At 35.1% G+C, this 115343-nt stretch carries 117 protein-coding genes (1 of these 117 only partly in view); 73 read left to right on the top strand and 44 right to left on the bottom strand.

Annotated features, from left to right (window positions below; all coding sequences use genetic code 11):
• Positions 1 to 217: 217 nt before the first annotated feature.
• Positions 218 to 478, bottom strand: coding sequence for a SemiSWEET transporter (locus JAZ75_RS18695; protein ID WP_208697464.1), 261 nt, complete (start codon positions 476 to 478; stop codon positions 218 to 220).
• 598 nt (positions 479 to 1076) lie between these two features.
• Here JAZ75_RS18695 and JAZ75_RS18700 point away from each other — a divergent pair.
• Complete coding sequence (locus tag JAZ75_RS18700; RefSeq protein WP_208697466.1) at positions 1077 to 1853, top strand: hypothetical protein; 777 nt, start codon at positions 1077 to 1079, stop codon at positions 1851 to 1853.
• A 29-nt stretch (positions 1854 to 1882) separates the two neighbouring features.
• On the opposite strand, the gene JAZ75_RS18705 is transcribed toward JAZ75_RS18700, so the two are convergent.
• On the bottom strand, positions 1883 to 2605 hold the full coding sequence (locus JAZ75_RS18705; RefSeq protein WP_208697468.1) for an MBL fold metallo-hydrolase: 723 nt from the start codon (positions 2603 to 2605) through the stop codon (positions 1883 to 1885).
• Positions 2606 to 2843: 238 nt separating this feature from the next.
• On the opposite strand from JAZ75_RS18705, the gene JAZ75_RS18710 reads away from it, so the two are divergent.
• Complete coding sequence (locus JAZ75_RS18710) at positions 2844 to 3713, top strand: DMT family transporter (RefSeq protein WP_132767802.1); 870 nt, start codon at positions 2844 to 2846, stop codon at positions 3711 to 3713.
• Between the two features lie 105 nt (positions 3714 to 3818).
• Here JAZ75_RS18710 and JAZ75_RS18715 read toward each other — a convergent pair whose 3' ends face one another.
• Together JAZ75_RS18715 and JAZ75_RS18720 are read right to left on the bottom strand one after the other, a co-directional pair.
• Positions 3819 to 4034: a hypothetical protein gene (locus JAZ75_RS18715; protein ID WP_021188379.1), complete on the bottom strand. Its 216-nt coding sequence runs from the start codon at positions 4032 to 4034 to the stop codon at positions 3819 to 3821.
• Positions 4035 to 4091: 57 nt separating this feature from the next.
• A complete protein-coding gene (locus JAZ75_RS18720) occupies positions 4092 to 4571 on the bottom strand; it encodes a hypothetical protein (RefSeq protein WP_132840216.1) in 480 nt (159 codons plus the stop codon).
• Between the two features lie 257 nt (positions 4572 to 4828).
• On the opposite strand from JAZ75_RS18720, the gene JAZ75_RS18725 reads away from it, so the two are divergent.
• The 3 genes from JAZ75_RS18725 (at position 4829) to JAZ75_RS18735 (ending at position 5801) form a co-directional block, all read left to right on the top strand.
• Positions 4829 to 5350: a ferritin-like domain-containing protein gene (locus tag JAZ75_RS18725; RefSeq protein ID WP_206368252.1), complete on the top strand. Its 522-nt coding sequence runs from the start codon at positions 4829 to 4831 to the stop codon at positions 5348 to 5350.
• A 65-nt stretch (positions 5351 to 5415) separates the two neighbouring features.
• Complete coding sequence (locus JAZ75_RS18730; RefSeq protein WP_021188375.1) at positions 5416 to 5568, top strand: lmo0937 family membrane protein; 153 nt, start codon at positions 5416 to 5418, stop codon at positions 5566 to 5568.
• A 35-nt stretch (positions 5569 to 5603) separates the two neighbouring features.
• Positions 5604 to 5801, top strand: coding sequence for a hypothetical protein (locus tag JAZ75_RS18735; protein ID WP_208697470.1), 198 nt, complete (start codon positions 5604 to 5606; stop codon positions 5799 to 5801).
• 249 nt (positions 5802 to 6050) lie between these two features.
• Here the strand turns inward: JAZ75_RS18735 and JAZ75_RS18740 are convergent, their stop codons facing one another.
• Complete coding sequence (locus tag JAZ75_RS18740) at positions 6051 to 6245, bottom strand: cold-shock protein (protein WP_021188372.1); 195 nt, start codon at positions 6243 to 6245, stop codon at positions 6051 to 6053.
• Positions 6246 to 6843: 598 nt separating this feature from the next.
• Here JAZ75_RS18740 and JAZ75_RS18745 point away from each other — a divergent pair.
• Both JAZ75_RS18745 and JAZ75_RS18750 read left to right on the top strand, forming a co-directional pair.
• Entirely contained in the window at positions 6844 to 8283 is a 1440-nt protein-coding gene (locus JAZ75_RS18745) for an SDR family oxidoreductase (RefSeq protein WP_208697472.1), read from the top strand.
• 69 nt (positions 8284 to 8352) lie between these two features.
• A complete protein-coding gene (locus JAZ75_RS18750; RefSeq protein WP_208697474.1) occupies positions 8353 to 9435 on the top strand; it encodes an NAD(P)H-dependent flavin oxidoreductase in 1083 nt (360 codons plus the stop codon).
• A 51-nt stretch (positions 9436 to 9486) separates the two neighbouring features.
• Here JAZ75_RS18750 and JAZ75_RS18755 read toward each other — a convergent pair whose 3' ends face one another.
• Positions 9487 to 11652 carry an ATP-binding protein gene (locus tag JAZ75_RS18755; RefSeq protein ID WP_208697476.1) on the bottom strand — a complete coding sequence of 722 codons (2166 nt, stop codon included), beginning with the start codon at positions 11650 to 11652 and terminating at the stop codon, positions 9487 to 9489.
• A 428-nt stretch (positions 11653 to 12080) separates the two neighbouring features.
• Here JAZ75_RS18755 and JAZ75_RS18760 point away from each other — a divergent pair, with 428 nt between their 5' ends.
• Complete coding sequence (locus JAZ75_RS18760) at positions 12081 to 14765, top strand: PAS domain-containing protein (protein WP_208697482.1); 2685 nt, start codon at positions 12081 to 12083, stop codon at positions 14763 to 14765.
• Positions 14766 to 14888: 123 nt separating this feature from the next.
• Here JAZ75_RS18760 and JAZ75_RS18765 read toward each other — a convergent pair whose 3' ends face one another.
• Entirely contained in the window at positions 14889 to 15728 is an 840-nt protein-coding gene (locus tag JAZ75_RS18765; RefSeq protein WP_208697484.1) for a phospholipase, read from the bottom strand.
• Positions 15729 to 16056: 328 nt separating this feature from the next.
• On the opposite strand from JAZ75_RS18765, the gene JAZ75_RS18770 reads away from it, so the two are divergent.
• The 9 genes from JAZ75_RS18770 (at position 16057) to JAZ75_RS18810 (ending at position 24981) form a co-directional block, all read left to right on the top strand.
• Complete coding sequence (locus JAZ75_RS18770; RefSeq protein ID WP_208697486.1) at positions 16057 to 17286, top strand: hypothetical protein; 1230 nt, start codon at positions 16057 to 16059, stop codon at positions 17284 to 17286.
• Positions 17287 to 17563: 277 nt separating this feature from the next.
• Positions 17564 to 17962, top strand: coding sequence for a hypothetical protein (locus tag JAZ75_RS18775; RefSeq protein WP_208697487.1), 399 nt, complete (start codon positions 17564 to 17566; stop codon positions 17960 to 17962).
• A 162-nt stretch (positions 17963 to 18124) separates the two neighbouring features.
• Entirely contained in the window at positions 18125 to 19063 is a 939-nt protein-coding gene (locus tag JAZ75_RS18780; protein ID WP_208697489.1) for a ketopantoate reductase family protein, read from the top strand.
• A gap of 177 nt (positions 19064 to 19240) precedes the next feature.
• Complete coding sequence (locus tag JAZ75_RS18785; RefSeq protein ID WP_208697491.1) at positions 19241 to 19735, top strand: GNAT family N-acetyltransferase; 495 nt, start codon at positions 19241 to 19243, stop codon at positions 19733 to 19735.
• A gap of 53 nt (positions 19736 to 19788) precedes the next feature.
• Entirely contained in the window at positions 19789 to 20688 is a 900-nt protein-coding gene (gene bla, locus JAZ75_RS18790; protein ID WP_208697493.1) for a class A beta-lactamase, subclass A2, read from the top strand.
• Between the two features lie 491 nt (positions 20689 to 21179).
• Complete coding sequence (locus JAZ75_RS18795) at positions 21180 to 22106, top strand: NAD-dependent epimerase/dehydratase family protein (protein WP_208697495.1); 927 nt, start codon at positions 21180 to 21182, stop codon at positions 22104 to 22106.
• A 41-nt stretch (positions 22107 to 22147) separates the two neighbouring features.
• A complete protein-coding gene (locus tag JAZ75_RS18800; RefSeq protein ID WP_232789262.1) occupies positions 22148 to 23059 on the top strand; it encodes a helix-turn-helix domain-containing protein in 912 nt (303 codons plus the stop codon).
• Between the two features lie 176 nt (positions 23060 to 23235).
• Entirely contained in the window at positions 23236 to 23679 is a 444-nt protein-coding gene (locus JAZ75_RS18805; RefSeq protein WP_132767828.1) for a hypothetical protein, read from the top strand.
• Positions 23680 to 23874: 195 nt separating this feature from the next.
• Positions 23875 to 24981, top strand: coding sequence for a serine hydrolase domain-containing protein (locus JAZ75_RS18810; RefSeq protein ID WP_208697499.1), 1107 nt, complete (start codon positions 23875 to 23877; stop codon positions 24979 to 24981).
• A gap of 161 nt (positions 24982 to 25142) precedes the next feature.
• On the opposite strand, the gene JAZ75_RS18815 is transcribed toward JAZ75_RS18810, so the two are convergent.
• Positions 25143 to 25898: a hypothetical protein gene (locus JAZ75_RS18815; RefSeq protein ID WP_208697508.1), complete on the bottom strand. Its 756-nt coding sequence runs from the start codon at positions 25896 to 25898 to the stop codon at positions 25143 to 25145.
• A 577-nt stretch (positions 25899 to 26475) separates the two neighbouring features.
• Between JAZ75_RS18815 and JAZ75_RS18820 the strand changes: the two genes are divergently transcribed.
• From JAZ75_RS18820 to JAZ75_RS18880, 13 genes are all read left to right on the top strand, one after another.
• Positions 26476 to 27801, top strand: a complete 1326-nt coding sequence (locus tag JAZ75_RS18820) for a hypothetical protein (protein WP_208697510.1) — start codon at positions 26476 to 26478, stop codon at positions 27799 to 27801.
• A 9-nt stretch (positions 27802 to 27810) separates the two neighbouring features.
• Positions 27811 to 28221 (top strand): Dabb family protein, encoded by a 411-nt coding sequence (locus tag JAZ75_RS18825; RefSeq protein ID WP_208697512.1) that lies wholly within the window; start codon positions 27811 to 27813, stop codon positions 28219 to 28221.
• 29 nt (positions 28222 to 28250) lie between these two features.
• Positions 28251 to 28727: a hypothetical protein gene (locus tag JAZ75_RS18830; protein ID WP_232789263.1), complete on the top strand. Its 477-nt coding sequence runs from the start codon at positions 28251 to 28253 to the stop codon at positions 28725 to 28727.
• A 124-nt stretch (positions 28728 to 28851) separates the two neighbouring features.
• On the top strand, positions 28852 to 29538 hold the full coding sequence (locus tag JAZ75_RS18835) for a response regulator transcription factor (RefSeq protein WP_132840189.1): 687 nt from the start codon (positions 28852 to 28854) through the stop codon (positions 29536 to 29538).
• On the top strand, positions 29535 to 30908 hold the full coding sequence (locus JAZ75_RS18840; RefSeq protein WP_208697514.1) for a sensor histidine kinase: 1374 nt from the start codon (positions 29535 to 29537) through the stop codon (positions 30906 to 30908). Before JAZ75_RS18835 ends, JAZ75_RS18840 begins: the two co-directional genes overlap by 4 nt.
• A gap of 114 nt (positions 30909 to 31022) precedes the next feature.
• Positions 31023 to 31250 carry a hypothetical protein gene (locus JAZ75_RS18845; RefSeq protein WP_208697517.1) on the top strand — a complete coding sequence of 76 codons (228 nt, stop codon included), beginning with the start codon at positions 31023 to 31025 and terminating at the stop codon, positions 31248 to 31250.
• A gap of 125 nt (positions 31251 to 31375) precedes the next feature.
• Entirely contained in the window at positions 31376 to 32089 is a 714-nt protein-coding gene (locus JAZ75_RS18850; RefSeq protein WP_208697519.1) for a hypothetical protein, read from the top strand.
• 370 nt (positions 32090 to 32459) lie between these two features.
• Positions 32460 to 32795 carry an antibiotic biosynthesis monooxygenase family protein gene (locus JAZ75_RS18855; RefSeq protein ID WP_132767846.1) on the top strand — a complete coding sequence of 112 codons (336 nt, stop codon included), beginning with the start codon at positions 32460 to 32462 and terminating at the stop codon, positions 32793 to 32795.
• Positions 32796 to 32818: 23 nt separating this feature from the next.
• The gene (locus JAZ75_RS18860; RefSeq protein ID WP_208697522.1) at positions 32819 to 33226 is read left to right on the top strand and encodes a GNAT family N-acetyltransferase; all 408 of its coding nucleotides are present in this window, start codon (positions 32819 to 32821) and stop codon (positions 33224 to 33226) included.
• Positions 33227 to 33267: 41 nt separating this feature from the next.
• Complete coding sequence (locus JAZ75_RS18865; RefSeq protein ID WP_208697524.1) at positions 33268 to 33726, top strand: GNAT family N-acetyltransferase; 459 nt, start codon at positions 33268 to 33270, stop codon at positions 33724 to 33726.
• 438 nt (positions 33727 to 34164) lie between these two features.
• Positions 34165 to 34344, top strand: a complete 180-nt coding sequence (locus JAZ75_RS18870) for a hypothetical protein (RefSeq protein WP_132840179.1) — start codon at positions 34165 to 34167, stop codon at positions 34342 to 34344.
• Between the two features lie 209 nt (positions 34345 to 34553).
• Entirely contained in the window at positions 34554 to 35279 is a 726-nt protein-coding gene (locus JAZ75_RS18875; RefSeq protein ID WP_208697526.1) for a hypothetical protein, read from the top strand.
• Positions 35280 to 35594: 315 nt separating this feature from the next.
• On the top strand, positions 35595 to 36575 hold the full coding sequence (locus JAZ75_RS18880; protein WP_208697528.1) for a glutaminyl-peptide cyclotransferase: 981 nt from the start codon (positions 35595 to 35597) through the stop codon (positions 36573 to 36575).
• 160 nt (positions 36576 to 36735) lie between these two features.
• On the opposite strand, the gene JAZ75_RS18885 is transcribed toward JAZ75_RS18880, so the two are convergent.
• The gene (locus tag JAZ75_RS18885) at positions 36736 to 37041 is read right to left on the bottom strand and encodes a winged helix-turn-helix transcriptional regulator (RefSeq protein WP_208697530.1); all 306 of its coding nucleotides are present in this window, start codon (positions 37039 to 37041) and stop codon (positions 36736 to 36738) included.
• A 140-nt stretch (positions 37042 to 37181) separates the two neighbouring features.
• Between JAZ75_RS18885 and JAZ75_RS18890 the strand changes: the two genes are divergently transcribed.
• A complete protein-coding gene (locus tag JAZ75_RS18890; protein WP_232789264.1) occupies positions 37182 to 37787 on the top strand; it encodes a nitroreductase family protein in 606 nt (201 codons plus the stop codon).
• Positions 37788 to 38135: 348 nt separating this feature from the next.
• On the opposite strand, the gene JAZ75_RS18895 is transcribed toward JAZ75_RS18890, so the two are convergent.
• The 3 genes from JAZ75_RS18895 to JAZ75_RS18905 form a co-directional block, all read right to left on the bottom strand.
• Positions 38136 to 38984, bottom strand: a complete 849-nt coding sequence (locus JAZ75_RS18895; protein ID WP_208697532.1) for a hypothetical protein — start codon at positions 38982 to 38984, stop codon at positions 38136 to 38138.
• A 277-nt stretch (positions 38985 to 39261) separates the two neighbouring features.
• On the bottom strand, positions 39262 to 39897 hold the full coding sequence (locus JAZ75_RS18900; RefSeq protein ID WP_183913518.1) for an MgtC/SapB family protein: 636 nt from the start codon (positions 39895 to 39897) through the stop codon (positions 39262 to 39264).
• A 293-nt stretch (positions 39898 to 40190) separates the two neighbouring features.
• Positions 40191 to 41768 (bottom strand): hypothetical protein, encoded by a 1578-nt coding sequence (locus JAZ75_RS18905; RefSeq protein ID WP_208697534.1) that lies wholly within the window; start codon positions 41766 to 41768, stop codon positions 40191 to 40193.
• A 1074-nt stretch (positions 41769 to 42842) separates the two neighbouring features.
• Between JAZ75_RS18905 and JAZ75_RS18910 the strand changes: the two genes are divergently transcribed.
• Positions 42843 to 43643 carry a carbon-nitrogen hydrolase family protein gene (locus JAZ75_RS18910; protein ID WP_208697536.1) on the top strand — a complete coding sequence of 267 codons (801 nt, stop codon included), beginning with the start codon at positions 42843 to 42845 and terminating at the stop codon, positions 43641 to 43643.
• Positions 43644 to 43646: 3 nt separating this feature from the next.
• Here JAZ75_RS18910 and JAZ75_RS18915 read toward each other — a convergent pair whose 3' ends face one another.
• On the bottom strand, positions 43647 to 44531 hold the full coding sequence (locus tag JAZ75_RS18915; RefSeq protein WP_208697538.1) for a LysR family transcriptional regulator: 885 nt from the start codon (positions 44529 to 44531) through the stop codon (positions 43647 to 43649).
• Between the two features lie 125 nt (positions 44532 to 44656).
• Here JAZ75_RS18915 and JAZ75_RS18920 point away from each other — a divergent pair, with 125 nt between their 5' ends.
• Positions 44657 to 45868: an MFS transporter gene (locus JAZ75_RS18920; RefSeq protein WP_208697540.1), complete on the top strand. Its 1212-nt coding sequence runs from the start codon at positions 44657 to 44659 to the stop codon at positions 45866 to 45868.
• Positions 45861 to 46376, top strand: coding sequence for a GNAT family N-acetyltransferase (locus tag JAZ75_RS18925; protein WP_232789265.1), 516 nt, complete (start codon positions 45861 to 45863; stop codon positions 46374 to 46376). Before JAZ75_RS18920 ends, JAZ75_RS18925 begins: the two co-directional genes overlap by 8 nt.
• Before the next feature lie 192 nt (positions 46377 to 46568).
• On the opposite strand, the gene JAZ75_RS18930 is transcribed toward JAZ75_RS18925, so the two are convergent.
• Complete coding sequence (locus JAZ75_RS18930; RefSeq protein WP_232789266.1) at positions 46569 to 46907, bottom strand: winged helix-turn-helix transcriptional regulator; 339 nt, start codon at positions 46905 to 46907, stop codon at positions 46569 to 46571.
• 203 nt (positions 46908 to 47110) lie between these two features.
• Between JAZ75_RS18930 and JAZ75_RS18935 the strand changes: the two genes are divergently transcribed.
• Together JAZ75_RS18935 and JAZ75_RS18940 are read left to right on the top strand one after the other, a co-directional pair.
• Entirely contained in the window at positions 47111 to 47851 is a 741-nt protein-coding gene (locus JAZ75_RS18935) for a pirin family protein (protein WP_208697542.1), read from the top strand.
• 9 nt (positions 47852 to 47860) lie between these two features.
• The gene (locus JAZ75_RS18940; RefSeq protein WP_208697544.1) at positions 47861 to 48313 is read left to right on the top strand and encodes a cupin domain-containing protein; all 453 of its coding nucleotides are present in this window, start codon (positions 47861 to 47863) and stop codon (positions 48311 to 48313) included.
• 367 nt (positions 48314 to 48680) lie between these two features.
• Here JAZ75_RS18940 and JAZ75_RS18945 read toward each other — a convergent pair whose 3' ends face one another.
• Positions 48681 to 49316, bottom strand: a complete 636-nt coding sequence (locus JAZ75_RS18945; RefSeq protein WP_232789267.1) for an MgtC/SapB family protein — start codon at positions 49314 to 49316, stop codon at positions 48681 to 48683.
• Positions 49317 to 49732: 416 nt separating this feature from the next.
• Here JAZ75_RS18945 and JAZ75_RS18950 point away from each other — a divergent pair, with 416 nt between their 5' ends.
• The gene (locus JAZ75_RS18950; protein WP_208697546.1) at positions 49733 to 50050 is read left to right on the top strand and encodes a DMT family transporter; all 318 of its coding nucleotides are present in this window, start codon (positions 49733 to 49735) and stop codon (positions 50048 to 50050) included.
• A gap of 231 nt (positions 50051 to 50281) precedes the next feature.
• Here the strand turns inward: JAZ75_RS18950 and JAZ75_RS18955 are convergent, their stop codons facing one another.
• The 3 genes from JAZ75_RS18955 to JAZ75_RS18965 all read right to left on the bottom strand — a co-directional run bounded on the left by JAZ75_RS18955 (position 50282) and on the right by JAZ75_RS18965 (position 53900).
• Positions 50282 to 50878: a DNA alkylation repair protein gene (locus JAZ75_RS18955; RefSeq protein ID WP_208697548.1), complete on the bottom strand. Its 597-nt coding sequence runs from the start codon at positions 50876 to 50878 to the stop codon at positions 50282 to 50284.
• A gap of 44 nt (positions 50879 to 50922) precedes the next feature.
• Positions 50923 to 51606: a GNAT family N-acetyltransferase gene (locus JAZ75_RS18960; protein WP_208697550.1), complete on the bottom strand. Its 684-nt coding sequence runs from the start codon at positions 51604 to 51606 to the stop codon at positions 50923 to 50925.
• A 341-nt stretch (positions 51607 to 51947) separates the two neighbouring features.
• Positions 51948 to 53900, bottom strand: a complete 1953-nt coding sequence (locus tag JAZ75_RS18965; RefSeq protein ID WP_208697552.1) for an ATP-binding protein — start codon at positions 53898 to 53900, stop codon at positions 51948 to 51950.
• 397 nt (positions 53901 to 54297) lie between these two features.
• On the opposite strand from JAZ75_RS18965, the gene JAZ75_RS18970 reads away from it, so the two are divergent.
• Complete coding sequence (locus JAZ75_RS18970; RefSeq protein ID WP_208697554.1) at positions 54298 to 55254, top strand: CorA family divalent cation transporter; 957 nt, start codon at positions 54298 to 54300, stop codon at positions 55252 to 55254.
• A 127-nt stretch (positions 55255 to 55381) separates the two neighbouring features.
• On the opposite strand, the gene JAZ75_RS18975 is transcribed toward JAZ75_RS18970, so the two are convergent.
• The 3 genes from JAZ75_RS18975 to JAZ75_RS18985 all read right to left on the bottom strand — a co-directional run bounded on the left by JAZ75_RS18975 (position 55382) and on the right by JAZ75_RS18985 (position 58820).
• On the bottom strand, positions 55382 to 57136 hold the full coding sequence (locus JAZ75_RS18975) for a CocE/NonD family hydrolase (protein ID WP_208697556.1): 1755 nt from the start codon (positions 57134 to 57136) through the stop codon (positions 55382 to 55384).
• Between the two features lie 129 nt (positions 57137 to 57265).
• On the bottom strand, positions 57266 to 57859 hold the full coding sequence (locus tag JAZ75_RS18980; protein WP_208697558.1) for a Crp/Fnr family transcriptional regulator: 594 nt from the start codon (positions 57857 to 57859) through the stop codon (positions 57266 to 57268).
• Positions 57860 to 58172: 313 nt separating this feature from the next.
• A complete protein-coding gene (locus JAZ75_RS18985; protein ID WP_208697560.1) occupies positions 58173 to 58820 on the bottom strand; it encodes an NAD(P)-dependent oxidoreductase in 648 nt (215 codons plus the stop codon).
• A gap of 127 nt (positions 58821 to 58947) precedes the next feature.
• On the opposite strand from JAZ75_RS18985, the gene JAZ75_RS18990 reads away from it, so the two are divergent.
• Together JAZ75_RS18990 and JAZ75_RS26095 are read left to right on the top strand one after the other, a co-directional pair.
• Complete coding sequence (locus JAZ75_RS18990; protein WP_208697562.1) at positions 58948 to 59304, top strand: winged helix-turn-helix transcriptional regulator; 357 nt, start codon at positions 58948 to 58950, stop codon at positions 59302 to 59304.
• A 311-nt stretch (positions 59305 to 59615) separates the two neighbouring features.
• On the top strand, positions 59616 to 59747 hold the full coding sequence (locus JAZ75_RS26095; protein ID WP_262896128.1) for a hypothetical protein: 132 nt from the start codon (positions 59616 to 59618) through the stop codon (positions 59745 to 59747).
• A gap of 269 nt (positions 59748 to 60016) precedes the next feature.
• Here the strand turns inward: JAZ75_RS26095 and JAZ75_RS18995 are convergent, their stop codons facing one another.
• The 7 genes from JAZ75_RS18995 to JAZ75_RS19025 form a co-directional block, all read right to left on the bottom strand.
• Positions 60017 to 60715: a hypothetical protein gene (locus JAZ75_RS18995; protein WP_208697564.1), complete on the bottom strand. Its 699-nt coding sequence runs from the start codon at positions 60713 to 60715 to the stop codon at positions 60017 to 60019.
• Between the two features lie 592 nt (positions 60716 to 61307).
• Positions 61308 to 62915, bottom strand: coding sequence for a TlpA family protein disulfide reductase (locus JAZ75_RS19000; RefSeq protein ID WP_208697566.1), 1608 nt, complete (start codon positions 62913 to 62915; stop codon positions 61308 to 61310).
• 371 nt (positions 62916 to 63286) lie between these two features.
• Positions 63287 to 63796 carry a YfbM family protein gene (locus tag JAZ75_RS19005; protein ID WP_208697568.1) on the bottom strand — a complete coding sequence of 170 codons (510 nt, stop codon included), beginning with the start codon at positions 63794 to 63796 and terminating at the stop codon, positions 63287 to 63289.
• Between the two features lie 56 nt (positions 63797 to 63852).
• The gene (locus tag JAZ75_RS19010) at positions 63853 to 64431 is read right to left on the bottom strand and encodes a hypothetical protein (RefSeq protein WP_208697570.1); all 579 of its coding nucleotides are present in this window, start codon (positions 64429 to 64431) and stop codon (positions 63853 to 63855) included.
• A gap of 78 nt (positions 64432 to 64509) precedes the next feature.
• Positions 64510 to 64983, bottom strand: coding sequence for a DUF1572 domain-containing protein (locus tag JAZ75_RS19015; protein WP_208697572.1), 474 nt, complete (start codon positions 64981 to 64983; stop codon positions 64510 to 64512).
• 200 nt (positions 64984 to 65183) lie between these two features.
• Positions 65184 to 65699 carry a hypothetical protein gene (locus JAZ75_RS19020; protein WP_208697574.1) on the bottom strand — a complete coding sequence of 172 codons (516 nt, stop codon included), beginning with the start codon at positions 65697 to 65699 and terminating at the stop codon, positions 65184 to 65186.
• A gap of 69 nt (positions 65700 to 65768) precedes the next feature.
• Positions 65769 to 66026 carry a hypothetical protein gene (locus JAZ75_RS19025; protein ID WP_208697576.1) on the bottom strand — a complete coding sequence of 86 codons (258 nt, stop codon included), beginning with the start codon at positions 66024 to 66026 and terminating at the stop codon, positions 65769 to 65771.
• A gap of 316 nt (positions 66027 to 66342) precedes the next feature.
• Between JAZ75_RS19025 and JAZ75_RS19030 the strand changes: the two genes are divergently transcribed.
• The 7 genes from JAZ75_RS19030 (at position 66343) to JAZ75_RS19060 (ending at position 70672) form a co-directional block, all read left to right on the top strand.
• Entirely contained in the window at positions 66343 to 66576 is a 234-nt protein-coding gene (locus JAZ75_RS19030; protein ID WP_208697578.1) for a hypothetical protein, read from the top strand.
• Between the two features lie 30 nt (positions 66577 to 66606).
• Positions 66607 to 66846 (top strand): hypothetical protein, encoded by a 240-nt coding sequence (locus tag JAZ75_RS19035; protein ID WP_208697580.1) that lies wholly within the window; start codon positions 66607 to 66609, stop codon positions 66844 to 66846.
• A gap of 383 nt (positions 66847 to 67229) precedes the next feature.
• Entirely contained in the window at positions 67230 to 67718 is a 489-nt protein-coding gene (locus tag JAZ75_RS19040) for a DUF6985 domain-containing protein (protein WP_208697582.1), read from the top strand.
• Between the two features lie 74 nt (positions 67719 to 67792).
• Positions 67793 to 68620, top strand: a complete 828-nt coding sequence (locus tag JAZ75_RS19045) for a hypothetical protein (RefSeq protein WP_208697584.1) — start codon at positions 67793 to 67795, stop codon at positions 68618 to 68620.
• 253 nt (positions 68621 to 68873) lie between these two features.
• Positions 68874 to 69368, top strand: a complete 495-nt coding sequence (locus tag JAZ75_RS19050) for an RNA polymerase sigma factor (protein ID WP_183913450.1) — start codon at positions 68874 to 68876, stop codon at positions 69366 to 69368.
• Positions 69355 to 69948, top strand: a complete 594-nt coding sequence (locus tag JAZ75_RS19055; RefSeq protein WP_132840119.1) for a hypothetical protein — start codon at positions 69355 to 69357, stop codon at positions 69946 to 69948. Before JAZ75_RS19050 ends, JAZ75_RS19055 begins: the two co-directional genes overlap by 14 nt.
• Positions 69949 to 70093: 145 nt before the next feature.
• Complete coding sequence (locus JAZ75_RS19060) at positions 70094 to 70672, top strand: Crp/Fnr family transcriptional regulator (RefSeq protein WP_208697586.1); 579 nt, start codon at positions 70094 to 70096, stop codon at positions 70670 to 70672.
• 321 nt (positions 70673 to 70993) lie between these two features.
• On the opposite strand, the gene JAZ75_RS19065 is transcribed toward JAZ75_RS19060, so the two are convergent.
• Positions 70994 to 71452 (bottom strand): DinB family protein, encoded by a 459-nt coding sequence (locus JAZ75_RS19065; RefSeq protein ID WP_208697588.1) that lies wholly within the window; start codon positions 71450 to 71452, stop codon positions 70994 to 70996.
• Between the two features lie 340 nt (positions 71453 to 71792).
• On the opposite strand from JAZ75_RS19065, the gene JAZ75_RS19070 reads away from it, so the two are divergent.
• The 8 genes from JAZ75_RS19070 (at position 71793) to JAZ75_RS19105 (ending at position 78100) form a co-directional block, all read left to right on the top strand.
• Complete coding sequence (locus JAZ75_RS19070) at positions 71793 to 72386, top strand: Crp/Fnr family transcriptional regulator (RefSeq protein WP_208697590.1); 594 nt, start codon at positions 71793 to 71795, stop codon at positions 72384 to 72386.
• Between the two features lie 265 nt (positions 72387 to 72651).
• On the top strand, positions 72652 to 73044 hold the full coding sequence (locus JAZ75_RS19075) for a hypothetical protein (protein ID WP_208697592.1): 393 nt from the start codon (positions 72652 to 72654) through the stop codon (positions 73042 to 73044).
• 70 nt (positions 73045 to 73114) lie between these two features.
• Entirely contained in the window at positions 73115 to 73435 is a 321-nt protein-coding gene (locus JAZ75_RS19080; protein WP_208697594.1) for a hypothetical protein, read from the top strand.
• 45 nt (positions 73436 to 73480) lie between these two features.
• The gene (locus JAZ75_RS19085) at positions 73481 to 73870 is read left to right on the top strand and encodes a hypothetical protein (protein ID WP_208697596.1); all 390 of its coding nucleotides are present in this window, start codon (positions 73481 to 73483) and stop codon (positions 73868 to 73870) included.
• Positions 73871 to 74233: 363 nt separating this feature from the next.
• Positions 74234 to 74482, top strand: a complete 249-nt coding sequence (locus tag JAZ75_RS26235) for a CPCC family cysteine-rich protein (RefSeq protein ID WP_208697597.1) — start codon at positions 74234 to 74236, stop codon at positions 74480 to 74482.
• 318 nt (positions 74483 to 74800) lie between these two features.
• Entirely contained in the window at positions 74801 to 75751 is a 951-nt protein-coding gene (locus JAZ75_RS19095) for a hypothetical protein (protein ID WP_208697599.1), read from the top strand.
• A gap of 768 nt (positions 75752 to 76519) precedes the next feature.
• Positions 76520 to 76909 (top strand): nuclear transport factor 2 family protein, encoded by a 390-nt coding sequence (locus JAZ75_RS19100; RefSeq protein WP_208697602.1) that lies wholly within the window; start codon positions 76520 to 76522, stop codon positions 76907 to 76909.
• 207 nt (positions 76910 to 77116) lie between these two features.
• Positions 77117 to 78100 (top strand): Rpn family recombination-promoting nuclease/putative transposase, encoded by a 984-nt coding sequence (locus JAZ75_RS19105; protein ID WP_208697604.1) that lies wholly within the window; start codon positions 77117 to 77119, stop codon positions 78098 to 78100.
• 154 nt (positions 78101 to 78254) lie between these two features.
• Here JAZ75_RS19105 and JAZ75_RS19110 read toward each other — a convergent pair whose 3' ends face one another.
• Together JAZ75_RS19110 and JAZ75_RS19115 are read right to left on the bottom strand one after the other, a co-directional pair.
• Positions 78255 to 79412, bottom strand: a complete 1158-nt coding sequence (locus JAZ75_RS19110) for a zinc-dependent alcohol dehydrogenase (RefSeq protein WP_208697605.1) — start codon at positions 79410 to 79412, stop codon at positions 78255 to 78257.
• 88 nt (positions 79413 to 79500) lie between these two features.
• Positions 79501 to 80508, bottom strand: coding sequence for an SDR family oxidoreductase (locus JAZ75_RS19115; RefSeq protein WP_208697607.1), 1008 nt, complete (start codon positions 80506 to 80508; stop codon positions 79501 to 79503).
• Positions 80509 to 81428: 920 nt separating this feature from the next.
• Here JAZ75_RS19115 and JAZ75_RS19120 point away from each other — a divergent pair.
• The 6 genes from JAZ75_RS19120 (at position 81429) to JAZ75_RS19145 (ending at position 87404) form a co-directional block, all read left to right on the top strand.
• Positions 81429 to 82556, top strand: coding sequence for a glycosyltransferase (locus JAZ75_RS19120; RefSeq protein WP_208697609.1), 1128 nt, complete (start codon positions 81429 to 81431; stop codon positions 82554 to 82556).
• Positions 82549 to 83652 carry a UDP-galactopyranose mutase gene (gene glf / locus JAZ75_RS19125; RefSeq protein ID WP_208697611.1) on the top strand — a complete coding sequence of 368 codons (1104 nt, stop codon included), beginning with the start codon at positions 82549 to 82551 and terminating at the stop codon, positions 83650 to 83652. Before JAZ75_RS19120 ends, glf begins: the two co-directional genes overlap by 8 nt.
• On the top strand, positions 83642 to 84859 hold the full coding sequence (locus tag JAZ75_RS19130; RefSeq protein WP_208697613.1) for an amine oxidase: 1218 nt from the start codon (positions 83642 to 83644) through the stop codon (positions 84857 to 84859). The genes glf and JAZ75_RS19130 overlap by 11 nt, the downstream gene beginning before the upstream one ends.
• 70 nt (positions 84860 to 84929) lie before the next feature.
• A complete protein-coding gene (locus JAZ75_RS19135) occupies positions 84930 to 86066 on the top strand; it encodes an acyl-CoA dehydrogenase family protein (RefSeq protein ID WP_208697615.1) in 1137 nt (378 codons plus the stop codon).
• A gap of 28 nt (positions 86067 to 86094) precedes the next feature.
• Entirely contained in the window at positions 86095 to 86820 is a 726-nt protein-coding gene (locus tag JAZ75_RS19140; RefSeq protein ID WP_208697617.1) for a PIG-L deacetylase family protein, read from the top strand.
• Complete coding sequence (locus JAZ75_RS19145; RefSeq protein WP_208697619.1) at positions 86820 to 87404, top strand: class I SAM-dependent DNA methyltransferase; 585 nt, start codon at positions 86820 to 86822, stop codon at positions 87402 to 87404. The genes JAZ75_RS19140 and JAZ75_RS19145 overlap by 1 nt, the downstream gene beginning before the upstream one ends.
• On the opposite strand, the gene JAZ75_RS19150 is transcribed toward JAZ75_RS19145, so the two are convergent.
• Positions 87374 to 88558, bottom strand: coding sequence for a glycosyltransferase (locus JAZ75_RS19150; RefSeq protein WP_208697621.1), 1185 nt, complete (start codon positions 88556 to 88558; stop codon positions 87374 to 87376). The two genes, JAZ75_RS19145 and JAZ75_RS19150, sit on opposite strands and share 31 nt — an antisense overlap.
• A 409-nt stretch (positions 88559 to 88967) precedes the next feature.
• Between JAZ75_RS19150 and JAZ75_RS19155 the strand changes: the two genes are divergently transcribed.
• Together JAZ75_RS19155 and JAZ75_RS19160 are read left to right on the top strand one after the other, a co-directional pair.
• On the top strand, positions 88968 to 89390 hold the full coding sequence (locus JAZ75_RS19155) for a hypothetical protein (protein ID WP_208697623.1): 423 nt from the start codon (positions 88968 to 88970) through the stop codon (positions 89388 to 89390).
• Positions 89391 to 89584: 194 nt separating this feature from the next.
• A complete protein-coding gene (locus JAZ75_RS19160; protein ID WP_208697631.1) occupies positions 89585 to 90106 on the top strand; it encodes a ferritin-like domain-containing protein in 522 nt (173 codons plus the stop codon).
• 245 nt (positions 90107 to 90351) lie between these two features.
• Here JAZ75_RS19160 and JAZ75_RS19165 read toward each other — a convergent pair whose 3' ends face one another.
• Positions 90352 to 90570, bottom strand: a complete 219-nt coding sequence (locus JAZ75_RS19165) for a hypothetical protein (protein WP_208697633.1) — start codon at positions 90568 to 90570, stop codon at positions 90352 to 90354.
• Positions 90571 to 90642: 72 nt separating this feature from the next.
• The gene (locus JAZ75_RS19170; RefSeq protein ID WP_208697635.1) at positions 90643 to 91143 is read right to left on the bottom strand and encodes an RNA polymerase sigma factor; all 501 of its coding nucleotides are present in this window, start codon (positions 91141 to 91143) and stop codon (positions 90643 to 90645) included.
• A gap of 415 nt (positions 91144 to 91558) precedes the next feature.
• On the opposite strand from JAZ75_RS19170, the gene JAZ75_RS19175 reads away from it, so the two are divergent.
• The 10 genes from JAZ75_RS19175 (at position 91559) to JAZ75_RS19220 (ending at position 103302) form a co-directional block, all read left to right on the top strand.
• On the top strand, positions 91559 to 92239 hold the full coding sequence (locus JAZ75_RS19175) for a DUF6766 family protein (RefSeq protein ID WP_208697637.1): 681 nt from the start codon (positions 91559 to 91561) through the stop codon (positions 92237 to 92239).
• 636 nt (positions 92240 to 92875) lie between these two features.
• The gene (locus JAZ75_RS19180; RefSeq protein WP_208697639.1) at positions 92876 to 93532 is read left to right on the top strand and encodes a response regulator transcription factor; all 657 of its coding nucleotides are present in this window, start codon (positions 92876 to 92878) and stop codon (positions 93530 to 93532) included.
• Positions 93533 to 93972: 440 nt separating this feature from the next.
• Complete coding sequence (locus JAZ75_RS19185) at positions 93973 to 94347, top strand: hypothetical protein (RefSeq protein ID WP_208697641.1); 375 nt, start codon at positions 93973 to 93975, stop codon at positions 94345 to 94347.
• A gap of 269 nt (positions 94348 to 94616) precedes the next feature.
• A complete protein-coding gene (locus JAZ75_RS19190; protein WP_208697643.1) occupies positions 94617 to 95420 on the top strand; it encodes a helix-turn-helix domain-containing protein in 804 nt (267 codons plus the stop codon).
• 100 nt (positions 95421 to 95520) lie between these two features.
• A complete protein-coding gene (gene estT / locus JAZ75_RS19195) occupies positions 95521 to 96390 on the top strand; it encodes a macrolide hydrolase EstT (RefSeq protein WP_232789268.1) in 870 nt (289 codons plus the stop codon).
• Positions 96391 to 97046: 656 nt separating this feature from the next.
• Positions 97047 to 98225, top strand: coding sequence for a DNA polymerase IV (dinB, locus tag JAZ75_RS19200; protein ID WP_208697653.1), 1179 nt, complete (start codon positions 97047 to 97049; stop codon positions 98223 to 98225).
• Positions 98215 to 101151: a DNA polymerase III subunit alpha gene (locus JAZ75_RS19205; RefSeq protein WP_208697656.1), complete on the top strand. Its 2937-nt coding sequence runs from the start codon at positions 98215 to 98217 to the stop codon at positions 101149 to 101151. Before dinB ends, JAZ75_RS19205 begins: the two co-directional genes overlap by 11 nt.
• A gap of 63 nt (positions 101152 to 101214) precedes the next feature.
• Entirely contained in the window at positions 101215 to 101688 is a 474-nt protein-coding gene (locus JAZ75_RS19210; RefSeq protein ID WP_208697658.1) for a hypothetical protein, read from the top strand.
• Between the two features lie 69 nt (positions 101689 to 101757).
• Positions 101758 to 102558, top strand: a complete 801-nt coding sequence (locus JAZ75_RS19215; RefSeq protein WP_208697660.1) for an SOS response-associated peptidase — start codon at positions 101758 to 101760, stop codon at positions 102556 to 102558.
• An 18-nt stretch (positions 102559 to 102576) separates the two neighbouring features.
• Entirely contained in the window at positions 102577 to 103302 is a 726-nt protein-coding gene (locus tag JAZ75_RS19220; protein ID WP_208697662.1) for a hypothetical protein, read from the top strand.
• 198 nt (positions 103303 to 103500) lie between these two features.
• Here JAZ75_RS19220 and JAZ75_RS19225 read toward each other — a convergent pair whose 3' ends face one another.
• The 10 genes from JAZ75_RS19225 to JAZ75_RS19265 all read right to left on the bottom strand — a co-directional run.
• Entirely contained in the window at positions 103501 to 104724 is a 1224-nt protein-coding gene (locus JAZ75_RS19225; RefSeq protein WP_208697664.1) for a hypothetical protein, read from the bottom strand.
• 11 nt (positions 104725 to 104735) lie between these two features.
• Positions 104736 to 106007, bottom strand: coding sequence for a DUF6161 domain-containing protein (locus JAZ75_RS19230; RefSeq protein ID WP_208697666.1), 1272 nt, complete (start codon positions 106005 to 106007; stop codon positions 104736 to 104738).
• A 697-nt stretch (positions 106008 to 106704) separates the two neighbouring features.
• Positions 106705 to 106854 (bottom strand): DUF5989 family protein, encoded by a 150-nt coding sequence (locus JAZ75_RS26240; protein ID WP_410528613.1) that lies wholly within the window; start codon positions 106852 to 106854, stop codon positions 106705 to 106707.
• 4 nt (positions 106855 to 106858) lie between these two features.
• Positions 106859 to 108709: a carbamoyltransferase gene (locus tag JAZ75_RS19235; RefSeq protein WP_208697668.1), complete on the bottom strand. Its 1851-nt coding sequence runs from the start codon at positions 108707 to 108709 to the stop codon at positions 106859 to 106861.
• Positions 108710 to 108714: 5 nt separating this feature from the next.
• Entirely contained in the window at positions 108715 to 109917 is a 1203-nt protein-coding gene (locus JAZ75_RS19240; RefSeq protein ID WP_208697670.1) for an MBOAT family O-acyltransferase, read from the bottom strand.
• A gap of 193 nt (positions 109918 to 110110) precedes the next feature.
• The gene (locus JAZ75_RS19245) at positions 110111 to 112132 is read right to left on the bottom strand and encodes a hypothetical protein (RefSeq protein WP_208697672.1); all 2022 of its coding nucleotides are present in this window, start codon (positions 112130 to 112132) and stop codon (positions 110111 to 110113) included.
• The gene (gene hxsC / locus JAZ75_RS19250) at positions 112133 to 113233 is read right to left on the bottom strand and encodes a His-Xaa-Ser system radical SAM maturase HxsC (RefSeq protein ID WP_208697674.1); all 1101 of its coding nucleotides are present in this window, start codon (positions 113231 to 113233) and stop codon (positions 112133 to 112135) included. It lies immediately after the preceding gene.
• Positions 113234 to 113242: 9 nt separating this feature from the next.
• Positions 113243 to 114736 carry a His-Xaa-Ser system radical SAM maturase HxsB gene (hxsB, locus tag JAZ75_RS19255; RefSeq protein WP_208697676.1) on the bottom strand — a complete coding sequence of 498 codons (1494 nt, stop codon included), beginning with the start codon at positions 114734 to 114736 and terminating at the stop codon, positions 113243 to 113245.
• Positions 114737 to 114739: 3 nt separating this feature from the next.
• Positions 114740 to 115111, bottom strand: a complete 372-nt coding sequence (gene hxsD / locus JAZ75_RS19260) for a His-Xaa-Ser system protein HxsD (protein WP_208697684.1) — start codon at positions 115109 to 115111, stop codon at positions 114740 to 114742.
• Position 115112: 1 nt separating this feature from the next.
• On the bottom strand, positions 115113 to 115343 hold the 3' end of the coding sequence (locus JAZ75_RS19265; protein ID WP_208697687.1) for a peptidoglycan-binding protein. 483 nt of this gene lie beyond the right edge of the window; only the last 231 of its 714 coding nucleotides appear in the window; the start codon falls outside the window, past its right edge; its stop codon occupies positions 115113 to 115115.

The raw sequence follows: 115343 nt of genomic DNA on the forward strand, positions 1-115343 counted from the left end.
CAACATCATACTTCCACCCAGAATAGTAAACTGTTATGGATAGCAATTAAGATTACCCTTATTCGGTTGCTGTCTTTTGGTTGCTAGTCATGGTTTTTGTTTCGTATTGGTTTTGATGCATTTCTTATACAACAACTGATAAAGCAAAAGGTTCGAGTTTTAGAGATTAGTAAAAAAGTAAATAGGTAATAAGGAGAGAAGATCCTAGTTGCTATACTTATTTGTCCTTAAATCTCAGGTAATAACTCAGTAAAAACAAATTGACTAGGACAGCAAAAGCGTTTGAAATAGTAATCGGTAATTCATTCTTTATTATTCCATACCACACCCATAAGGATAAGCCCGTTATCAGGATAATGATCATGGGCAAAGAAAGGTCTTCAACGGTTTTTTCCTTTATCACTTTTAAAAGCTGAGGCAACATGGATATTGATGTTAAAATTCCGGCAGTGATTCCGATTATATTTTCTAGGATCATAATTTTTATTTTTATAAAGTGATAACGTGCGTGAATATCCATTTTCTTTATGTTCGCTTTCGTATTTGTACCGTATGTTGAAATTAAATACGGGTTTTAGGACGCATTGTTGAAAATAAGAAGTAATAGTTATTAATTTTGATATTCGGTTCATCACCGTGCTATTAATTTGGTATATAAAAGGGTCTCAGCTTTGAACAGGCTGTGACCCTATTTTTTTTTGCGAAACTATCTTGCTATAGAAGTATGATGGTTTTCAAAAAGATTTACCAGGTAGAGCAACGTGTAAAAGTTATGTTTTACTTAAAATAAAATTCATGCTTCTCAGTGAGAATTATACAACTGACTGGAATTGCTTACGCTATCTTTCTGCACTAAGCAAAGTCTCGAATTCATCGGAAATTTGAATACAAATTCATTTGATCCCATCTTAATTATATTTCTTTTATCACTTTAGAACCTTTTTAGGATCATAAAAGTTCGATGAAGTTGAAATAAATTGGCAAAAGAAGCTTTGATCCCATGAGGTGTAAATTTTAACATATGAATGGCAAACGACTACGTTGTTTGATTGTTATTGAATTATAATCAACATACTATGAAAAATATTACCCTTGCGATTACTAATCTTGTGGCTTTATTAACTACGATCGTTATTAATTACTTATCAAATACCGGTTTCATAAATGGCAGAACAATGAAAACTGTTTCCGATGACTATCATAACTTTTTTACTCCCGCGTCGTTTGCTTTCTCTATCTGGGGACTGATTTATTTGCTTTTGATCGGTTTTGTTACGTATTCATTTTTCATATTGAAAGCAAAGAAAGAGAGCCAAATTATAGATCGGGTAGGAGCATGGTTTACGGTTTCATGCCTGTTAAATAGTATATGGGTTATTGCTTGGTTGACAGATTATATCGGAATTTCTGTATTATTGATGATTTTGTTACTGCTAACGTTATTGAAGATTGTTGTGAATGTTAACGTAGCACTGACTAATCCTTCATTTCGTATTGTCGCATTCGTTTGGTGGCCATTCTCGCTATATGCAGGGTGGATATCGGTTGCATTAATCGCAAACATAGCCGCTTATCTCGTTAAAATCGATTGGAATGGATGGAATATTTCACCGGTATACTGGACAATGATCATGGTAATTGTAGCGGGTATTGTTAATGTTTTTATGACCTGGAAGCGTAATATGCGCGAATATGCTTTAGTAGGAGTATGGGCATTAATAGCTGTAGCGGTTGCCAATAGAGATAACGGAACAGCTATCTTCCTTGTTAGCATGGGTACTGCAGCAGTTATTGCTACAAGTTGCTTGATTCATGGCATCAAAAACTTTCGCGGCTTTGGAAATGAAATTTAAATAGCAAGATTAAATCGTCAGCTTAAATTTTAGAACTGTAAGATAGCTATTTTCATGTCGTGATACAGAAGCACTTTCCAATGCTCCGCTTTTGCAAGTTTTTCCCATTCAGTACGTTGCTCCATAGCTTTCTTACCATCGAAATCGCTCTTAAATGCAATTGGATATTTTAAATAGCTTGCTGTTGGGAGGTTATCAGCACCGTAGAAAGCAATGCTTTCTTTGTCGCGAATTAAAAACACCTGATGAAAGGGTGTATGGCCGCCTGTCACTTCAAAAGAAATTTCTGAGCATATAATACCTTTATCTTCGTCCATCCAAACAATGGTGGCATTTTCGGTCATAAAATCCAAAATGTCAAAATCAAAAGAGGGATTATTGGTCTTACTTTTAGCAAAAAGATATTCTCTTTTCTGCATATAAATCTTTGCATCAGGAAAATTCAGAAACCATTCATTTCCTTGTGTATTGACTAAGCCAGCAATATGGTCTTTATGGAGATGTGACAATAAAATAGTTGTAATACATGAGGGATTGAAACCGAGGGCTAGTAGGTTATTAAGTATTACGGGAGATCCTTTATGATATCTCCCTAGCCCTGCATCCAGCAAAACAACATGATCCTCAACCTCAATTAGAAAAGGCTGGACAGCCATTTTAAGGCCTGTCGCGCTTGTTAATTCTTCCAAAGGAGTAAATACCTTGTTTTTGTCGACGCAGAAGTCACCATCTTTTAATACATGAATTTTCATATAACAGCAAAATACTTTTATTCAGGGATATTAGCAAGCAGAGAAATACAATATCTTGCTTATGTTTAATAAAAAATAGTTATTTTTGAATCAATCATGAATAGAAAAAGTAGCCTTCCTCCTCCAATAGCGTAATGTCATAGTAAAATAGATTGACATACTTTCGGCTGATAAGCCGTGCGCATCAGTATGTCAAAAATTTAGATATTAACTATAAAAAAGAAATACGCTCATTTTCATGAAAAAATCATATTTACGCTTACACATTGCTGTTATATTAGCCGGTTTTACGGGAGTTTTCGGTAAATTAATATCCTTAAACGAGGGTTTATTAGTGTGGTACCGAGTACTTTTATCAGCAATTATATTGTTCTTTGTTTTAAAGTTCTTTAAAAAAGATATCAAGCAGTCCATGCCCGAAAAACTTACTGTAAGTTCCGTAGGCATGTTGATTACCATCCATTGGATATTTTTCTATGCCAGTATAAAATATGCAAACATATCAATCGGAGTGGTCTGTTACTGTTTGACAAGCTTATTTACAGCAATTTTCGAACCTCTGATCAACAAAAAACCTTTTTCAGTCCCACAGCTTTTATTAAGTTGCCTAACTTTATTAGGCATCAGTTTAATATTTCATTTTGATTCATCTTATCAGCTTGGGATATGGCTTGGAGTTATATCAGCCGCATTTGCAGCATTGTATACTGTATTTAATGAGCGGTTGGTAAAAAAGCATGATAGCATCGTCATCAATTACTATCAAATGGTAGGAGGGACAATCGGTTTGGGAATACTATTACCATTTTATCTCTATTTTTTTCCAGTGACAACGTTGCTTCCTTCTACAACAGATCTACTCTACCTATTATTGCTAGCCGCTTTTTGTACCGTCACGTTGTATGTCCTGTTTGCGGAAGTTTTACGGGTAATACCTGCCTTTACGGTTAATCTAAGCTTCAATTTAGAACCTATTTATTCCATAATCTTAGCATTTATATTTTTTAATGAGGGTAAAGAGGTCAATACTTCGTTTTATTTAGGTTGTGCTTTTGTTATGTTATCTGTTATCTTACAGAGTGTATTTTCAAAACCAAAGCAGGTCTAAAGGTAAGAGCCGATTGCAATTGATGTAATCGGCTCTATTGTTGTGTTTTAGATTATTTTGTAACCTTTGGTGTGTCGGGCTATTCAGCTCGGTAAAGGCAACAACTTATTCCTGTATTCTTTTGATGGCATCTGAAATATCAAGTTCAACGTTGTTGTCATCAAAAAATGCATCTGCTACATCAGCGGAAGAAATCATAAAATATTTTTCATTTTTAGAATTAATAAAAGTTGTTTTCACCACATTAGCTCCATCTATCAGCAGATTTTCACTAAATGTAGGAGTAAGGTCGTAAGTGTCTTCGTTTAAAATATACAACATCGCTATAATTTTTAAGTTTACTAAAATAATAAAAAGACTTTTCCAACATGAAGTTGCTTATGATCCTGTATGTGGCAATTTAATGTTTATCCACACCGGATATGGGAATTCTAATACATCAAGCGGTAATATATGATGGAGTATCAGGTGATCCTTTGCTAAGTAGTTATCTACATCATCTTCAGCAGGGATTGCTACGACCTTAAAAATGGCATCTTTATCTGTCGAATTAATATCCGATTGCAATAGGCGTACATTATAATCGATCAGCCATCTCGCCAATTCATCCTTTCCGAATCTTTTGAGATATAATAACTCCTTATCATAATTTAAGAGCTCTTCCTCTTCCTTATCAGGAAAAAAAGTATTGAGGAATTTAGCATAAAGAGATTTATCCTTATTTCGTAATGTGTAATTTTTAATAATTAATCGTTGCGGACTATAATCAAAGCTAAAAGTTTTAGGTTGTTCTAGAGCCTCATAATACTCCTGATAGTTGATAAGTCGACCTTCCAAATTCATTTTTTCCTCTTCCATATATGTATTATTTTATAATTGTCATCTATAAAACAAATAGGACAAGAAGTGGTTTGCTTTTTTCTTATCAATTTTTCTTATATATTATTATTCTTAATAATACTTCGATTTCAGAAGTCATTTGAAGACGAAGTATTAAATTTTTTATAACGAGATTTTTACCTAATATCTTCTTTTTTATACGCGTTCTATATTTCGTAATGAACTATTATCTGTCCCATAAGTTATTAGTGTAGTTTAAATTAAAACTTAAGATCATGGCTAAAAAAAACAAAGATGGCGAAATGCCAAATGCGCACTTACATGAATTATTTGTAGATGAGTTGAAAGATATTCTGGGTGCGGAAAAGCAACTGCTTAAAGGTTTAAAAAAGTTAGCAGACGGAGCTCATAGTGATAGTTTAAAAGAAGCATTTAAAACGCACTATAAACAGACAGAAGGGCAGATTGAAAGATTAAAAGCGGTATTCTCGAGTCTGGATATGACCGCTCGTGGTAAAAAATGTAAAGCGATGGAAGGCCTATTAAACGAGGCTGATGAAATTTTGGAAGAATTCCAGGATAGCCCTGAAGTACTGGATGCTGCTTTGATCGCCGCTGCACAAAAGGTGGAGCATTACGAGATTGCAACCTATGGCTGTCTTGTTACTTATGCGAAATTGATGGAACACAGTGAAGCAGAAGAACTGTTAGCGGCTACATTAGCGGAGGAAAAGGATACAGATGTATTATTGACTGAAATTGCAATGAGCGAAGCTAATCTCGGAGCAGCAAAATAAATTGATCAAGAACAGGCCGGTATATACTACCGGCTTCTTTATTTTAAATCTAATATTACTTTACTATGGGAAATATATTATACACAATCGCCGTAATTTTGATAATTATTTGGGCGATCAGTTTTTTTGGAGGATTTTTTACTGGTGGGATTATTCATATTCTATTAGTGATTGCCATCATCGTTATTTTATTGCGTGTTATCCGAGGGGGTGTATAATCCCCCTTTATAGCTGAATTTTAGATTTTAGTGCTATGAGAAAACCCGATATTTATAAGGAGTTAAATAATGGTAGACAATTTTTAGCTTGGATATTACATGATGATTCAAAAATTGTTGAAATCAGAAGCCCGGTTATAGTGGATGGCTTAGTCGTAAATGTTGAAGTTGAGCGATATCATGAAAATAGAAAAATAGCGGTTTTAGAAATGGAGAATCTTTTAAATAAATAATAGTATTATTAGCTTTAAGTTGCTTATGATCAGGCTTCTATCATAAGTGTGCATTGCCGATAGATGAATGAGGGCCAATTGAATACAGTTTTTTATGAGTTTGTAGAGGTTTCGCAGGATAAGCACATGAGATATGCACCATACTATTTGTGGGTGGGAGTGGTTATTGTAAAAAATGTAGTTAATTAGCATAATTGCTAATCACTACATCAAAAATAGAGAGAATTACAATATAATTCCCCAATTCTTTTATCTTGCTACGCGTACATTGAATGCGTTAACACCTTTTTGACCGTTTTCTACTTCATAAGTAACACGCTCGTTTTCACGGATGTCATCTAGTAAACCTGTTGAATGTACAAATACATCTTGACCACCATTTGATGGTGTAATAAAACCGAAACCTTTGGTAACGTTAAAGAATTTTACTGTTCCTTCTTGCATTATATTATAGTTTTTATTAAAAATTATTTAATTCTGCGCTACCCTTCATGTCATAAGATATAACTTGATAACTTGCGGAAGTCGATCGATCTGCTAGCAAGAAAAGGATGTATGTATTAGTAAAGGTTGATTGGAATCAAGCTCTACAGAGTACTGCGCACTTTTTATGAATAACAAAAATCGGCAAGTGATGTGGTGAATGATCACGTAAGGTACTTACTTGGACTAAATAACCACTACAATGCCCGATACTATCTCAAATATAAATATAAATATAAATAAACTATAATCAAATTATTTTTTCAAAAGTTATCAGTTTTTATTTAAGGTAAAATTGAAAAATACATAAATTAAATAGCGGAAGACTTACTTTTACCGATACAAATTGTTATTATCTTTACTTGGCGGAATGGAAATGTGAACGTACATTACTCCATGTTTTAGATGTCCAGTACAAGATCTATCATGTACATGGGCCATGGATAATACTTATTGATGTTGTATTTAACGGGCTGACTCTTGAACGATCACAGGACGCTTGAAGATAATTCTATTACGAAGTGGTGGATTATATGTTTCTTAATGAAAATCTTTACAGATGAAAATACTATTGACAGGAGCCACAGGTTATATTGCTCAACGCTTACTTCCAGTCTTGCTTGACAAAAAACATCAAGTTGTATGCTGTGTTCGTGATGTGAATCGCTTTGATAGGAGCAAATATGACGGTTTTGATTTTGAACTGATAGAGGTCGACTTTTTGAAGAATGATTTTTTGGATCAAATTCCGCAGGATATTGATGTCGCTTACTATCTGATGCATTCGATGTCATCCTCAGAAACCGATTTTACAGAGGCCGAACTTACTGTAGCTGCTAATTTTAAAGCAAGTATCGAACAAACAAATATTAAACAAGTTATTTTTTTAAGTGGTATTGTTAATAGCAAAGAGCTTTCAAAACACTTGCAATCACGTTTAAATGTTGAAGAACGTTTACAATCGCACCATTATGCTTTAACTACTTTAAGAGCTGGTATTATCGTAGGGTCGGGTAGTGCGAGTTTCGAGATCATAAGAGACTTGGTCGAGAAGCTACCGGTTATGATTGCTCCGAAATGGTTAAAAACAAGGTGCCAGCCAATTGGCATTCGTGATGTGCTCTCATTTTTAGAAGGAGTGCTTATGAAGGAATTTACTTTTAATAGAACCTATGATATCGGTGGGCCTGATGTAATGACTTATAAGGACATGCTGCTCCGTTTCGCACAAGTGCGAAAACTTAAGCGCTGGATCATTACCGTTCCTGTCATGACACCCAAGTTATCTTCTTATTGGCTATATTTTGTTACCTCTACTTCGTTTCCATTAGCAAGTAGTTTAGTTGAGAGTATGCGGGTAGATGTAATAGCAAAACCCAATGATCTACAGGAAAAAATAAATGTAAAACCTATGCGTTATGAACAGGCTATTGAACTGGCCTTTGGTAAGATCGAACAAAATCAAGTCATATCGAGCTGGCGAGATGCACTGAATATAGAAAGGTATCCCAACAGCTTTGTTAAACTTATTGAAGTTCCGCAAGACGGGTGTTTTAAAGATGTCAGATCAATGAAAGTGGATGATGTGGATCGTGCCTTGCGTAATATTTGGTCAATAGGAGGTAAAACAGGATGGTATTATGCAGATTGGTTATGGGGTATTCGTGGATTTTTGGATAAACTGTTTGGCGGGGTTGGTTTACAAAGAGGAAGAACAAATTCAGATACCTTGTCTACAGGCAGTGTCATCGATTTTTGGAGAGTAATTCTTGCAGATAAAAAAGAACGTAGACTACTGTTATATGCCGAAATGAAATTGCCAGGAGAGGCCTGGTTAGAATTTAAGATTGATCAAGATGATACGTTTACCCAAACAGCAACATTCCGGCCATTGGGTATATCCGGTAGATTGTACTGGTACTCTGTTTTGCCTTTCCATGCTTTCATTTTTAAGGGTATGATGCAAAACATAGCAAAAAAAACGACTAAAAAGATGTAAAATTATGCTTTATATTTGTTTATGAACTTCTTAAATAAGATGTAAAGCTGGAATTTAACACCCCATATCATGAACTGGAAAAATAATATAACCAAACTATTAGACGTTGAGTATCCCATTATACAAGCACCAATGTTTGGTGTTACAACTCCAGCAATGGTAGCTGCGGCGACTAATGCAGATTGCTTAGGTACTCTTGCCTTGGGCGACCTGCCTGCTGAAAAATGTATTCAACATATTCGCGCAACAAAGCAGTTGACAAAAAATAACTTTGCGGTGAATATTTTTGTAAATGATATACCTGAACTGACGGATGCGTTAAGAGAAAAATATACTGAAACCAAAGATTTTATTGAAAATATTGCACGTGAGCACCATCTCGATGTTCATCTGCCCAGCATTGAAGAAATACAGATCAATAGCTATCATGACCAAATTGATGCTCTTATTGCGGAAAAATGTAGGTTTGTAAGTTTCACTTTTGGTAATCTTGATGAACCAAGTATTTATAAGTTAAAAAATAATGGCACCCTGCTTCTAGGAACCTGTACATCTGTTAGCGAAGCGGTTATTTTAGAAAAATCTGGAGTTGATATTGTTTGTGTGCAGGGACTTGAGGCTGGCGGACATCGGGGTAGTTTTAGCAGCGATGACATACCTGCCATAGGAGGTTTATCTTTGTTACCTCAAGTTTATGATAGCGTCAATATACCGATTATTTATGCAGGCGGTATCTACAATGCCAAGACCTTACTGGCTACGCAACTCCTGGGAGCACAAGGATTTCAACTCGGAAGCCTCCTTTTGGGGTCTGCAGAAAGTGCGTTAGAACAATTTGAAAAACAGCGTTTAAGGGATGTCGATGAAACAGCTATTGCGCTTACTAAAAGTTTTTCAGGACGTTATGCACGAGGTATCAAGAATATTTTTACAAATCTAGTAGATGAAGGACATATATTGCCTTATCCTTATCAGAATAAGTTAACCGGCGAACTGAGAAGAGTCGCAAAAGCGAACAATAATAGCCAGTTTGTTAGTATTTGGACAGGTCAATCTAATAATGGGTATAGTGGGAAATCTACAGCAGAAATTATTCAAAAGCTGATCACAGAAGTGGAGAATTTGTATAGCATTAAAGAGGATAGAAAATAAGGAACTACGATTTCTGATCGTGTTCCTTAAAGATCAAGACAGAAGAATACATTATTCAGCATTCTCAAATATAATCTCAAATGTTGTTCCTTTTCCTACAGCACTTTCAACTCTAATATCCGCTCCTAATCGATCAACAATTCTTTTTACAATAGAAAGTCCGATTCCAGAACCATCATATCCTGAGGAGTTTGAAAGTCTTTGAAAGATATCAAAAATATTATTTTCTTTCTGAAGATCCATTCCAATACCGTTATCTACAATAAAGTAGGTTACCATCGTTCCAGATTGTTTACTGTATACTTCAACTTTTGGATTTTCTTGCTTGCTGCTGTACTTAACCGCATTTCCGATAATATTTAAAAAAAGTTGATAGATCAGAGTTCGCTCGCCTCGTATAGGAATAATTTCCCCCATTTTAAAATCCAGACCATCAACACCGTATTGATTTTTCGCAATCTCAGTAATGGAAAGGATATTGCTTTTTGGATCCAAGATTTCAAGATTTAATGCAACCGAATTCGATTTAGATAATTCATGAACCTTATCGATCATTTCGGTAATAAGCGCTGATGCATCTAATATATTGTTCGCCAGTTTAAGTAAAAGCTCCCTTGGAATATCATTTTTCATCAATAACATCTGTGCTCCCAGTTTGATGGATGACAACGGATTTTTAAGGTCGTGTGTCAGTGTATAGCTGAAAGTATCGAGCGCATTATTAGAACGGACAAGATCTTTGTTAAGTTGTTCTATTTCGGCATTCCTTTTGGCAATTGCTTGTTGAATAAGGAAAACAATACGCTCTAAGAATGATATCTCGATCTTAAGCCATGGTGAGGATGTATTGCCCGTTATTTGTTTCCATGCATCAAAAGAAGTTCTTGGAGAAGGAAAACTTATTTTTTTTGTTGCATCGTACTGAAGATGCTTTTCAGGTTTTCCTGCCCATATCTCTTCTATTAAGCGCTCTTTGCGGAACAGGTATATTTTCCAATCTGATTGTGGTAATATCTCTGCAGCCATCACGCCCGGAAGTTGGTTTATACCACTGCTGAATTTATATTGATTGCTGGAAATTATTCCAATGTCATTTTTTATGAAATTATGGATTTCCTGCAACTGATTTCTGTCGGGAATTATGCCGAAAGATTTTTCATTTTTAGCATATTTTAAATACAGTCCATCAGCATTCATGATGTGCATGATCTTCTCGCCAAACCTTTCAAGAACATCATGTGTATCTCTGTTTATTAAAAGATCACCTTTTAGATCTTTCTCTAGAATATGCATTGTATTCTGCAATTCTATATCTTTTTTTAATAAATTAGAAATATGATGATTCGTAGCAAATTGGGTCAAAAAAGTACAAAGATGCCTCTGGGCAAGATCCACATGTAGCGGTGTATTATTCTGACAGGTAACCAGTCCCCATAATTTGCCATCTTTTATAATAGAGAAGCTTGCACTGGCGCTAACTTTAGAATTTCTTAAATATTGGAGATGGATCGGAGAGAGCGCTCTAATGCTCGTTTTTGTTAAATCGATATCCGCGTGATCATTACTGATGATTTTATGTGTAGCTCCATCTATATCTGCAGTATGTCTGGCAAGAAAGATGGTGTACAATTCGCGGGCCTGCTTAGGTATATCAAATTCAGGATAGCGATAGCCTAACAGTGAATGTATGTTTTCCGATTTTGATTCTGCAATAACCTTTCCACTGCTGTCTTCCAAAAATTGATAGACCATTACCCGGTCATAATTAATAATCTGGCGTATGATATTCGTAAGCGATTTCCAGATATCTGTTTTATTCTCTTCTAAATATTTAGCATAATAATACAATCGATTAGGTTTTAACAGATTTTTATTGCAAATCTCCGCTTCCACATAGGTATGATCATTATAGCGATAAATACTTAAATCATAATTTTCATTATTGATGATTATTTTTTCTGTAAATCTGTAAAAAATAGAGGTATTGAAACTATCTTCTATGGTTTCAAAGACTAATTTGTCATTGCCCGTTAAAGCAGCTAGAATGATATCGATATTAAGATCTAAATATTTTTCTAAAGGAGTATTAGACAGTAAAGTAACATTCTCACTAGCAGCTATGCATCTTTTATTGTTATTGAATACAAATAGAAAACCGAGATCCTGGATCAGACCACATAGTGTAATTTTCTCATCTTCACAATCTAAAAATTCCATAAGAGCTATTAAAAACGTTCAATAATATATTATTGTTATTTTGATGTAATATCGAGGAGGAATTAGATTTTTTTACAAGCTTATTCTTTCAGAATATTATTTCAATCAGAAACAGAGAGTAAATTTAAGAAATAAAAATGAAATCATTTTAAGCGTCACCCTGCTCGTACTGCTATAATACGAATTAAAACGTGCGGTAAAGGTATAAATACGTATATTTCATTAATTTTTTATTTATAGTTCTACAATAAAGATATTCATGATATTTTTGACCAGCAGAACATAGCATAGCAGTTTTTTTGACATTAACCGTTTATATTATTTGCCTAAGAAGGGCAGGCTTTTGGACTTTACTATAGCATAATAGCAAGTTTTTGATACATCTCCTGCGCGACAATCAGCTACTTTCGTATTTTATTTTGTAATGAATGAATTTTAATGATAACCATCTACTAAAAGCTTTGGTAGACACTGCACCATCTGGAATTTGTATTCTCAATTCGGACGGTTTTATCGCCGAATTAGCCAATGAGAAGTTTCTCCAGATCGCAGGTAGAAGGGAAGAGGATTTAATCGGTAAATCTTACTGGGAAACCTTTTCAGAAGTGAGGGAGCAATATGAGGATATTTTATGTCATGTTGTTTCCAATAGTAAGGCGTATCATGCCGATCAGGTGCCAATGATTCTTATGCGCAATGGTAAGCAGGATCTTATTTATGTAACATTTGTTTATGCACCGATGGTAGATCTTGACGGTAAAGTGCATAAGGTAGCGATCTGGGTTCAGGAAAATACGAAAGAGGTAATGGAACGTGAAAAAGATACCGCTTTTAATAATGCAATGAAAATAGATCGTGACCGTCTGCACGATTATTTCCTTCAGGCACCTGTTGGGATTAGTGTCATGACTGGTGAGAATCTATTAATAGAATTTGTAAATCCCAATTATCAGGCCATGTTGCCAGGCCGCTCACTTGTTGGCCGCCCGTTTTTCGAATCTCTTCCCGAAATTGTGGATACCGATATTGCACAAGCTTTAACCGATGTCTTTAAAACAGGTCTTCCTGTTTCTTTTCGTGATCGCTTAGTCGCTATTTCAAAAGAAGAAGATGGACCGACAACAGACCGTTATTTCGATTTTAGTTATATTCCCCGGTTTGATTCTAACGGACAAGTAGACGGGGTTTTTAATTTTGCTTTCGAAGTGACCGCGTTCGTTCACAGCAGAAGAAAAGCGAAACAAGAAAGTAATAACATGGCACAGATACTAGATATGCTACCTGCTTCTGTCGTCGTGATCCGGGGATTTGATCTAGTTGTAGAAATGATTAATGACTCCAATCTTGCTTATTGGAAGAAAACAAGAGAAGAAGTCGTCGGTAAACCCTTTCTTGAAATCCTTCCTGATCTTGCCGACCAACCTTTTGCAAGTCAGCTTCGTCAGGTCATGGAAACAGGGCAGGTGATCGATGTGAAGGAAAGTCCGGTTATTTTCACAAACGCTGATGGATCGATCAGAGAAACCTATGTAGACTATACCTATCAGCCCTTATCGGATCTAGATGGAAATAGAAATGGTGTGTTGGTGATGTCTTTCGAAATTACGGACCGCGTTCACGCAAGAAAGCTGTTGGAGCAATACGCAAACGAGCTTACAGCAACAAATGAACTGCTTGCCCAAAGTGAATCCAGATTTAAGTTTCTCATTCAAGAGGCACCCGTGGCAATTGGAGTGCTTCAGGGTAAAACACTGATCGTGGAGACCGCTAATGATAAAATACTTGATGTCTGGGGTAAGACCAGAGAAATTGTGGGTCTTCCATTGGCGTCGGCATTACCTGAACTTGATGGTCAGCCTTTTCTTGAAATATTGGATAATGTATTTGCAACAAGAGAACCATTCTATGCCAATGAAATACCAGCATTGCTTGAACATGGAGGAAAATTAAAACAATTATTTTTCAATGTCGTATACCAGCCTATTTTTGATCAGCATGATAACGTTTCTGATATTGTAATTGTAGCAGTTGATGTAACCGAGCAGGTAAATTCACGAAAAGCACTAGAGATCAGCGAGCAGCATTTTCGCAAGTTATCTGATCTTGTTCCTGTTAAAATATCCAATGCACTTCCAAACGGAGAAGTAACATTTTTCAATCAGGGATGGCTCGATTTTTCAGGGTTGAGCTTCGAAGATCTCCGCGATTTCGGATATTTTCAGATGTTGCACCCCGATGAGCTTGAGAGTTTTCAGCAAGGACTTTTACAAGCGTCCAAAACCGGAGTTCCCTTTATTTCGGAGATGCGGTTTAAGAATAAAGAAGGTCAGTATATCTGGCACATTAATGTAGCTTCTCCTGTACTCGATGCTCAGGGTAAGTTGATCATGTGGGTCGGCTCTACCACAGATATTCAGGCAATCAAAGAAGAGGAGCAGCGGAAGAATGATTTCATTGGTATGGTTTCCCATGAATTAAAAACCCCGCTTACATCCTTAAACGGTTATCTCCAGATCTTACAGTTGAAGTTAAAGCAGGATGATGGTTTAACATTCGCCGAACACGCGCTAGAGCGTTCATTAAAACAAGTCCGGCTAATGACCTCCTTGACAAATGGTTTTTTAAACGTATCACGTCTGGAATCTGGAAAGATGCACATAGAAAAATCCACATTTGATCTTCGTGGATTATTTAAGGAAACTTGTGATGAATATCGCATTCTATTTCCGAATAATAAAATCACAGCCAAATTGAGTGACGAAGAAATTCCAGTGTATGCCGACCGGCAGAAAATAGCACAGGTGTTTAACAATCTGATCGGAAATGCAGTCAAGTATTCACCAGCAGCTAGTGATATTTGGGTAACTGTTGAGCAAGTTGGTACAAGGGCAAGGGTTATGGTATCTGACCAGGGCATCGGCATAAAACAGGAAGATTTATCAAGGCTTTTTGAGAGATATTACCGAGTGGGCAATACGACTGTTTCGGGATTCGGTATTGGGTTATATCTCAGCATGGAAATTATTGAGCGGCATGGAGGAAAGATCTGGGCAGAAAGTGAATTAGGAAAAGGTTCTACATTCTTTTTTGAACTGGATATCTATCAAAATTGATAAAAAGGATCATTTTATGTTTTTCCAAACAGCTGGCAGCTATAATTTTTTGCTGAGGACTTAAAACAGAACAACTGGAGGAGCTATAGACAATGCAATGAAAACGGTTCTATTTCCTGAAATCTATAGCTGTTTACTAAATAACCATTTCTGAAGTTCATCTGTTAGTAAATAAGGGATTACAATGTTGTTATGATCTAGATTTTTAAACGTTGTGAAAACAAGTTTGGCATTACCGTCTAATTTTTTATATAATACTTCGCTTCCGATGTATGGATTACTTGTGTCTTTTTCTCCATGAATTAACCAAATATCTTTATGCTTTAGTTTATGAAGATTAGATAAGTCAGGAACAGCGGCTATAGAAACTATTGCCGCAAATTTTTCAGGGGCTAGGTTGATCAAATTTTGAGCTGTCGATGCGCCCATAGAATAGCCAATTAGATAAATTCGATTTAAGTCAATATTTGGATGTTCCTTCTCTAGTTTTTTAATCAGTGTCAAAATTTGAATAGCATCTTTTGATGGACTAGCTAACAGCATCCCTTCCGAATTTTGTAAATAGGTAGAGGAACGTTGTTCAAATTGAGGTGCTAATACAAAGCAATTAAATTTGTCAAAGATATCATCCCTTACCCAAGTTCGAGCTAAATGTTCCAATTGATTTTCGTTATCATTGCCTTGTCTTGAAGAATTATGAAATGTAATTACAAGCGGATATTTTTTAGTTGTAGTAAAGTTCTTCGGAAAAAGGAACCGATAGGGGATTTTAGTACTTTCATTTGTAAATACTTTTTTTTGAAATATCTCTACCGGTAATGCGCTGAGTATATTTCTAGTCTCTGAGAACTTGGTGCTATCAATAGACATTTCGTTAAATAAATGTGTTTGCGCATGGGAAAAAGTGCAAATCATTATATTGAAAAAAAAGATGATTTGCACTCGGACACTGTTGTTATACATTTCGTTTTCTAGTTAGGTTGACTAAATTACATTTTTTTATTAATCTGACTCCATGAGATTTTGTTTACGAGCAGTTTAATCAACTTCACGATGGTTGGTTACGATCAAAAGACATACTCCTTCAAAAGGATTATGGGAATTGGAGTGCAATGAGCGTGAAGTGTAAACAAGTAAACCTGATCAAATCGTAAAAGGGATAAAACGTATTGTAAATATCTTCTTGTTTTATCATTTCATACATTAATTTAGTCCCTGTTAAGGATTATATCTGAGCCAGTAACAATAAATTACCAATAGTTTAGATCATTAAAAATTTAGAAAGATAAAGATGAAAAGAATATATCAAATAATTATTATACTTTTTTTTCTAACCAGCAGTAATTGTTCAAATGGTCAATCCAAGCAGGAATGTCTTGATATGCTCAATGATAATCTACTGTTGCTTGATAACTTCTTGCATGCCGATAAATATGAACCCTCGGATCTCCGAGATTTACGGGCTAATTTTAGTGATCTGCAAGATCTGACGCAAAATGATAGCAAGATAGACGAAAGCTATTTTTTTCCCAAAGGATATCCGCCAATAACAAAATATGTATATCCTAATACATTAATTGAAGTCCGGTTTGATCGATTTAATATATCCAATATCCTTGGAGATGGATATAATTTTACCTTAGATTTCGTAGATAACATCCCGGATGCAATTTTTAAAGTAAAAAAAATATACTTTTTAGATGGAACAATCGAAGGGGGCGAAGACATTTCGGTTGATAAAATAATTTCCCCGCACTTTGGTCATCAAACGTTGGTACTTAAAGGCACAAAACCAATCAAAAGCTTTGATTATAGTATGGAGACCAATTTAAGCAAGGAAATTATTTATGAAATTATTACAGCAGGACAAACCATACAGACCTCTGCAGGGCAAATCGAAATCGTACACTATGGCAATGGATATGTACGCGTCAAAGTTCCTGAATCAATGCGGCATGTCATAAAAATTGTAGCAGAGAATGCACAGGGTCATAAATTGTCAAAAGTGATGTCTGGAAACGGAGCTGCTTATAAAAGTGAGTACCTCAGACCTTATATAGCAGGTATTAAAAATGCCATAACACAACTTGAGAATGATAAAATTACATGTGCAGAAGCCTATAATAAGTTTTCATATGAGCGGATTATTGCGGACTTACAGCGCAAGGAGAACTCTTTGTTTCTAACTGAATATTTTGTTTCTGATTTTAAAAAAGCATCTATCGTATATTGGGATAAAACACAAGTAGACAGAAAGCACTATTTGCGTAATTCCGTTGACCAGTCTGATGGAGTGCCCGAAACCTTTTATGAAAGATGTGCTTGCGCTGTAGCACAGGATAAAAAGACCGAATTATTTGGAATTATTGGTTTGGATGGAAACTGGATCATCGCACCAAGTTTTTTAAAATTAACTCCCAATTGGGGAAATAAGAATTTATTTAGAGGACAACCATCTGATGAAGAGAAGAGTTATGAATATAGGTATGATAAGGAAAAAAAATCCTTGACCAAAATGTAACCCCTTCTTAAGTAATAAACGACTTTAAAGAATACATCCAATAAAAATATCTCCTTTCTTTTGGCATTATATGGAAGTGTCCTATAGTTTAGAGGAAATGTATGGGTAATGATATCAACAAGTACGGCATTACCTTCATTAATCAGTATATCTTTATTCCTAGAGAAATTGCTTTGATAGCCTTTTTATGCAGATAACTTACCATCTCCGGGTTAATTATAAAAATACATATATGGCTCCGTTGGTATGATATTTGGTTTAAAAGAGAAAACTTTATATGGAAAGAGCTATTAAAATATTTTTGATGGTGTGTGTCGTTAGTTTTATTTTCGGCAGTTGTTCAAAAGAATCTGATTCAGATTCATCAAGCTATCAGATCACTTACACTTTAAAGGGACCTGCCACAACGGCACAAGTTCAATATACACCTACAATTACAGATCCTTACAATATTCCAGATAACTATGAAGAGATTGTTAGCGTTCCTTGGCAAAAGACAGTAACATTGATAGATGCTGTGGGAGGAGCAGGCTTTTCCGTATCCATCGACGGCGGAATGCCCGGAGCGAAATATCAGATGTCAATTCTAGGTAAAGATGGTAGTATCTTAAAAGATGGAGAGTTGGTTCTGGATAATGAAGGCTACGGGGTCTTTTTGATAAACTATTATAAATAGTTAAAGAGATCAATACTAAGATAGAAATGAATAGAAAAGAGCTTATGAAATTTAAAATTCATAAGCTCTTTTTCTATACTTTGATTTTATTTATAAAATTGACAAAACTTAGTTTATATTCACTTTTGATTATTTTTATTGATAAACATAGTTAAACAGACAATGGAACAGCATATATTAATTGTGGGATTAGGCGGAGTAGGCGGATATTTTGGTGGTATGTTAGCACGAAAGTATGAAAACAGCGATATTCATATTAATTTTTTGGCACGTGGAAATCACCTTAACGAAATACAGCAACAGGGATTAACTGTTGTTTTGGAAAAAGAGACCTTTACAATCAAACCTGATAAAGCTTCGGATCAGGTGGAGGAGTTCAATACGATGGATTATATATTCCTATGCACCAAATCGTATGATCTTGAAGAGACATTGAGTTCGTTACATACATGTGTGGGCCCAAGCACAGTTTTTATACCACTGCAGAATGGCGTCGACAGTAAAGAGCGTATCAAGAAATACTATCCAAATAATTTAGTTGTCGATGGTTGCGCCTATATTGTATCTCGTTTGAAAGCGCCCGGAGTTATTGAAGTAACGGGGAAATGGGGCACCATGAATTTTGGATTAGATGGAGAACATGATGTACGGCTAGAAGGGTTACATGATCTTGTTCAAAAAGCCGATATTCATGTGAATTATTCAGATAAAATAGAAAAAATAATATGGGATAAGTTCATATTTATATCTTCTATGGCGACGGCTACCTCTTATTACGATTGCTCGATTGGTCAAGTTATGGAAGATCCAGAAAAAAGGCATGCTGTTATTAGGCTTATTCAAGAAGTTGAAGCCTTAGCACTACGAAAAGGGATTGTGGTTTCAAAAGATATTGTGAATGAAACGTTATATAAAATGGAACAGATGCCCTATGATGCGACATCATCTATGCATACAGACTATATCAATAAAAAACCACAAACAGAGCTGGCATCGCTAACACATTATGTCATTTCTGAATCTTCGAAGAATAATCTTCCAACAATAGTCTATCAGTGTATGTATGATGACCTTCAACAAAAGACAATGTCTGATCGTTAATTTTCGAAGATATTTAATTTATATCAATCAAAAATTAATATAGTATATAAGCAGCGGGTCATTATATGTGGCCCGCTATCTAATAAGATCAGTCCCTACAACACGCGTCGATAAGTTTTATGAAAGTTAAAGTAGAAAAGCCACATGCGCGGAGTTTTCATTTTAAAAATATAAAATATGCAGATAACCCTAGTCAAATATGTAGCAGCAGATTTTAATTATTTCAAAAGACTGGTCAGTGATTTGGAGACAATGAGATACATAACTGGAATCGAGTGGAAGGAAATCGAGGCGAGATTACAGTTTGACGCAATGCTTGAAATCAATGCTGTAGAGGAAAGTTTAGGATTTTTTAAGGTAGTTAATCAGAAAAACGAGTTTATAGGAAATTGTTCATTGGAATGCTATAAATACGATGCTGCAATTCTTGAAATAGGATATGTTCTTAAGAGAGAATTTTGGCGAATGGGTTATGGATCAGCAATTCTACAACGGCTCGTCCATAAAGCTAATAATTCATTCCCAGGCATGGATGTGATTGCCATTATCGATCCAGAGAATCAGGCATCAAGAAAATTACTTGAGAAGAATGGTTTTGTTTGTTATTTCAAGGGGGTGGAAGACAGTAAGTTTGCTGAAAAGTTTATCCTCAAAAATTTTCACACATACTAAACCAACATTTATTCGTTTTTTATACTTTTACTTTTATGGTCAATTTCAAAAATATGAAGTACATTTTAGTTGTACTATTGTTTATTCCACAGCTGATGTTCGGTCAACAAAAGAAGTCTATTCAGCAACTTCAAGAAAGGATAAAACACATTATAGATACTACTGGAGGAAATGTCGGAGTAGGGGTACAGGGAATGGATTTTAAAAGTGGTTTCATTATAAACGGGAACCATGAGTATCCAATGATGAGTGTTTTCAAGTTTCCGCTTGCTTTTGCTATTCTAGATAAGGTAGATAAGGGCGAACTGAAACTCAGTGATAAATTTCATATGCCGAAAGCATCTTTGGATACCAACACATGGAGTCCGATGGTAAAAGATTTCCCTAATCAGGATCTTGATGTCACTTTAGCTGATCTGTTAACTTATGCCGTTTCAAAGAGTGATAACAATGCCTGTGATTTTCTATATACAAAAGTCGCTGGTGGCCCAGTTGCGGTAAATCAATATCTCCATCATGCAGGTGTAAAAGATATCTCGATCGTCTATACCGAAGGAGAGATGGAAAAAGATTGGGCCTTACAATATAAAAATTGGTGCAAACCTGCAGGAGCGATTAAATTGCTACAGCTCTTATATAACCAGCAATTACTCTCAAAAACGAGCAACGATTTTCTTATACAGATAATGAGAGAATTGCCTGATTGGGGCAAAAGAATTACAGTTCTTCTACCACCGACAGCTGAATTAAATCATAAAACGGGTGCGTCAGGAGTTAACAAAGAAGGGATAATGGCTGCATTTAATGACATCGGTATTATCACATTACCCAATGGTCAACATCTCGCAATAGCAGTATTTGTCTCTGATTTTAAGGCGCCCCAACAAAGAGGCATAAATGTAATTGCAGCAATTTCGAAGGAGATCTGGGATTACTATGTATCAAATCCATAAGGAGAAAGTTCCTAAAATATGTAAAAAGAATAAAAACAAGATCACTGTTACACTGATTCTGTTTTTGTTCTTTTTTATTAGCATATCTTAGAAATGGACATGAATGCATTAAGAATTCCGTTCTTGTATTCAAGAGTATGACTAGTAAATTTCTAATAATGCTGTCAGACAGAGATCTTGTTACAATATTCTTAAATTTAGTTACGTATTCTATTTTTATAGTTCAGAAATTTGTCCTATAAAATAAGTATGAAGATTTTGCGATAGTCACAACAGCAGAATTTTAAGGGATTTATTCTAAATCGATCGCAAGGTGAAAAATCCTTGGCCAGTTATTTGTTTAGTAATGATGAAGATAAGAAAAATATACTTTTCAAATTAGTCCCTATTTTCGATAGCTGTGTCGACGATATAGAAATAGAAAGAGTGTGTGGAATCAAAAAGGAAATGTAATTAATATGGCTAGCGTAGATATAAAATTAGATAACAATATGCAAACAATATTAGGAGCCAACGGTCAGATTGGAGAAGAGCTCGCAAGAGAGCTTAAAAGAAATTTTACTTCATCTATACGCATTGTCAGCAGAAGTGCAAAAAAAGTGAATGATACGGACGAAATATTTTCTGCAGATTTATCAATCCCTGAAAAAGCAATTGAAGCACTGAAAGGCAGTGAAATTGCTTATTTTACATTAGGTCTTCCCATCAGTTCGGAATTGTGGGAAAACCAATTCCCTCTTATTCTTCGAAACGTAATTGATGCTTGCAAAATTAACAGAACAAAGCTTGTTTTTTTTGACAATACCTATATGTATCCTCAGGACGATCAGGTTTTAACAGAAGAATCAGCATTTTTACCTGTCGGCAGAAAAGGGAGAGTTAGGAGGAAAATGGCAGAAATGGTCTTAGAGGAAATTACATTAGGAAAACTTGAAGCGGTTATTTGCCGTGCACCTGAATTTTATGGTCCTGGTAAAACGCAAAGTATCACCAATACACTAATTTTTAATAACATTAAACAGGGAAAAAAACTAAAAGTACCATTGAGTGCTGATAAAAGAAGAAGTTTGATCTGGACCCCGGATGCCAGCCGAGCTACTGCTTTGATCGGAAATACTCCGGACTCATATGGTCAGACATGGCATTTACCAGTAGATATTAGTCATCCCACCTATAAAGAGTTTATCAGAACTGCATCAGAGATTTATGGTGAAGATCTAAACTATTCAATAATTTCAAAATTTATGTTCAAGGTCGGATCATTTTTTAATAAAAGTATAAAGGAATTGCTTGAACTTCTTCCTAGGTATGAACACGATAATATATTTGATGATTCAAAATTCAGAAAGAGGTTTCCTGAATTTCAGATAACTTCATACAGACAAGGAATACATATGATTAGAAATGAGCAATTTTAATAAAGAATAATTTAGGTGTGTATGGATCTGAAAACGAGCATATGAAAACTCCAGAGAAAGTATCATCCATCAGTACAATTCATCATTTTTTAGGACTAAAAAGACCAAAAAACCCGCTGGTTAGTGTGTTTAATTTTGACGATGTTAAACTGTATCCGGAGACTATTCTTGGTGCCATAACAATTGATTTCTATGTCATCGCTTTAAAAAAAGATTGTGCCGGCGGAAAATGTCGGTATGGGCAGCAATACTATGATTTTGATGAGGGTATCATGTATTTTATTGCCCCAAATCAGGTTTTTCAATTTAACGATATCCTACTAAATGAAGTCAAAGGATTTGTTTTAGTAGTACATCCAGATTTTCTTCACGGGTATCGTCTGGCATCCGAAATTAAGGAATACGGATATTTTTCCTATAAGGCGAATGAAGCACTTTATCTTTCTGAAAAAGAGGAGAAAATTATTTTTGATATAATAGATAACGTCGGCGGGGAAATAGATGGTAACATGGATACTTTCACTCAAGACCTAGTTGTTTCAAACCTTGAACTGTTACTCAAGTATTGTGACCGTTATTATAACAGGCAGTTCCTGACAAGAAAAAAAGTAAATAATGACCTGCTTTCAAAATTGGAATCTTTACTAGACGATTACTTCAAAAATGATAATTTGTTGGTTAATGGTATACCCACGGTTCACTTTATTGCTGAGCAGCTACATTTGAGTGCAAATTACCTAAGTGATATGCTCCGTATACAAACAGGACGAACGACGCAGCAGCATATCCAGCATCGGCTAATCGAAAAAGCAAAAGAATTACTTTCCACTACAGAATTGTCAGTTTCTGAGATAGCCTATCAATTAGGATTCGATTATCCGCAATCCTTTCATCGGCTCTTTAAAGCCCGAACATCCGTTTCACCTTTGGAATTTAGGGCATCATTCGATTGATAACTTAATTTTAAAAATTTGTTTTTAAAGCAGAGGTACGGTAACAAATTTCCTTCAATCAGCAATTTAAATATTAATTTTCCCTTATTTGAGAGTATTCTATTGCATTATTGATTTAAAGCTTTATTTTTGTGGTTGTTACATTATAATAAACAGGATTACAAAGTTGTTTTTTGATGATGGATAATAATTGTGATTTAATCTTAGGATCATTTTATACTAAAAAGTTAGTAGATCAACTTCAGCTTTCGATGTGTATATTTCTAAATAAAGAAAGACGTAAGGCAATTGGTTTATTTTTGGCGGCTGATAAAAATGAAGAAGGGGAATTATTAATTAGTTACGTACAAGATAATATTGGTAAGCCTTTATCACTGATTATAAATAAAGATGTGGTATTAAGCAATATCAATCATAAAAAAGAAAACTTTTATTATTGGCAGGGCACTGTCGGTACAATTCGAAGTTTGTTGCAGCTATTGGATTTCTATTGTATTAATGAGTTAGGCCAAAAACCTGTTATTTCAATTGTTAGTCATCCCTTTGTTATCGAAATCATGCATATGTTAGAGGAAATTGAAAAGAGAAATCTGCAGATTGAAGCAAAGCTAAAGCTTTAAATTCGTTTTGATGCTAAATAACCGACGTTAAAAATTGAAGCTTTGATGGACAAAAATGAGCTAATCCTTTTCCTTTGTTGGCCAAATAAATTTTTAACTGAAGTCTTTTTTAAATAAGTTTCAATACGATTTGGTCTTTAGTAAGTAAGTTGTATATTAGATAATTAACTGTTTTCGCCTTTAAGTTCCTTCTATATGAACAGAAATCAATTTGTATTCATTTTTATGGCAATTTGTATGCTGACCATGTTGTCAAGTTGTAAATTTGGTCGTTTCATATGGTATAATTTTGCAGACATTGATGATTACAAAATTTTTCCCACCCGTGAGCTACAAGCTTCTACAAAGCCTTTTACTTTCTATACTGCAAGTAAGGAATCGGTTCCGAGCAATAGAATATATGAAGAAGTAGAGCTTTCGTTTGATAATTTTTTAGATCAGACAAAATCTGTCGCTTTTTTGGTTATCCGCAATGATAGTATTCTTTATGAACGTTATTTTGATGACTATGATACCGGTTCAATTGTGCCTTCGTTTTCTATGGCTAAGTCCGTTACTTCGATGCTCATCGGTTGTGCCATTGACGACGGGCTTATCAGTTCTGTTCAAGATCCGGTAAGTAAATATGTCCCTGAAATGGCAAAAAATGGATTTGATAAGGTGACGATAGAGCATTTGCTACAAATGACTTCAGGTCTTAAATTTAATGAAGGTTACTTCAATCCTTTTGGAGAAGTCGCCACATTTTATTATGGCCTTGGTTTGCGCAAGAGTACCGAGAATCTAAAGCTGGAAGCAGAGCCCGGAACCCGCTTTGCCTATGCGAGTGGTAATACCCAGATTTTAGGGTTGGTGCTGGACCATGCATTAGCAGGAAAATCAATTACTGATTATCTGCAAGAAAAGATATGGCAACCAGTAGGGATGGAGTATGCTGCCTCCTGGAGTATCGATCAAAAGAAAGACGGTATAGAGAAAACCTTTTGTTGCCTGAATGCGCGGGCACGTGATTTTGCAAAATTGGGACGGTTGTATCTTCATCAGGGGAATTGGGAAGGAAAGCAGTTGGTTCCCGCAGATTGGGTGAAGGAATCTACACGAGTTGACAGTACCGGTGGAAGCTCTATAAACTATCAGTACCAATGGTGGTTGCCTACACAAAATGGCGATTTTATGGCTCGGGGTATCCTTGGACAATATATTTATGTGAATCCACAAAAAAACTTGGTTATCGTTAGACTGGGACACAAAGTAGGCACCAATTGGAGTGAAGAGTTTGTACGCCTATCGGATGAATATTAAGGTGGGCTACTTTCTTTCTAAAATTCACCTATCTCAACAGTTTTAAAACAAGGAGGCTTGCGGTATGATTGGTATTCCTTGAGCATTCATCAACATTATAAAGGAGCGTTATGCTATCCAATATTGAAATTACCCAGAGTATTAAGGAGGTGGTCATTTTTTTACTGCTTAACAACCCTGTTGAATTCCTCCAATAGTATTTCATTTTCTGTTAAGACCATATTTTCTATATGAAATTTCTGATTGCGAAATTGCCAGTTACGTGTTCCGTCAATAACTTTTGTTAAGTCCATTTTCTCGACCCTTACAAGTTCTTTATGAATATCGATCTTTAGGAAAGTCTTAGATGCAGGTTCAAACGTTTTAATTTTCTTTTCTTTCCCATCTTCTTCTGTAGTCATGCTGTTAATTTCCAAAAGCAAAAGATGATCATAAATGTGGTAATGGCAGACATACGTTCTTTTAACATCTGTTTCCTGTATTATTGTGGCTTGACCAAATGGTATAAACTGAATTAAATCATGCGATGAATTCGGACCTTTGAACCAGTATTGGTCTGTTGTTAACCCAACGGTTCTTCCCATTTCGATTACGTTCAAGCGATCATTTCCAAATGATACCGCTACTCTGGTATCGTTAAAGTCTTTCAACGTTAATTTGCTCGGAGTTTCTTCTTTAGAGACAGTTAGTCCGCTGCTATACTTCTTGTTTACACGCAGCCTAATTTCTTTTATATAGGGATCGTAGGTGTAAGTTCCTTCACTGGTATTTACAGACCATATACCACCAGAATATCCATTGTTGTAGACAAAACTTCCATCATCAGCAAAATAAAAGTTTTTAAAAAGTGGGCCTTTAGACCATGACCAAAATTCATTAAATAAAAAGCTGTTTTTCATTTCAAATGTATTTTTCATTTGTCCATACGCTACCATATTTAGTAGGAACATTAATTTTAGTAAACAAATTTTTATCATCTTTAAGCATTTAGTGAGCATGTCTACTCGTGAATCCCTTTACCAAAATTAGGATTATTTGACCCATTTCTATCATGCTACTATTCAATGGTATAAGTGCAAATATAGTATATATCACCAAATCATCTAAAATTTGTAACCCTTAATGCAGCGAGTAGCATCACTTTACTTTTGTTCAATAAGTAAGGCCTGAAAGCAATTCTTTAATCAGCTTAGCTTTTCCCTATTCATTTTATGAGAGTCCTAATAGATTTGTGTACAGATCTACTAAAAAATCAAGGAGCTCGACGATTAAATTTTTTTTCAATTTCATTAAAATTTAACGTTTTTTTCTCAAAGTGTATTATTCGTTTTTTGTAAAAAACCTAAATAAAGATTTATCTGAATACATAAATCTTTGCAATGCCTATTTAAAGCACCTTATTAATTCATATTTCTAATAGATTTCTAATTATTTGCCTCTATATTCCAAACTAAATTTGTCTTAACAAAAGAATCAAATTAAAGACAGATTATCATGAATAAAAAGCCGCTATTAGCGTCGTTGTTGTTGACCGTAGGTCTAACTGGTATACATACAAGTAATGCGCAGACAAATGATTTTGGAAATCCAAAACTCATACACTATCTAAATAAGGAGCATACCCGTTATGTTAGCTTCAGTGGCTATGCAGAACTTTGGGCACGTTATACACAATTAAATCCAGGCAGTCTTGTTAATAATGAGCAGGTAGGTAGTGTGTCCGATTTGTCCCTTCGTCGCATTCGTGCCAAGATGACGTATAAACCAACTGAAAATTTATATTTCGTATTACAAATGGGGCCTACAAATGTTAATGTGAACAGTAAAAATAACACCTATATGGATTTACTTGATGCGTATGCAGAATATAGCTTTAGTCCAAAGCTTGCAATAGGTGCCGGACGTTCGACCTGGAGAGGACTATCCCGTTTTACAACAGGCCCGCAAGCAACTTTGCTCTATGATCTACCCCTATATGCTACATCAAACACCGGCATTACCGATATGACTGTTCGAGAGATGAGTGCTTATATTAAAGGTCAATTGGGACGATTTGATTATCGCGTAGTCCTTGCTGATCCCTATACCGCTACGACTGCAGATCCAGCATTGAATGTTGCTAAATTCAGTAAAAATGAAGCCCGAAAAGATGTATCCGGCTATTTTAGATATGCCTTTTTTGACAAGGAAAATAATGAAACACCTTTTAATGCAGGAACATATGTAGGAAAGAAAAAGGTGTTAAGCGTAGGTGGAGGTTTTGAATATATGCACAATGCATTATGGCATTTAGATGCTGATAAAGCAATACAAAATGATGATATGAAAAGTGTTGCTCTTGATGTCTTCTATGATGCTCCTGTTAATAAGGAAAAAGGAACTTCTATCAGTGCATATGCTATGGCCATGCACAATGACTATGGCCCTAATTATATCCGGTTCTCTGGAACAAATAATCCAGCTACGGGAATAGTTGCAGCGAATGCAAGTTTAAATGGATCCGGAAATGCATTACCTACTGCGGGAACGGGTAATACATTTTATGCCCAAATAGGAGGTACATTACCTTATTTCAGTCGCAATAATCACAACCTGCAACTACAGCCAGCAGTCTCCGTACAATTTGCAAACTACAATGCTTTAAAAGATAATAGTGCAATATACGATGCCGGGATATCGCTATTATTTCACGGAAATAGTAGTCGCTTGACTTTTGATGCACAAAATAGACCAATTTATAATTCGAATGCGGTAAACGAAAGTTTGGTAACAGATCATAAATGGGCATTTATTCTTAAATATCGAATTGATTTTAATTAAATATATAACATGAAAAGGAAAAATTTCATACAAACATTAGGAACAGTTGGCGTCTTAGGCGTTACAAGTTCTAGCTTATTAGCTGCTGATCATAAAAAAAAGAAACCTGTGTTTTTTCATTATTTACTTTTTTGGTTAAAACCTGAGCTTTCAGTAACGCAAGTTGAAGAATTTAAAGAATTTTTTGAAGGACTTAAAAAATTGCCATATGTCAAAAATGTGCGTTACGGCAAACCAGCTGCTTCAAGTCCACGTACGGTTTTAGATAATAGCTTTACCTATAATGCAGCTATGGAATTTGATAGTCTCGAGGAGCTGGAAGCGTACGGCAAATTACCACAACATCTTGCTTTGGTGGCTAAGTACAAGCCCTATTTTGACCGTATGATGGTTCATGACACTGTATTTGAAAATTTGTAAAAAAATAATAGATCTTAAAATTAATAAAAATGAAAATTATCTCGAAAACAGTACTATTTTTCTGTTTAGCATTTATTGCTCCATCTTTACATGCTAAGGAAAATCATGGAAACATCAAATCGGTAAAAGTTGAAGAAGGTGAAGGTAAAATGCCTGCTATTCGATTAATCAATAATGCAGATGGAACTTGTACTTTTGAAAAAGGCTATATTCCAACCTTGAAACACGCGAGTACAACCACTTTTTGGTCGAGCAATAAGACCGAAGATTGGGAGAAAAATGCACATCCAGCTCCAAGACGTCAATACGTCGTAACATTAAAAGGCAATATTCGCTTTAAGGTGAGTGACGGCTCTACATTTTTGATCAAGCCAGGTGTTATCTTACTTGCTGAAGATTTAAAAGGTAAAGGCCATAGTTGGGAAATGGTACACTCGAAAAGCTGGGAACGTTTATATATACCAATACAAGATGGAGCTGACGATCTGTTTGTCTCAGATCACTAATCAAATGAATCATTAACTTTTGCTTTCCTTGCTGTTATGTACATCAGGGAAAGCAATTGTATGTCACTATTTATCTGAGATTTCAAGATTTATTTTTATTTAAAAAGTATCTACATTTGTTAATATGAGGGTATTAGTTGTAGAAGACAATGAACGTGTGTGTGCGGTATTGCAAAAAGGATTAAAGAGTCAAAACTATCAGGTAAGTATTGCGCTTGATGCTGAATCAGCTTTAAAACAGATAAAGTTGTTAGATTACGATCTTCTTATTATTGATATCATGCTTCCTCGTATGAGTGGTATAGAATTGAGCAAACGTATGAAATGCACTTATCCTAAAATCCCGATTATCATGTTGACAGCCCTAGGTCAAATCGATGAAAAAATTGCAGGATTTGATGCAGGTGCAGATGATTATATGGTAAAACCTTTTGATCTTCGCGAATTATATGCCCGTATTGCAGCTGTTTTAAAAAGAAATAAAGAGTTTGGCAGTTGGGAAAATAATGAATCTTTAAACTATGATTCTTTAACACTTAATTTGAGAAGTAAAAATGTGAGTCGCGATCACATCGATATTAAATTGACTCCCAAAGAATTTGACTTACTTGTATTTTTTATGCGGCATCAAGAAACGTTATTGAGCCGTGATGAGATTGCTAGAAATGTATGGGGAAAGAATTTTGATACCGGAACCAATTACATTGATGTTTATATCAATTATCTCAGGAAAAAAATTGATAAAGACTTTATTACTAAACTCATTCATAACAAATCGGGGCATGGTTTTATCTTATCAAATAAAGAATGAAAATAGCTTCTCGTACTTCCTTAGTATTAACGTTATTCTCTGCGGCGATACTATTTCTTTTCGCCTACAGTATCTATTTCTTTTCTGAAAAAAATAGAGAGGAAGAATTTATAGACCGCTTGCGGTATAAAATTACCTGGCGTGCTGAATTTATTTTTGATGCCAAAGTCAGTGAAACGCAACTGCGTCAGATTCATGAACAAAATAAAAAAAAGATAAATGAAGCTCAGATAACAGTTTTTGACAATCAATTTAAAGAGCTCTTTGTTGATGTTGGCGAACAACATTATGATCGTGCCTTATTACAAAAGATTCGGAATAAAAATTTTATGACCTGGAATCAGGGCGATGAGCTCTTTATGGGCATGCATTATCCTTTTCAAGGTAAACAATACTATCTGATTGGACATGCATACGACCAGACAGGTTATGCTCATATGCAACGTTTGAAGCAGCTCCTCATCAGTATTTATTTTGTTGCCATTATTTTTATATTTATAACCTCTTTTTTCTTTGCCCAGTACATTTTAAAACCCATCAAACATATCATTAATGAAATACGGGATGTCTCCGAACATAATCTTAGTAAAAGGGTCTATTATCGAAAAGCAAAGGATGAGCTCTCTGAATTAATTGATACCTTTAATGGAACATTCAATCGATTAGAAAAGTCATTTAACAACCAAAGGCATTTTGTTTCCATTATATCCCATGAGTTTCGTACTCCCTTATCAGCTATGATTGCAGAACTCGAACTCGCAAAAGAGCTAAATACAACCTTAGCAGATTACCAGCATTCTATTGATACCGCTTTATTAGATGCTAAGGAAGCAACAATATTATCCAGTTCCTTATTGGACTTTGCCCGTGCCAATTATGATAGTTCACAAGTTAGCTTTAGTTCTTTGAGACTGGATGAAATTCTTGTAGAATCAAAATTTATGGTCCAGGATAAAGATAAAGATTACCGTGTTAGCATATCTTTTAATTATGACCTGTTGCATAATGCAGAGGATCAAGAAGAAATTTTGGTCATGGGAAATGCCTATTTACTTAAAGTAGCTTTTGCTAATTTAATCGAAAATGCCTGTAAATACAGTTCAGATAAACATTGTCTAGTAGATATTATATACCATGAAGGGATAGCTATTGTCCAGGTTTGTGATAAGGGGAGAGGCATTTCGTCAGAAGACTTACCACATATTTTCGAACTTTTTTACCAATCAGCATCTTCGCCAGGTCAGCATGGACATGGTATTGGACTTTCTATTGTTCAGCGGATTATTGATATGCATAAAGGTCAATTACAGGTGCAATCCGAACTTGGTCAGGGCTCTACATTTACGGTACAATTTAATAGAATTTCTTAATTTGTGGGAAGGATAAACGTTATCGACAATTTTATTCAAACCTTACCAAGGAAAACCATATTCAATTCGGTCTCAAGAGATGATATTAACACATTTGTTTTAATTTGTAAAATTATGTCAAGATCAGTACGGAAAACGAAAATATTTGGAATTACAAACGCAAAGACAGAGAAACAAGATAAGAGAAGATGGAATAGAACTTTTAGAAAAGTTTGTAGAAAATTAATTCGCCTTGAAAAAGAAGCTCCTGTTAAAATTCACAGTATCACTAATGTCTGGGATGGTGCAAAAGATGGAAAACGATACTTTAAAGATGCCCCAATAAAAGATATGCGAAAATAATCCGTCATACCGTAATCACGCAATTTTTTTATACAATATGTAGCACTAGCTGTTGCACCACCGTTTATTATGATAACACTAGCGCAATGTGTATTTTTTAAATATAAGATTTAAGTTAACATATTATGAAAAAATACTTAAGATTACTAAGTTTAATAACTGTTGTTACTGCAGGAATTTTTGTGACCAGTTGCAGCAAAGATAAGGACGATCATCAACCTGTACCAGCAGCTTTGTTTACGATGGTAAATGGATATAGTGGAGCAAAGGCTGTACTGTATTATGCAGACCGAAATATCCTTCAAGATCCTAATTTTCCGCTGTTATATAAATCGCAGAGTAAAGTACACCTATATCCTGGATCACGCAAAATAACCATTACTGCTGGAGAAGGTAATCTGATCGATAGTACGATTGTGGTTAAAGACAGTACCATTTATAGTTCTTTTCTTTACGGAAGTAAATTAAAGCCAGTACAGGCAATTACGACAGACCGCGTCAACAAAGAGATCAAAAAAACAGAATCTGGATTACGCTTTTTTAATTTCTCTGAAGGTAGTGATCAAGTAACGCTTCACATCGGAGATCAAGCAGCGCCTGCAGCATGGACCGACCGTGCTAAAGAAACACAGCAATCTGTGACTGCAAATGAAGGTTTTATCGCACAAAAAAGTGGCACTTTCACAGTAGTTGCTAAAAATAAAGCAGGTAAGACGCTCGCAACACGTGAGCAAATTAAATTAGCTGAAAATCACTATTATTCTTTTATTCTGGTCGGTGATCCAGCTCAGGACAGTCAATCCGTATATTTAGGATTAGTAGAGCAACATGCAAATTAGTCAAATTTAATCTCATCTATTTTAAAAGCAAATAAAGCCCTTATTTAACCATAAGGGCTTTATTTTTAGAGTATAAGATTGTAAGAACTTCATATACGCCTCGTTTAAATCATATGCCGGATAAAAGCATCTGGACTATCCGCTTTATTCAAACTGGATGATAAAGAAAGTCTTTTTTTAAAATAAATTTACATCGGAAGGAATGAAGCAATTGACTTGGCAATCAAAATATATAAGTTGCTGTCTAAGATAGAACCTTCAAATTATTCAACCTTTATCGGACAAATGATTTGCTGGTCATTTATAATATTTAGGTCAAGTAGCTGCATCCAAATATTGCAGCGATTTCTCATGTAATAAAAAAGAAGATATGATAGCAGTAATATTTGAGGTAGTTCCCAAAGAGGGAAAAAAAGAAGAGTACCTGAACATAGCAAAGGCATTAAGACCAGAGTTGGACAATATTCCGGGATTTATCTCCATAGAGCGGTTTCAAAGTCTTGTTGACCCCAAAAAAATTCTTTCGCTTTCATTTTGGGAAAATGAAGAAAGTGTGAGAGAATGGCGTAACCTTACGAATCATAGAAACGCACAGCAAGCAGGGAGAAGTTCGGTATTCGACGACTACAGGTTACGTGTAGCAGCAGTAATTAGGGATTATGGTATGACTCCACGAGACGAAGCTCCTGCAGATAATATTTTTTAACGTAACCATAAAAAAAACTGAAAATGCTAACATACCAAATTGAAGAAACAGTCGGAGCAGAGGAATTTAAAGAAGTATTAATAAATTCCACACTAGGAGAGAGACGACCAGTCGATGAGCCTGAGAGAATAGCAGGAATGCTTAAGTATGCAAATCTTATTGCCACCGCAAGAGATTCTGGAAAATTGATAGGTGTAGCAAGGTCTTTGACTGATTTTGTTTACTGCACCTATCTCTCAGACTTAGCAGTCGATGAGAACTATCAAAAGATGGGAATCGGAAAAGAATTAATACGTCTTACAAAAGAACATAGCCCAAAAGCAAAACTTATTTTATTAGCAGCACCAAAGGCTGTGGGTTATTATCCTAAAATTGGTATGACCCAATGGGAACAATGCTACGTATTGGATAATGTTGAGGATTTAAAATAAGTTGTCAAAGGATAATGGAAAAGCCTGTAATAATTAGGGAAATGCAAAAGGCGGACATCCCCGAAGTATTAAGATTAATGGAGGCAATAGTTGTTTTTGAGGGGGACACCGATTTTAGTCTTACGGAAAATGACCTTTTGAAACGTGGTTTTGGTGATAGACCCGAGTTTGGGGCAATGGTTGCACAAGGAGAGAAGAACCAGCTCATAGGCATAGCAGTTCACTATAACATTCCTTTTATGCATAACCACACCCCCTCATTGATGCTCAAATGGCTGTACGTTGATACCAATCACAGGGGAAAAAGTGTAGGTCGAAAATTGCTTAGGGGTCTTGCACAATATGCCATGAAACATGGATATAAAAAATTCAACTGGTTTGTACTCGGAAGTAATGTTGATGCCCAAAAATTCTATCAAAGCATTGGAGCAAACCCTGACAATAAATGGATTCGCTGGACAATTACACCGGACAATATGGTGCAACTGTCCAAAGAATAAATAACAGCTTTTTTATTTTCTGAAATTCATATCTGGATAGCCATATTCTGAAGGATGATTTTACTAAATCCGCTCATGTACATGCCGTAGAACTAGGGTTGAAAGAAGCTGTCTTTACAGATAACAGCAAATGCCATGGTATACAACAGTTATTAGAAATAAATTTCGGCTATCGGATCTTCAACAACCACTTTCGAGAAGAAAAGTAGGATAAGCGTATGTACGAAACTAAGATTATAGGGCTACCTAAGTACACAACTACCTTACAAGGAAAGATCTGATCCATATATCCTCTTTACCCTTGAACATGGTCGCGTATGGACTTTCATCAGCGACTGCCAGATACAAGAGAACGTTAAGGCTCTAACTTATCAGTAGAAAAAACAAATGTACACTTTAGTTTGTTTAATAATAAATATATTATCAATTAAAGTAACAATGAGCCGAAATATATCACTCCATACTGATCTGCAGATCGTAAAGAAAGCATTCCCTAAGTTGCGAGAAGAGCCTAAGCCACTCGAATATGACTACCTTACTTTGAAAACGATCAGGTCATCACTTTTACCGAATATCCCATTATTTATAAAGACAATGAAGGAGCGGAGTTATGATTAAGTGAAATGGAGTGGTGAGTAGTAAACATATCCGGTCTCTTTGAACTTCGAAAAGTGCACGGATGGAACAAGAAAGGTTTCTATTTCATGGGAGACAAAAGAAAAGAAATCTTTTATAACCCAGGACGTTATCAATGATCAAATCTTGCTCCTTTAGAACAAGATGACCTGATAAAGCAAAACTTGTTTTAATTATATCAATAAGATTTTATGAAGTTTGTACCCTTGAGCCAACTCATACTTTTAGATTTAAAGCGGAGCGGTTATAATATTTTAACATCTAAAAATACAGTTGAAGACGAAAACCCAACATGGTATCCGTTAACTGTAGCTGATGTTAATGACTACTTGTTAAGCCTGGAGTGTGAGGGGATCATTTTTCCAATGCAAGAGTCTGCTCTACTAGTTATTGAAGACGCCCTTAATCATATAGATGAAGTGCAGCTGCAGGGCGAAGTATTTATTGAAATAAACCATTTACAAGAATTGCAGGATAAAATTAATTTTTATGGCAAGCGATACACATGTATTTCCGATCGAGAATATTACGATTTTGCATTCGATCCAAAGCGGGTTCTCGTGCGTAATTATGCCTTGCGGACTGGCAATCATCTCCTATATTTAGCTTATATCAGCTTAAATTATAACAATCATCTTCTAGATGAAATCCAAGATCTTGAGGATCTTACCGTTTCGTTAATCTGCTTAGATCAAGACCAGGCTAGAGATTGGTTTAAGACATATGAGATTACTATGGTGCAATCAGATATCTCGATATATGACAAGGATGCTATTTTAACCGTTTTTTTACTTAAAAAGGATCTACAAATAACGATTCCTTTAGAAGATAAAGATGAGCTGATTTATAATCTGATGCAGATAGAAGACCTGTTGCAAATTCGTGATCTATTTTGGATAGATCCGCGGATAGATTAATACTTCATTATTTTGTTTCGGAATTATTGTATATAATGTGTTTCGGTCAAATATCAATCTTCAGATGTTTTACTTGCAATTTATAAAAAAGTTGTTTCTTTTCTCATTGTTTTGGTGGTTTTTAAGTATAAATTTAATAATTGTACTTTATAAAACATTTATTGATATATTTAGCACTTGTAAAATAAGTTGTATATGAGATTAAATGCTGTTCTATTAATTTTTTGTTTAAGTGTAATTTATGGATGTGGGGGTAACAACAACACCAAAACACCTTCAATAACTAATAAGCATGAGGAAAATAGAATTAATTTTGTGAATATTAAAGCAAAATATGCTCTAACCGATGAATTGATTATTCAGATTGAAGCACTAGAAGGAGTTCCGATTGATTCTGTTCAATATTCCATTAATGATAAACCTTTATCAACCGGGTTAGTACATGATATTATTCGGTACAGCTTAAAAAACGAAAAGTTTGGAAAACAGATTTTAAAAGCTAAAGTGTACAGAAAAAGCGAAATAGAAGATGTAGCTGTCAACTTCGATATTTTACCTGCCGAAGCACCCAGTAAGCTTAGCTATCAAGTTATAAATATTTATCCACACGATATCAAAGCATTTACCCAGGGCCTTGAGTTTTATAAAGATAATTTAGTTGAGAGTACTGGCAACGGGACTACTGTAAGTGATAAACATGGTATCTCAAGTGTTCGAATCGTAAATCCCAAAACAGGAGAAGTACTTAAAATAGCGGAACTGGATGAAACTATTTTTGGTGAAGGTGCTACCGTGCTGAATAATAAACTATATCAATTGACCTATAAAAATAATGAAGCTTATGTATATGATGTTAATACCTTAAAAAGAATAGGGCGGTTCCCATATTTTCAAAATATGGAAGGATGGGGCCTTACTAATGATGGGACAAACCTCTATATGACAGATGGGTCAGAAAAGATATATACCATTAATCCGATTAATTTTAATAGAAGCAACGAAATCACCGTAGCATCAGATGAACGCCTAGTTACAGGTACAAATGAAATGGAATGGGTAAAAGGTAAGATATATGCAAATTTCTTTATGACCAATATGATTGGCATTATTGAGCCAAAAACCGGCACTATTGAAGCGGTGCTGGATCTTTCAGAACTACGTCAAAAAGTAACCCAGCACATTGATCTTGATGTACTGAATGGTATTGCATATAATAAAAAGTCGGATACGTTCTTTATAACAGGAAAAAACTGGGATAAAATATTTGAAATTAAGATTGTGAATGAGATTATATAAACTGATTGCGTTTCTAAAGTAAATTTAAGCGAAGAGTATTCTCTTAAAAGAGCATCGTTTTTCTTTTTATTCGTTAATCATAAGTCTACCCAAATGACTATTTTCATTTTTCTGTTTTGATATGTTTTTTTCTAAATATTCCATAGATCAATTTTGATGGTTACTCATATTCTACCATGGTTATTCTCTTATTCGTTTTAGCCGCCTCATTTCCCCACGCAGCAATAGAATGAAGTAAGGGAATAAGAGTTTTGCCAAAATCAGTCAGTTCGTATTCCACTTTTAGAGGTGGCTTGTTGGTGTAAACGGTTCTGGTAATCAGTCCGTCTGCTTCCATTTCTTTTAGTTGAAGACTCAACGTTCTTTCGGTTATAACATAACACGCTTTTCTCAGTTCGCTGTATCGTTTTTTTTGGATTAAATGAATGAGTATTGTAGCTTTCCATTTTCCACCTATATACTTCATGGTGAGGCTGGTATTGCAAGGATATTGCTTATCGTCTATATTATACATCAGTTACTATCAATTTTGACCGTTATTGCAAAGGTAAAACACTATACTTAGTTTTGCAACAATAAAAAGTATAGTTTAATTTAAATTTAAAAATGATGAGTTTTTTAGACCTTGCGAAACGTAGATACGCAACCAAAATGTATGATCCGGCGAAAAAAGTTTCGGCAGACCAAATTGAGGAACTGAAAGAGATAATACGGTTAAGTCCGTCTTCCATTAATAGCCAACCTTGGAGATTTACATTTGTTACAAACGAAGTTGTAAAAAGGGAACTGGCTTCTAAATCCTATATGAACGAAAATTCGATTAACGATGTTGGTCTTTTAGTTGTGTTCAGTGTAATGGACGATATTGAACATTTTGAGCAACGCAATATTTCCATTTTGCCGGAACTGTGGCGGACGGCTTTTTACGAACCAATTATAAAGTCGAATGGTGATATAGCCACAAAATCATGGATGGAAAATCAGGTCTATCTTTCCTTGGGCTACTTTTTGAGTGCGTGTATAAGTATGGAATTGGATGCTACACCGATGGAAGGTATTGACCGCAGTGCCTATAAAGGGATTTTAGCCCAAGATGGTTTTTCTCCGCTATTCGCTGTTACGGTAGGTTATGCCGATAAAACTGATTGGGCTCACCCGACTGTTTTACCAAAATCACGTTTTGAATTGGAAGAAGTGGTCCAATCCATCTAAAAAGATAAACAAATACCTTTAAGTTGGTTTTCAAAATGGCGTTAGCACCTTTTACATTTGTCCCCTTTTAGTTTGTTCATTTGTAAAAGGTGCTTTTATAAACCGTTTTCGTTTGAATTGCGCGATCTCTTTTTCGCAAGCTGCTTTTACGACTTGTTGTAAGTATCCTATAAATCAATTAAACAACTATCTAAACTAGAATGGTGTCTATTTCGCATTGTTTTTGAACAATTTGCTGAACGACTGTAGGTATATTGCTCGCTTGGCGACCTCTTTGTACTATTTACTAAGCAGGAGATACAGTATATTTTGTATAAATTTATATGCCTTAATGTGGGTAAATTTATTTTATGATTTATGCATATTAAGCGTCTTTGCTTTTTGATTATTTCGTCCACGATATAGAATTAGTAATTTGTTCAAACTAGATTTATCCATTGCGTAGTCATTTATTAACAGTTGCTCTATACCATTTGGATGTTCGTATGTTAAATAATGACGTATGTATTTTCCTGAACTTTCATCAATAACTTCCTCGTTTTTTATTTCATTCCAGTTGTAAAAATCTGTTGATATCGTTTTGATTCCATCGGCATTAATCGTAATTTGTGACAGTTTATTTATCATCTTCAGAAATTCTCTGATTGTAAAATATAGGCCTAAGGCTACTATAATAAACCCTGGGATATAATTATTATCCATAATTATAAAAATACCACATCCTAAAACTATTAACATAATTAACAAATGTAAAGAGCTCTTGCTTTTAGAAAAGAAGATATTTGTTTCATCTGATATAGATAGGTCGTCCTGAAATATGTCTTCATATTGAAACTTTTGCTTTAGTACATTCCACTTTTCTTTTTCTGTAGCATTAGAGATTTCCGTTTTATTAAAAATTACATCATCAGGCCAAATTAATTTTTCCTGTATTGCTCGTTTTTTAAGTTCATGTACATTTCTAACATTATCGAAAGCCCAAAGTCGCCATTTCGTGATCATTATACTCCACCAGATCCAACTAAATGCGATCGCACAAACAAAACCAATTGGTACAATCCAGAAAGATAAATGGATACATAAGTAAAAGCTAATCCCTAATGTGGTCAAAATAATAATAACGATCGGATAGTTTACCATTCGCTTTCCCTTTGATATTGCTTGATCAACGCTTACTTTATTATTCTTAATTATCATATATCACTAGTACTTTTCAAAGAAATTAGGTCTAGTAATACGCATTATTTACTAAGATTATAACCAGAAAAAGTATTTTTGACAAAGTTATTAAGATTTTTGCTAAAATATGAGCTACTTTTATCAATACAAGCAAAGGACAAACGAGAAATGTTTATGTAGTCCTGACAAAATGTTGTTACAATAGCGTTATACATTATCAATTATTTATTTGACAAACATTGCAAAGGGATAAATAATTGAATCAATCTAACATTACGATCAACTTTTTGTGTGATTAAGTGAAGCTTAAGATCTCTGATCGGTTAGCAAGTGTTTCGCTCATTTCCAATAAATATCTTTTTTTACCTGATACTTTGAAGTTTACCATTAAATGATCGTTTTCTTTTACAATTTCCATCCGTTCTACAGTAAGACCTTTTGTATTTAAAATATTTTCCAATTGCGGGATCTGATCAAAGTCAGGATTACGAAAGGTTACACTCAGGAGCTGTTCTTTTTGTAGTTGAGCAACCAGTCTTTCCACCCTGGTAACCATTAATAATACCCCAAGAGTAATTAAAGTAAGGCATAGTGCAAGCGCATGATAACCTATTCCTGCTGTCATTCCGATTGCAGCAGAAGTCCAGATCACAGCAGCAGTCGTCAAGCCACGAATAGAAATTTTATCTTTAAATATTACACCAGCCCCAATAAATCCAATGCCTGTAATAATATTTGCCGAAATTCGGTCATCAGTACCTGCACCATGCTGCGAAACTATGGTAAAAATGGTCGAGCCCAGTGAAATTAAAATTATTGTTCGAAAGCCGGCAGATTTATTTTTGTATTCCCGTTCAAAGCCAATGGCTCCTCCACATATGATAGAAATAGCCATTGCTACCATGTCATTAATTTCTACTGTAAAATCCATGCGTAAATCCTCTTATATTTATTGCTTCTTTTAACTGTTTTGGCTGTTTTTATTCAGGCTGAAAAAAAAGATTAGCTATTTTGCAAACCTGTTGACAGAGATGTATAGCAATCAAGCCCGTATTTGTTCAGAGACCCTTCGGTCAATATGGGTACAAGTAGTAAAAATTACGACCCACTTCATTTATCCATAATGATCAAATTATTTGATATCTATAGTTTACGAATATAGCTAAATCAGTTGAAGATTATATTGTGTGATAGGTTTTATTATACAACACTACTTGTATTATTTTACATCTTATTGATATGTTTTACCAGCATATTAAGGTCATTTTTATCGAGTAGATCTGGATAGATTAATTTACCTTGTTCAATTGTAGCTAAGCTATTCTTTTTATCCTTCTTGACTACTGAGTAATAGATCGTTGTAAACTTAAATGCACCGAAAGCAATCTCCTTCACTCGCTCTCTTACTTTTGGGTTGTTCTGTAGTGCATTAAGCATCAAATGATAGTACTTGATGCCTTCTTTATACTTTTCCTTTTCAAAATTCTGAATAGTTTCTAAGCCATAGAAGTAGGTTATAAAATGCTGGTAAGACATATCTTTTTTTAAGAAAGGATATGTTTCGCCGTATGCTACCATTTTTTCTACAATAGCAGCAGTAGGTGTTTCAAACGTATATTCTTGGAAAATACAATCAGAAAGAAATCCTTGTGCGATAGGCGAATTAGGATTATTTTTTAAACAATCTTCTAAAATTGGAATGGCACTTTTAAAATCCTTTGATAAAATATAACTTCTGGAGCTTTCGATCATATAATGATCCCTTAGCTCATTTAGTAATATAGTATCCTTCAGTTCATTTGTAATTTTATTATAAACCTCGCTAACATTATTTCTATTTTGTCCACGTAAAAGGTCATTACTAATCTGATTGTAGAACCTGCTTTTTAAAACGAGTTTTGCGTCTTCGCGATTTTGTAAATTAGCCAGTACAATAAGTGCATCCCAGTCCTCCAATTTTTCGATCTTACTGCGATTTACTAATTCTGCCAATATGGAATACTGTAAAAACTCATGTTTTTGAGCAGGATATAATTTATTTGCTTTGTAGAAATTTGCATATGCAGATTCGTAATTTTGGTCTTCAGCATCATACACACCTAGGTTATAGAAAGCAAGGCCAATCAGTTCTTGAAAAGAGACATTTATTTTCCCATATAAGAACTCATTAAAAGCTTTCTCGACGCCGACTTTGTTTACATAGTCTTGGTCGAGATATTTCGTTTTAATAAGATTTTGAACATATTGATTCTGAACTTTAGTATTAGGAACATATACACCTAAAGTCGGATCGGTAGTTTCAATTAAAATATTTGCATTTTCTGGAAATGCAATTACATAGACATGAGTGGGCTGTTCCTTTATCTCGTATGGAATATTAAGTTTTTCAAATATATAGGCATACAAAATTGATGCACTCACACACTGATAATTCCCATTTGAGAACATATCTTTTACAGAGGCTTTTTCTTCATATTTACGCAAGAATTTTTGATGTACTTGTTTAAATATTTGTTTAAGTTTTTTATTCGGCTTCATTTTATCCTCATCAATCCAATTTATACCTTGTATAAATTGATTAAGATCTAATATGTACGCATCGGCACCTTCTTTCGTTAATTCGGTTAGTAGTATAAGTCTTAAATAATCTTCATTAACATGAAGGTTTTCAAATAAATTCTTTTCGTCGTTAGAATGGAATGTTATAAATTTAGATTGTGCAATTATAGGTTTATAACTTGCTACGATAACAGTGATCAAAACGAAAATCTTACTAAAAAATGCTAATTTAGGCCTTTTCATGAATTTTTTTATTGTATTTCTTGTGTGAATATATTGAATTTATCTTTTCATTCTTACTGATACGATAAACTAAGTCTTAACTATATGACAGCTCAAAGTTACAAACTCTTTCGTCTAAATTATATGATATTATTTTTAAATAGGCGGACTTGCTATTTAACTATTTTACTATAAGAAAAGTGAACCATTGTATAATATACCGAAGCACTAGATTAATGTAAGTGATGTTAACACTATTTTGTCCTGTGACAAGTAAATGATCTATTGGTGTTCATAGGTGAGTTTAATGAAGAGCCTGTTACCGTAGATCGAACCGATCCTGCATGCGCCAGAAAAATTGTTAGAACGGAAATTCTTACGAGTTTGCTAAAATGAGTACATGAAATACTTTCATGTATTCTAATTCAAAAAAAAACGAAATCCAGGCATATAAGTTCGGTAGAATTTTGTAGCCATTTTTTTAAATACTGGGAATTTCGAAGGTCTCTATCATTAACAAAAAAACATATGATTATTTTTTGTTAAGAGTTAGTCTGATAGTGAAGATGAGCTGGTCAAAGTATTCTATAAACTCAAGAATATGTCTACGTTAAAGACCTTGCCACGAATCATCAATTCCGAAGTATTTCAACATTTGTTCAGTTTGCCAACTACGCAAAATTAACATCGGAGGATAAGATTGCGTACAAAGCAATTTTAATAAATAAGCGTGATGCAGAGAATATCTATTCTACTGCTCAGTGTATTGGACATGATCAAGGCTTAAAAGAAGGTATTGCCCCAGGCGAGCACAAAAAAGCTATTGAAACAGCTTTAAATTTGAAGGAGATGGTATTAGTCTACTCATTAAATTGCCAAAGCTACAGGGCTTACCAGAAAAGAAGTCGAAAAGCTTAAATAAATCAAATAAAAAAAGTAAAGGAAACCAATCTGTCAAGTTTATTGTAAAATAAGTGAAATATATTTTAACTAAAAGAGTAAAAAAGCGAAGACTGGAATAACAAAGGATGTTATTGTTAAATAGCATTAATAATAGTAGTTTTGTTCTATTTTACTTAATAGAATGAATGATGTATGAGAGTCGGTTTCTTTCAATATGCAGTTGTTTGGCGTGATAGAGATGCCAATTTATCTTATATAGAATCGAAAATAAAGAATGAGAAATTCGATCTGTTAGTGCTGCCCGAATTGTTTACATGTGGATATGCCTATGATGACAGGAAAGAATTACTTCCTTTTGGCGAAGATTTATCAAACAGTCCAACAATAAAATTCTTCACCCAATTGATGCAAAGATGCGGAGGTTACATCACCGGTAGTATACCAGAACTTTACGATGGCAAGTTGTACAACTCGTCTATCCTCGTAGGTCGAGACGGATTAGTCGCATCGTACCGAAAAATTCATGTCACAGATTATGAAAAACGAGCTTTTACGGCAGGCAATGAACCGATATGGGGACAATGCGGAGATGCAAAAGTGGGATTGACCATCTGTTTCGATGCTTGGTTTGCTCCACTTTCTTCCCTGCTAAAAAATCAAGGTGTAGCTATTATTTGCAACTCTGCAAACTTTGGCGGCGAGGTTACTCCAACCATCATTCCTATTCGCGCACTCGAAAACCAGTGCTTTTATATCAATTGCAATAGAGTAGGAACAGAATTTTTTGAAGGAGAGGAAGAAGCATATCGTGGCGAAAGTCAGATTGTTAGTCCTGACGGAAAAGTGATAGCCAAAGCTGATAACAAAGAGTCATTGCGTATTATAGATATAGACCTGGCAGAAGTCAATCATCCGGCATTTGGTAGTTTTATTACTAAAGATTTTGTGACGGAACACAATAAATATAGGGTTGAAATGTCGTGTTTAAGCTAGCGTTTACCTCATGATAGTTTTAGCAGCTAGCGTTAACATTTTTTTAAACTCTTTGACAGCTTCCGTTTCATAACTACCTTTTAATGAAATAATCTTTGCATATCTTATCAAACCCTCATCCTGGATTGCAATGGAAGCCAAAGTGGTTCCTACAACACTTGTTTTTATAAAGATACTGTACCAATTTCCAGAGTTGACGAGTCTAATCGCTGTGGGTATATCATTGACTTCAATCGTAAATTTTGGACTTAACCCTTTTGCTGAGAACGCCCTGTGAACCGTATGAGTCATATCATATCCCATTGTTGCAATGACCAAAGGAAGTTTGCAGATCTCTTCGAGGGTTATATTAGTTTTATAGGATACTTCCGTACCCGCTAATGCTGCCAGTACCATTGGACAGCTGAATAAATTTTTATAGGTAAAATAGGGGTCTATTTCGGTTTCATGAAGAGCCAAAACAAAATCCACCTGAGTTTGTTGAAGCTTCTCATACAGACTGTGGGATGGCTCATAGATAACTTTAATCTTTATTTGAGGAAATTTCTCTGTAAAGTTTATTAAAGTTTCTACAAAAAAATCCTTAAGACCATAAGCTACACCTATGGTTATCGTGCCAACCTTTATCTTTTTTAAATCTTGGAGCATCAATTTTCCATCTTCAGCTTTTCTGACACTCTGTTCGGCATATTCAGTAAATAATCTACCAGGTTCTGTTAGCGTTATTTGCTTGCCAAGACGGTTAAAAAGAGATACGTCCAATTCCATCTCCAGTTGTTTGATTTGCTGTGATAATGTACTCTGGCTGATATTTAAGCGTTTTGCAGCTTCAGTAAAACTCAGTAATTCTTGTGCTTTAAGAAAATATTTAAGTTGTCTAAGTTCCATTTTACTTGTATGATTTGCTCGTCCAAAGGTATAAAAAGTATCATTAATCCATCGAAAAAACCGATCGATGTGATCGAATAAAAACGTTTTGCCGATTTGAAAAAAGGACAGAGATTTGTCATTATATGAAATCAGCATCTCAGTCTATAGAAAGTGAAAACTTGGACTTTTTTAAAGTTCTGAATTTGGGTATAGCGCAAATCGTACTTTGGGGTGGTTCATATTTTTTACTTTCTGTCTTAGCAAAGGATATTATGGCGGAAATGAACTGGTCTTATCAGCAAGTTTATGGTTGCCTCTCACTTGCCCTATTGGTTTCAGGATTGCTGTTACCTACAGTGGGTAGAACTATACAGCATACTGATCGTCATGCTGCATTACTTTTTTCGGGATTAGTGATGGCGATAGGTTTGATCGTGATCGGCAGCTCAAGTAATTTTCTGATATTTGCTTCAGGGTGGGTGATTATCGGTTCAGCCATGGCAATGGGGCTATATGATGCATTGTTTGCCGCAGTTGGTAAGAGGTATAGTTTTAACGTAGCAAAATCACTCGTTTGGATCACTCTGGTATCCAGTTTAGCACCTTCCGTTTCTTGGATATTTACCAGCTATATTTTGGATAGTTTTGGATGGAGAAATACTTGCTATATATATGCCATATTGCTGATAATTTCTATATTCCCGATTCATCTGTATGTTTTCAAAAATAAAGAAGGAAACAAAAGCACCTTAAAAAATGAGACTTTCCAATCATCAGTCGAGCTCTTCCGTTCTAAATTGTACTATTTACTATCAGCAAATTTTACTCTTGGTTCGGTCATAAGTACTACAGTCACCATATACTTAATCGAAATATTACTGCACGGCAGGCTTGAGATGTCAATGGTACTAGTAATAATTGCTTTTTTAGGCCCAAGTCAAGCCATGGCACGAGTTATTGAGTTGATCATTGGAAAAAGGACTGCTATTGAAATGTCCTTTATTTCTACCATAATCATTTTTTTTGGTATGGTATTGATTTTTATATCACCAATACTTGCAATACCAGGAGTAATAGTTTTTGGCATAGGAAACGGGATGCGTTCAGTTTTGAGAGGAACCTTGCCATTATCGGTTTACGGGAGGGACAATTATGCCTTGATTATTGGAAGACTTGCAAGGATGCCGTTACTAGCACAAGCAACAGCTCCTTTCCTCGGAGGATATCTTATTCAGCAATTTGGTATGGTGTTTTTTTTATGTGTAATCAGTTTTATGGCAGTCGTAAATATTTTTTTAATTGCACTCATCAAACAAGCAATAGAACAGTATAAATTAATTTCAATCCATGAATAATATGAAATATTCTTTTAGACAGGCTACAGCAGGAGATGCTGTTCAAATTTGGAAAATTTTAGAAAAAGCGATCAAGAGACGAAAAGAGGATGGGAGTACGCAATGGCAAGATGGCTATCCCAATCTATCTGTTATTGAAAATGATATTAAGAAGAGTGTTGGTTACGTATTGGTGGATGATGATATCATCACTGGATATTGTGCTATTTTGATTAATGATGAACCAGCGTATGCTAATATAAAAGGAGCTTGGTTGACTAATGGTGATTTTGTGGTTTACCATAGAGTTGCAATTTCCGAAAAGTATCTTGGCCAAGGATTGGTACAGAGGATTTTACAGCATATCGAAGATTTTGCACTTAAACACAATATTGATAGCGTCAAGGTTGATACTAATTTTGATAATACGGGCATGCTCTGGATATTGCAAAAAATGTGTTATCAATATTGTGGTGAAGTTACATTCAGAGGAAGTCCAAGAAAAGCCTTTGAGAAAATTTTAAGATAAGGTAGATTAAATTGTTTTCGTAATAGCATTCCGAGGTTTGCGACTATTGCATCATGTTTGAAGAATTTATCGTGGATTGTCCCAATTTAGAGGTGCGGATATTGACCAAGCTTAAAAGAACGAGTAAGTGAAAGACCTGCCGTTTCCTTTAGTCCTTCACTAATGCCACACCGGATAAATTGGGATATTTAATTAAATACCCGTGATGACTTTTTCTCGATGCTTTTTTCCCCACTTTTGAATTGCGAGAAGCACTGGTTTCAAATCTTTTCCATATTCAGTCAGTGCATATTCTACCGTTATAGGAACCGTTGGGAAGACAGTCCGGGAGATGAGTCCGTTTATCTCCAGATCCTTAAGAGCATTTGATAGCGCTTTTGGAGAAATACCTTTTAACTCCTTTTCAAGTTCCTTAAATCTTAATTTTCCCTTACATAGACTGTATATAATGGGAAATTTCCATTTGCCACCTATTATCTCAAAAGCATCAATTACAGCCTGTATTTCAATATATTCATTTTCCTTTTCCAATGCTATACTTTTTTATAGTTACTACTGTTAAGTGTATTACTGAAAATAATAGAGCAAATATACTTTAACTTTGTTAAACAATTAAAGCAAATAAAATGGGTGTGAAGAATGATAACATGACGATGTCTTTATACACATGAATTAAAAAACGAAAACTGGATAGTGGTTATTCCAATATCTAGCTTATCTAAAAAAATAATATTATGATACAAAAAATAGATCATACTATGTTTGCCGGACATGGTCCAATAAAAGTATTATACCCTGGTCTCTCTCTTTCCCAAACGGATACAGGAATCGGCAGTATAGGTAGAATTGATCATCCCGAATTTCATGGAAATACAATTATCAGAATGCATCCCCACGCTAATGATGAAATTGTTTCCTATTTTAGATCTGGGCTTTCAGAACATAAAGATTCTGAAGGGATTGTGGAGAACATTGATAAGCATAAGCTGATGTTTATGAAAGCTGGACGATCATTTTATCATGAAGAGAAGATTTTAGGCACCGATGAACCTTTGGAAGGCTTACAGATTTTTATCCGACCTGGAAAAAAGGATTTAGAACCAAAAGTGGTATTTATGGATTTAGAATCTATTCACAGTGAGAACAAATGGCGATTATTGGGGTCACCTACAAATGAAACAGCGTTTCAATTCAGCAGTCAAAAGTGGTTATTCGATATGAAACTTCTTGCAAATCAAGATGCCACATTACCTCCATTGATAAAAGATGATCTGACTTATTTGTTATATGTATTTAAAGGCAGTGCAACCATAAATAGTGATATCCATTTACAAAAGAAAGAAAGTGTTGTCGTTAAGGATGAACAAATAAAAATTAAGGTTATTGAAGATACTGAATTAGTTCTATTTGTCACTGATGAGGAAACTGAAATCTTTAAGGGCGGTATGTACAGCGGTAATCAAGTAAAAATATAAATCAGAAAAATGGAAGGTATAAGTTTAATAAGCAAATTTGAAGGTAGAACTTTTCACATTGCTAAAGGTGAATATCGAACGATTATATCAGGTAAAGATACAAAAGGAAAATACGCTGTTATTGAAATGAACGTGCCTTCCGGTGCAGGGCCTCTGCCACATGCCCATCCTGATACCGAAGAAACTTTTTACGTAGCAAGTGGCGAGGTCGATTTCAGAACTGAAAATGGAATATTTAAAGTAAAAACAGGGGATATAATAAGAATACCTTTTGGTGGGGCAGTCCATAGTTTTAAAAACACCTCTGACCGTGCTGTAACGTTGATATGCACTGTTCACCCTGCTGGATTTGATGTAATGTTCGAAGAAATGAATGCATCAGATCCTTCAAAAGCGAGAGAAATCGGCGAAAAATTTGGTAATAAATTTTTTAACGAAGACTATTTAAATCAAAACATTTAAAAAATTAAAACGCAGTGAATTAATATAAAAGATAATATTAAGAAATCGCATCTTATAAAAAAATTCTATGGTTTGGTTAACAATTAGTCTAACGGATTTAAATTGCGTCGTTTATGATTTAAAGGTATTATATGATAAGTACAATCTTATAGTACCATGTACTTCAACGGTTGGTTGGAAAATAAGCAGGGGTAACTGTTAATAAATCATTTTCAATAGGAATTTCTACATGAAACTAAATTCCCTTGTTGAATTTCTCAATCAACCTATAAGATGCGGTTATTAAACCTAAGTGTGACAAACCTTGCAAAGGGATAAATATTTGAACCCATCTAGCGTTAACATTAACGATCAACTATTTGTGGGATTAAGTGAAGCTTAAGATTTCTGATCGGTTAGCAAGTGTTTCGCTCATTTCCAATAAGTATCTTTTTTTACCTGATACTTTGAAATTTACCATTAAATGATCGTTTTCTTTTACAATTTCCATCCGTTCTACAGTAAGACCTTTTGTATTTAAAATATTTTCCAATTGTGGGATCTGATCAAAGTCAGGATTACGAAAGGTTACACTCAGGAGCTGTTCTTTTTGTAGTTGAGCAACCAGTCTTTCCACCCGGGTAACCATTAATAATACCCCAAGAGTAATTAAAGTAAGGCATAGTGCAAGCGCATGATAACCTATTCCTGCTGTCATTCCGATTGCAGCAGAAGTCCAGATCACAGCAGCAGTCGTCAAGCCACGAATAGAAATTTTATCTTTAAAAATTACACCAGCCCCAATAAATCCAATACCTGTAATAATATTTGCCGAAATTCGGTCATCAGTACCTGCACCATGGTGCGAAACTATAGTGAAAATGGTTGAGCCCAGTGAAATTAAAATTATTGTTCGAAAGCCGGCAGATTTATTTTTGTATTCCCGTTCAAAGCCAATGGCTCCTCCACATATGATAGAAATAGCCATTGCTACCATGTCATTAATTTCTACTGTAAAATCCATTCGTAAATCCTCTTATATTTATTGCTTCTTTTAACTGTTTTGGTTTATTTTGTTAAGGCTGCAAAAGTAATTAGCTATTTTACAAACCTGTTGACAGAGATGCATAGCAGTCAAGCCCGTATTTGTTCAAAGACCCTTCGGTCAGTGTGAGTTCAAGTAATAAAAATTGTGACGCATTTCATATTTCCATAATGATCAAATTATTTGATATCTATAGTTTACGAATATAGCTAAATCAGTTGAAGATTATATTGTGTGATAGGTTTTTAATCAGCAAACAATCCCTTTTAGCAAAAGCCATCAGGCAAACCTGAATCGTATTAGGAGTGAAATCAAGTGATGATTTTTTAACATTTGCAAAATATTTGAGAATTTCTAACTGCTACATTTGTATTAAATATTTAAAAATACTTAAGATGAATTGGATAGCATTAATTTTTGCGGGCATTTTTGAAATTGGATGGCCGTTGGGTATGAAGATGGCACAGACATCTTCTATTAACAAGTTTGGATGGATTGTATTGGCAATTACAAGTATGGCAATCAGTGGTTTCCTTCTTTTTTATTCTCAGAAAACTATTCCTATTGGTACAGCTTATGCCGTCTGGACCGGAATCGGAGCATTAGGAACTCTCGTCGTTGGCATTTTATTTTTTAATGACTCAGCAAGTATCTTTAGACTTCTTTCTGCTTTGCTAATAGTTGTTGGTATTATCGGATTGAAAGTATTTTAATTCTTTTTCTATAAGAATTACTTTTTAGGAGACATTACCATGTTCTCCTTTTTTTGTCAATACTTTTTCGGCAATTGGATCTGTATCAAAAATATCTGAACAGCCAAAAGTCATGCAGTAGGTTTATTTGATATTTGCAAAATTCTTTGTAAATCAAAACGACGGTGTTTACGTCTAAAACGCGTGTGTAGGGATAAAGGAAACTATAATGATCTTATTTTAGCAGCCATCTTACTTGTAGATCAATTTCCGGATAAATACTATTTTTTTGTCCCGCGAATCCCAAGTTGAAACTTCTTGATCTACCAATTTTGTATGTTTTTTACCGATATCCCGCAACGAATTACCAATAGATTTTCGTAAGTATTCATTGTCATCTGATCTAAATTTTGCAATCAGTTTAATGGCATTTTCAGGATTCTCTTTGAAGTATGGTCTATTTGTCCAAATTCTTAACCCTTCAATAACGGCTCTTTTTACATTGGGATTGTTATCGTTGATCCATTTTTCAATTGTGGGCAAAGATTTCTCATAACCATTAGATTGACAATAATAATCAAATGCTTTGGCTAACATTTCCTGTACTCTCCAGTTAGCATCCGTTGCAACTTTAGTTTCAAGTATTTCAAGTGCTTCTGCATATTCGACTGACAACTGTCCTAAAAGATAAGCCGCCAACATTCGGATCTGATAAGCGTCATCATCCAGAAGCTTTGTTGCAAATTCCAAATGATCGATTGAAATGTCCTTTAAAATAAGATTACCTGTTTCAATGATATGTTTGAAACCATGTTCAATGCTTTTTAATTTTTCAATGATTGCATCCATTTGTTTTTAATGTAAATAATTGATTCCAACATTTTAGAAATACTTTACAAAACATGTGCATGTAATTTCCAGAAGCTTATTTTCCTTCTTGTCAAAAATCCCAATTTCTCATACAGTCTAATGGCATTAAAATTAGTATTAGCGACGTGCAGGTAAGGAATTTTGGATTCATTGAAAATCCTATTGCTAGCATGCACGATGAGTTGTTTAGCATAACCTCTTCCTGTATGTTCAGGGTGGGTCACGATTGCACTCAGTTCTGTGTAGCTCTCCATTTTCATCCGCTCTCCGACAACAGCAACAAGCTGATGATTTTTGTATATACCATAATAATTTCCCAGATCAGCTGTCATATTTTTGAAATAGCCTGGCTGCACAAGATTAACAAGCTTAAATAGATCATTCTTATGTATTTCTGTCTGAAGTTTAGTAATATCTTCGTGAATGTCCATGTCAATTCGACTGTCAATAACCATTTGATTACAGATTAATTCACTTTCCACCCGAACTTTATCAGTGATATCAGGTCTATTTCCTATTACAAAAAAACTGTCAGTAAGAGTGGCGTACTTTGCAATTCCTGATGCTGTCTCTTCATCATTCAACGCTCCTCCAAAAGGACAATAATTAGGGTCGTAAAATTTTATTTTCTCATAGTCAACTACAAAATCTTTGTGAGTTTCATTTAAGGAATACCATGCTGGATTATCTAATTTATTTATTTCCATTTTTAAATATAGTACTTACTTTTAAAAAAATATTTTCTCACTGTCATACTTTTATTTGATAAATTCTTGATTTCTCTTCCCACGGCTGATATCCTGGATCTATATATTCAGAAATCCGTATTTTGATCCCATTTCAGCAACAGCTTATTTGAGCCCATACTCTGAGTGCAATCCGGAGCCAGCTTGGTAGTGTTGGCTTCGCAGATACCTTCGGGATTTTTCGGTGGCCGCTCCCGCAATTATGAAAACAAAAACAGGAACTATATAAGAGCGTAGTGGAGTCTTTAAAGCAAAATGCAGTTAGCTTTTAACAAGCAAAACTTTTGGTTTTTCAGACTGCGTTAGGGCTTGAATGGTAAGGTAAAGGAGAATATACTTCCTTCATTTTTTACACTCTGAACCTGAATGGTTCCATCATGCAGTTCGATGATTTCTCTACAAAGATAAAGTCCAATACCGAACCCCGATATCACACCACCACTAGTTTCCTTCACGCGATAATAGCGATCGAATATCCGTTGCTGATCTTCCTCTGCAATCCCTTTTCCAAGATCTTGAACATTTACTTTTAAACTGTTATCATTGGCAGCATAATCTACTCTAATCGTCGATCTGAGAGGCGAATATTTGACTGCATTTCCAACAAGGTTATGGAGTACCTGCGCTATTTTTTCACGATCTGCATGTATCATTATTTTTCCAGGTGCTTTAAACAGAAAATGATGAGTTTTGATCGTCGACAGCACTTCATCTTCAATTTCGGCAAACAGTGATTGAAAATCAAAAACAGTTTTCATTAGATGCAGCTGACCCGAATCAAGCCTGGATACGTTAAGAAACCCATTAATCATGGTGTTCATATAATGTACCTGCTTTACAGATTTCCCCAGCATATTTTGCGACATAGGATCTTTTGTAGGTAAGTCCATCCGTTGCAATATCTGCAGATAAGCCTTAAGAGAGGTAAGTGGTGTTTTCAGTTCATGGCTTACCATTCCAATGAAATCATCTTTTCGCTGTTCCTCTTTTTTTTGTTCAGTAATATCCCTCAAGGTTCCATTTAAGCTGAGTGGATTACCATTACTGTCATAGAACACTCTTCCGTTGGCCTGCAGTAGTCTAATTTTTTTATCAACATTATTTTGAATCCGATATTCTATGAAATATTGACCATCAGAATCTTTACTTAACACGTGCTCGATGGCCAGCGAAACCCGATCCCGATCTTCCGGCAAAATAACTGCGATGGCCAGAGAAAGATCCATGTTTTTGTCCGATGAAAGTCCGAACCAACTCTTTAGAAGCGTATTTCCGGAAAAGAGATTTGTTTCAGTTTGATAGTAAAAGGTCGCGAGCTCGCCAGCATCTACTGCTAGGTTCAGCATCTGTTGATCATTTTCATTCTTCTTCCGCAGCATGATCTGCTGGGTAATTTCTTCAAGGATTACCAAAACACCTGAAATAGTACCGTCATTAGAAAATATGGGCTGATAGATGGAATTGACGATTGCCTCTCTCAATCCGCCTTTATCAAACAGCTTTACTGTAAATTCTGTGTTTATCTTAGGCTCACCACTTTGGTATACTTGTTTAAACCAATTGTTAACAGGCTGTCCACGCATTTCCGGCCGGGCACTTTCGTGCGGGTATCCAATGACTTCAGACTCCTTTCGACCCCATATTTTGAGAATCGCAGGATTGGCGATTTCAATATGATGTTCAGGCCCTTTTAACATGGCGATACCAACAGGCGCCTGTTCTATAATTGTCCGAATGTATTCCCTGCTGTCGGCAAGTTGTTTAATATATCTGTTGAGCTCTTCGTTCGTAGATGTCAATTCTTCGAGAGTCGCGGCCATTTCCTCGTTGAGCATCTGCTCTCTTTCTTCTTTAAGTTTGATCTGCTCTAAAAACTCACGGCGAGAGGTCACCTCCAGGGCCGTATTCAGTATACACCAAGTTCTATTGTTGTCATCAACAAGAGCTGTATATTCGTAATCGAAATAGTCAAGCGTCTCCTTTCCGTTCTTTATTAACTTTGCAGGAGCCGCAGAAACGGAGTACGTTTTCCCAGTCCGCCAAACCTCTTGCAACAGCTCTAAAAAAGGCTGTCCTTCCAATTCAGGTATTGCTTCTATCAAAGGTTTGCCTATGACCGAAGCATCTTTGCCCCAAACAGCCAGCATTCCTTTATTAGCAAAACGGATGATCATATTCTCACCGCTATAAATGGCTGTAGGCGAGGGTGAAAATGCCAGTGCCTGAATAATTAAATCAGAGCTAAAGGGAATCATATTTGGACTTTCTTGGGAATTCATTACAAACAAAAATATGAAAGATAATTCATTTATGTATACTGGTTTTAAAATTATGATTTTGGTGTATAGACCTATACTTTATCATTAAATCGCATGGGGGCTTATGCGTCGTAGCCTTCTTCTTGTAGCTTGATTTTTATTACTTCCTCTAAAAATAATAATCGTTGAAATTGAGGATAGCATAAAAAGAATACGTGTTAATGAACCTACCGAAGAAGTACATACACATCACTACTTGCAAAAGGCTTCTCTCAAAAACACAGGCTCTCTGATTAAATGCGAACTGAAATCTGTTATTCAAACGATTCACGAAAAAATCTACTGAAAATAGCTTATTTTTAGATCTGTAATAATGCTAAACATTTATTCAACTATGATTGAGCTAATAAGTATAGACAGTAAGAAATATAGTGTTAACAGTATAGATGAAATCACAGGTGATTTATCGGATTTTATCGTTATCCAATTCCATGATTATAATCCGACAGATATTGATTGGCTTAAGCAAAATTTCGAGCTCGATTTTGCGATCATGTCTCACTTTGAAGATATTGAGATCAGTTCACATCTTTTGGAAATCGAAAATCAGATTTCCTTTCATTTTTCTATTCCTTACTATAATTTAGAAGGGAAAATGATTGAAGAGCCCGTATTTATTATTATTTCTTCCGGAAGAATATTTTTATTTACTAGTTCTACACTTGATAAATATTGGGCCGAAATATATAGTACCAAATTGCTAGATCTACAGAAACTGGTAAATTTTAACAAAAGCATTTTTAAGTTTCCTTTCGAATTTATATCAGATTATTACGCTGATATTACCGAAAATCTTGCGAAGAAGATTAAAGTATTAGCAAATAAAGTCCTGATAGAAAATGTATTTACGGATCAGGATATGAATCTTATCACAACCTATAACTTTAACAATCTTCTTATTAAAGAAGCGGTAAATGAAGCGACCCGTATATTCAGACTTTGTAAAAAAAGTGATTTTGGTAATACGGAATTCATCAAAGCAGTACTCGAAACAGAGTTGGAGGATCTCCTAGTCGTTTCCGATTATATACAATTCAACCTTGAGCGACTTCGGGATCTTAGAGACCATATTAATAATAAAATTGACCTTGATCAAAACCGCATTTTTAAAATTCTGACCGTTGCAACCATCTGTATTGCATTACCCACGCTTGTTGCAGGAGTTTATGGGATGAACTTTGAAGTGATGCCCGAGCTAAAATGGATATACGGTTATCCTGTCGTCATCTTAGTTATGATTCTCTGTGCTATTATACCTTATTTTTATTTCCAGAAAAAGAAATGGCTTTAATACGCTGTCAATTATTAAATTATTGACAGAAACGAATTTTGTGTATATCAAGATTATTTTAAAATGTTTTTTTTATCAAGAAATAACGCCATTCTACAAAATAAATGACGTTATTCCAAGCAAATGCCTATCTTATTATAGGCATTTGCAGATAGCTGGCATACTGACCACCGGTGTGCAAGATATGTGTTCCCTTATTATTTGAAATACAACCAGGAGTTCCTGGCATAATAGAGCCAATCTCATCTTTACTGCTTATCATCACCCGTAGCGTATCACCTGCGTAATATATCATTCCGATTGGACTCAGTACGATCTCCAATGCTACAATTTCTCCTGCACCAAGTTTTTCTACCCGGTCAAAACTGTATGCAGGCACATCGTCAGTAGATAAAAATGGGTCCAAATGTCTATATGAAGCTCGCAAACGACCACTTGGTCCTTTATAACGTAGGGCAGAGGCACCATCCTGGGTAAAATCTTGTAACGCGGCATTACGGTTAGGAACCACAAATTCGCTCAGGACATTACCCAATTTGTCTATTTTTTGTACCCAAACAAATACATCCATATCATTCGCATTTTCAACCTCCATAAACAATTTAACTTTTGGATAGCCAATAAACGTGGTATCTTTTTCAAAAGTAGTCTGGAATGAAACCCGACATGGCAAAGCCTCAGGAAAATAACGCAATGGTAGCTCTTCTGCGTCTGCAGTCAATTGTAAAGTTCTTGTTCTACCGCTCATATAGTAACGCAACATTTCCGACTCCTTGGGCGGGAAAGTTGCAGTAACTAATCCAGTTTGATTATTTCCCTGTAAGTCTAAAAGCGAATAACGTACTTGAGGTGTTTTTTCCCATCCATTTTGTTTTCCCATTAAGTAGTGGTCAAAAAAACGACGAAGCTCTTCTGTAGATTCCGGATTGTAATAATCAGGCCACTCCTGGCTGTCGTGTATGCGCAACCATTTTTCGGTAGACCCTATGCTTCGCCAAGATCGAAAAGTTCCCATAGTATGTAAGGTGTTGGAGTAGCTGGCCACAATATATGCCGGAATAGTTATTCTAGATACGTCAGCTATTTTATCCTCCCACAAATCACAGTTTGCTAATGGATGAGTCTCCATTTCGGCAACCATATCTTCGCGTCTAGCACCCGAAGCACTTACATGATTTACTTGTAGACGCTGAATAAAATTAGGATCAGGAATTCCACCTATATAGGCTAAATCGCGATATGCGTCCTGCAATCCTTCAGTAGGGCTTATACACGTCAGGTGGGGAGGTTGACCGGCAGCGATAAACCATTGGGAAAAAGCGAGGTAAGAAGTCCCTGATAAAGCAGTTTTCTGGTTAGACCAATCTTGTTCAGCTAACCATTCAATCAGATCATAGCAGTCCTCAGCTTCCTGAGATCCGATCATCGTAATATCCCCTTCACTATGTGCTATTCCGCGTGCATCTGGGTTACATACCGCATATCCGTATTGCACCCAATAAGCTGGATCCGGTGCTTCAAATTTTGTTAGACCCGAATTCCATCCATTTCCCATTCCAAGCATATTGAATAAATTAATATAGCGGGGAGCCGTTCCGGCACTTTTTCCGTAAGGGCTCCAAGCAATCAGCACAGGAACCTTTTCGACAGTAATAGGTAGAAAGATATCCGTATAGATAGTAACGCCGTCACGCATTTTTACTGGTATATCTTTCAAATATCGAATATCACAATCAAGCGCTTTAAAGCCAGGAGCTATTTGCTCACCTTTTTTTAAAATCGTTTCTTTTGTTGCAAATGGACTTAATACACCATGCTCAATCCCATTGTCAATGTATTCAAAAGCAGGTGTGAAAACCATTTTTTCTGTTATTTTATTCATAGCCTTAGCAATTTAACTGTTAAGAAATGATGTCGTTATATATTTACGACTTTATTTCATTACAAAATTAAACTGTTGAAAATGAACAGTACTTGAATTAAGACAAGAAATAGACGGGTTAGAATAAATTTATTTTTTATTTGCTTTTCGCTTTAGTTTGCTGAACCATTCGGGAGTGATTCCCATAAAACTGGCAATATCTTGTGAATGAAATCTTTTAAATATAAATCCATATTGCATCAAAAACCATTGAAAGAACTCAAAACTGGAAAGGGCAGTGAGATGATTCTGAATGATGTGATGTGTCTGGAAATAATCAATCATATTCATGAAACTGGTTTTAGCTATAAAAGGATATTTCTCGATACAATATAAAGCAAAATCTCTTGTAAATTCTATCAGTTTTGCATATTCATTCGCTTTTATGTAGTAAGATAAGTCGGAACCCGCTATATTTTCAAAATTATTTCCGATCATCGGAAAAAGAGTTTCGGTATGAAACATCGTTGCGCGATTTGCACCCTCTGGTGTTACAATAAACCGTACCAAACTACCATTGATTAGTACAAAAATACGGTTTCGCTTAGCCTGTTCCGAAAAAAGTATTTCACCCTTTCTAAGTTCTGTCAATAATGCATTCTTTTGTAGCTCTTCCAGAAATTCTTCATCAAGTTGATTTTTAAATTTTAGTCTAATTTGGTCTATAATTTCTTCAGAAAGCATATGAGAATTAGTTAATTGATGTGAATGGTGCTGATACAGATGTGATTTAATATAATAGTCAAGATATCGTATTTTTTAAGATTAAGCAAATTTCATGCACATTTACGTCATTTTATTTACATTTTGCAATTGTATGTTCCATACTCACCCTAAGCAGCGGTGGCGGTTACAAAGCACTATAAGCTAAACCTGAAAAAGGCCTAATTTATATTAGACCCTTACTTGCACAGCAATTTTTATATTTAGTATCGTTTCCTCTTATTTAGATTGTTTTTTAAGCAATTGGATTTATTGATTATACATCTTCATTTAATTAATATGCCGCAGTAAATATTGTTTGATTGTACTTAGGTGATTCAATTTCATCGGCTATGACCACAGCAACATCTTCAACAGAAATCATACTTTTCCCTTTATCATTGGATATAGGATGAAGTATACCATGTCGGTATTGCCCTGTTCGACCTGTTGTAATGCCTGGATGCATTTCAAGCGCAGGACTAAAATAAAGCCAATCGAGAGACTCTTCTTTCTTCAATATGTTTAAATAATCCCTTGCCGCAAGCGCAACTGGTCTAAACATTTCAGGAAATTCATCAGTATCGACGGCTTGTAAATTATCGGCGACATATAGGCTTCCCGCTCCACCAATCACTATATAGCGTTTCACATCTGCTAATTTAGCAGCCAGTTGTATGGATGTTGAGCCCTGAATAAAATCTTCGTACATATTGGGGTTATTCCAGCCAGAACTAAAAGCACTGACTACAATATCAAAGCCTTTTATACGATTTGCTAATTCTTCTGTATTTCTGACATTTAAATTCACAAATGTTAGATTGTTATTATTTGAATGCTTTTGATGATTTGAAATACCTATAACCTCATGGTTTCGATTCACCAGCTCATTAGTGATATTACTACCTACGAAACCTGTCGCTCCAATAACTGCTATTTTCATTTTTTAATATTTTTAATGTTCTATAATGTTGTAAATATAGAGCAGTATAATTTACCGAATGTTATTTATTACCTTTTGGTAACTAATTACTAAATGGTAACTATATTTGAAAATATATATTCAAAATATGGATAAGAACAGTATTAAACTATCTGAGCATTGTAAAATGTCAATTGTTGGCATAAAGGATGTTCAAGATATCATGGGCGGGAAGTGGAAATATTTGATTGTGACTACCTTGTTTTTTATAGGGAAGTTGCGTTTTATGGATTTGAAACGCCACGTTGACAATATTGCACCAAAAGTATTGTCAAAAGAATTAAAAGATCTTGAGATAAATAATTTAGTAACAAGAACTGTATGTTCTACGAAACCTATAACTGTGGAGTATGAACTCACGGAGTTGGGTAAAAGTTTAAGTACTATTATTGAAGCGATGGGCGAATGGGGAATAAAGTATCGTAAATCCGTTTTAGGAAAATAAAAGCTTATTGGACATGATTGAGGTTTAAAAGAAGGCTTAAAGGAAGGTATTGCTAAAGGCGAGCACAAAAAAGCCATTGAGACAGCTTTGAAGCTAACCTAGATGGGGTTATCGGTAGAACAAATTGCTGAGGCGACAGGTCTTACTATCGACGAGATCGAAAAACTGAAATAAATCAAATAGATCAAAAAAAATAACAAAGAAAGCCAATCTGATAAGGATGGCTTTCTTTGTTTAATACCATCTAGAAGAGAGAAATCCTGCATTATTTTGATCATAAATCCGCAACCGCTTTTATTGGAGTCAAAGCTTTGAGAGAAGTAGGATCGAGTTTTGTTAAGTTTGCTTCGCAGATCCCTTCGGGATTCTTCGGTGGACGCTCCCGCAATTATGAAAACAAATTTAAAGCAATGAATGAAAGAGAGGAGGGCGGGGCAACTTAACCGATAAATTTATCAAGAAAGTTCAATCATAATCACATTAAAGAGCCCATCTTCAGTATTATCATTTTGCGTAACGATATGGCTATAAACGCAAGTGCAAATATTTAACAATGCACATATTATTAGGTATTTTGACAAACTAATTGAATAGGCATTTATCTAAAATAGTCGACAATTTCGTAATTCCCGTCGTGATACTTTTCCAGTAATTCTTTAATATAATATTTATGTTGCACCCCTGTTAATATTACTATTTTCTTTCCTTTATGCTAGTAAGCTGTTCTTATAATATTTATTGCCATTGAATTATTTCTTAAATCCCAGAAATTACACCAAAGTTTATAACCCTCTCGAAATGAAATCCTTTGTCCATCAGGTTTTGTAACGAAACGTTTTGAGAAAATAATTTCAGAGTCAGTGATTTTGGTTAACGAATGGTGCTGGATGTGCTGACGATCCCTATTTATTGAATCAAATTCAATAGAGTTTAAAGCCTTAAATCCCTTTTTAGAAAATTCTATCAGCGATTTATTTGCATCCAAATATTCTTTATAAATTTTGGTGTTTTCCAAATTCAATAAATTTTTGTTGTATAGGCTATCGATAAGCGTAATCGTTAAATTATCTGTCGGGGTCATTCCATTCGCTCTTCTGTAAGCATTTCTTCCTTCGAATTCAAATGGTAGATTTAATGTCTTGGGATATTTATCCAAATATTTTATTGAAGCGTTTTGTTCATTTGAATTTGGCTTTACGTCTTCATGATACGCCGCTATTTGTTCACTATCGTTTTCTTGTAGTAGAATATCAGGTTTTATTTCATCTAAAAGTTCGAAAAGCATTTCAGGATTTAGAATATTCGAACTTTCATGCACTGTACCAATTATGTATAATTTAGTCTTATCAGAATTTTGACCAAATAGCGTATTAATTGATAAACTAAATAAAATTAAAAATAGGTATTTCATCTTTTAAGATTTTAGGAATTATATTTACGGCAAACACTCACATATACCATAATGCGTATTAATATTTATCAATAAATATTAAATCTAAATATAACTTTCCATCTTTTATAATTTCTATTGATAATAAGATAGATAAGTTATCTAAATTTCAGGCTGATAAAATGTGTTGGAAGAAAACGAATTTAGTTCATCTGCTGTTTGGGCACTTAAACTTTGACAAAGTATAAGCATGATAGATATTAATTTTTTCATTTATAGTATATCTAAAGCTAATATTATGGTTTGTCAATATATAAAAAGTTCTATAAATGGACGTTCCACAATATACTCAATCATCCTGAATTTGTAAAGACCGTTAAAAGCAGAGCATAGCTAACTTTTAGACAAGAACACGCCGCTACTAGTCGAACTTTTTCAGACTATGCTATACATTCGATATGAACAAAATTTTTACATTGTATGTGTTCTTTTACCATGATTTGATTGCGTAAGATCTTAGAGTTGATCTGTGTTGATAAGAAAATTAACAATATTGCTATTATATGCCAAATTCATAAATTGGAAATATGTTTTTTAGAAATCGAAGTGTACATCAAATTCCCTCCATCAATTGATCACTAAAAAATTGTGGATAGTTTTTAGTGAGTTCAGATTTCCAATTATGCATTGGGAAATCATCATTTCTGACTCTACCATCCGGGTCCATCAAGACATACCTTGGGATCCCGTTAAATTTAAATAGTTCGCGCAATGCCATATACTCATCTGCAGATACTCTATATGATTCAGACATGTCATTTTCAAGAATATAATTCTTATAAAAATCTAGATCTGGTGTACCTACATTATCCGTTACAAAGACAAATACCAAATTCGGATTATCTTTGAGTTTTAACCGTTTTTCCTTCATTGATTCTATGCCTTGGCGACACGGTCCACACCATTGTGCCCAAAAGTCGACTACGACGACCTTACCACGATATTTATCTGTCATCTTGGTAAAGAGAGCACCAGCAGGAGTATTAGGTAATAAATAACCGTCTTTGGATATTTTTACACGCTCTGCCAATTTAAGTGCTTCATTTTTTAAATCTTTATTGGTTAATACTGTTAACAGATCATCTGTCAAATTTGTAATCTCTATGGTATCTGTGGCATTATCTAATTTAGGCTTCAAGGTACGCAATTTAGCAACTTCTGTAACGAAAGTATTGGCTATCGTCGGATTAAACTTTTTGTTTGCTGAATCCAGCACCAAGTATAGGTTCCCTTTAAACTGATGATTCAAGGCATTATAATATTCTTGTTTACGAAAAAGTGGTGAAAATTCGAAAAGATTGATAAAACTTGAAAATTCTTTTGGTACCAACAAAGCAAAATTGTCTAGGTCTAATCGAACAATAAAATCAAAATAATTGGTTGGAAGAGGTTCTTTAAGAAAGGAATTTTTAGGATCATCTCTAAAAAGACTTTTTTTGGACATTTGGAGATCCATTAATTGTGTCGCATAGTAAAGTGCAATATCTGTATGGATCAGATTTTTTAATTTGGGTGAAAAATCAGATTTCCTAAAACGTTCGTCTACTTCATGTTGTACCGAATCCCAGGCAGAAATAATTTGCATTTTAGTTTGTGAAATAGGTTGTTCTTTCAATATTTTTTCCAGATTTTTATAGAAGGCTCGAGGATTCTTTCCCCAATCAAAATCTTTTAATTGCTGGTTTTCGACAGCAAGAGGCCCCTCAAAACCTATTAATTCTAGGTTTTGATCTTGAGTAACTTTGAATCGTAAGGCTAACGTTTGCCCAGGTTCAATATAAAATGTAAACCTGTCATTTCTATATTTTATGTAGGAAATTTCAGGATTTGTCACATGGTAGCTCGCTTCAAAACGACCATCAGGAAAGATCCGAACGGTAGTTGGATAATCTTCCCAAGTCAGCTGATTGCTACTATATATTATGCCACTGGTAAATTCCAATTTAGGGTTATAACCTTCAATAAATCCAATTAATCTTACGGTATCAAATTGGAAGAAATTGTCCTTATAACTTACTTTGTTCGTTTTTACTTTAGCCTTTGCTAGTTCTTTTAATATCCAGCTATTCGAATTGAGTTCAGTTGATTGGTTTAGGGGCATCTGTGCGATAGCACAATTTAAAGAGAATAAAGAAAAAAAAAGGCACAATAAATATTTCATAATTTCAGGTTATCGGTGACAATAAAGTTAAATAATTTTAACGATAAAAAGAATGTAAAATTGATGTTATTATTTCTTTTTTCAATAAGTGAAATACAGTTAAATATGGTTATTTGCGGTCAGTACCGTCCAAAATAAAATTTGAGATAAATAGAGAAGATCACTTCTAAATTTTCAACATCATTCATATTCGCTTGTTGGAGCTTAATCATAATTATTAATTGGGACTAAGGGGAATTAGTACTTTTACTTCTTCCTATTTTTATCTTCTGCTGTTGTTTCTCGATTAAATTATTTCATCTGTTGTTTGAACCGACTATAAATAGAAATTTATAGTCAGTAGAATAATAGCGAATCGATTAAAGACTTTCTTATTGATCAGCGGTAAATAGCACATATCTGTTTTCCTTCGCCGCAAGTTCCCAGAATGCTATTGAATTGCTGAACCAATCCCAAGTGTATTGAAAGTCTTCCTCACTGATAAAATCGGCATAGTCTTCATCATCAGCCGAAATTTGTTCGTACCCTTTTTTCAGGACTTCTTTGGTGATATTTTTGACGGCTTTAGCTATTTCTTGCACTTCTTTCGGACACTTCAGGGTCATGATATAATCATTTCCATTATATAAGATTTCTCCGCCCAATATTACATGATTTAGAGGGAACTCACCATTATTAAAGCCGTATTTTCCGTCCGTTAAACTTCTATGTAGTCCATCCCATGATTTGTCCAGTTCTGCAATTCTATCTGGAAATTTTTCGAAGTAAATTTCTTCGATACCGTGTTGCAGATATTCGAGACGCTCCGAGTCAGCGTCATATGATTTCAATTTCTCTACTTCCTTTTCATCAAGCGAAAAGAGTACACCTAAACAACTCATGATTTTTATTTTATTTGAGCAATATTGATTGTATTGAATGAACGCTAAATTTCTTTTTACTGTTGACTCATCAGTTTTTTTGCGATGTCGATCACTTCTACTTTGAGTCGATCATAAGGCTGCACCCTATAAGCAATGCCACCAAATATAAATCCTTTTCCATTATTTGGAAAGTCAATAGTGCCTGACGAACTATCTATTTTAAGCTTTAAAAGTTCGTCTGCACGTTTTTCACTGATCTCTCCCCATACGCTACAGGGCAACTTTATGCTTTTTCCGTTACTAGGATTTACAATATTATACGATAGTGTGGTATTCGAACCCTCAATTTCTTGTATCAATATGATCATGTATAGCACATCTCCACCTTGATGAATGACGAATCCGTATGATGGAAGTTCTCTAGAGAATTTCAAATATTCAATTAACGTTGGTTTTTCGCTAACATAAACCGATGACTCTCTATTTGAAATATTATTGTCAATCAGGTAATAGGACGAAGTCAGCTCAAATTTGTCAAACTTTTCTTCACTAATAACCTCACTGTTGAATACGGGATTTCCTAGCCTGTCCTTCTGTCCAAATGCACTTTTCAGTGTGATAATAGTCAGTAGAAGCAGTATTATTTTTTTCATGTTTATCATCTCGTTTTACTTACAGATTTTACTCTGATTAAGAAGTGTAAGTATAAGCTTTAGTTAACTGATATATCGCTATTCAAAAGTAGAAATTATCTTTTTTAATAAAGAAACCTGACCTAAGTGATAATAGCTATGCTCAATAACACCTTCAATATTTCGTAAATAACTTCCATATTTTTCATCAACAAAAGTTTGGTCCAAAAGATTATCAGGTAATTGTTCCACCTGTTGCACAAACTTTTCAGAATTGGTTAAAAAATCATCTACTTGAATTTTCCAGTCCATTTCAGAGTGAATCTCTGGAAGGTCAAAACTATATTTATCACTAATATTAAGTTCTCCACCATTAAAAACATGCAACAGTCCCTTCAAATAATAATTGATATGAAAGGTTATGGCCGCGATAGTATTTAATTCTCCAACTTTTTGAGTTGCTTGCTTCCAATTTAGACTTAGGATCTGTTCTTTAAAATTTGTATTGGCAATCCATTGCCCATTAAATAGAACCTCACGAAGTCGGTTTGCAATAACAAAGTTTCTTTCCATTAGTATAATTTTATTCAATCAATTTTCCGTCTAAATATTGGGATGACATACTACCCAAATAAAAACATCTTAATTATTCATCTTATTTTTAATCAACCTAGCAACCTTTTTATTATCATATTTAACTGTTGTCTAACCTGATCATTAGAACATATTTACAGTGAAAAGATGGGTTTTATTTGATTGAGATTGTATTGCTTTTACTGGGATAAATAGAACTCATTAAAAGCAATACAATCGACACTTATCTCTTTTTGTTTTATGATAGCTCTTGAAGCAAAATATAATGATGGACTTATCAATTTAGATTCTTCTCCATACGATTTTATCTTTTCAATATTCCACATTTCTACCAGACCTACTGTCTTCTTATCAAAGAGAGAAGGACCATTAAAATTAAATTTATTATGAAAATACTGGTATGCGAGAGATTTATGCTTATTCCATATCATACCGTGCGTAATTCCTGTTTCATATTCAAAGGTCTCAAGAAAAAATACTGTATCCCTATATGATAGAAAATTTAAACTATCCATATCGATGAGTTGTTTCCTAATATTTTCATAAAAATCATTTCCCTTTTTTTTCACTTTATTCTTTAACTGACTTTTAGAAATTTCAGACGAAATATCTTGTATAAGTGTTGACTGTGCAGAGGAATACGCACTAAAGAATAATAATATCCAAAATACTAATAGAATCCTTTTACATTTCATTTTACCATTTCTTTAAACATCAATATAAGCTATCCCTTGTAAACATGTGATCATTACATTAGAATTCTATCACTCGTATATTTTAGCTCCTTTAAAAATATCGGGAAATGTTGACCAATCTGCTTGGTCAGCATTTTTATTTTGCTTCGTATTATCATAATATCCCTGTATGTCTTCTGCATACATACTTCGTGCTTCCAGTAAATCAGGTATTGATTTATTTTCCCAACTCTCGTCATTTTCCACAAAGTCCTTTTTTAATAAATCAAGGAATTCGACAAAACTTTTTCTATCCGTGACCTTAAAGCTGTTAATATCTTCTTTCATATAGGGGAGGGCAACTAAAATTTATCTAAATATAACAAATCATTGATATTCAAGGCGAACAAAATAAAACTCAATAAAGCTAAAATTTATAGCAAATAAAAGCTAATATATTTAGTTGTATTGTTTATCTTTGGATATTGAATAAGGATGGACGCGCTACAAGATAACCGGTTGCTCAACATTCTTGCGTGTTCATCCTGTTCAATAATTGGATTAAAGCAGGAGATAGTTTTGTAAGTTCACTTTATAGTAAAGGGAATAAAGATCTAAATGTAAACCTGTTTCAATGAGGTGAAAACGATAAATACTAATTGCGATGAATGTACCATTGACAACCGAGATTTTGAAGGACTTAAAGCATAAGGGATACAATATCCTGAAGTCTGAAAATAGTGTGGATGATGTTATTCAGCATTTTGTCCAGACAAAAGTAAACGACCTATGGGCGTTTATGGGTGAATTTAAGGAAGAGTCTGCGACAGTCGTGATCGAGCAGATCCTGGATGTGCCCGAAGAAGTGTTAGAAGGAAAATTCTTAAGGGTTTTCTGATTAATCTATTAATTTTTAAAAATCCAACAGATGAATTTAAAGCAAATACAGCAAGAATATATACTCAATCATCCTACAGCTGTAAGAACAGGTAAAAGTAGATCACAGCTAACTTTTAGACAGATTGCCGGTATCCGAGAGTCTGCCTTTAGTATCTCTCAGTTATTTACCATAGCAGATGGTGAAGATATTATTAGACAAGGTTTTGCTCGTTGGCCAGATGTAATAGCAGGAGAGCTGGAACTGCTCAAGAAGAGAGTGGTCGTTTAACATGTATAATTGGAGAGTTTTCGTCTTTAGCAGAAACTTTTCATTATGTAGGATAATGACATGTTCTTAAGAAAAAGACTAACAAAGCAGGGGAGGCTTATCTGACCTTTCTAATCTATATATATTGGTTAATTTTACTTTATTTTTTAAATCAGTGCGGAGAACTCGCTCATGTCAATGGAAGAGTTTTCCTTCGTGATTTCATAAATTATTAACTCAATAAGGACACATAAAAAGAAAAAAAGAATTATATTGTTTATCTGTATTCTCATGAATGCTGGCCAGTAAGAATAATTAATTTCGGCATGCCACCGACCGAAATGTAAATGTATTTTTATAGAACTGACGACAATGACAGGAAAAATGAATAAAGAATAAAAAATATGACACATAGATATTGGGGAAATGTTGAAGCAGATTGGGCTGGATTTTCGTCCGACATAACTTTCTCAAATCCTTTTTTTGACACCCAAAACGTTGAAGTTTTTTTGGGAGAAGAATATGATGAAGATGGAGAAGAAATTGATGAACTACCGAGCGAAAATCAGCTGAAAGAATTTGCAGAAACTTATCAAAATTTTATAGCGGATATTGAGAAGAATATCAAAAGTATTCAAGACAAAGCCTATGAAAGATATTTAAAATTATATGCACATTTCTATGAAAATTCTGAAAAATCAGGTGAACCAGCATTGAATATTGACAACGCCGATAAACATAATGACCATATTAAAGAGATTATATATTTGAGAGTTTTGGATGATAAGACAATTAAAGTATCTATTCGTTACAAATTGGATTCAGAACATGGACTTGAATTTAAGTTTGTAGGTGGACAAATAAAAGATGTTGGTGGAATTGCAGAAACATAACGATAAAAAATTCCACTAACACGGGTTTCGAGCCACTTTAAAAGAGAACACAAAAACAAAATTTAAAGAAATCTATGGATAAAAAAGCCAAAAACATATTGTTCAAAACGTATTGGAAAAATGGTTGGATTGATGCTAATGAAATACAAATAGATGCTGCTGACTTTGAGTATGCAAAATCAAAAGGTTTGATGTTTGAACCTTTGACCATTTCTCATGACCAATGTTTGGACAAGATTTTTGAGATACTTCCAACAATTTCAATCAACAAAGTTTCAACAGCATTTTTAAGTAGTCTTTCTAATAGGCGTTTATATTGGCGTTCCAGTTTGGCTTCCTATTTTATAGCGAAACAATTGGTTCCTCATCAATATACAAAAGCATTAAGTGGACAAAGTTTTGGAGAAAATGGAGAAGTAACACACGAGAGTTATACTTGTGGAATTTGCAGAGATTTAAAATATGGCATTATAGGAGACAAGGATTATATCAATGAGGACTTAAATGTATTGAATTTTGAACGAATAAAATGGGGCGGAATTAGACACGGAAACCTTATTTACACTTTGTTCGACCTTCAACAACTACAAATAGCAGAAATCCCGGAACCTTCTACTGAAGATGTTGAGATTTTTAAAAATATATTATCGATTATCAAAAATTCTCAACCGAACGATTATCCAAGTGCATTAGAAAAAAACTTATCTACTGTTTTGAAATCAACGAAAGATGAGCGAAAAATATTAATTGAAATTTTAGCTTGTATTAACATTCTTAAACCAACCTCCTACGACAGACCGAGTAGAGGCAAGCACGATTGGACTTTTGTTGAATACTGGCGTGGAGAAGACAAATATAATGAACAAGCTCTGAATACATATTTTGGAAAATATATGATGTAAAAAAGCGAACTGACAACGTTGAATTAAGAATTTCTACCTGAAATATTTCTCTGATATTTTTTGTAAACTTGAACTTTAGTGCTTCATAGCAAAGAAAACATCATGAAAACTCAGAACAACATGTGCGGTCAGCTGATCTGAAAAAATAAGATATACTTATAAGAAAATCAAAGCGTTATGAAATTTCAGACGCTTTTTTTATTTAAATGTGTAACATTTTCTTTTTCTTATGCTCTAAATCCTAAAAACAGCAATGCAGGTTTTAAATTTCGAAGAGATATACCACGAGTACTGGAAGAGAATATTTCGTCTTTGTATGGGTTATGTGAATGATCATGATGCGGCAAAAGATCTTTGTCAGGAAACATTTGTGGCTGTTTTTCAGCAATTGCCAAAATTCAGGCAGGAAGCATCAATTGGAACCTGGATTTATAGAATTGCTACCAATATCTGCTTAAGACAGATGAATATCGACAAGAGAATGCCAAAAAGCGAGCTCCCTGTTGAGATCAAAGATAATTCGGAAAAAGATAAGAAACTGGAACAAGATAAAATGACCGATTTTCTTTATCAATGCATCTCAGAATTACCTGAATTGGAAAGGATCATCATCTCTCTGGAACTGGAAGAAATGAAACAGGCTGAAATTGCTGAAGTCGTAGGGATTTCGCCTGCCAATGTCAGAGTCAAAATACACAGAATCAAAGAAAAATTAACCAAAAAATTTAAGAATTATGCAAACCGATAACATCAATTTCCGAGATATTTGGAACAATAAAAATGCAGATATTCCTAATATTCAGCAAATAAAAACTACTGCAGAAAAATACAGAAAAAAACAATTGAGCGGAACAGTTTTAATGATGCTTTGTTTTTTGGCAACAGCATTCGGAATGATTTTCATTTGGAATGTCATTAATTTCAAAATGTTTACAACCAGTTTAGGAATTATATTAATTCTTATTGCGCTGGCTCTTTTCATTTATTTATCTTATCAAAACGTCAACGTGATCAGGACAATAAATCCATCGATCAGCAATCAGGAATACCTTTCTTCTCTAAAAAAACTACAGCGTCAGCAGCTTTATATGCAGACGAAAGGGATTAGTATCTATTACATTTTGCTTTGTGCTGGCTTTGCCTTTTATTTTTATGAATTTGCTTTATTCATGTCAACAACGTTTGCGTTTTTAGCTTATGGATCAACTTTCTTATGGTTGGCAATCGTATGGTTTTTCCTGAGACCCAGACAGATCAGAAAGCAGAACCAAAAGATATCAAAGATTATCGATTCTCTGGAAACTATTGAAAAAGATTTAGGTGAATAACTGTATTCAATTAATACCTATCAATAGTAATTTCCGATCATGCAAGTAATGGAAAAATGTACAATCTGAGAAAGAAACGAACTCGTACTATACTATATGCATAGAAAATAAGCTTTACCTTTGGCACATTTAGATTATCAAATTTATGATTTTAGAAAAATTATTTAAGGAATTTGATGTTGATACGAGCTTAGTTACTTCAAAAGAAGCAGAATTATTTGATAATTCTTTTGAAAAAACACTTGTCAAACGTAACGGCTTCTTAATTCGGGAGGGGGAGTTAGAAAAGTACAGTTATTTTATTTTTGATGGAATTGCACGCTGCTGGACATTAAATGATAAAGGCGAAGAACAAACTTTTTGGTTTTGTAAAGAAGGAACATTTTCCATGTCGAATATATCCTTTACCTTAAAAAAGAAATCGGACTTCAACGTACAAACTCTTGTAGATAGTATAATTTATAGAATCGACAAAGATAGCGTAATCCAAATTTATGAAGTAATTCCCCACTTAAAAGCAATTTTTGATGATATGACGGCTATATTGTTAAGTAGAATCTTAAAAAGAAATATTGACTTGATTAAATATTCACCTGAGCAGTATTATTTACTGTTGATGGCTCAATATGGTAGTGTATTAAATTTTATACCACTAAAAGATATTGCATCTTATCTTGGAATAACTCCACAAGCCCTAAGCAGAATACGCAAGCGTGTATTTTAACTTGAGTTCAGTAGTCAGTGTGATAAAACTCTGTTGCTCAACATTCTTGCTTGTTCATCCTGTTCAATAAATGGATTAAAGCAGGAGAGGGTTCTGTAAATTCACTCAGCCCCGATTGACCGAATTTTTACCCTTGCTATTCAAAGGGAAGAATGAAACAGGGGGGATCAGGTATTTTTCGGTCAACTTCGATCTTTTCATCTGATTTCCTCCTATTTAGAATTAGTAATTCATCTCTGAATTCTATACTTTTAAAATGGCCAATTTTTTTGGAGGAGGTCAGAGGTCAATCTTTTTGAGGGTAAAACGATAGGGAATATGCTAATGTTGCTTTCGAACAAAGACAATATAATCTGTGCTAACCGGCTCAAGACCATTCTTTCTCATCTCTGTTGCTATTTGAGCTCTATGATAAGTTCCGTGATTAAAGGTATGTAATAATATCTCTTCAATGGAGTTTACAAATTTATCATTTTTAGTGTTTTTATATTGAATGCTATATTTGTCATAATCGTTGTGTTTTTTGATCTTTTCACCTAAGCCAGCTGAAGCCAAATTATGGTATTGTTCGCATTCCATAATACTATGTTCATCCCAAACGCCTAGGTATGGTTTTTCACCATTTAATCTACTTAACCAGATTATTTGTGCATTAACAATATGACTCATTAGTCGTAAACAGGAGGGAGGAATTATACTTCCTTGAGATTTTATTGTACTGATGACTGATTTATTGGCCCAGTCATTATATAACCATAAATGTTCAATCGGATTTGACATAGTAAATAAATTACTTTGATTTAAATATACGTAATAATTTCTCTAAGAATTCATTTTGTGAGTGGACTTCTTTTACAGTGGAAACCGCCATATTCGTAATGGTTTAGATCTGGCTTTTCCGTTCTTCTTCTAAGCTGTCTTTTAATTTTACTTTTTCTACTCATATGCCTTGTCGCCCAAAGGGAAGTGCAAAGCTTATTAGGGTCCAATTACTCCGCAAATTTAAAAAATCAGTTAAAAAATAGCTACGTCCCAATTTTTGTCATTCGTGATTTCTTCACTATATTTAAGTTATATACCGATAGCTGTTAGTTACGATTGATAAACCTTAATTTTTAATATGACAAAAATTGATCTTAACGAGGCACACGCACAAGTCATGCAGGTCTTTAATAGCATTTACCCGATGAGTGAAGCGCTTGAAAAAAGCATACGAGAACATAGCAAGATTACCAGGTTTAATAAAAAGGCTCATTTGCTTAAATTAAACGAAATCAATAGATCAATATATTTTATACTAGCGGGCTGTATAAGAACCTATTATTTGAATGAGGAAGGCGAGGAACATACTTCCTGGTTGCTGACCGAAGGAGAGCTGGCTATTTCAGTCTATAGCTTCTATAGCCAGAAAAAAAGCTTTGAGGCGATTGAAGCACTGGAAGACTGTGTAACACTAGAACTCTCTTACGAAACATTGACACATCTTTATAAAAGTCACTTGGAGTTTAATTATATAGGGAGATTTCTGACAGAGCAATATTATATCCAAAGCGAAAGTAAAGCTAACGCTCTCCGTATGCTCTCTGCGAAGGAACGATACCATGAATTAATACTTAAAAAACCACAAATTTTAAGACGTATTCCTTTGGGATACATTGCATCCTATCTAGGAATAACACAATCTACCCTAAGCAGGATTCGAGCAAAGATCTAAGCTTAAACTACTCTTCATTCAATATTTATATTTTTTGCCTTTTGTCAAAAGGATCTCGTTTTACGTCCCTTAAATTAGTGTCATTCATTCTAATGCAGATTTAAGGACATTCTGCATTAGAATAAACGATCGTTATTCTTGAATGAAAAATATGCAGGTATTTTCTTTTATAAATTATAACATATCAAATCGATTTAATGATAACTAAATAAGTCAAGGTTGTTTATTACTGCTCAACCTGCTACTAAAACAAACTCTAATTAATATGAAAACTAAAAAATACCTATTAAGATTTATCTATGTTTACCTGATCGCGGGCTTCATTAGTAATCTACCTTTTGTAAACGGTTACCTACTTCATCGGTTAGACGGGGATCTCTTTAAATATTCTAATGCAGATGCATCCTATACCAATCATGATACATTCAGTTTTAAATCTCCAACTATTAGTCAATGGGCAATTGATCGATACATAGAAGACACTCATCCAGAAAAAAAGAATCAGAAAATATATCGGCTCTACAGAATTAATCCATTTTGCTTTTGGCGATGGTCTCACTATCTCATAACAAGCAAAGATTTTGATTATAAATCATGGAAAGAGATTGAACCTAATAGAGTTCCTTACCATCCTGAAAATAGATATCAAGATTTTTAGGATCCACTGTAAATAGTAGGCTCTTTCAGAGAAGAGATCTAAAAGAGCATGTGAATGTTAATATATAACTATGAAAAAGAAAACAATCATTATAGTGCTTGTAAGCATTCTATTAATCCCTAATTTACCCTTCATCAATAAGTATATTGCTCATCGATTAGATGAGGGACATTTTAGGTATGCGAACTTAGATGGTTCATATGTCATAACACAGAATTTCTCTTTTAAAAGTCCTGGATTCTCGACTTTTGGTTTTAATGAATTTATTAAAAGAACAGAGCCTGCAAAGGAAAACCGGAAGTTATACCGTCTATATAAAATTAATCCATTGTGTTTTTGGCGCTGGAAGAATTATTTGGTGAATTCTATACATTTTAAATATAAGGATTGAAAAGTCATTGAGCGAGGTCATCACATTCTACTAATTGTAATTAAAATGAAAAAACGATATTATATTTTAATGTCATTAATCGTCATTATCTTTCTCAGTAATATTCCTCCATTAAGATATACATTTGATTGGCTTGTCGATGAAACACATTATAAATATGCTACTGCATCAGGGAATTTTTCTGTTATCGATAGATCCGGAAACAATATATCAGGAGTTAAAGGAGGATTTAAAGAATCTATAGATCCAGAGAAATTGATAGCAGATGATACTGTATTATGTCGATTATTTTGGAAAAATCCATTAGCTTTTTGGCGTTATCATAGTTATTTAGACAAAAATGATCCAAGATATAAAATTCCATATAAGAGTGAAGACGAGATAGAGAAACGGAAGAAAGAAATCGCTCATAGTCTTAAAAATCATGTAAATTAAATTCTTTCACTTACAAAGTTTAAGTTACAAAATCGATTCACAAGATCTATCCTATTTTTAATAGGGTGGCCCTTGTCGATTTAAATTTGATCTCAGCTATTTACCATAGCTGATGGGGAAGAGAATAATAGAAAAGGTTTTGCTCGTTGGGCGGATATGGCGGATACATTCCGTACCACGTAACGTGGACACACGAGCAACACGAATAAAATCTTAAAAACGATAATTTTTTAGAACTCAAAAGCATTGACAGCATATTAAATCATTTATAGAATTGGAAACGCTAACAGAGGTGAAACAATGAATTAGAAATACCAAAGAATGAGCTGGATATAGAATTACTTTAGAGTGATCTGGTACTGATTGTGGCAGAAATTTTATGAAATATCTTTCGGAAAAATTACAGTCCGAATTTCGAACTGGTTTTTCAATTATGCAATTCAACTTGATGACCCGAACTATGAAGGTGGTGCAAACCCAATTTCACTAATACAAGTACAAAGGAATTTTATTGAATTTGGTGCTTGTGAAAGAGAGATGATAAAAAATGTAAGCCAACTAGTAAAGGGCGAAGAACGAGACGATAATTGGAAACCATCAGATTCGGAATGAATCCGGAGCCAGCTTCGTAGCGTTTGCTTCGCAGATCCCTTCGTAATTCTTCGAAGGACGCTCCCGCAATTACGAAAACAAAGTACAGGAGCTAAATAAGAGCGTCGTGGTGTCTTTAAAGCAAAATGTCCGTTGATATAGAGCAGATGCCCTTATGGGCTTCAGCGTCAATATTGATGCTATCTCGGGAAAAGGAACGCCAATCGTTTAAGATCCCGTTATCGATACACCTGTACTTCTATGTTTAAGAAAATAAATGCTAATATATTTAGTTTTTATTTGTATCTTTATTACTGTTAACCAATTGATAAACAGTTTATGAGTGTAGATTCAAGACGTTTTAAGCCGCCTAAGAAAAATGATGAGCTTTTGAAAGCCATTTTTGAGGATAATTTTCCTGATTTTTTGCGGTTTATGTATCCAGATGCCGATGCTACCTTTGATCTCGGGCGTGGATTGACTTTTATGGATAAAGAATTGCTGGAGATCTTTCCCTATCGTGAGCGTAAGAAAGGGAAGCGGGTAGCAGATCTTCTAGTCAAGGTTTATTTAAAAGACGGAAGCGAGAAGTGGATCTTAGTGAATACAGAAATCGAAGGCGGACATGATTCCGATTTCTCACATCGTATCTTTCAATATTTTTACAGACTACTAGATCGTTACCGTGTTCCTGTGGAGACCATTGCCGTTTTTACTGGAGGACGTTCACAGCCATGTACTGATGAATATCATTTTGCTGTTTTTCGCACGTCGTTACGCTTTCAGTATTTGAGTTATCAAATTTTTGATCATGACGAATCAGAGCTACTCGATATGGACAATATATTTGCGTATATTGTTTTGGCATGCCAGAAAGCTTTAGATGAAGATAAGATTCCAGAGCAGGAGCTCGCCGAGCAGCGTAGTACAATCGCTCGAAGGCTTATCGAGACCAATAAATATAGTAAAGATCGTATAATGAGCTTTTTAGTTTTTTTAAAGAGTTTTCTTTTTATACGAGATAAAGAAATAAATAGTAACTTTGATCAATACATTTATCAAGTGACAGGAGGCACAATTCAAATGGGTGTAATAGAAACAATCAAACGACAAGAAAGAGAAAAAGGAATCCAAGCTGGAATCGAAAAAGGAATTCAGTCAGGAATTGAAAAAGGCAAGCGAGAAGAATCGATTGCCATTGCTTTAGAATTCAAGAAAATGGGCTTGCCTATTGCAGATATTGCAAAAGGTACAGGTCTTACCATTGAAGAGATCGAAAAACTGAAATAAAACTCAGATCATATAAAAAACGTATACAGCCATTCTGTTAAGAATGGCTGTATACGTTTAATACCATCCTTATGGCTTCCCGTATTTTTTAATCAAAGTGATTCTTTATTTTCGGACTTTTAAAACAGTATTCATCATACACCATGATCGTTACCAGTACAAATACCATCGAGGGGAGAGAAGTCCTGCGTTATTTTGATCCTATATCAGCAACAGTCGTTATAGGAGCAAATCGTTGATGTTAATAAACATCAAAAGGGCCTAATTCTCATTAGACCCTTTATCTTGGCGTTTAACTGCACAGTAATTTTTATGTTTCTTATCGTTTCCTCTATTTTGTTTCATCATCCAAATTGTTTTCAAGCAATTGGATTTATTTACTGTACTACGTCATTTATCGTTTTACACTTTCATGCTGAAAGTATGTTTGTTATCGTTTTGTATAATAAGAACACCTGTCGAATAGAATAGTTCAAAAAAGTTTAAAATAATTTCACCTATTCATTTCCTTCATTCACCGAGTTTTTAGTTGGTTTAGTCTAATTGCCATAGGGTAGGGACGATTTACACCCTACTTTTGAATCAACAAATAAGAACTAACAAACTATAAAATAAAGACATTATGAACCATCATGAGTACATTGGTAATTAGTTGCAGAATTTATACTCATGATAGCCTTATCACCTTTAAATAACAAGTTATCTAGATAAAAAACTTTAGCAAAAACATTCGCAGCAGCAGTCTTGATCGCAGTATCTACTTTCACTATGGCAGCAGGCAAACCAGAGGTATCAAACCCTAAAAAAGCGGTTGTCAATTTATCTACAGCAGATCTAGCCATTGATCATTACGTTGCGGTTATGACAGAAGGACAATCGGCAGGAATAGAGCAATTGTTTACAACAGACTTCAGCCAAAAAGTACAGGCATCAGAAGATAAAACCAATAGTCGTTCAGAAGTTATATCCTTTTTGATAAAGCAAAAAGGTGAGCAGTTGAATTGTAAAACCAGCACCTCTATCATACAGGAGTCAGCAGACTATATGATCGCCAAAGTAATGATGCAGTTTGAAGGTTTTACCAAAACCGATCTCGTGACTTTAGTCAATGACGGTGGTAACTGGAAAGTATCCCAATCGATCAATTCGTACAAGTAATATACTGTTTAATCATATGTTTAGTTAAGGCCATGTCGTAAGATGTGGTTTTTCTTTTTTCTGTTGTATTTCTAAAGACTGATTCAAGTTTCACTAGCCGACAACAAACGACTACTGTCGACAACAAACGTTTAATAACCGTCTAATAATTTTAGTTTTTCTGATGTTTGCTTAGCAACATTAATTATTTAAGCAGATCCTAAAATTATGAAAAATCACGTTCAACCCGTTTTTATTGATCCGACCACCGATGAGGGCTTCAAACGGTTATTCGGAGACAAGATCAACCTGATCAACTTTCTTAACATCATCTTTCGTGGTCGAAAGACCATCGTTGATCTGACGTATCGAGATACCGAGCGTATCGGTGCAACCGAGGAGATCGGTAAAGTTATCTTTGATCTAGTAGTTCAGATCAGTACAGGCGAAGAGATCATCATTGAGATGCAGACCAGCAGTCAGACTAATCTAAAGCAACGCATGCTTTATTATGCCAGCAAGGTTATTTCAGATACGGCTCCCAAAGGAAACCGTAAAGCCTGGGGCTATGCCATTCCCGAAGTTTATACCATTGTCCTGATGGATGGTTTTCATATGCCAGGAGGTGATCATAAAACCTATTTTCATGATACTTGCCTGTGTCATAGAGATTCAGGGCAAATTTTTTACGAGGGTTTGGGGTTTATCTATTTAGAAATTATTAACTTTGTTAAAAGCGAAGCTGAGGTTGAAGACGAACTGGATAAAGTATTCTTTATGCTCAAAAATATGTCTACGTTAAAGACCTTGCCACGGATCATGAAATCGGCGGTATTTCAACGATTCTTTCAATTGGCCAGCTACGCAAAATTGACAAAGGAGGAACGAACTATGTATGATATTAGTTTAAAACGAAAATGGGATGCCGAAGCAGTGCGGATGTATCAACAGGAACAAGTTGAAGGACTAGAAAAGCAATTGGGAGGACTAGAAAAACAATTGGGAGGACTAGAAAAACAATTGAAAGAGGCTGAGAAAGCTGCAATAGAGGCTAAACAAGTTGCAATTGAAGCTAAAGCTGAAGGCCAACACCAAAAAGCTATTGAAACAGCTTTGAATTTGAAAGAGATGGGGCTGTCTACTCATCAGATTGCTAAAGCTACAGGCCTTACCATCGACGAGATTGAAAAACTAAAATCGAAAAGATTATAAAAACAAAGCCATTCTGTCAAGAATGGCTTTGTTTATTTACTCATCAGGAAAGTTGTAATCATACCTACCAAAAACAAGAGTTATAAAATTAACGCTATTTTATAACCACAATAAAATACTTACGTTTTTTTATAAACAAGTTTAAGAGATGTAGCTAAGGTTTAAGAACAACCTTTACACAATCTTCTTCTTTTTTATCAAAAATTTTATAACCATGAGTTGCATCATCCAATGATAAGGTATGGGTAATAATATCATCAAGTACAACCTTGCCATCATTAACCAGGCCAATTAGTTTGTCAATATAATTCAGTACCGGAGCTTGACCCTGCTTGATGGTAATGCCTTTATCAAAAACCCGGTGGAGCGGGAAATTATCATAGGTCGAACCATACACGCCCATTATCGATACGGTTCCCATTCTTCTTACTGCCTCAAAACAGAGATCGAGCACTTTCATCGAACCCATTTCAAAATTGACTGTAGCTTTAACTTTATCCATAAAGGTACGTTCTGGTTCAAATCCTACGGCATCTACACATACATCTGCACCCCTCCCTTCAGTCATTGCCCGTATTGCTTCTACAACATCGACTTCATTAGGATTAAGTATTTCAACGTTATTAACAGCTTTGGCTTTTTGAAGCCTATAATTTAACGGATCGATAGCAATAACTCGTGCGGCACCGTTAAGCCAGGCTGCTTTTTGCGCCATTAGCCCAACAGGTCCAGATCCGAAAATGGCAACTGTTTCTCCACCTTTAAGCGCGGCCCAGTCAATTGATGACCAACCTGTAGGAAAAATATCCGTTAAGAAAAGAGCTTGCTCATCGCTGAGATGATCTGGAACTTTACGTGGACTAATATCAGCGTAAGGAACACGCACATATTCTGCCTGACCTCCGGAATAACCGCCATACAGATCGGTATAGCCAAACAGTGCCCCACCTTTCTGGTCCAGCATATCGCCATTGGGACCGTAATGTTTAAAATTTGAGTTTTCACATGCTGGAGAAGCCTCATGCTGACAAAAGAAACATTGTCCACATGAAATTGGAAAAGGTACAACAACACGGTCACCACGTTTAAGGTTTGTAATTGCAGATCCAACTTCCTCGACAATCCCCATGAATTCATGTCCCATTATGAGGGGCTCTTTTTGAGGCACCGCACCGCTCAGAATATGTAAATCTGAACCGCATATGGCTGTTGATGTGACCTTAAGAATAACATCTCTGGGATCAAGGATTTTTGGATCAGGGACATTGTCGACTCGAATATCACCTGGTTTATGGAATACTGCTGCTCTCATATATTAATTATTTAGAGGTTTATTAACCTAATTTTATTTTTTAATGTCGCTATCTTTTTCTACCCATATATACGAGCAGAATCCTGCATTATGGTTGACCTCCACCACCGGCAGATCCATAAATTTGCCCTGTGGCATAACTGGCGTCATTGGCTGCAAGCTGTACATATATGGAAGCCAATTCTGCAGGTTGACCAGGTCGTTCAAGTGGTGTGTCACCACCGAAATTGACAAGTTTTTCCATTGTTGCCCCGCCACTTACTTGTAAGGCAGTCCATATGGGGCCTGGAGCAACACCATTCACACGGATTCCTTTAGATCCAAGCTGTTTTGCTAATGAGCGTACAAAACTTGTATTTGCAGCTTTTGTTTGTGCGTAATCGAATAAATCTGGAGAAGGGTCTGTAGCTTGAACTGAAGTGGTAGCAATAATAGAAGATCCTGCCTTCAAATGTGGTAGAGCCGCTTTAGTAAGCCAGAAAGGAGCATAAACATTAGTTTTCATTGTAGCATCAAAATCATCCGAGCTGATATCAAGAATGGATGGTCTAGTTTGTTGTCTACCTGCATTGTTTACAAGAATATCGAGCCCTCCGAGTCCAGCTACGGCCTCGTTGATCAATTTTTTACAAAAATTTTCATCCCGGAGATCACCTGGTATTGCCAATGCTTTACGGCCTTCTTTTTTGATCAGCGCAATCACTTCCTTGGCGTCAGCTTCTTCAGCAGGCAAATAATTAATAGCTACATCTGCACCTTCCCGAGCATAAGCAATTGCAGCAGCTCTTCCCATTCCTGAATCGCCACCTGTGATTAGTGCTTTACGTCCTTTTAGTCTGCCTGAGCCGCGATAGGAAGTTTCGCCATGGTCTGGTCTTGGATTCATTTGACTGGCAAGTCCTGGCCATGGCTGAGATTGTTCTTTAAAGGGAGGTTTGGGAAACTTTACTCTTGGATCTTCCATATCGTATCCAAATTTTTGATTTGCGGGCGCACCCGCATTTCCCATTAAGGGTGTAACTGCTAATGTGGCAATTCCAGCTCCGATACCTCCGATTACTTTACGTCTACTGATTTTGTTCTCTTCGTTCTTCATAGCATTAGATTTTATTTGAAAATTGGACGTTTCAAACCTTCCATACAATCATGAGGATCATTGTATAAAAGCGCTTTAAGTTGCGGTTTTGCTATCCAATTAAATTCTTTTTATTCTATTAATAAACATGCGGAAATGCTTGAAAGTTGTCAGGTTAAATACTGGTTTTCGCGATTTATATACCCCTATTGGTGGAATCAGGAATTCGCAAAACTGTTACAGTAAAAATGATAAAACTAATACATGACACAATTAAAAGCTGATTTTACATTTTTTTATGACAAAAAAGATCCAGACTGACTTTAGAAATTATAGACGTGATCATAATATTTTTTTCATAGCAACTCATATCTGATTCGTTTAAAATAGTAAATCAAATCCGGTCACTTCGAAAGTAAAAATATTTAAATCATCCGATCTGTAATACATAATTGTAATTTTTTAAACTAAAAATTTCGATAATTATAGTTGAACTTTTTTCCATAATCATTTGTACTTATAGCAAAATGTTGTAGAGCAGCTAAAGCAGCTCTTGCAAAACCATCAACAAACTTAAATCATAACAGATGATTGAACAAAAAAAATCAGCTCCAGAGTAACATGACCGGTAGATCATATGAAATTCAGTAGTTCATAGCTAAACCTCTTGTAGATAAAGATCTGCAAAACACGTTATTATTTCATTGTAAAAGGAGGATCAATTATGGTTATTATTTTTTGAAACAGTTCTATAGCCAACAATTTCGCAACCTAGTACGCTGGCTATTTATCCCAGCAATTCATTTAAGTACAAATTAATTTGGTATTTATTTATGTAAATACCAATATAATGGACTGTATCCAGTTAATAATAGTATTTCATTTTTAGAGATATTGTAAAATTGGATTAATAAAATCACTAACAATTAAATCACATCAAAATGCATAACTTATTATGTTTTAGTCATCTGTCCTGGAATTTTGTTTACCAGCGCCCACAACATCTTTTATCCAGATTTGCGAATATTTATCGGGTATTTTATTTTGAAGAACCCAGGATCGGACATGCCGATATGTACAGCGTTAGTGTCCAGGATAATGTAAATATTGTGGAGCTCATGATTACAAGTCATGATCCAACTACTAATTACAGAATCCAAATTCTAATCAATCAACTTTTAGAAGAATATAGTATTAAACATTACAGCTGCTGGTATTATACCCCAATGGCCCTTCAGTTTACCCGAAATCTCACACCGGACATTATTATTTATGATTCGATGGATGAGCTATCCGCATTCAGATTTGCTCCTCCACAGCTATTAGAGCTGGAGAATGAGTTGTTTAATAAAGCAGATGTCGTTTTTACAGGAGGACACACGCTGTACCAGGCAAAGAAAAACAGGCATCATAATATTCACGCAATGCCAAGTAGTATTGACAAAGAACATTTTGTACAGGCAAGAAGTGTACAGAATGATCCTGAAGACCAAAAGTCTATTGGCTTTCCGAGACTAGGATTTTTTGGTGTTGTAGACGAAAGGTTTGACATTGAATTACTACGTACAGTTTCAGCGCAGCGTCCAGACTGGCAATTTGTAATTATTGGGCCTGTTGTTAAGATTAATCCAGATGATTTACCTAGGGCCTCCAATATACATTATTTAGGTTCAAAAAATTATGCAGAATTACCATCTTACATTGCCCATTGGGATATCGCTCTTATATTATTTGCTTTAAATGAATCCACAGAATTTATAAGTCCTACAAAAACACCTGAATATCTAGCTGCTGGTAGACCAGTCATATCAACTGCAATAAAAGACGTTGTGCACCCTTATGGTAGTGCAGGTTTAGTTCAGATTATAGACAGCCCCAATGCCTTTATTTCAGTGGCCGAAAGAATATTTGCTAGCACTGAAAAAGATCACTGGTTGAAAATGGTTGATCATTTTTTAGAGAATGATTCTTGGGATCACACCTTTAATAAAATGAATGCACTTATTAATAAAGCAAAAATGAGGAATAACCACATTATAACAGTACAAAAGGAGATCGATCATGTATGATTTTTTAATAGTAGGTTGCGGATTTGCCGGCGCAGTTTTAGCAGAGCGTCTTGCAGCAGAAGGAAAAAAAATATTAATTGTGGATAAACGGAATCATATTGCAGGGAATGCCTATGATTATTACAACGAAGATGGTATCCTAATTCATAAATATGGACCTCATATTTTCCACACTAATTCTGAGGATGTTTTTCGGTATCTAAGCAGGTTTACTGAATGGCGACCTTATGAGCACAGAGTATTAGGCAGTGTAGATGGTTTATTGGTTCCAATTCCCATTAACTTGACCACTATTAATGAGCTATACGGTAAAAATCTGACATCAGATGAAGTTACTTCTTTTTTAGCATCAAAAGCTGAAAAAAGAAATCCTATTCTTACTTCCGAAGATGTTGTTTTGAATGCCGTTGGAAAAGAATTATATGAGAAATTTTTTAAAGGATACACAAAAAAACAGTGGGATCTAGATCCATCTGAACTTGATGCTTCAGTGACGGCCCGAGTGCCAACCCGAACGAATAAAGATGATCGCTATTTTACGGATAACTTTCAAGCAATGCCTAAAAACGGTTATACGGAAATGTTCAAAAAAATACTATCGCATAAAAATATTAGCATCATGCTTCAAACAGATTATAAAGATATTATTGATGTTATACCCTTTAGAACAATGATTTATACAGGTCCTATAGATTCATATTTTAATTTTTGTTATGGTAAACTGCCATATCGTTCCATTGATTTTAAATTTGAAACTTTTAATCAGGAAATATATCAGGAAACTGGAACAATCAATTATCCAACTTCTAATCTTTATACACGCATTACGGAGTTTAAATATCTGACTGGACAAAAGAATTCGAAAACTACAATTGTATACGAATATCCTACTGCCGACGGAGACCCATATTATCCAATTCCGAGAAAGCAGAATCAGGATGTCTATAATCAATATAGAAAACTTTCAGAAGAACATCCTAATGTATATTTCACAGGTCGTTTAGCGACCTATAAGTATTATAATATGGATCAAGTAGTAGCACAGTCTCTTGCACTATATCGCAAAATTAAAAATCAGGAAATATATGTTAATTAATGATTTTTCAGGCTCCCATCAGAATCCTTTTAAAAGTTTTCTGATGGGTGGGTTTGAATGTGCCGATCACCTTAATGCATTTGGCAATAGAGTAGATCTTTTCCATGCTTCAGGACATGATCGCTATTTAGAAGAAGACTTCGATCAGCTAAACGGACTTGGTATTCAAACAGTTCGTGAAGGAATTAGATGGAGTCATGTTGAAACGCAGCCCTACCAATACGATTGGTCAGTTGTAGAGCAAATTGTCGAAGTATCGCAACGTAAAAATATTCAAGTAATTTGGGACATCTGTCATTTTGGTTTTCCTGATGATCTGACTCCACTTCATCCCATGTTCGCTAGAAGATTTAGCCATTTATGCCGTGCATTTGTTACTAAATACCGGAGTTTGGTTCCCCATGGACCATTAATAGTGACTCCAATAAATGAAGTGAGTTTTCTTTCTTGGCTAGGAGGTGATGTCAGGGGAACGTCTCCTTACTGTGTCGGGCAGGGGTGGGAGGTTAAATATTCGCTTATGAAAGCCTACATAGAAGGAATAGAAATGATGAAAGAAGTTGATCCATCCATAAGAATATTGGTCACGGAGCCTTTAATAAGCATCGTAACCTCCAATCCTGCGAATATTTTGTCACTTGCGGAAGCTCAAAAAAAGCATCTTGAACAGTTTCAGGTCCATGATATTCTCACTGGAGCCATGTGTCCGGAGCTAAGAGGTAAACCTGAATACCTAGATATTATTGGCGTTAATTATTATTATAACAACCAGTGGTTCAATGAGACACATGAGTTTTTACCTTGGGCAGAGGAGCCAGCTCATCCCTATTATCGCACACTACATTCTTTAATTCAAAGCGTTTTTAAACGCTATGGTCGACCTGTCATTATTTCTGAAACTAGTCATCCTAAAGAAGACCGTGCCAAGTGGATTCATTCAATTACAAAGGAATGTATATCTCTACTGGAAGCAGAGATTCCACTTCTTGGATGCTGTATTTATCCAGTAGTCGACCGACCAGATTGGGATGATTTAGATGAATGGCACCATAGTGGACTCTATGATATTTTTAACACAAATTCTTTGGAAAGAGTACCCAACATAGATAGTATCATCGCTATTTCAAAATTTATGAAGCATATTAAGGCACTACAGCGCATCACTGATAATTTTAATGATCGTAAAAATGGAGTATATATAGAGTGATAAACCAATTAAGCTAAAAATATAAGTTATTTACATGGATGAGTAAAGTGCTGGATAAATTTTCGAAATAATGAATAAATCTAAAGTAGCAAAATTGGTGATGTCTGCTAAAATTATAGGAAAATCATCACTTTCTGAAGCTGCAGAAACTGACTCAGTTAGTTCTTTTGCGGAACAAACTTTGGTAAAAATAAAAGATACTGAACTGCTAACAGCATGTTTGCCTGTGAAATATGGTGGCCATAATGTAGGTTTACTACCAGGGACTAACTTGGCATTACTGGAAATTCTTAAATATATTGGAAAAGGTAATTTAGTAATAGGAAGAGTATTAGAAGGCCATTTCAATGCACAGCTCTTAATCAATCAATTTGGCACAGAAAAACAAAAAAAGCTTTTTGCAGCTGAAGCGTTTAAAGGTAAACTCTTCGGTGTCTGGAATACCCAATCAGAGTTAGGTACGTTCTTATCAAAAAAGAAAAATGGAAGTTATCATTTGAATGGTTCCAAAACTTTTGCTACAGGTAGTGATTATGTAACCCGACCAATTGTGACAGCAGCTAAAAAAGATGGATCTTGGCAGATGTGTGTTGTTCCTTTAGACGAAGTAAATGTAATAAGTGATCCCAGCTGGTGGAATCCAATGGGAATGAAAGCAAGCAGGAGTTTTAAAATGACATTTGTCAAAGCTCATATTACAAAAATAAATCTATTGGGATCAGCAGGAGACTATTATTTACAGCCTAGTTTTAGCAGTGGGTCAGTACGCTTTGCCGCAGTTCAGCTGGGGGCGGCTGAACAACTTTTAGATGAAACAAGAAAATATCTTAAAGCCTTAAAAAGGGTAGAAGACCCTTTTCAAAATATGCGCTTAGGTCAGATGGCAATTGAAGTAGAATCCGGAAATCTATGGCTTAATGCCGTGGCAACAAAAATGGATCATTATATGCAAAAGCCTTCTGTAAAAGAGGGGGAATGTTTTATTATTTACTGTAATATGATGCGCACTGCTATTGAGCAAATCTGTACCGAAGTAATGAATCTTTGTCAAAAATGCGTGGGTGCAAGGGGGCTTAATAAACCACATCATTTCGGAAGGATTATTCGTGATCTCAGTACCTATCTAAGGCAACCCGCCCCCGATGCCGTTTTGGAAGATGTAGGTAAATTTCTTTTAAAGTCCCATAATTCTTCTAGCAAAATCTGAAATTTAAGCTATTATAAAACAAAAAATTATGTTGCACTTCAATTTTGATCATATTCCCATGTCGCCAGAACATTATGTCGTAGGCTTTGGAACAACTCTTATTGTTGCTCCGCACGCAGATGATGAGAGTTTGGGTTGTGGAGGTGTTATTTCACTTTTACGGAAATATGGGCAGATCGTTTATATCGTCTTGTTAAGCGATGGGACTTTGTCACATCCAAATAGTAAAGAATATCCAGCGGCTAAATTGCGAGATCTACGTGAGCAAGAACTGATCAATGCCGCTGGAATTCTTGGCGTATCTGAAGAAAACATTTTTTTCTGCCGATATCCAGATAGAAATGTACCTACTAAAAATGATGAAGCATTTGAGGAAGCGGTAGAAAATATATCTACTAAGCTGGATTTGCTACAGCCTCAAACTATTTTTGTTCCTTGGCGTCGAGATCCACATCCTGACCACAAGGCTGCTTTTCAAATATTAAACGCTGCAACAACTCCAGGTATTAAAATTTATGAATATCCGATTTGGCTTCAAGAATTAGGAGAATTAGCAGATAATCCTACCAGTAACGAGTCGATGCCTTTTTGTTTAGATATAAGCACTGTACTAGTTCAGAAACAAGAAGCTATTGCACAATATCGTTCTCAAATTACTGATTTGATTAGTGACGATCCAGAAGGATTTCGTCTGGCTAATGAAATGCTTAGTCAATTTAATGTACCCTATGAGACTTTTTTTATATCCAAATAATGAATCAAAAAAAATCATTAACTTCTGACTATTTCAATGCTATTTATGAGAGCAACGAAGATCCCTGGGATTTTGAAACCAGCGCATATGAAGCCGAAAAATATGTGTCTACGATAACAGCTTTGCCGAATAAACATTATGAAAGTGTTTTAGAAGTTGGTTGTTCTATTGGAGTTCTCACCATGCTTCTAGCCCGACATAGTACTAATTTATTGGCTATAGATATTTCGCAAAAGGCGTTAGATATCGCCGCTAGACGCTGTAATAAAATAAGTAATATTACTTTTAAAAAAGCAAGTTTTCCAAAGGAATTGCCTGAGCATCAATTTAATTTGATCGTAGTTTCAGAAGTAGCTTATTATTTAACAGAAACAGATTGGCAATCTGCTATAGAATGTTTATATTCCAAACTACCGTGTGGCGGTCATGTAGTTCTAGTACATTGGCTTCCTGAAGTTCACGATTATCCACAAACAGGAGATCAAGTACATGACACTTTTCAACGATTGATGCAACATAAAATGGAAAATATATTCTCCAATAGGACAGAAAACTATAGAATTGATGTTTGGGGGAAATTATGATAAGCATATTCTTTAAGTTTGATCATTAAGTCTGTAATTGCTTTATCAATATGTACCGCAGGAAATTCCTCTTGACAATTGACTTGTTTTAATATAATTATTTTTTCAAACCATTCTCCAAAATATCTCGTATTATTAAAAGTTTTATACACTTCCTCAGTTAAGGACATTTCCGGAACTATTTTTCTGATCTCCTGGTAGAAATCGAATTCGGGACAGTGTTTTAGTTCCCACATGGTCCTTAGGTTTCTCTTCATTGTGAGCCTATTGATTATAGACGGACAAGATTCCACAAAATATTCGTCCACTTGCTTTCCCAAATTTTTCCATTCATTCAATTGGTAGGATAGACCTATTTCTGTTCTGCCTATGCATCTTGCAGACGTATAAACTTTCACTTTATAACTATGTCGGATTTTAGCATCAACACTTTCTAGACGTTCAAAAAAAGCGCAGTCCTCCAGGTAATTTACAATAGGGACTCCTCCCGATCTTAAATAGCAATCTGTAGTAATAGCAAAACTACCATTGAAATGTTGATGATGTCTCGGTGAGGGGTCAAAAGATGGATTTAGAATTCTAGCTTCCAGCTCTGCAATCAAAAGGTGATATTTTTCGTCTTTAAAATGGAGTAAACGAGTATATTCATCAAGACCCTCTAACTCATCATCAACAAGTAAAATTCTCCCACCCACACACTCTGCACCATTTTCAATTTCCCAACAGGTTTGAGCAATCCAATCCTGAGCTACTATTGTATCACTATCGGTAGTAAGGATGATACCACCACCATTTTTAGCTAACCTGAAATAGGCGCATTCCATAAGTTTTCTACGTACATAGCCAATATTTGCTTGGGCGGGCGGTAATGTCACCTCTTCCAGATAAATGTTTAGATTTGGATGTTTGTTTCGGAAATCTTTAATATAGGCAACTGAATTATCAGAACAATTATTAGCCAGGAGCAAGATTTCAAATTGATCTACAGGCAGTGGTTTCCCTAAAATATCAACTTGTTGTACAAAGGAATTCAATGTTTTTAAAATGTAATTTTCCTCGTTTTTGACAGGGATTACGATAGAGCTTTTTATGGATGGCATCACCTCTAATTGTGAGAAGAAAATGTCCTTAGTATTTGGTGAGAAATTGTTCATATTATAGTTATTATTCCAGGTGCAGTGATAACTTGCAAATGGTTTATATATAAAGGTTTACTCAGTTACTTAAAAGAATCTTGTACCGTCATTAACACCTGGGAGATACAAACATTACAATGCTAATTTATTACAATTCTAATGCCATTTTGTAATTTTATACAGCACTTCAATAAGAAATTTTAAAGTATACAACTTATTAGATATTACGTCATTGCAGCGATCTTAAATTATAAAATAAAAACAAAAAACTCACAGTTTTAACCTCTTTTTTCATTATTTTTATATACGGTAAAGTAAAAGAAAATTAAAATTTATTCTCGGACTATCTTTACTTTAAAAGATGCGATTACCGGAAATTACAATTCTATCAATAAGGTCTGATTGACGTCCTGAAAAATTTATTAACATGATTAATATTAAAATCAAACGTGAAAAGATGAATGCTGTTTTTATGAAACATCATTTAAAAGGTTTGCCATTCGATGCTGTCATACACCATTTCAGTGAAAAAGATGAAAACGAACATATACATGACCATCCATTTAGTTTTACCACGCATATTTTAAAAGGCAGTTATGTGGAAAAGATTTATGAAATTCACGAAGATGGAACTTACACTTTTTCAATACATCATAGGCAAGAAGGAAGTTCACATTTCGTTCCTGCAGACACTATTCATGAGATTATTGAGCTACCCGAAGGAGAGTGTTTCACGATAATCAGGCCTTATGAAAGAACAAGAGATACCTATTTTTACAAGTTTGAGAACGGAAAGGTGTTCACCAGACGCTGGAACCAACGGAAATTTAGAGAAGTTGTAAATAAATGATTCAATAAGCAGCAGAATATCTTATATATACTGATGTCTGATAATAACCGATCCGGTTAAAAAACATAACTTATAGCAAGCCGTAGTTTTTACCTGCAATTTGAATTTTATACCCAATATTAATCTTTTTGTGAACTATTATTCGATTCAACCGGTTATTACCGTATCTAAATGTAAAATTAAACTATACGATTATGGCTAGAAAAAACAAATCGGGCGAAATGCCAAATGCACATTTACATGAGTTATTTGTTGACGAATTAAAAGATATCCTAGGTGCTGAACGACAATTGCTGAAAGGACTCAAAAAATTATCAGAGTGTGCCCATAGCGATACGCTAAAGGAAGCTTTTAAAACACACTATAAGCAGACCGAAGGCCAGATAGAACGGTTAAAATCCGTATTTTCCAGCTTAGATTTGACCGCTAGAGGAAAAAAATGTAAGGCAATGGAAGGTCTTTTAGAAGAGGCCGACGAAATTATGGAAGAGTTCCAAGACAGTCCTGAGGTATTAGACGCAGCTTTAATTTCTGCGGCTCAGAAAGTTGAGCATTATGAAATTGCAAGTTACGGTTGTTTGGTTACTTACGCTAAATTGATGGAGCATACAGAGGCAGAAGAACTTTTGGCAGCTACACTTGCCGAAGAGAAAGAAACGGATGTTCTACTGACTGAAATCGCGATGGATGAAGCCAATGTAGGAGCTGTTCAATAAAAGTTTGACAGACTTTTCAAATAAAAAAGCTGATTCTTTTGAATCAGCTTTTTTATTTGAAAGGTTAAATACTTTATTATATTTCCATTAAGATGATATCTTGATCATTAAAGATCTGGTTAAAAAAAATCTCCGAGCACTAATGGTTGTACCATCGTCTTGGAGATTAAAATATATAACTACGTAATAAGCTATATTTAAGAAAATAATAACGCCTCTATCTAAATAAAAGGTTTGAAGTTTACCTATCGAGTTGTTGGGAGAACACCATTTGATGATTGTGCCGAGTTTGAATCTAGATACTCAACGATGTTGCTTGTATCTTGCATGCTGGTATCCTGATGCAAGCCTGTATCCGAAGGCAGACTATCCATATTATTTTGATCTTTATTTGTACTATTACCACAAGCTGATGCTAAAATTATACCTGTTAGAGCACCAAAAATGAATGTCATTCTTTTCATGATTAAATTGTTTAGTGAAACTTATTATTTATAGTATGTAGTCATTATTTACTGGCTTTTTGAAAAATGGCGTCAATTAATCTGATACATTTTCAATTTTTGTTTTAACGTTTTTCTAATGACATGGATCCGCGATTTAACCGTTCCTTCAGGAAGATCATAAGTTTCCGCTATTTCCTGATATTTGTAGCCTTCCAGATACAATCGAAATATATCTGCATTTTCCTGCGATAAACATTCGATAGCCCTGTTTATATCATCCTGTATCGTCTTGTTTTCTGTTTGATTGATGGCTACACTATCGAAATAATCAGTATGAATATACTCATCGTAGATAACATTTTTTCGCTTTTCGCGGCGGTATTGATTAATGTAGATGTTTTTCATAATGACATAGAGCCAGGTCATTAATTTAGGATCATTGATAAATTTATGAATTGATTTTAACGCGCGAATAAAGGTTTCCTGAACCAAATCTTCCTTTTCATCGTAATCGGATGTAAACTGACTGGCAAAGTGGTTCAATTGTTGTCTTTTTTCCTGGAACAAGACATTTAAATTTGCATTTTCCATATAATTTACCTTATTAATACATTACTTAATTGATATTAAAATAACGCCTATTAAGCTACAATAGTTTAAGGCCGATAATCGTGAAGGAAAAAAAATAGCACCATGTGTGTAAAATACGGTTATCGTTTTACTTCAAGAAAAGCATGTCATTTCTACTACAAAGTGGCTTTCTGAATTGTTTTATCTTTTTTAAAGCATTTTAATGAGAAATGAAAATAGGTGTTTGTTTTCATTAAATACGCATTTAACACATAGTTGGTGTAACACACAAAATTAATACTTCGCATCTTTAAAAACCAGCTTTTTACATAGAAAACACTTTAAAATTATAATTAATGAACTTTTATACGAGATAAGGGATTCTTTGGTTAAAAATTCAGATAATCTACTTATCACCGTTAACAAAAGGAGTAAAATGGAAAGTTTACAAAACAAAAATCAAAAAACCTTTCTGTATCGCAACAGTTTGTCTATTGTATTTATAGCGCTATTTGTTATTGCAATAGGAGCACAAGTTTATTTTGGATGGCAGGAGCATAACCAGAAATTAGCAGAGTTGGGAGCACCGGCCATTGCATTGACCCGTTATTTAACTAGTGGGCATTTTTTTTCGGCAACTTTTGAAAATTTCCAAAGTGAATTTCTACAGATGGCCTTATATGTTATCCTTACTATTTCGCTCAGGCAGATTGGTTCTGCCGAGTCAAAAGATATCGAAAAACCAGAAGAAGTGGACCGAGACCCGGACCCTACAAAGCCCGACGCTCCGTACGCTGTAAAACGCGGAGGCTGGCGATTGTCGATTTACCAAAATTCTCTGGCCATTTCTTTTATTTTGTTATTTCTGATCAGTTGGGCAGGACATTTATACGGCAGTTTTATTGATTATAATCAAGAGCAGCTCCTTAAAAATGAGCCTGTAAAAACTTTAAGTGATTTTATAAAAGAACCTCTTTTTTGGTTTGAAACATTTCAAAATTGGCAAAGTGAATTTCTATCTGTTTCATCAATTGTAATTTTAACTATTTTTCTCCGTCAAAAAGGTTCTCCTGAATCCAAGCCTGTGGATGCCGGGCATCTGGAAACAGGTAAATAAGCACCACATGTTAAATCTGTACATGGTGCCTGTTGGTAAGACCGTAAGTATGATCGGTGATTTAGTGGCCGAATACATTTTCCACACCGTTGGTTCAAGATCTTTTAAGAGGCCTCGACCTTTACCTCATCGAAGGGAAAGTGGTACAGGAGGGGGCCTGGCCGTCTCTGGAAGCCAGTAAAGGTCATATCTTTTTTTAATTTTTTCAAATAGTGGTCTTTTCAATAATTACTTTTTGTTTTTCTCTTACTCTTCTTCGTTTTAAAATAAGAGAGTGGTCAAGCTAATAAAAATTCCAATTAGTATGGTGATCCTCATGATCAGACCTATTTGTATAATTTATGAATCTAGCTTTATGTATATAATTACTATTGGGTATTATTTATATTTGACTTTCAAATAGAAGGAGCTATCACCGTAAGTACCTCGTCTAACGTAATTATAGAGAGACTCTGTTGACTATTTTGCTAATGCTGTCCATGATACATTATTAGCAATTATCAGCTTGAAACAAACATTATGTCGTTTCGTTTGTAATATTATTATTACAAACAAGAGTGCTATACGCTGTTATTCGGTGATGATTTAACTCTTCGGTTTGGCAATTCTTATATTTTTTTACTAAAAAAGACCAAGATGATAAACATTATTTTAGCGGATGATCACGATGTTGTGCTGACCGGACTGAAATTATTGATAGAATCACAACAAGATATGATGGTTGTTGGAGAAGCTAAGGATGGAGAGGCTGTATTAAAAATTTTAGAAGCAGGAAACCTACCAGATCTTCTTATTACAGATTTGCAGATGCCAGGTATGGATGGCTTTGAACTGGTCGCTCGAGTAAAGGATTTGTATCCAAGTATAAAAATCATTATTCTTAGTATGGAAGATGATGTTTCAAATATTATGAAATCTTTCAATTTAGGAGCTAATGGTTATTTAACGAAAAATGTAGATTTTGACGAGTTGTTTTTTTGCATTAGGCAAATCATGAAAGGGTTACAGTTTGTATGTGCTGAGATGACATTATCGATTCTTTCAAATCTTCAGAAATATCCAGCTACCTATCAAGAGCCAAAGCAAATTGTAATAGAAAGTGGACTGACAGAAAGAGAAATTGAAATTTTACGTCTAATCGGAGAAGGATATAGCAATGTCGAAATTGCAAATAAACTATTTCTGAGTAAACGTACTGTAGAGGGGCATAGACAACGTTTACTTGATAAGACATCACTTAAAAACACAGCCTCTCTCATTAAATACGCCGTGAACACCGGACTTATTGCTTAGGTTGAAGCCTCATTTATTTCTATTCGCCGCTTGCTGTCGGATGCTTTATTTACGGCGTTCTTAAATCTTCTGCTACCCCTTACCTGCCAGCCATTGCATGCCATACACGAGTCGTTTCACATTGTTCCAAATCGTGATTCTTCATTCATTTCAGCATGATTAAACTAAATAAAGTTCTGGACTTTACTTTCCGTTTTAAAGAATGTTTTAAATTATGGCATGTCTTTACAGTAAGCTCTGCTTTTGAATGGATTTATAACCTGATTATTTATATATAAACAGATTTATGTATAATATTTTGTATAAAATTTTGAATTGTAAGAAGGTGGAAATTGGATTGTTATTTTTAGGTTAAGATCTTCATATTCTTATTTGTGGTATAATCGTAGCCGTTATGGCTTAAAATTTGAGAGAGTAAGTCTAGCGAAAAAAATCTAAATATGGCAGAAGTTAATAAAACATTTGAATTTCACTACGAATTGGAAGACAAGATATATTCCGTTAAGGGAATTATTGCTTCATTTGATTGTAATGAAGAAGCCAGTCTTGAAAACTTAAATTTGGAACGTTACAAAGATTCAATATATAATGTTTCACTTGTTTCCGAGCCCGCTTCAAATTTAGAAATTTTTAATTTGCAGCATCCAGTAGTGTACATTATCGGATATAACGAGCAAGAAGGTCAATTAGGATATATTATCGAAAAAAAATTTGTACCAGAGCAGGGAGAGAATGATTTGGTAAATCTGATTAGTGCAAGCATTTTAGAAGTACTTCTCATAAATGGTGATTCAGGTCATTTTACAGACCAATAAATCCTTTATCCTTTACCATCCATTTCAAACTCACTCGTAGTAACTTTTCAGGAACAAGACTACCGTGACTTTATACTGCAGCGGTTTGAGTGCCACGATGTTTAAAGCATTTTGCTTTAATTTTAGTACTAGTCAGAGAAATCGAATTAAAAAACCGATCCTGAGCAAAGTACTTTATAACATTTTGCTCAAAAGAAGTAATTTTCAAGTGCCGTGAATTTTGATTGTCCCATGGTATTTTTGTATATTTTGTCTTTTAAATTACGGTAATGGAATACATAAAAATCTATCCTAAATCCAGTATTAAACATCTCGTTCAATTTTTTTGGAATTTTGAAGGAGATTTCACGAAAACATCCTTGTATTACCATTCATCTGTGGCATCCATATACCCTAAATTGGCTTTTCAGTATATCCCAGGAATGATGATCATGGAAAATGGCGAACAAAACAAGTTGTTTGTGAGTGGGTTTCAATCACAAACAAATTCCTTCTATCAACTGTCTTCCAATCAAAGAGTCGGAATTTTTGGTGTCTATTTTCAACCTCATGCCATTAGTTTGCTTTTTAATATTCCAGCTTATGAAATTACTGGTGAAAATTTGGAAATAACGCAACTTTTGGGAAAAGAGGGTGTTTTTCTAGAAGAGCAAATATTAAATTGTAAAAGTACACAGCAAAGAGTTGAAATTATAACTCGTTTTATTGAAAACAGGCTAGATCATTTATCGCCGAATTTTAAAAATACGATTAACACAATCAGTTATTTGATTCTCCATGATGGAAATGCGAAGATGTTTGATTTGCTTAACAGTCAATACCTGTCCCAAAGACAATTTGAACGTAAATTTAAATTTCTGACAGGATTCTCTCCCAAATATTTTTCCAGAATAGTTCGTTTTGAAAGGAGTATCACAAATGCATATTATAATCAGCAATTCTCATTGACACAGCTTGCCTTACATTCAGGGTATTTCGATCAAGCGCATATGATCAGGGATTATAGAACGTTCACCGGTAAGAATCCCTCAGCATATTTCTCTGAAGACCAATCTCTTTTTATCAGGGAATAAATGTCGAATTTGTACAATTTTAGTTTATTGGCAGGTGGTAATTTTGAGAATGAAAAGGTTTAGATTTTTAGTACTCATTTCTATTTTAACAAACAGTTGTATGAAATCACAAAAAGAAAAAATAATTACCAACAATGATGTTTCTCTCTGCACTGAACATTTTGGAGATCAAAATAATCCCGCTATTTTATTAATTGCAGGTGCCACTGTATCCATGCTGTATTGGGATGCAGGATTTTGCAAGCAATTAGCTGATAAGGGATATTTTGTCATCCGATACGACAATCGAGATGTAGGTAAATCTACCACCTACTCGACAGATTCCATTTCTTATGATATTACGGACCTGGCCGATGATGCTGTTCATATTTTAGATGCATATAGAATAAAGAAAGCAACTTTAATGGGCATTTCTTTAGGAGGTTTAATTGCACAGATTATAGCGATTAAAAATGCAGATAGAATTAATTCACTTATTTTGATGTCTACGGGTATATGGGGAACAGCAGATATTATTATTCCCGAAATGGACAAAGAAGTAATCAACCTGCAGCGTAAAGCGGAATATGTAAACTGGGATGATGAAAAGGCTGTTGTTGATTATATGTTGCAATACGCTCATCTTATGGCAGGTCTTAAGCCCGTGGAGTATGAAAGGGAAGAAAAACGCGTTAGGGAAGAGTTTAAGAGAGCAGTTAATTACCAAAGTATGTTCAACCATTCCATGGTGGGGGGAGGAGAAAGCTATTATAACAGACTACATGAAATCAATGTCCCCACTCTGATTATTCATGGTACGCACGATAAAATTTGGCATTTCGAACATTCCAAAAGTTTATTGGCAGAAATTAAGCATTCACGACTATTAAGGTTGGATGGAACAGGTCACGAATTGAATTATAATGATTGGAATATGATTACGACAACGATCAGCCAATTTATAAAGTCAACATTTAAAGAAATCCTATGATTTTTGTTTTTGATTGCAATATCTTTAATTGTTTTCATGAGTAAAATGGATTCTGACCCACAAGTAGTACTACTACCATTCAGGGGAGAGAAGTCCTGCGTTATTTTGATCCCATTTCAGCAACAGCTGTTATTGGAGCCAATGCTTTGAGTGCAATCTGGAGCGAACTCCGTAGGTAGCTTCGGTGGCTGCCCACGCAATTGTAACGTATGTCCAAGCTCGCCATAAGCTATTTCAATAGTTTTATCTCTTTATATAGTCCAATGATTAGTTTTTATCATCATTTAAATGATTCATTTATTTGATCAATGTTTAACAAATTTATTTTGACTTATTTCTTCTTGTCTTAAATACCAGTTCTTCCAATCTGATGATAAATGAATTAAATGTACCGATAAAAGATAGTATTTCCGGAGGAATAGGCAGTTTTATAAACTTCTTTTGCTTTATCGTTAGTCACTAAATCCTCAATCTTTCCTTTATAACATCAATCCTTACACTATGCTTAACTAAATATTTTAGTCTTGTAATTCAGTTGTTTATCAAAATGTGTAAATTTCACACCTATTTTAGCTAAATATATTAGTATATTTGATCGAGTATTTATACCTTTAAGGTATAAAAAAACAGACGGGATAGAGATGATTTTTTAGGAAATGGAACGGAATATAGTGCATTGTGATCTTGACACATTTTTTGTGTCCGTAGAGCGTTTGCTCAACGTAGGGCTGGTGGATAAACCTGTGCTTATCGGTGGGATTTCCGATCGGGGTGTGGTGGCATCCTGCTCGTACGAAGCACGGAAGTATGGCGTACACAGTGCCATGCCCATGCGGCTGGCCTTGCGTATGTGTCCCGAAGCCATCATTGTCAGGGGCGATCATGACCTGTACAGTCATTATTCCTCTATGGTCACCGAGATTATCGAAGAAGTGACACCTGTGGTTGAAAAAGCCAGTATCGATGAGCATTATCTCGACGTGACCGGTATGGACCGCTTCTTTGGTTGCTGGCAGTGGACGCAGGAACTACGGCAACGCATTATAAAAGAAACAGGATTACCCATCAGCTTTGGACTGTCCGTCAATAAAACCGTCAGCAAGATCGCTACGGGTCAGGCCAAACCGTCTGGGGAACTGTTTGTCAACAGTGGTACCGAAAAAGGATTTTTGGCACCGCTTTCCATACGCAAGATTCCGATGGTAGGCGAGAAGTCCTACACCTTGCTCCGCAATATGGGTATCAGCAAGATCGGCACCCTGCAGCAGATGGAAGCTTTCACCATGAAACATGTGATGGGGGAGAATGGAGTCACCATCTGGCGAAAAGCAAACGGGCTCGACGACTCCCTTGTGCTGCCATTTCGGGAGCAGAAATCCATGAGCAAGGAAACAACTTTTCAGCAGGATACCATTGATATGGATCTCCTACGCCGTACACTGATCGGTATGGTCGATACCCTTGCATTTGAGCTTCGAAAAGATCAGAAACTCACCAGCAGTATCACCCTCAAAATCCGTTACAGCAATTTCGATACCCATACCCAGCAGGTCAAGGTAGCCTTCACCAACTCGGATAAGCTCATTACCGAAAAAGTAATGGCACTTTTTAAAAAGCTGTACAGCCGGCGCATGCTTATCCGCCTTATCGGAATCAAGTTTTCCAACCTCATCTATGGCGCCTATCAGACCGATCTGTTCAATGACAGCAGTGACGAAGTCAACCTGCTACAGGCCATGGACAGGATCCGCATGCGTTACGGTAGCCAGTACCTGATGAAAGGCATCTGCGCTCCAGAACCACCATCAAGGAAAGGAGGTGACCATGCTCCTTAATCTGCACAGCTATTACAGCTTACGCCATGGTACGCTCAGTCTCGACGAACTGTTGGAAGGCATGCTTGCAAATGGCTACGATACTGCCGTGCTCACCGATATCAACAACAGTACCGGTTCCATAGACTTTATCCGCAAAGGCCAGCAGGCAGGACTCAATATTCTGGCGGGTATGGAATTCCGTCAGGACGACACCTGCTGTTTTATCGCTATCGCACAAAATGAAAGGGGCTTTAGCGAGATCAATGCCTACCGTACACAGCTCAACTTCGAGAACGCAAAAGTTCCATTGCAGGCTCCAGAATTCAAGGAAGTATTTGTCATTTACCCGTTAGAGCGCATGGGAAGTTTTGCGCTGAAAGACTACGAATACATCGGTATCCGTCCGTCGGAGCGGAGCAAGGCCATCCTGATGGATAAGCAGTTGCTTTCCAAAGCCGTTATACTGGCACCCGTAACATTCCGCACGGCAGATCATACCTTTCATCGGCAGCTCCGAGCTATTGATCACAATCTGCTCATCTCACAGCTCTCGGACGAACAAGTAGCACCTGTCGATGAAGTCTTTGTACCCAAAGCACGGCTGATGAAAATCTATGCCGATCTGCCACAGCTCTTGAACAACACCCATCAGCTGTTGGCACAATGCCGCTTTCAGATGGATTTCCAGAGCGTGAAGAACAAGGCCACCTTCACCGGAAATCGCTACAACGATAAACAGCTGCTCCTCAAATATACCGGAGACGGATTCGAACACCGCTATGCCAAGAACGACCCCGTAGCCCGGGAACGCATCGCATGCGAACTCGAGATCATTGAAGAGCTCAATTTCTCCAGTTACTTTCTCATCACCGACGATATCTGCCGTTATGCCCGCCATCGCGACTACCATTACGTAGGTCGCGGTTCCGGAGCCAATTCCGCAGTTGCTTACTGCTTAGGTATCACCGATGTCGATCCCATTGCCCTCAAACTGCCTTTCGAACGTTTCCTCAATCCCAAGCGTAAAAGTCCGCCCGATTTTGATGTAGACTTTAGTTGGCGGGACCGTGACGATATGTACGACTATATTTTCAACCGTTATCAGCACGGCTATACCGCGCTAATGGGAGCGATGAGCACCTTTCGGTCTCGGAGCATCCTGCGTGAGCTTGGCAAAGTCTATGGTCTTCCCAAATCCGAAATTGACCGTCTGGTGCACGAACCCGAGCATATGCTCAATAAAAATGAAGTGACCAATACCATCTTGAGCGTCTACAACCGTATGGCCGATTTTCCCAATCAGCGGACCATCCACGCCTCCGGAGTGCTTATTTCCGAACAGCCATTGGTCAGTTATTGTGCGCTCGACTATCCGCCCAAAGGACTGCCGACCATGCAATTTGATATGTATGTCGCCGAAGAAATCGGATTTGAAAAATTCGATATCCTGTCCCAGCGCGGTATCGGGCATATTAAAGACTGCCGGGAGATCGTGCATGCCAATCAGGGCATCACGATTGATACCCGTCAGCCAAAACGCTTTTTTGAAGACCCCCATATTGCGCAGCAGCTCCGCTCGGCCAATACCATTGGCTGTTTTTACATCGAGAGCCCCGCCATGCGGCAGCTGCTCACCAAACTGCACTGTGACGATTACCTTACGCTCGTTGCCGCATCCTCCATCATCCGACCCGGTGTATCGAGCAGCGGCATGATGGCTGCCTTTATCCAGCGGCACCATGACCCCAGTCAGGTGGTATACCCACATCCCGTATTCAAAGAGCAGCTGGAAGAAACCTATGGCGTGATGGTCTACCAGGAAGACGTGATGAAGATCGCCAATGCCTACGGCGGGCTGGATATGGCCGATGCCGACGTCCTCCGTCGTATGATGTCAGGAAAATACCGGAGCAAAGATCACCTCATCGAGATCGAGGGGAAGTATTTTGACAACTGCAGAGCGAAGGGTTATGACGAAAAAGTGAGTCGGGAGATCTGGCGTCAAATGGAGAGTTTCGCAGGATACTCATTCAACAAAGCCCATTCCGCCTCCTTTGCTGTCGAGAGCTATCAGAGTCTCTACCTCAAGACCTACTTTCCACTCGAATTTATGGTCAGCGTGCTCAACAATTATGGCGGTTTTTATAACCGCAAAGTTTACGTTAATGAAGCCCGTGTTGCAGGGGCTACTATATGTTTGCCCTGTATCAACCGGTCGGAATATCAGACCAGTATCCATGGTCGCGATATCTATCTCGGTTTTGACTGCATGCAGCACGTAGAATCCAAACAAGTTGAACGGTTAATAGAAGAACGCACGTGTAATGGGCTGTACCAGAGCCTTGAGCAGTTTATCAAGCGAACAGGTACAGGACTTGAGCAATTGATCATTCTTATCCGTATCGGTGCATTCCGAAGTTTCGGTAGCAGTAAAAAAGAACTCCTTTGGGAAGCACATCTTTTGTTGAACAAGCATACAAAAGCAAGCCCAAGTGCCGAACTGTTTGAATCCAATAGCCGTAAACCCGTTTTGCCCCCTTTGGATAGTCATATCCTGGAGGACTATTATGATGAGATGGAGCTTATCGGTTTCTGTGTCAGCGGTACGCTGTTTGATCTCGCTCGGAGTGATTTTCGAGGCGATGTGCAGAGTCGTGAACTGATGGATCACGTAGGTAAGACTGTACGTATGGTAGGCGATTTTGTGGCCGAGAAGTTTGTCAAGACCAAGCGTGGTGAGCTGATGAAATTTGGCACCTTCCTCGATATCGAAGGCAAGTTTTTCGATACAGTACATTTTCCACCATCGCTCGTGCAATATCCATTGCGAGGAGCAGGTATCTATCTTATCGAAGGGAAAGTCGTGCAGGAGTTTGGCTGTCCGTCATTGGAAGTGATCCGCTGCGCCAAGATGCCCCTTAAGCCAGATCCACGGAGTATATAGCGGTAAATGCCGTGAAATATCTATTGATATTCCTTATATTCGTATCAACAACACGATACCGTTATGCTATACAATCCATTCGAACAACTCACTCGTGCTACTTTTCAGGAATTTCTGGAACAGGGCTACCGTGATTTTGTACTGCAGCGTTTCGAGTGGCCCGATGTTACAAAAGGAACAGGCTTTCTGCTTTCGCCGTATTGGTCAGCCGAAGAAGCACATGCACATGCTGCAGAACTGGGGCCCAAGGAAGGGAAAGCCATACAGATACCGGCAGATGCCCATAGCATACAGCAGTTATTGGAAACCAATTCCGGCTATCGCATCTTCAACAATCGCTTTCGCGAAGAAAAGTGGGACAAGCGCATGTTACGAATGTACGAAAGCAAGATTGTCGGTTACGTGCGTAACCAGACTACCTTCAAGAGGAAAGATCCGATCGATATCCTCTTTACCCTCGAACATGGCCGCGTATGGGCGATCATTACCGATGGTAAGACACAAAAAAAAGTCAGGGCTATGGAACTCATCAGTTAATAGCCGCAGGCAAAACAAATGAATACATCACCGTGTTTAACAAGAAACATACTATCAATATAAAGAACTATGTGCTGGGACATATCACTTCATACCGATCTTGAAATCGTCAAGAAAGCATTCCCTAAGTTACGGGACGAACGCAAACAGCTCGAATACGACTACCGTTATTTTGAAAACGTGCAGGCCATCACCTTTCCCGCATATCCCATTATCTACAAAGACAAAGAAGGCGAGGAGCTGGGTTTACTTGAAATGGAGTGGGGCGTATTGCCCACGTACATCAAGGACCCCAAAGAACAGGAAGACCGCCGCCGCAATATGATCAATGTGCGGAGCGAGCGAATCCTTGCCGATAGCAAGTCGTATTGGCATAGACTCAAAAATCAACGTTGTCTTATCCCCGTATCTGGAACCTTTGAGCACCGCAAAGTGCACGGATGGAAAAAGAAAGTACCCTATTTCATTGGAGAGAAAGGAAGAGAAATCTTCTATATCCCAGGTTTATACCAATGGCACGAGATTGTTGACCAGGAAGGAGAGATCCATAAAATAGGAAGCTTTGGTATGCTTACCCGTGAAGCCAATACCGTTATGGGCCAGATCCATAACGATGGACCGAACAAAAGACGTATGCCCTTATTCTTAACACCTGAGCTCGAACAGCAATGGCTCCATGCCCAAGATGAAGAAAGCCTGATGCCCGTTTTCAATTATGAGATGCCCGATCAGGCCTTAGAATACTATCCAGTCTATACCTTGAGAGGATATCCCAACAGACCAGATGGGAAGCATCGGTACGAGCCCTATCAATGGTCAGATCTGCCACCTTTAGGACAGGATGGACCCATGCAGCAAAGTTTGTTTTAGTGATATGTGTAAGATCTTATGAAGTTTGTCCCCCTGAGCAGAATTATACTATTAGAATTAAAGCGTAACGGTTATAACATTTTAACATCTAAAAATACAGTTGACGACGAAAACCCAACATGGTATCCGTTAACTGTACCTGATGTTGATGATTATTTGTTACACCTAGATTGTAGTGGAAGCATTGTTCCTATGGAAGAGCAAGCGCTATTGGTCATTGACGATGCACTTGCCAATATAGATGAAGGGCAGCTTTTAGGAGAAGTATTTATAGAAATAGATCATTTAGAAGAATTGGAGGATAAGATCCAGTTTTACGGCAAGCAGTATAAGTTTATCTCCAATCCAGAATATTATGTTTTTTCATTCGATCCAAAGCGGGTCTTAATACGCAATTATGCCTTACGTACAGGCAATCATCTTCTGTATTTAGCTTATATTGGTGTAAATTATCCCACTCATATCATAGATGAGATGCAAGATCTTGAAGATCTAACCCGTTCCCTGATCTGTCTAGATCAGGAGCAGGCAAGAGAATGGTTTAGCAAACATGATGTTACTATGGTACAGTCAGATATCTCGATATATGATAAGGACGCTATTTTAACCATTTTTTTACTTGGAACGGATCAACAAATAACGATTCCTTTAGAAGAAAAGGATGAGCTGGTTTATAATTTGATGCACACAGAAGACCTGCTGCAACTCCGTGATCTATTCTGGATAGATCCAAGAATAAATTAAAGGTTCATTAGTTCAATATTATTTTGGACAAAATATACAGAGAAGTACTCGAGATAAATTTAAAGAATTTTCTAAAAGAATAAGCCTGTAGAATATGCTAAAATCTTTTGATAGAAAGTTGTTACTTACATTGTGTTTTTTTCGCAATGTCAGAAATATTGTGCTTCATTAGTGTATTTGACAATTTATGCTGTATTTTTAGTTAAGTCCAAAACGGGTCACCCTCTGATGGAGATATTGGTGACGGTCTATAAGATTATCGTACGTTATTAGTTTTACTCGTTTTTGACCATAAATTAAGCCTTTATTAATAAGTTCTTGATTTCCCTCTCTATCATCTTCTCTTCCCATTAGTAAACTTAGTTTAAAGTCTAATGAGAATGTATCTATTCCTTCATTTTTTAGTCGTTTAGCTATTTCTTCTTGATTTATTTCGGATGAGAAATAGTTATTATATTTGTTGCCGACTTGATTAAAATAACGTTGAGCCTGTTTTAATATTCTAGGAATTTTAGTCTTGGTGACAAATCTTTCATTAGGAAGTTTCACTTCAAATATTTCGTCCTTAGCTAGGCTGTAATCATGTTTAAAATTTATAAAGTCACTTTCAACATACTTTTTCCCCTTGGTATAATAGAAGTGTTTCTCATAGAGTGATTTATAGTAGTCCTCACCTTTAAGTAGGTGTGCATTTGCTGTTAATAATTTGTGAATATCTTTTTCTTTCCTATGTGATCGATTATTTTCGTATTGCCTAAGCATTTTAAGTATATTTTCACCTGTAGCTTCAACTATATTAGTGCTGTTTCCTACCCAAATATAATCTAATCGCTTGGTGTTGTGATGGAATTGATCAGAGAGAACACGAAGTTTATAAGATCGTCTTTCCAGTACTTTAAAGTCTAGTAGGAACTTTCCCTGACTATCAATATCTAAATCATCCAAATCTGATTTTAATTTATCTAACCAACTGTCTAGCCCGCTAGCAAGTATATTGTTGCTTACGCCTATTCTTCTGTAATCACTTGGTTTTTCAATAATTCCATTATGATACTTAGATCTTTTCGATTCAGAAGTAAACCAAGAAGTATAGTAATCTTCATTAATTATCATGTCATTGTTCATAATGAAAAAAGGTATGGCGCTCAATTTGAAATTTCTTATTGAATAGCTCTCCTTAGTACTGCGTAACCAATCAGCTAGCTGGTTGATTTCTTCTTGAAATGAAGTCGTAGTATAATCCATGATTATAAAGTCTAAATGCTTTTGTTTCGCTATAATAGTATCAGTAAGGAAGTCTTTAGCACTATTAACAGAATATCTAACTGTAATATCCTCTTTTGATTCTATATAGTCTCCTTCAAACATCCTGAAGTATGATGGTGGAAGTGGAGTTTCTTCGCTAATTAGTAATACTTTCATGAGAAAATGAATTATGTCTTAGTTATCAAATTTGAAATATTAGGCATAGTGGGAGAGGAGTCCTCCTTTAGCAATCCTGTATCAGATCTGCTGAAGAGAGATTGTAGAATAATCTTCCGTTCTTCCTTATCCAGGGCGCCATTCTCAATCATTGATAAATATAAATAGGTGAGTTTTTCTCTTTCTTCCGCATCGCGGGCTAAATGGTAATTGCTAAACATGAATTTTAAAAGTGCTCTTGCAACGACAAAGAATATAGAGACAAAAACAACAAAGATAATTGACCAACGTATTGCGGCACCTTTATTTCCATTGAATATCGATACCATCAGATCTGCTGGTGTGTGCCATAACAATAAATAAACTGCACATGCGAAAATGAGTGACACAGATAGAATTCCTGTTAATAACCAATTACCCTTTGTTCTCAATTCTTTAGCACGTGTGGTCCAATATTTGATCGGTTCGTCTAATTCTACCTTACTACGATAACTCGCTTGAATGTTATTGATTCCTTCTTGAGATTCTTTTCTGAATACCTCAATTGCTCCTTTCTCACTTATGAACCAATCTGCCACTAATTTCTCTTTTGTAGTTTTAAATTCTTCAAGTTCATCTGTACGATCTTTGAAATCCTGTTTCAATTTGGAAATGTGGGTGGTTAACTCATTTTCATAATCACTAGATAGCGACTCAAATCGAGAGCGCAATCTATCGAAAGAATTTTTTTCTTTTACTCGTCGATTGAATATATGCGAATTGTCTTGATTACGAAATTCATAAGCCATTATCATACCTTCAAATGAATTAGTTGAATTCATAGATTGATTACCCCCAACGAAATAATAATAGGCAGAGTCGACTAAATGCGGATTTTTACTTCTAAGCGCTATAAGAAATTCGACTTCTGGAGAATCAAAAGGAAAGGGAGTAGTATTTCTAAGGTTTTTAATATTATTTAATATATCTCTGGTGAACAATGAGATTATTGTCTTTTCCGAATTATTTTGGTTCTGAAGCTCTTGTGTTATAAAGCGCTGTAGGGAAATTAATATATCTTTAAAATAACTATGACTACTATTAAGAATTGTGGGGGCCGATACCTTTAGATCTTCCCATCCTTTAAACTGATCATAAAAATACTTGTAAATATTATACAAACCTTTTAGTTCAAATTGAACATTTAGATAAGGATAAGAAATGTTACAACTAACATCGTTTATTTTTGATACAAAAACAGAGTTACTAATTAAATCTCGAGCTTCTAATAGAGGTAATGCCATAACGACTTTCTTTGGTTAATATCTTCAGGTATTATTTCATAAATTTACTTAAAACATTAACTCAAAACAAGCATTGTTTGTAGTAAAGCTAGTAAATATCTCACGTGCTTAGAATCTACTATTTTCACCAATTTTTATATACCGATAAATACGTTTAGCGATTATTAAAGTTATCCATGTGGACTCGGCCACGAAGAATTACGGATTGATCGTGCGTTTTGCTAAGTGTTAAGGTTTTAGTATTTTAAACGTTATTACTTCGAAAGAGCGATTGTTTATACTTCATTTCACTTGAAAGAGTCTTTGTTTCACTAACACTGTAAATATGGAATTACCACAATTTATCGAAATACGTTTTATCGATTTTTTCAGAACTATCTAGAAAAGTACTTTTGTATCCCTTTTTTATCATCATAATATCTTTTTTTCCTAGTAGTCTTGAAAGTAATGCTATTGGAGTTAGAATAAGGAAGAATACACTAATGAGAATGGCTTTCTGTACGATTTCACCAATTATATGAGTAATTTTTAATAAAACAAAATGTATTATGCCAGTAAATTTGCCAGATATTAAGCTTAGTAAAGAAATTATTAGAGCAATCCACAACAATATGAAATGGTTGTTAAATAAAAAGATTAAAATTAACATTGCTATAATAACAATAGCAGAATCTTTTTTGTTTCTAGTCATTGCTAATTAAAATATGGTGTAAATGAAAGGAGCTAATGCACTATTTCCACCAACAACTATAATCAATCCAATTATTAGCAATATGATGATTATTGGTAAAAGCCAGTATTTTTTTCTTTCCTTAATATAATCAAATAGGTCTTTTAAAAATTCCATAATATCAATCGAGTTTAAATTTTGAATTCATTTTATGCAAGCTGGTACGTTGTTTATCTCTAAAGTAAACATAATTTTGTATTACCAATATATCCATATCTGTAGTCATAAAACAGTTATATGCGTCCTCTGCAGAACATACGATCGGTTCACCACGTACATTAAAGCTAGTGTTTAATACAATTGGATATCCAGTGTGCTTTTTAATATTTTGCAACAATTCCCAAAATTTCGGGTTTAATTTCTTCGATACAGTTTGGATCCGCGAACTGTAATCTACATGTGTAATTGCTGGAAATATACTGGTTCTTACTTTAAGTTTTTGATTAATTAATAATTCATGAAAGTTTTCAGGAAGGGGAACTCTGAATTCGGATCTAATTTTACTTGTGTAAAGCATGTATGGTGAGGGATCTTTCATTTCGAAAAAATCTTGTAACTCCTCTTGAATTATAGCAGGGGCAAAGGGTCTAAATTGTTCCCTCAATTTTATTTTTTGATTTATTAACTCTTGCATATTCGGATTTTTTGGATCCGCAAGTATACTTCTATTGCCTAATGCCCGTGGTCCAAACTCCATATTATCCTGAAACCAACCGACGACATTTCCTTCACTAATTAGCTCTGCTATTTTAACAGATAGATCATTGAAATCCTCATATCTAGTATATTCTGTTTTTAGTTTACGATTTAACTTCAGAATATCATCCTCACTTATTTTTGGTCCTAAATAAATATTTGAGTTTTCTGGAATCACTATTTTATTATTACAAAAATACATATGGTAAACAGCCATAGCTGCACCTACTGAACCCCCACAATCCCCAGCGGCCGGTTGAATATAAATTTGATTAAAAAGACCAGATTGTTTAATTTTTGTATTGCAAACACAATTTAATGCTACTCCACCAGCTAAACAAAGATTCTCAGAATTTGTTAACCTTTTTGTCTCCTTAACCATTTTTAAAACAATCTCTTCCAAGACTTGTTGGACTGCACAAGCGAAATTACAATGATGTTGACTAATATCACTTTCAGGTTTTCGCCTCTCTATTCCAAAGAGATCTTTCCATTTATGTTCTCGGATCATTTTAAGGCCGGTAGCATAATGAAAATAGCTCTGATTCAACCATATTGAGCCATCTTCGTTTATAGAAAGCATCTCCTGTTTAATTTTTTCTATAAAAGCCTTTGTTTCTTTATCGTCTATATTTCCAAAAGCAGATAGACCCATTACTTTATACTCCCCCGAGTTTACAGTAAAACCTAGGAAATATGTAAATGCGCTGTACAATAAGCCTACAGAATGAGGAAATGGCATTTCTTTAACTACATTTATTATTCCTTCTTTAGCATGAAATATTGAAGCTGTTGTCCATTCTCCAACACCATCAATTGTTAAAATAGCAGCGTCTAAAAAAGGAGATGGGTAGTAAGCACTTGCAGCATGAGAAAGATGATGGTCTGAAAATAACAGTTTCAATTTTTTTTTATCGTAAGGTCCAATTTCTTGAAGACCTTTTTTTATTTTTTGCTTCAAGAATAGCTTTTCATCTAGCCAAATAGGTATAGCTTTAAGAAATGATGCAATTCCCATTGGTGCAAATGAATAATATGTCTGTAATAACCGTTCAAATTTGAGAAAAGGTTTTTCATAAAAAACGACTGCATCAATATCATCAATAGTCAGGTTTTCTTCGCTAAGACAAAATTTAATAGCATTAATAGGAAATGATGCAGAATTTTTAATTCGAGTAAAACGTTCTTCTTGAGCAGCTGCTCTAATTTTCCCATTTATTAATAAGCAAGCTGATGAATCATGATAAAAAGCTGAAATTCCTAAGATATACGACATGGCAATTAAAAATTAAAATATAAGAAGTGTTGCTGTCCTATATCCCCAAATAAAATGATAAATAATAAGCAAGTAATTAAAAATGCTGAATCCAGTATCTTTTCTGTATTTGTAATTGGCATCAAATTCATTCGGTTGTATACAAATTTAGAATTGACCAATAATACTATTAAAAGACAAGTAATTAAATAGAATAAATTTACGTTAGACGTGAAATACGAAGTTGAGGATGTTAGTGACCATTCGTCAGTTAAGAAAAAAATCTTTTTTAATATAGTAGATAACTCTTCAAGATTACTAGTTCGAAATATTAACCACGTAAAGGGGATAGTTGCTAAGAAAAATAATCTCCTAAAATATTTATTTTTAGAGTTTCCCAAGTGTTTTTTTAAAATATCGTCAATGATAAACAATAACATATGGATTAGACCCCATATTATGAAGTTAAAAGATATTCCATGCCAAATTCCACTCAAGAGAAATGTAGCAAAAAGTGCAAACAAAAAGTTTAAATAACCTTTTTTGTTACCACCTAATGAGATATAAATATAATCTCTCATCCATTGAGATAAAGAAATGTGCCACCTATGCCAAAAATCTTTAATTGAGGACGCTAGATATGGATTTCTAAAATTAATCTTTATATCATATCCAAGGCATTTCCCTATACCGATTGCCATTAGTGAATATCCCCAAAAATCAAAATAAATTTGAATAGAATATAAGATTGTCGAAGTATAAAGAAGTAATCCATCATGTTTATGCTGATTACTTAAGATAGGTTCAATAAGTAGTGCTAACTTATCAGCTACAATTAACTTACAAAAAAGACCAAATAATAATGTTTTAAATCCGATGGCAAGCGAAGTTATCTCAATAGGACTATTCTTATTAAATTGAGGTATAAGCTCGGATGCTCGATGTATTGGGCCAGCTAATGATTGTGGGAAAAAGCTAACAAATAGTGTTACGTCTTTCAAAGATACTCTTGAAGTATATTTATTGTTTTTTATATCAACTAGTAGAGCAATAGCTTGTAATGAATAGAAGGATATACCTATAGGAATAATATAGGAAGCTTGTTCAAATGTGTATGGAGTAAGGCGATTTATGTATTCTGGTAGATATGTATATTTGGATGATAAAAGTAAAAGTAGAATAACAAGAATAGCAAAATAGCAGATTTTGTTTTTGTCATAGTTCTTCATACTCATTGCGGCAAAGTAGGTGAAAAGTGATATCACAATAAGATAAATGAAACTTGATAAGCCTGCCCAGGCATAAAAACAACAACTGGCACAAACCATTATATATGACCTAAATTGATCTTTTGTAACCAATATGATCAGAGTAACAAAACAAAAAAATATCAAAAATGGTATAGATGCAAAAGGCATGTTTCTAATTTAATGACATTTTAAAAATACCATTTCTCAATCCATAGGTGGCAGCATAGTTGATTGAATCGCCTGTAGGTGAGAAGTTTGGATCCCATTCATTTCCTTTCGAATCTGTTAATTGAGTTTTTTTTCCACTTTGTAAATCTAAGAGGAAAAGATCCCAATTGTCTTTTTTGCGAGCCGCATAGACCATTTTAGTTCCATCTCTAGAGATACATGGATCCCATTCGTCATAATCAGATTTTGTGAGATTTGTTATTGTTTTATTTTCAAGAGAGTATTGATAAATATCAAATTGATTGTTTTTATCCTTTGCAATATAATATAACTTCGTTTCATCAGGTGAAAAAATAGGGCGCCAATTTTCGAATTCATCTGATGTTATAATTGTTTTCTCGTTATTCAGTAAATTTTGTACAACAATGTAAGGGTTGGTATATTTTCCATCTAGATGATGCCATGTTGCATATGCGATTTTATCACCTCTATAGTTATAACTTGGTATTGCTCCGTAAGTCGATGGATCATCTGTCAGGTATTTCCTATTACTACCATCACTGTTCATGATGACCACTTTTGTATTGTTTAATGATTGATCACCTTCAGTAAAAACAACTTCTTCTCCATTAGGGGAAGGCCAAGGGTGTAATTCATCTGTCTTATTCCATGTAAGCCTTCTATTTTCTTTTAGGTTATTATCTGCTAGGAAAAGCTCCATATTTCCATCTCGCCAAGATTGAAAGAAAATGCTATAACCATTTGTTGTATATACCGGGTACCGATCGCCAACATTTAATATACTTAATACTGTGCTGCGCACGTTCTGATTTTTATTATTAATGTGTTTGGAAATGCTAGTTGCTATTTGCTGATGCCCTGCTATATTGAGGTGTTCATCAAAATCAAAGAATAAAGGTATTTCCGAATTTACAAAATCATCTAATAGATCGATATGTATAATTTTATTTTCTTTAGAAAGGGTAGATAACCACTTATTTGGAAATTGCATATCAAGATCATCTATATCAATATCAAAACCACTTAAAACCTCATTAAGATATTTATATGATACCTGTTCTTTAGTTGGAATTTGCAATATAATTAGCTCTGCACCATTGTCTTTGACTGCTTTTGCAAATTTATTCAGGTAAAGACGAAAGTTTTCGAGGTCTTTTAACTTTTTATCCGATTGTTCTTTGTAAAAGATATTGAAGTCTCTGTTTGATTTTTGGTCTGGGTAAAAAGGTTCTGTCCATCTTCCCAAGGGCAATGCTGCGGGGTTAGCATACTTAAAATCGTAAAGTGTGAAACGTGCAAAATTAGAGTAATGCATGAGATAATCTGAGAATCCAGAAGTCCTCTTTTCGACTTTCATAAAATCATTAAAATTGCATATCTGTAAGAATACTTTGTCGGCCTTAAGATTTTTACCCTGATTGATATAGTAATAATATTCATCTATTATACCTAAGCCACTTATTCCAGCATTAACGATTATTTTATTGGAATAATCATTGAAGAGTTTACTTGTAAATAATTCTTCATACTCAACCTGAGCGCCCTGCGTGTATGAGTCACCAATAAACAACCAATCACACAGTTCAACTCGAGTGTCCGGATCATCTTCTTCTCCGATTCTGAAGCCCTGCGCATTTGTCTTATATTTTACTAGAAATTCTTTGTCTTGAAATGTTTTGTTTAAATATGGTTTATTGAAATAATAATTTTGTTTTATACTGTATAAATCTTCGATAATATAATCAGAGAATTTATAACTAAAGATCACTTCTGCATGCAAGAAAAATGATAGCACAAACATAAAATTTAACCATATTGTCGATAATACGTTAAAGCGTTGACTTTCATTAATGAAAGCAGTAACAAGAATAGCTGATATAGAAATAGTTAAACTTGCCCATATTGAGCTAGAAATTAGATAAATGATTATTGGATTAATCAGAAGTAATATACCTACTGTTAAAAATAATCTTTTATGGATTTTAATTTCTTTATTCTCTTTCATTTACTTAATTGCTTGAATCAACTGGCTATGTTTTTTTGATGTTGCAAAAACTCCACCGCACCTTTCTGTCTCAGAGCAGGATTCACATTCTTTTAAATAATTTTGCTTCCAATCTGATATCGACCTTTGTGCAAATTTCCAAAGGGAAGGTTTCAATAGACATAACTGTAAATTATAAATAGAAACATTCATCCCCATTGCATTTAGGTATAAAACTGCATCTTCCAGTTCGTCTGAATATTCGGTTGGCTCCATCCATAACAAATCTTTGTTTGCAATAGTATAACCAGTGTATTCCAATCCCATAAATGCTATATGTTCAACAAATGGAAAATTCATGTAGATGTATTTTGCTAATTTCGGAAGCCTCTTAAAAGATTCTTTATGCAGTACTATTCGCAATTCTAATCTATGTTTAAACTTTGCCATATTATGCAGCCCTAAAACTGTCTGATTAAATGCATCTTTTGCTTGAACAATATAATCATGTTGTCTATAGTAATCCGAGTACAGTGGAATACCGTATACCATACGCTCGTTGTTAATATTACTTAAAGCGTGAGGAATGTGCTTCCAGGCGAAACTCCTTCCATTTGTCAGAATATGAATATCAGTATTTGGTAACTCGTCTTTTATTTGGCCCAAAAGTGTAATAAACCTTTGACCTAATAAAGTTGGCTCTCCACCAGTAATTCCAAGTTCTATTGTATCCTTCGAAATTAATGGAATAAGTGATGTATTAATGTTGAAGAAGTGTGTAAGATCATCCACATTTTTAGGCGGTTGTGAACACATTAAGCAATTACTATTGCATCGATCAGTTATAAAAAGAGCATTATGATGAGAATTCTTCCTAAAAAGTGTATGAATACTACCATTTGTGTCAATATATATAATATCTCCTTCTTCTAGATATTCCAAAGTCGCTATACCAACTATCATGATTTTGTCTTGTATAGGAGGGACATTCTTAAATAGAAATACAGTTTGTCCAGATGGCGTATTTGCGACCAAATCCTTACTCCAAGTCTGAGATATTATAGTAGCTACAGTTGGGGCGGTCAGATTTATAGGGATACCCCTTGTTTTAAGTTGAATCATAATATCAAACTAATTTTGAGGAGTATTATTAATCCAAGAATTGAAAATTTTAATGATATCGTTTCCCTCTCTGTCTATTAAGTCAAAAATATGCCGAATGATTTCCATATTCTTTGTACAGAAATCTGATGTGGGTCTGAAACCTTCTAAATCACCTTGCGATGCGTAGTGAAATACTGGATCTGCTCCACAATAAGCTTGAAAACCGCAATCAGCACAACCTGCCAACGTTTCATTGGACCAGAATTTTGAAAAATATTGAGCTTTCTCACCATAGAAAAGAGAATGATAACTATCTTGAACATGGCCCAGCTTAAAAGTAAAATCTTGATTTTCTGCTAGCATTCTAGATTCATCAGTAGCATATACACTACCATCATAATTAAATACCACAACATTATTGATCATTCCTGCAGGAGATTGTAAGTCCACATAACTAACAGGAAACGGAGTTAGAATTTTTTTTAGAACAACAGTTGTATAATCTTCAACCATAAAATGTCCATTTTTATTTAGTTGAATAATATAGTCCAAACCTTTTTTATAAAAATCAAGATATCGCTGTGTCTGATAATGGTTTTTCTTTATATTTTTCAATGCAAATCCATAAGGACTTATGGGACGTAAAAATATATTACTAAAACCATTTTCAATATAATTATCAATGATTTCAATAGGATAGTCTAAACTTAAAGTTGTTGTTGTCATCAGGGCAGATATTTTATCGTGTCCAAGCTTTTCTCTTGCAAGCTCAATACCCTGCATAACCATTTCATAACTTTTAGTTCCTGTCTTTGGTCTATTTGCATTGTGTAGAAATGCTGGTCCATCTAATGATGTAGATATTACAACATTGTGTTGTGCGCAAAACTCCAGTATTTCGTCCGAGAACACAGTCGCATTAGTACAAATAACAAATGTAATTTCTTTATTGTGCACTTCGTTTAGGAGATTTGCGTATTGAATACCGTATTTTACTTTATCAAAAGCTAGTAAAGGTTCACCACCTTGAAATTCCATTGTGATTGAAGAAGATGGTGTTCTGAACATATGTTCAATACCAGCTTTTAAATCTGCGATTGAAATATCAAAATCCTGTTTATTTTCAGAAACTCTTGATACTTGGCAATAATGGCAAGAGTGATTGCAGCGTAAGGATACCACAAATATATGTAACGCGGTGAACTCATCTAGAAAAGACTTTTTAGTTCGGTACCGCGTTGCTAAAATGTCGATTAAATCAGGAATTGGTTTTTCTGAAATAAAAAAATTAGCAATAAGATCAGCATAAATTTCTTCTTTATCGTTAATCTGACGATTTGCAATTCTTGTAGACGTGCCTATGGGTACAATTAGAAAATCTCCAACTTCATTAACTAATACTTCCTTTTCATTATTGACCTGATGAAAGCGAAATGGAAGAAGGAAGTAAGTATTCGTACCAGTATTATATTTATCGATCGATTTAAATTTCCGAAATTCTTTAATTGTTCCTGCATCCATATCTTATTTTTTAAAATCAAATGGATTAAATCCAATAGGATCATCTAAAATTCCTGGAGGAGATTCGCCATATTCATCATCGTTTGCAAATGCCTTTGCAATCAATAAAGTCCTTATATCTTTAGTTTCAAGAGCTATTATTTCTCTAGTGTTGAAATCTAATAGATCTTTTTTTATCTTAGATATAAGACTGTTTTTATCCATATCATCAGGAATATTTGACATCTTAATTATTAAATTATTGTCCACACTTTCGATATCGATATCAAACTTTCCAGAGTACCAGTAGAAACACTTATGTACAACAGATATACTATATAGAGTACTTTGGATCTTTAGTACGATTTTATTATTTTCATTAAATTCTACCTTCATTTTATTTATTTAGTAAGTGATATGCCGTTGATGCGTCACAGTTACCACTCCCAGTCAAATTGTTATCTTTTTGATATTTCTTAACCGTTGCTTCAATAGTTTCGTCGTATGTATATGTTCCATATACTTGATTTTGTCCATTTTCTAGTAGGAGATATCCTTTTTTTAATAAAATATTAATAAGTTCGGTCACATCGCTTCCAGACATATCACGTTTTAGATTTCGATCTCC

It is taken from the genome of Sphingobacterium sp. UDSM-2020, assembly GCF_016132525.1.
In the GTDB taxonomy this organism is placed as follows: Bacteria; Bacteroidota; Bacteroidia; order Sphingobacteriales; family Sphingobacteriaceae; genus Sphingobacterium; species Sphingobacterium anhuiense.

Excerpts from the sequence above, each read along its gene's own strand:
- JAZ75_RS18695 (WP_208697464.1), bottom strand. The coding sequence starts at position 478 with ATGATCCTAGAAAATATAATCGGAATCACTGCCGGAATTTTAACATCA.
- JAZ75_RS18700 (WP_208697466.1), top strand. The coding sequence starts at position 1,077 with ATGAAAAATATTACCCTTGCGATTACTAATCTTGTGGCTTTATTAACT.
- JAZ75_RS18705 (WP_208697468.1), bottom strand. The coding sequence starts at position 2,605 with ATGAAAATTCATGTATTAAAAGATGGTGACTTCTGCGTCGACAAAAAC.
- JAZ75_RS18710 (WP_132767802.1), top strand. The coding sequence starts at position 2,844 with ATGAAAAAATCATATTTACGCTTACACATTGCTGTTATATTAGCCGGT.
- JAZ75_RS18715 (WP_021188379.1), bottom strand. The coding sequence starts at position 4,034 with ATGTTGTATATTTTAAACGAAGACACTTACGACCTTACTCCTACATTT.
- JAZ75_RS18720 (WP_132840216.1), bottom strand. The coding sequence starts at position 4,571 with ATGGAAGAGGAAAAAATGAATTTGGAAGGTCGACTTATCAACTATCAG.
- JAZ75_RS18725 (WP_206368252.1), top strand. The coding sequence starts at position 4,829 with ATGGCTAAAAAAAACAAAGATGGCGAAATGCCAAATGCGCACTTACAT.
- JAZ75_RS18730 (WP_021188375.1), top strand. The coding sequence starts at position 5,416 with ATGGGAAATATATTATACACAATCGCCGTAATTTTGATAATTATTTGG.
- JAZ75_RS18735 (WP_208697470.1), top strand. The coding sequence starts at position 5,604 with ATGAGAAAACCCGATATTTATAAGGAGTTAAATAATGGTAGACAATTT.
- JAZ75_RS18740 (WP_021188372.1), bottom strand. The coding sequence starts at position 6,245 with ATGCAAGAAGGAACAGTAAAATTCTTTAACGTTACCAAAGGTTTCGGT.
- JAZ75_RS18745 (WP_208697472.1), top strand. The coding sequence starts at position 6,844 with ATGAAAATACTATTGACAGGAGCCACAGGTTATATTGCTCAACGCTTA.
- JAZ75_RS18750 (WP_208697474.1), top strand. The coding sequence starts at position 8,353 with ATGAACTGGAAAAATAATATAACCAAACTATTAGACGTTGAGTATCCC.
- JAZ75_RS18755 (WP_208697476.1), bottom strand. The coding sequence starts at position 11,652 with ATGGAATTTTTAGATTGTGAAGATGAGAAAATTACACTATGTGGTCTG.
- JAZ75_RS18760 (WP_208697482.1), top strand. The coding sequence starts at position 12,081 with ATGAATTTTAATGATAACCATCTACTAAAAGCTTTGGTAGACACTGCA.
- JAZ75_RS18765 (WP_208697484.1), bottom strand. The coding sequence starts at position 15,728 with ATGTATAACAACAGTGTCCGAGTGCAAATCATCTTTTTTTTCAATATA.
- JAZ75_RS18770 (WP_208697486.1), top strand. The coding sequence starts at position 16,057 with ATGAAAAGAATATATCAAATAATTATTATACTTTTTTTTCTAACCAGC.
- JAZ75_RS18775 (WP_208697487.1), top strand. The coding sequence starts at position 17,564 with ATGGAAAGAGCTATTAAAATATTTTTGATGGTGTGTGTCGTTAGTTTT.
- JAZ75_RS18780 (WP_208697489.1), top strand. The coding sequence starts at position 18,125 with ATGGAACAGCATATATTAATTGTGGGATTAGGCGGAGTAGGCGGATAT.
- JAZ75_RS18785 (WP_208697491.1), top strand. The coding sequence starts at position 19,241 with ATGCAGATAACCCTAGTCAAATATGTAGCAGCAGATTTTAATTATTTC.
- bla (WP_208697493.1), top strand. The coding sequence starts at position 19,789 with ATGAAGTACATTTTAGTTGTACTATTGTTTATTCCACAGCTGATGTTC.
- JAZ75_RS18795 (WP_208697495.1), top strand. The coding sequence starts at position 21,180 with ATGCAAACAATATTAGGAGCCAACGGTCAGATTGGAGAAGAGCTCGCA.
- JAZ75_RS18800 (WP_232789262.1), top strand. The coding sequence starts at position 22,148 with ATGAAAACTCCAGAGAAAGTATCATCCATCAGTACAATTCATCATTTT.
- JAZ75_RS18805 (WP_132767828.1), top strand. The coding sequence starts at position 23,236 with ATGATGGATAATAATTGTGATTTAATCTTAGGATCATTTTATACTAAA.
- JAZ75_RS18810 (WP_208697499.1), top strand. The coding sequence starts at position 23,875 with ATGAACAGAAATCAATTTGTATTCATTTTTATGGCAATTTGTATGCTG.
- JAZ75_RS18815 (WP_208697508.1), bottom strand. The coding sequence starts at position 25,898 with ATGAAAAATACATTTGAAATGAAAAACAGCTTTTTATTTAATGAATTT.
- JAZ75_RS18820 (WP_208697510.1), top strand. The coding sequence starts at position 26,476 with ATGAATAAAAAGCCGCTATTAGCGTCGTTGTTGTTGACCGTAGGTCTA.
- JAZ75_RS18825 (WP_208697512.1), top strand. The coding sequence starts at position 27,811 with ATGAAAAGGAAAAATTTCATACAAACATTAGGAACAGTTGGCGTCTTA.
- JAZ75_RS18830 (WP_232789263.1), top strand. The coding sequence starts at position 28,251 with ATGAAAATTATCTCGAAAACAGTACTATTTTTCTGTTTAGCATTTATT.
- JAZ75_RS18835 (WP_132840189.1), top strand. The coding sequence starts at position 28,852 with ATGAGGGTATTAGTTGTAGAAGACAATGAACGTGTGTGTGCGGTATTG.
- JAZ75_RS18840 (WP_208697514.1), top strand. The coding sequence starts at position 29,535 with ATGAAAATAGCTTCTCGTACTTCCTTAGTATTAACGTTATTCTCTGCG.
- JAZ75_RS18845 (WP_208697517.1), top strand. The coding sequence starts at position 31,023 with ATGTCAAGATCAGTACGGAAAACGAAAATATTTGGAATTACAAACGCA.
- JAZ75_RS18850 (WP_208697519.1), top strand. The coding sequence starts at position 31,376 with ATGAAAAAATACTTAAGATTACTAAGTTTAATAACTGTTGTTACTGCA.
- JAZ75_RS18855 (WP_132767846.1), top strand. The coding sequence starts at position 32,460 with ATGATAGCAGTAATATTTGAGGTAGTTCCCAAAGAGGGAAAAAAAGAA.
- JAZ75_RS18860 (WP_208697522.1), top strand. The coding sequence starts at position 32,819 with ATGCTAACATACCAAATTGAAGAAACAGTCGGAGCAGAGGAATTTAAA.
- JAZ75_RS18865 (WP_208697524.1), top strand. The coding sequence starts at position 33,268 with ATGCAAAAGGCGGACATCCCCGAAGTATTAAGATTAATGGAGGCAATA.
- JAZ75_RS18870 (WP_132840179.1), top strand. The coding sequence starts at position 34,165 with ATGAGCCGAAATATATCACTCCATACTGATCTGCAGATCGTAAAGAAA.
- JAZ75_RS18875 (WP_208697526.1), top strand. The coding sequence starts at position 34,554 with ATGAAGTTTGTACCCTTGAGCCAACTCATACTTTTAGATTTAAAGCGG.
- JAZ75_RS18885 (WP_208697530.1), bottom strand. The coding sequence starts at position 37,041 with ATGAAGTATATAGGTGGAAAATGGAAAGCTACAATACTCATTCATTTA.
- JAZ75_RS18890 (WP_232789264.1), top strand. The coding sequence starts at position 37,182 with ATGATGAGTTTTTTAGACCTTGCGAAACGTAGATACGCAACCAAAATG.
- JAZ75_RS18895 (WP_208697532.1), bottom strand. The coding sequence starts at position 38,984 with ATGATAATTAAGAATAATAAAGTAAGCGTTGATCAAGCAATATCAAAG.
- JAZ75_RS18900 (WP_183913518.1), bottom strand. The coding sequence starts at position 39,897 with ATGGATTTTACAGTAGAAATTAATGACATGGTAGCAATGGCTATTTCT.
- JAZ75_RS18905 (WP_208697534.1), bottom strand. The coding sequence starts at position 41,768 with ATGAAAAGGCCTAAATTAGCATTTTTTAGTAAGATTTTCGTTTTGATC.
- JAZ75_RS18910 (WP_208697536.1), top strand. The coding sequence starts at position 42,843 with ATGAGAGTCGGTTTCTTTCAATATGCAGTTGTTTGGCGTGATAGAGAT.
- JAZ75_RS18915 (WP_208697538.1), bottom strand. The coding sequence starts at position 44,531 with ATGGAACTTAGACAACTTAAATATTTTCTTAAAGCACAAGAATTACTG.
- JAZ75_RS18920 (WP_208697540.1), top strand. The coding sequence starts at position 44,657 with ATGAAATCAGCATCTCAGTCTATAGAAAGTGAAAACTTGGACTTTTTT.
- JAZ75_RS18925 (WP_232789265.1), top strand. The coding sequence starts at position 45,861 with ATGAATAATATGAAATATTCTTTTAGACAGGCTACAGCAGGAGATGCT.
- JAZ75_RS18935 (WP_208697542.1), top strand. The coding sequence starts at position 47,111 with ATGATACAAAAAATAGATCATACTATGTTTGCCGGACATGGTCCAATA.
- JAZ75_RS18940 (WP_208697544.1), top strand. The coding sequence starts at position 47,861 with ATGGAAGGTATAAGTTTAATAAGCAAATTTGAAGGTAGAACTTTTCAC.
- JAZ75_RS18945 (WP_232789267.1), bottom strand. The coding sequence starts at position 49,316 with ATGGATTTTACAGTAGAAATTAATGACATGGTAGCAATGGCTATTTCT.
- JAZ75_RS18950 (WP_208697546.1), top strand. The coding sequence starts at position 49,733 with ATGAATTGGATAGCATTAATTTTTGCGGGCATTTTTGAAATTGGATGG.
- JAZ75_RS18955 (WP_208697548.1), bottom strand. The coding sequence starts at position 50,878 with ATGGATGCAATCATTGAAAAATTAAAAAGCATTGAACATGGTTTCAAA.
- JAZ75_RS18960 (WP_208697550.1), bottom strand. The coding sequence starts at position 51,606 with ATGGAAATAAATAAATTAGATAATCCAGCATGGTATTCCTTAAATGAA.
- JAZ75_RS18965 (WP_208697552.1), bottom strand. The coding sequence starts at position 53,900 with ATGATTCCCTTTAGCTCTGATTTAATTATTCAGGCACTGGCATTTTCA.
- JAZ75_RS18970 (WP_208697554.1), top strand. The coding sequence starts at position 54,298 with ATGATTGAGCTAATAAGTATAGACAGTAAGAAATATAGTGTTAACAGT.
- JAZ75_RS18975 (WP_208697556.1), bottom strand. The coding sequence starts at position 57,136 with ATGAATAAAATAACAGAAAAAATGGTTTTCACACCTGCTTTTGAATAC.
- JAZ75_RS18980 (WP_208697558.1), bottom strand. The coding sequence starts at position 57,859 with ATGCTTTCTGAAGAAATTATAGACCAAATTAGACTAAAATTTAAAAAT.
- JAZ75_RS18985 (WP_208697560.1), bottom strand. The coding sequence starts at position 58,820 with ATGAAAATAGCAGTTATTGGAGCGACAGGTTTCGTAGGTAGTAATATC.
- JAZ75_RS18990 (WP_208697562.1), top strand. The coding sequence starts at position 58,948 with ATGGATAAGAACAGTATTAAACTATCTGAGCATTGTAAAATGTCAATT.
- JAZ75_RS18995 (WP_208697564.1), bottom strand. The coding sequence starts at position 60,715 with ATGAAATACCTATTTTTAATTTTATTTAGTTTATCAATTAATACGCTA.
- JAZ75_RS19000 (WP_208697566.1), bottom strand. The coding sequence starts at position 62,915 with ATGAAATATTTATTGTGCCTTTTTTTTTCTTTATTCTCTTTAAATTGT.
- JAZ75_RS19005 (WP_208697568.1), bottom strand. The coding sequence starts at position 63,796 with ATGAGTTGTTTAGGTGTACTCTTTTCGCTTGATGAAAAGGAAGTAGAG.
- JAZ75_RS19010 (WP_208697570.1), bottom strand. The coding sequence starts at position 64,431 with ATGAAAAAAATAATACTGCTTCTACTGACTATTATCACACTGAAAAGT.
- JAZ75_RS19015 (WP_208697572.1), bottom strand. The coding sequence starts at position 64,983 with ATGGAAAGAAACTTTGTTATTGCAAACCGACTTCGTGAGGTTCTATTT.
- JAZ75_RS19020 (WP_208697574.1), bottom strand. The coding sequence starts at position 65,699 with ATGAAATGTAAAAGGATTCTATTAGTATTTTGGATATTATTATTCTTT.
- JAZ75_RS19025 (WP_208697576.1), bottom strand. The coding sequence starts at position 66,026 with ATGAAAGAAGATATTAACAGCTTTAAGGTCACGGATAGAAAAAGTTTT.
- JAZ75_RS19030 (WP_208697578.1), top strand. The coding sequence starts at position 66,343 with ATGAATGTACCATTGACAACCGAGATTTTGAAGGACTTAAAGCATAAG.
- JAZ75_RS19035 (WP_208697580.1), top strand. The coding sequence starts at position 66,607 with ATGAATTTAAAGCAAATACAGCAAGAATATATACTCAATCATCCTACA.
- JAZ75_RS19040 (WP_208697582.1), top strand. The coding sequence starts at position 67,230 with ATGACACATAGATATTGGGGAAATGTTGAAGCAGATTGGGCTGGATTT.
- JAZ75_RS19045 (WP_208697584.1), top strand. The coding sequence starts at position 67,793 with ATGGATAAAAAAGCCAAAAACATATTGTTCAAAACGTATTGGAAAAAT.
- JAZ75_RS19050 (WP_183913450.1), top strand. The coding sequence starts at position 68,874 with ATGCAGGTTTTAAATTTCGAAGAGATATACCACGAGTACTGGAAGAGA.
- JAZ75_RS19055 (WP_132840119.1), top strand. The coding sequence starts at position 69,355 with ATGCAAACCGATAACATCAATTTCCGAGATATTTGGAACAATAAAAAT.
- JAZ75_RS19060 (WP_208697586.1), top strand. The coding sequence starts at position 70,094 with ATGATTTTAGAAAAATTATTTAAGGAATTTGATGTTGATACGAGCTTA.
- JAZ75_RS19065 (WP_208697588.1), bottom strand. The coding sequence starts at position 71,452 with ATGTCAAATCCGATTGAACATTTATGGTTATATAATGACTGGGCCAAT.
- JAZ75_RS19070 (WP_208697590.1), top strand. The coding sequence starts at position 71,793 with ATGACAAAAATTGATCTTAACGAGGCACACGCACAAGTCATGCAGGTC.
- JAZ75_RS19075 (WP_208697592.1), top strand. The coding sequence starts at position 72,652 with ATGAAAACTAAAAAATACCTATTAAGATTTATCTATGTTTACCTGATC.
- JAZ75_RS19080 (WP_208697594.1), top strand. The coding sequence starts at position 73,115 with ATGAAAAAGAAAACAATCATTATAGTGCTTGTAAGCATTCTATTAATC.
- JAZ75_RS19085 (WP_208697596.1), top strand. The coding sequence starts at position 73,481 with ATGAAAAAACGATATTATATTTTAATGTCATTAATCGTCATTATCTTT.
- JAZ75_RS19095 (WP_208697599.1), top strand. The coding sequence starts at position 74,801 with ATGAGTGTAGATTCAAGACGTTTTAAGCCGCCTAAGAAAAATGATGAG.
- JAZ75_RS19100 (WP_208697602.1), top strand. The coding sequence starts at position 76,520 with ATGGCAGCAGGCAAACCAGAGGTATCAAACCCTAAAAAAGCGGTTGTC.
- JAZ75_RS19105 (WP_208697604.1), top strand. The coding sequence starts at position 77,117 with ATGAAAAATCACGTTCAACCCGTTTTTATTGATCCGACCACCGATGAG.
- JAZ75_RS19110 (WP_208697605.1), bottom strand. The coding sequence starts at position 79,412 with ATGAGAGCAGCAGTATTCCATAAACCAGGTGATATTCGAGTCGACAAT.
- JAZ75_RS19115 (WP_208697607.1), bottom strand. The coding sequence starts at position 80,508 with ATGAAGAACGAAGAGAACAAAATCAGTAGACGTAAAGTAATCGGAGGT.
- JAZ75_RS19120 (WP_208697609.1), top strand. The coding sequence starts at position 81,429 with ATGCATAACTTATTATGTTTTAGTCATCTGTCCTGGAATTTTGTTTAC.
- glf (WP_208697611.1), top strand. The coding sequence starts at position 82,549 with ATGTATGATTTTTTAATAGTAGGTTGCGGATTTGCCGGCGCAGTTTTA.
- JAZ75_RS19130 (WP_208697613.1), top strand. The coding sequence starts at position 83,642 with ATGTTAATTAATGATTTTTCAGGCTCCCATCAGAATCCTTTTAAAAGT.
- JAZ75_RS19135 (WP_208697615.1), top strand. The coding sequence starts at position 84,930 with ATGAATAAATCTAAAGTAGCAAAATTGGTGATGTCTGCTAAAATTATA.
- JAZ75_RS19140 (WP_208697617.1), top strand. The coding sequence starts at position 86,095 with ATGTTGCACTTCAATTTTGATCATATTCCCATGTCGCCAGAACATTAT.
- JAZ75_RS19145 (WP_208697619.1), top strand. The coding sequence starts at position 86,820 with ATGAATCAAAAAAAATCATTAACTTCTGACTATTTCAATGCTATTTAT.
- JAZ75_RS19150 (WP_208697621.1), bottom strand. The coding sequence starts at position 88,558 with ATGAACAATTTCTCACCAAATACTAAGGACATTTTCTTCTCACAATTA.
- JAZ75_RS19155 (WP_208697623.1), top strand. The coding sequence starts at position 88,968 with ATGATTAATATTAAAATCAAACGTGAAAAGATGAATGCTGTTTTTATG.
- JAZ75_RS19160 (WP_208697631.1), top strand. The coding sequence starts at position 89,585 with ATGGCTAGAAAAAACAAATCGGGCGAAATGCCAAATGCACATTTACAT.
- JAZ75_RS19165 (WP_208697633.1), bottom strand. The coding sequence starts at position 90,570 with ATGAAAAGAATGACATTCATTTTTGGTGCTCTAACAGGTATAATTTTA.
- JAZ75_RS19170 (WP_208697635.1), bottom strand. The coding sequence starts at position 91,143 with ATGGAAAATGCAAATTTAAATGTCTTGTTCCAGGAAAAAAGACAACAA.
- JAZ75_RS19175 (WP_208697637.1), top strand. The coding sequence starts at position 91,559 with ATGGAAAGTTTACAAAACAAAAATCAAAAAACCTTTCTGTATCGCAAC.
- JAZ75_RS19180 (WP_208697639.1), top strand. The coding sequence starts at position 92,876 with ATGATAAACATTATTTTAGCGGATGATCACGATGTTGTGCTGACCGGA.
- JAZ75_RS19185 (WP_208697641.1), top strand. The coding sequence starts at position 93,973 with ATGGCAGAAGTTAATAAAACATTTGAATTTCACTACGAATTGGAAGAC.
- JAZ75_RS19190 (WP_208697643.1), top strand. The coding sequence starts at position 94,617 with ATGGAATACATAAAAATCTATCCTAAATCCAGTATTAAACATCTCGTT.
- estT (WP_232789268.1), top strand. The coding sequence starts at position 95,521 with ATGAAATCACAAAAAGAAAAAATAATTACCAACAATGATGTTTCTCTC.
- dinB (WP_208697653.1), top strand. The coding sequence starts at position 97,047 with ATGGAACGGAATATAGTGCATTGTGATCTTGACACATTTTTTGTGTCC.
- JAZ75_RS19205 (WP_208697656.1), top strand. The coding sequence starts at position 98,215 with ATGCTCCTTAATCTGCACAGCTATTACAGCTTACGCCATGGTACGCTC.
- JAZ75_RS19210 (WP_208697658.1), top strand. The coding sequence starts at position 101,215 with ATGCTATACAATCCATTCGAACAACTCACTCGTGCTACTTTTCAGGAA.
- JAZ75_RS19215 (WP_208697660.1), top strand. The coding sequence starts at position 101,758 with ATGTGCTGGGACATATCACTTCATACCGATCTTGAAATCGTCAAGAAA.
- JAZ75_RS19220 (WP_208697662.1), top strand. The coding sequence starts at position 102,577 with ATGAAGTTTGTCCCCCTGAGCAGAATTATACTATTAGAATTAAAGCGT.
- JAZ75_RS19225 (WP_208697664.1), bottom strand. The coding sequence starts at position 104,724 with ATGAAAGTATTACTAATTAGCGAAGAAACTCCACTTCCACCATCATAC.
- JAZ75_RS19230 (WP_208697666.1), bottom strand. The coding sequence starts at position 106,007 with ATGGCATTACCTCTATTAGAAGCTCGAGATTTAATTAGTAACTCTGTT.
- JAZ75_RS26240 (WP_410528613.1), bottom strand. The coding sequence starts at position 106,854 with ATGGAATTTTTAAAAGACCTATTTGATTATATTAAGGAAAGAAAAAAA.
- JAZ75_RS19235 (WP_208697668.1), bottom strand. The coding sequence starts at position 108,709 with ATGTCGTATATCTTAGGAATTTCAGCTTTTTATCATGATTCATCAGCT.
- JAZ75_RS19240 (WP_208697670.1), bottom strand. The coding sequence starts at position 109,917 with ATGAAGAACTATGACAAAAACAAAATCTGCTATTTTGCTATTCTTGTT.
- JAZ75_RS19245 (WP_208697672.1), bottom strand. The coding sequence starts at position 112,132 with ATGAAAGAGAATAAAGAAATTAAAATCCATAAAAGATTATTTTTAACA.
- hxsC (WP_208697674.1), bottom strand. The coding sequence starts at position 113,233 with ATGATTCAACTTAAAACAAGGGGTATCCCTATAAATCTGACCGCCCCA.
- hxsB (WP_208697676.1), bottom strand. The coding sequence starts at position 114,736 with ATGGATGCAGGAACAATTAAAGAATTTCGGAAATTTAAATCGATCGAT.
- hxsD (WP_208697684.1), bottom strand. The coding sequence starts at position 115,111 with ATGAAGGTAGAATTTAATGAAAATAATAAAATCGTACTAAAGATCCAA.